The 113,625-nt window shown below is 55.8% G+C and carries 113 protein-coding genes and 1 pseudogene (1 of these 114 only partly in view); 51 read left to right on the top strand and 63 right to left on the bottom strand.

Translation table 11 applies throughout. The features are described 5' to 3' along the window. Positions 1-20: 20 nt before the first annotated feature. The 3 genes from L1047_RS07870 (at position 21) to L1047_RS07860 (ending at position 4,658) form a co-directional block, all read left to right on the top strand. Positions 21-287, top strand: a complete 267-nt coding sequence (locus L1047_RS07870; protein ID WP_235278330.1) for a MoaD/ThiS family protein — start codon at positions 21-23, stop codon at positions 285-287. Positions 288-337: 50 nt separating this feature from the next. Next, positions 338-2,476 (top strand): polyribonucleotide nucleotidyltransferase, encoded by a 2,139-nt coding sequence (locus L1047_RS07865; RefSeq protein ID WP_235278329.1) that lies wholly within the window; start codon positions 338-340, stop codon positions 2,474-2,476. A gap of 82 nt (positions 2,477-2,558) precedes the next feature. Continuing rightward, the gene (locus tag L1047_RS07860; RefSeq protein ID WP_235278328.1) at positions 2,559-4,658 is read left to right on the top strand and encodes a CHASE2 domain-containing protein; all 2,100 of its coding nucleotides are present in this window, start codon (positions 2,559-2,561) and stop codon (positions 4,656-4,658) included. A gap of 170 nt (positions 4,659-4,828) precedes the next feature. On the opposite strand, the gene L1047_RS07855 is transcribed toward L1047_RS07860, so the two are convergent. Next, entirely contained in the window at positions 4,829-5,050 is a 222-nt protein-coding gene (locus L1047_RS07855) for a chlorophyll a/b-binding protein (RefSeq protein ID WP_235278327.1), read from the bottom strand. A gap of 116 nt (positions 5,051-5,166) precedes the next feature. After that, the gene (ilvA, locus tag L1047_RS07850; RefSeq protein ID WP_235278326.1) at positions 5,167-6,678 is read right to left on the bottom strand and encodes a threonine ammonia-lyase, biosynthetic; all 1,512 of its coding nucleotides are present in this window, start codon (positions 6,676-6,678) and stop codon (positions 5,167-5,169) included. Between the two features lie 164 nt (positions 6,679-6,842). Here ilvA and L1047_RS07845 point away from each other — a divergent pair, with 164 nt between their 5' ends. Further along, the gene (locus L1047_RS07845; protein ID WP_235278325.1) at positions 6,843-7,325 is read left to right on the top strand and encodes a pyridoxamine 5'-phosphate oxidase family protein; all 483 of its coding nucleotides are present in this window, start codon (positions 6,843-6,845) and stop codon (positions 7,323-7,325) included. Between the two features lie 35 nt (positions 7,326-7,360). Here L1047_RS07845 and L1047_RS07840 read toward each other — a convergent pair whose 3' ends face one another. Beyond that, positions 7,361-8,284 (bottom strand): alpha/beta fold hydrolase, encoded by a 924-nt coding sequence (locus tag L1047_RS07840; RefSeq protein WP_235278324.1) that lies wholly within the window; start codon positions 8,282-8,284, stop codon positions 7,361-7,363. Between the two features lie 92 nt (positions 8,285-8,376). Continuing rightward, a complete protein-coding gene (locus L1047_RS07835) occupies positions 8,377-9,243 on the bottom strand; it encodes a M23 family metallopeptidase (protein ID WP_235278323.1) in 867 nt (288 codons plus the stop codon). A 232-nt stretch (positions 9,244-9,475) separates the two neighbouring features. Here L1047_RS07835 and L1047_RS07830 point away from each other — a divergent pair, with 232 nt between their 5' ends. Together L1047_RS07830 and L1047_RS07825 are read left to right on the top strand one after the other, a co-directional pair. Beyond that, complete coding sequence (locus tag L1047_RS07830) at positions 9,476-10,504, top strand: carotenoid biosynthesis protein (RefSeq protein ID WP_235278322.1); 1,029 nt, start codon at positions 9,476-9,478, stop codon at positions 10,502-10,504. Positions 10,505-10,523: 19 nt separating this feature from the next. Continuing rightward, the gene (locus L1047_RS07825) at positions 10,524-11,585 is read left to right on the top strand and encodes a threonine aldolase family protein (protein ID WP_235278321.1); all 1,062 of its coding nucleotides are present in this window, start codon (positions 10,524-10,526) and stop codon (positions 11,583-11,585) included. Between the two features lie 73 nt (positions 11,586-11,658). Here L1047_RS07825 and lspA read toward each other — a convergent pair whose 3' ends face one another. From lspA to bchD, 7 genes are all read right to left on the bottom strand, one after another. Then, a complete protein-coding gene (gene lspA, locus L1047_RS07820) occupies positions 11,659-12,183 on the bottom strand; it encodes a signal peptidase II (protein WP_235278320.1) in 525 nt (174 codons plus the stop codon). A gap of 124 nt (positions 12,184-12,307) precedes the next feature. Then, complete coding sequence (locus L1047_RS07815; RefSeq protein WP_235278319.1) at positions 12,308-14,977, bottom strand: glycosyl hydrolase-related protein; 2,670 nt, start codon at positions 14,975-14,977, stop codon at positions 12,308-12,310. Positions 14,978-15,043: 66 nt separating this feature from the next. Then, positions 15,044-17,914, bottom strand: a complete 2,871-nt coding sequence (gene secA / locus L1047_RS07810; RefSeq protein ID WP_235278318.1) for a preprotein translocase subunit SecA — start codon at positions 17,912-17,914, stop codon at positions 15,044-15,046. Between the two features lie 229 nt (positions 17,915-18,143). Continuing rightward, positions 18,144-18,590: a Fur family transcriptional regulator gene (locus tag L1047_RS07805; protein WP_235278317.1), complete on the bottom strand. Its 447-nt coding sequence runs from the start codon at positions 18,588-18,590 to the stop codon at positions 18,144-18,146. A gap of 100 nt (positions 18,591-18,690) precedes the next feature. Continuing rightward, the gene (locus L1047_RS07800) at positions 18,691-19,752 is read right to left on the bottom strand and encodes a sensor histidine kinase (RefSeq protein ID WP_235278316.1); all 1,062 of its coding nucleotides are present in this window, start codon (positions 19,750-19,752) and stop codon (positions 18,691-18,693) included. A 162-nt stretch (positions 19,753-19,914) separates the two neighbouring features. Beyond that, the gene (locus L1047_RS07795) at positions 19,915-20,685 is read right to left on the bottom strand and encodes an LmeA family phospholipid-binding protein (RefSeq protein WP_235278315.1); all 771 of its coding nucleotides are present in this window, start codon (positions 20,683-20,685) and stop codon (positions 19,915-19,917) included. Between the two features lie 84 nt (positions 20,686-20,769). Further along, the gene (gene bchD / locus L1047_RS07790) at positions 20,770-22,782 is read right to left on the bottom strand and encodes a magnesium chelatase ATPase subunit D (protein WP_235278314.1); all 2,013 of its coding nucleotides are present in this window, start codon (positions 22,780-22,782) and stop codon (positions 20,770-20,772) included. 378 nt (positions 22,783-23,160) lie between these two features. Between bchD and L1047_RS07785 the strand changes: the two genes are divergently transcribed. Next, the gene (locus L1047_RS07785; RefSeq protein ID WP_235278313.1) at positions 23,161-23,496 is read left to right on the top strand and encodes a hypothetical protein; all 336 of its coding nucleotides are present in this window, start codon (positions 23,161-23,163) and stop codon (positions 23,494-23,496) included. Between the two features lie 280 nt (positions 23,497-23,776). Next, positions 23,777-25,252: a glycogen synthase GlgA gene (gene glgA, locus L1047_RS07780; protein ID WP_235278312.1), complete on the top strand. Its 1,476-nt coding sequence runs from the start codon at positions 23,777-23,779 to the stop codon at positions 25,250-25,252. Here the strand turns inward: glgA and L1047_RS07775 are convergent. After that, positions 25,243-26,226: an NAD(P)-dependent alcohol dehydrogenase gene (locus L1047_RS07775; protein ID WP_235278311.1), complete on the bottom strand. Its 984-nt coding sequence runs from the start codon at positions 26,224-26,226 to the stop codon at positions 25,243-25,245. The genes glgA and L1047_RS07775 overlap by 10 nt on opposite strands. A gap of 94 nt (positions 26,227-26,320) precedes the next feature. On the opposite strand from L1047_RS07775, the gene L1047_RS07770 reads away from it, so the two are divergent. After that, positions 26,321-26,977: a TetR/AcrR family transcriptional regulator gene (locus L1047_RS07770; protein WP_235278310.1), complete on the top strand. Its 657-nt coding sequence runs from the start codon at positions 26,321-26,323 to the stop codon at positions 26,975-26,977. 152 nt (positions 26,978-27,129) lie between these two features. Continuing rightward, entirely contained in the window at positions 27,130-28,164 is a 1,035-nt protein-coding gene (locus L1047_RS07765; RefSeq protein ID WP_235278309.1) for an alpha/beta fold hydrolase, read from the top strand. 42 nt (positions 28,165-28,206) lie between these two features. Here the strand turns inward: L1047_RS07765 and L1047_RS07760 are convergent, their stop codons facing one another. From L1047_RS07760 to rimP, 3 genes are all read right to left on the bottom strand, one after another. Continuing rightward, a complete protein-coding gene (locus tag L1047_RS07760) occupies positions 28,207-28,854 on the bottom strand; it encodes a flavin prenyltransferase UbiX (RefSeq protein WP_268836194.1) in 648 nt (215 codons plus the stop codon). Between the two features lie 115 nt (positions 28,855-28,969). Further along, positions 28,970-30,340: a transcription termination factor NusA gene (nusA, locus tag L1047_RS07755; RefSeq protein ID WP_235278307.1), complete on the bottom strand. Its 1,371-nt coding sequence runs from the start codon at positions 30,338-30,340 to the stop codon at positions 28,970-28,972. Between the two features lie 80 nt (positions 30,341-30,420). Continuing rightward, positions 30,421-30,894, bottom strand: coding sequence for a ribosome maturation factor RimP (gene rimP / locus L1047_RS07750; protein ID WP_235278306.1), 474 nt, complete (start codon positions 30,892-30,894; stop codon positions 30,421-30,423). 298 nt (positions 30,895-31,192) lie between these two features. Between rimP and L1047_RS07745 the strand changes: the two genes are divergently transcribed. Next, on the top strand, positions 31,193-31,714 hold the full coding sequence (locus tag L1047_RS07745; RefSeq protein ID WP_235278305.1) for a TIGR02652 family protein: 522 nt from the start codon (positions 31,193-31,195) through the stop codon (positions 31,712-31,714). Between the two features lie 133 nt (positions 31,715-31,847). Beyond that, the gene (locus tag L1047_RS07740) at positions 31,848-32,333 is read left to right on the top strand and encodes a 2Fe-2S iron-sulfur cluster-binding protein (protein ID WP_235278304.1); all 486 of its coding nucleotides are present in this window, start codon (positions 31,848-31,850) and stop codon (positions 32,331-32,333) included. Positions 32,334-32,349: 16 nt separating this feature from the next. Here the strand turns inward: L1047_RS07740 and L1047_RS07735 are convergent, their stop codons facing one another. Next, positions 32,350-32,991 (bottom strand): PAP/fibrillin family protein, encoded by a 642-nt coding sequence (locus tag L1047_RS07735; RefSeq protein ID WP_235278303.1) that lies wholly within the window; start codon positions 32,989-32,991, stop codon positions 32,350-32,352. Between the two features lie 251 nt (positions 32,992-33,242). Between L1047_RS07735 and L1047_RS16765 the strand changes: the two genes are divergently transcribed. After that, positions 33,243-33,671 (top strand): zinc ribbon domain-containing protein, encoded by a 429-nt coding sequence (locus tag L1047_RS16765; RefSeq protein WP_443081709.1) that lies wholly within the window; start codon positions 33,243-33,245, stop codon positions 33,669-33,671. 14 nt (positions 33,672-33,685) lie between these two features. Here L1047_RS16765 and L1047_RS07730 read toward each other — a convergent pair whose 3' ends face one another. From L1047_RS07730 to obgE, 3 genes are all read right to left on the bottom strand, one after another. Then, positions 33,686-34,381, bottom strand: coding sequence for an L-threonylcarbamoyladenylate synthase (locus L1047_RS07730; protein ID WP_235278900.1), 696 nt, complete (start codon positions 34,379-34,381; stop codon positions 33,686-33,688). Positions 34,382-34,578: 197 nt separating this feature from the next. Further along, positions 34,579-34,929: a hypothetical protein gene (locus tag L1047_RS07725; protein WP_235278302.1), complete on the bottom strand. Its 351-nt coding sequence runs from the start codon at positions 34,927-34,929 to the stop codon at positions 34,579-34,581. Between the two features lie 62 nt (positions 34,930-34,991). Further along, a complete protein-coding gene (obgE, locus tag L1047_RS07720; protein WP_235278899.1) occupies positions 34,992-36,038 on the bottom strand; it encodes a GTPase ObgE in 1,047 nt (348 codons plus the stop codon). 210 nt (positions 36,039-36,248) lie between these two features. On the opposite strand from obgE, the gene L1047_RS07715 reads away from it, so the two are divergent. Then, a complete protein-coding gene (locus tag L1047_RS07715) occupies positions 36,249-37,220 on the top strand; it encodes a 30S ribosomal protein S1 (RefSeq protein ID WP_235278301.1) in 972 nt (323 codons plus the stop codon). An 81-nt stretch (positions 37,221-37,301) separates the two neighbouring features. Here L1047_RS07715 and L1047_RS07710 read toward each other — a convergent pair whose 3' ends face one another. From L1047_RS07710 to L1047_RS07700, 3 genes are all read right to left on the bottom strand, one after another. Beyond that, entirely contained in the window at positions 37,302-38,342 is a 1,041-nt protein-coding gene (locus tag L1047_RS07710; RefSeq protein WP_235278300.1) for a hypothetical protein, read from the bottom strand. Between the two features lie 62 nt (positions 38,343-38,404). Continuing rightward, positions 38,405-39,418 carry a CobW family GTP-binding protein gene (locus tag L1047_RS07705; protein WP_235278299.1) on the bottom strand — a complete coding sequence of 338 codons (1,014 nt, stop codon included), beginning with the start codon at positions 39,416-39,418 and terminating at the stop codon, positions 38,405-38,407. Positions 39,419-39,592: 174 nt separating this feature from the next. Then, the gene (locus tag L1047_RS07700) at positions 39,593-40,018 is read right to left on the bottom strand and encodes a VOC family protein (RefSeq protein ID WP_235278898.1); all 426 of its coding nucleotides are present in this window, start codon (positions 40,016-40,018) and stop codon (positions 39,593-39,595) included. Positions 40,019-40,412: 394 nt separating this feature from the next. Here L1047_RS07700 and topA point away from each other — a divergent pair, with 394 nt between their 5' ends. From topA to L1047_RS07685, 3 genes are read left to right on the top strand one after another with little or no spacing between them, the layout of a single operon-like run. Continuing rightward, complete coding sequence (topA, locus tag L1047_RS07695; protein WP_235278897.1) at positions 40,413-43,211, top strand: type I DNA topoisomerase; 2,799 nt, start codon at positions 40,413-40,415, stop codon at positions 43,209-43,211. 54 nt (positions 43,212-43,265) lie between these two features. Then, positions 43,266-44,051, top strand: a complete 786-nt coding sequence (locus tag L1047_RS07690; protein ID WP_235278298.1) for an HAD family hydrolase — start codon at positions 43,266-43,268, stop codon at positions 44,049-44,051. A 3-nt stretch (positions 44,052-44,054) separates the two neighbouring features. Continuing rightward, on the top strand, positions 44,055-44,903 hold the full coding sequence (locus L1047_RS07685; protein ID WP_235278297.1) for a M28 family peptidase: 849 nt from the start codon (positions 44,055-44,057) through the stop codon (positions 44,901-44,903). A gap of 68 nt (positions 44,904-44,971) precedes the next feature. On the opposite strand, the gene rpsT is transcribed toward L1047_RS07685, so the two are convergent. After that, positions 44,972-45,274, bottom strand: coding sequence for a 30S ribosomal protein S20 (gene rpsT, locus L1047_RS07680; RefSeq protein WP_235278296.1), 303 nt, complete (start codon positions 45,272-45,274; stop codon positions 44,972-44,974). A gap of 526 nt (positions 45,275-45,800) precedes the next feature. On the opposite strand from rpsT, the gene L1047_RS07675 reads away from it, so the two are divergent. Continuing rightward, positions 45,801-47,015, top strand: a complete 1,215-nt coding sequence (locus L1047_RS07675) for a glycosyltransferase (RefSeq protein WP_235278295.1) — start codon at positions 45,801-45,803, stop codon at positions 47,013-47,015. A 196-nt stretch (positions 47,016-47,211) separates the two neighbouring features. Here the strand turns inward: L1047_RS07675 and dusB are convergent, their stop codons facing one another. From dusB to rnz, 5 genes are all read right to left on the bottom strand, one after another. Then, the gene (gene dusB, locus L1047_RS07670; protein ID WP_235278294.1) at positions 47,212-48,276 is read right to left on the bottom strand and encodes a tRNA dihydrouridine synthase DusB; all 1,065 of its coding nucleotides are present in this window, start codon (positions 48,274-48,276) and stop codon (positions 47,212-47,214) included. Positions 48,277-48,311: 35 nt separating this feature from the next. Then, on the bottom strand, positions 48,312-48,527 hold the full coding sequence (gene rpsR / locus L1047_RS07665) for a 30S ribosomal protein S18 (protein WP_235278293.1): 216 nt from the start codon (positions 48,525-48,527) through the stop codon (positions 48,312-48,314). A 22-nt stretch (positions 48,528-48,549) separates the two neighbouring features. After that, entirely contained in the window at positions 48,550-48,744 is a 195-nt protein-coding gene (gene rpmG / locus L1047_RS07660) for a 50S ribosomal protein L33 (RefSeq protein ID WP_235278292.1), read from the bottom strand. Positions 48,745-48,847: 103 nt separating this feature from the next. Further along, on the bottom strand, positions 48,848-49,726 hold the full coding sequence (locus L1047_RS07655) for an RDD family protein (protein WP_235278291.1): 879 nt from the start codon (positions 49,724-49,726) through the stop codon (positions 48,848-48,850). A gap of 29 nt (positions 49,727-49,755) precedes the next feature. Then, positions 49,756-50,718, bottom strand: a complete 963-nt coding sequence (rnz, locus tag L1047_RS07650) for a ribonuclease Z (protein WP_235278896.1) — start codon at positions 50,716-50,718, stop codon at positions 49,756-49,758. Between the two features lie 123 nt (positions 50,719-50,841). Between rnz and L1047_RS07645 the strand changes: the two genes are divergently transcribed. Continuing rightward, complete coding sequence (locus L1047_RS07645; protein WP_328286039.1) at positions 50,842-51,213, top strand: HesB/IscA family protein; 372 nt, start codon at positions 50,842-50,844, stop codon at positions 51,211-51,213. A gap of 87 nt (positions 51,214-51,300) precedes the next feature. On the opposite strand, the gene L1047_RS07640 is transcribed toward L1047_RS07645, so the two are convergent. From L1047_RS07640 to L1047_RS07600, 9 genes are all read right to left on the bottom strand, one after another. Further along, positions 51,301-52,008: a sensor histidine kinase gene (locus tag L1047_RS07640; RefSeq protein WP_235278290.1), complete on the bottom strand. Its 708-nt coding sequence runs from the start codon at positions 52,006-52,008 to the stop codon at positions 51,301-51,303. After that, complete coding sequence (locus tag L1047_RS07635) at positions 52,009-52,509, bottom strand: response regulator (RefSeq protein WP_235278289.1); 501 nt, start codon at positions 52,507-52,509, stop codon at positions 52,009-52,011. A 256-nt stretch (positions 52,510-52,765) separates the two neighbouring features. Further along, positions 52,766-53,014 (bottom strand): Hpt domain-containing protein, encoded by a 249-nt coding sequence (locus L1047_RS07630; RefSeq protein WP_235278288.1) that lies wholly within the window; start codon positions 53,012-53,014, stop codon positions 52,766-52,768. A gap of 15 nt (positions 53,015-53,029) precedes the next feature. After that, on the bottom strand, positions 53,030-55,846 hold the full coding sequence (locus L1047_RS07625) for a cation-translocating P-type ATPase (RefSeq protein ID WP_443081686.1): 2,817 nt from the start codon (positions 55,844-55,846) through the stop codon (positions 53,030-53,032). A 144-nt stretch (positions 55,847-55,990) separates the two neighbouring features. Then, positions 55,991-57,301: a glutamate-1-semialdehyde 2,1-aminomutase gene (hemL, locus tag L1047_RS07620; protein WP_235278287.1), complete on the bottom strand. Its 1,311-nt coding sequence runs from the start codon at positions 57,299-57,301 to the stop codon at positions 55,991-55,993. 104 nt (positions 57,302-57,405) lie between these two features. Further along, positions 57,406-57,777: a response regulator gene (locus tag L1047_RS07615; RefSeq protein WP_328286060.1), complete on the bottom strand. Its 372-nt coding sequence runs from the start codon at positions 57,775-57,777 to the stop codon at positions 57,406-57,408. A gap of 7 nt (positions 57,778-57,784) precedes the next feature. Then, entirely contained in the window at positions 57,785-58,171 is a 387-nt protein-coding gene (locus tag L1047_RS07610; protein ID WP_235278286.1) for a response regulator transcription factor, read from the bottom strand. A 73-nt stretch (positions 58,172-58,244) separates the two neighbouring features. Then, positions 58,245-59,216 (bottom strand): response regulator, encoded by a 972-nt coding sequence (locus L1047_RS07605; protein WP_235278285.1) that lies wholly within the window; start codon positions 59,214-59,216, stop codon positions 58,245-58,247. Next, complete coding sequence (locus tag L1047_RS07600; protein ID WP_235278284.1) at positions 59,192-59,443, bottom strand: DUF4388 domain-containing protein; 252 nt, start codon at positions 59,441-59,443, stop codon at positions 59,192-59,194. Before L1047_RS07600 ends, L1047_RS07605 begins: the two co-directional genes overlap by 25 nt. 343 nt (positions 59,444-59,786) lie before the next feature. Between L1047_RS07600 and L1047_RS07595 the strand changes: the two genes are divergently transcribed. Beyond that, positions 59,787-60,599: a PhzF family phenazine biosynthesis protein gene (locus L1047_RS07595; protein WP_268836191.1), complete on the top strand. Its 813-nt coding sequence runs from the start codon at positions 59,787-59,789 to the stop codon at positions 60,597-60,599. Positions 60,600-60,697: 98 nt separating this feature from the next. Here the strand turns inward: L1047_RS07595 and L1047_RS07590 are convergent, their stop codons facing one another. After that, positions 60,698-61,681, bottom strand: coding sequence for an apocytochrome f (locus tag L1047_RS07590; protein WP_235278283.1), 984 nt, complete (start codon positions 61,679-61,681; stop codon positions 60,698-60,700). A 104-nt stretch (positions 61,682-61,785) separates the two neighbouring features. Beyond that, positions 61,786-62,304 carry a cytochrome b6-f complex iron-sulfur subunit gene (locus L1047_RS07585; protein WP_235278282.1) on the bottom strand — a complete coding sequence of 173 codons (519 nt, stop codon included), beginning with the start codon at positions 62,302-62,304 and terminating at the stop codon, positions 61,786-61,788. Positions 62,305-62,440: 136 nt separating this feature from the next. Here L1047_RS07585 and L1047_RS07580 point away from each other — a divergent pair, with 136 nt between their 5' ends. Beyond that, the gene (locus L1047_RS07580) at positions 62,441-62,758 is read left to right on the top strand and encodes a DUF3067 family protein (RefSeq protein ID WP_235278281.1); all 318 of its coding nucleotides are present in this window, start codon (positions 62,441-62,443) and stop codon (positions 62,756-62,758) included. Positions 62,759-62,784: 26 nt separating this feature from the next. On the opposite strand, the gene L1047_RS07575 is transcribed toward L1047_RS07580, so the two are convergent. Genes L1047_RS07575 through L1047_RS07565 form a run of 3 tightly spaced genes read right to left on the bottom strand, consistent with a single transcriptional unit; the run spans position 62,785 to position 66,311 of the window. After that, positions 62,785-64,059: an ATP-binding protein gene (locus L1047_RS07575; protein WP_235278280.1), complete on the bottom strand. Its 1,275-nt coding sequence runs from the start codon at positions 64,057-64,059 to the stop codon at positions 62,785-62,787. Beyond that, on the bottom strand, positions 64,056-64,403 hold the full coding sequence (locus L1047_RS07570; protein ID WP_235278279.1) for a hypothetical protein: 348 nt from the start codon (positions 64,401-64,403) through the stop codon (positions 64,056-64,058). The genes L1047_RS07575 and L1047_RS07570 overlap by 4 nt, the downstream gene beginning before the upstream one ends. Positions 64,404-64,439: 36 nt before the next feature. Continuing rightward, positions 64,440-66,311 carry an FAD-dependent oxidoreductase gene (locus tag L1047_RS07565; protein WP_235278278.1) on the bottom strand — a complete coding sequence of 624 codons (1,872 nt, stop codon included), beginning with the start codon at positions 66,309-66,311 and terminating at the stop codon, positions 64,440-64,442. A 368-nt stretch (positions 66,312-66,679) separates the two neighbouring features. On the opposite strand from L1047_RS07565, the gene gndA reads away from it, so the two are divergent. Together gndA and ligA are read left to right on the top strand one after the other, a co-directional pair. Further along, complete coding sequence (gene gndA / locus L1047_RS07560) at positions 66,680-68,089, top strand: NADP-dependent phosphogluconate dehydrogenase (RefSeq protein ID WP_235278277.1); 1,410 nt, start codon at positions 66,680-66,682, stop codon at positions 68,087-68,089. Between the two features lie 10 nt (positions 68,090-68,099). Next, positions 68,100-70,160 (top strand): NAD-dependent DNA ligase LigA, encoded by a 2,061-nt coding sequence (gene ligA, locus L1047_RS07555; RefSeq protein WP_235278891.1) that lies wholly within the window; start codon positions 68,100-68,102, stop codon positions 70,158-70,160. Positions 70,161-70,493: 333 nt separating this feature from the next. Here ligA and L1047_RS07550 read toward each other — a convergent pair whose 3' ends face one another. Together L1047_RS07550 and L1047_RS07545 are read right to left on the bottom strand one after the other, a co-directional pair. Then, positions 70,494-71,519, bottom strand: a complete 1,026-nt coding sequence (locus tag L1047_RS07550; RefSeq protein ID WP_235278276.1) for a Rieske 2Fe-2S domain-containing protein — start codon at positions 71,517-71,519, stop codon at positions 70,494-70,496. 71 nt (positions 71,520-71,590) lie between these two features. Next, the gene (locus L1047_RS07545; RefSeq protein ID WP_235278275.1) at positions 71,591-71,731 is read right to left on the bottom strand and encodes a hypothetical protein; all 141 of its coding nucleotides are present in this window, start codon (positions 71,729-71,731) and stop codon (positions 71,591-71,593) included. Between L1047_RS07545 and clpX the strand changes: the two genes are divergently transcribed. The 6 genes and pseudogenes from clpX (at position 71,730) to ispD (ending at position 77,133) form a co-directional block, all read left to right on the top strand. Next, positions 71,730-73,079: an ATP-dependent protease ATP-binding subunit ClpX gene (gene clpX / locus L1047_RS07540; RefSeq protein ID WP_235278274.1), complete on the top strand. Its 1,350-nt coding sequence runs from the start codon at positions 71,730-71,732 to the stop codon at positions 73,077-73,079. The genes L1047_RS07545 and clpX overlap by 2 nt on opposite strands. A gap of 37 nt (positions 73,080-73,116) precedes the next feature. Further along, entirely contained in the window at positions 73,117-73,782 is a 666-nt protein-coding gene (locus L1047_RS07535; protein WP_235278273.1) for a potassium channel family protein, read from the top strand. A gap of 9 nt (positions 73,783-73,791) precedes the next feature. Next, positions 73,792-75,222, top strand: a complete 1,431-nt coding sequence (locus tag L1047_RS07530; RefSeq protein ID WP_235278272.1) for a TrkH family potassium uptake protein — start codon at positions 73,792-73,794, stop codon at positions 75,220-75,222. Between the two features lie 311 nt (positions 75,223-75,533). After that, positions 75,534-75,929, top strand: a pseudogene (locus tag L1047_RS07525) (MFS transporter); the annotation flags it as partial. 49 nt (positions 75,930-75,978) lie between these two features. Further along, complete coding sequence (locus L1047_RS07520; RefSeq protein ID WP_328286038.1) at positions 75,979-76,392, top strand: MFS transporter; 414 nt, start codon at positions 75,979-75,981, stop codon at positions 76,390-76,392. 48 nt (positions 76,393-76,440) lie between these two features. Further along, positions 76,441-77,133, top strand: coding sequence for a 2-C-methyl-D-erythritol 4-phosphate cytidylyltransferase (gene ispD / locus L1047_RS07515; RefSeq protein WP_235278270.1), 693 nt, complete (start codon positions 76,441-76,443; stop codon positions 77,131-77,133). 30 nt (positions 77,134-77,163) lie between these two features. Here the strand turns inward: ispD and L1047_RS07510 are convergent, their stop codons facing one another. The 3 genes from L1047_RS07510 to L1047_RS07500 form a co-directional block, all read right to left on the bottom strand. Further along, positions 77,164-78,096 (bottom strand): bifunctional riboflavin kinase/FAD synthetase, encoded by a 933-nt coding sequence (locus L1047_RS07510; protein ID WP_235278269.1) that lies wholly within the window; start codon positions 78,094-78,096, stop codon positions 77,164-77,166. A 40-nt stretch (positions 78,097-78,136) separates the two neighbouring features. Beyond that, the gene (locus L1047_RS07505) at positions 78,137-78,622 is read right to left on the bottom strand and encodes a CGLD27 family protein (protein WP_235278268.1); all 486 of its coding nucleotides are present in this window, start codon (positions 78,620-78,622) and stop codon (positions 78,137-78,139) included. A 391-nt stretch (positions 78,623-79,013) separates the two neighbouring features. Next, positions 79,014-79,472 (bottom strand): (2Fe-2S) ferredoxin domain-containing protein, encoded by a 459-nt coding sequence (locus L1047_RS07500; protein WP_443081685.1) that lies wholly within the window; start codon positions 79,470-79,472, stop codon positions 79,014-79,016. Positions 79,473-79,534: 62 nt separating this feature from the next. On the opposite strand from L1047_RS07500, the gene L1047_RS07495 reads away from it, so the two are divergent. The 3 genes from L1047_RS07495 to atpC all read left to right on the top strand — a co-directional run bounded on the left by L1047_RS07495 (position 79,535) and on the right by atpC (position 81,410). Further along, complete coding sequence (locus L1047_RS07495) at positions 79,535-80,131, top strand: 2'-5' RNA ligase family protein (RefSeq protein WP_235278267.1); 597 nt, start codon at positions 79,535-79,537, stop codon at positions 80,129-80,131. A gap of 42 nt (positions 80,132-80,173) precedes the next feature. After that, positions 80,174-80,806, top strand: a complete 633-nt coding sequence (locus tag L1047_RS07490) for a dihydrofolate reductase family protein (protein ID WP_235278266.1) — start codon at positions 80,174-80,176, stop codon at positions 80,804-80,806. A gap of 196 nt (positions 80,807-81,002) precedes the next feature. Then, positions 81,003-81,410 carry an ATP synthase F1 subunit epsilon gene (gene atpC / locus L1047_RS07485; protein ID WP_235278265.1) on the top strand — a complete coding sequence of 136 codons (408 nt, stop codon included), beginning with the start codon at positions 81,003-81,005 and terminating at the stop codon, positions 81,408-81,410. A 658-nt stretch (positions 81,411-82,068) separates the two neighbouring features. Here the strand turns inward: atpC and L1047_RS07480 are convergent. From L1047_RS07480 to pstS, 6 genes are all read right to left on the bottom strand, one after another. Next, the gene (locus L1047_RS07480) at positions 82,069-82,494 is read right to left on the bottom strand and encodes a tetratricopeptide repeat protein (RefSeq protein WP_235278264.1); all 426 of its coding nucleotides are present in this window, start codon (positions 82,492-82,494) and stop codon (positions 82,069-82,071) included. A gap of 43 nt (positions 82,495-82,537) precedes the next feature. Further along, the gene (locus tag L1047_RS07475; protein ID WP_235278263.1) at positions 82,538-83,365 is read right to left on the bottom strand and encodes a TlyA family RNA methyltransferase; all 828 of its coding nucleotides are present in this window, start codon (positions 83,363-83,365) and stop codon (positions 82,538-82,540) included. Positions 83,366-83,440: 75 nt separating this feature from the next. After that, positions 83,441-84,205 (bottom strand): phosphate ABC transporter ATP-binding protein PstB, encoded by a 765-nt coding sequence (gene pstB / locus L1047_RS07470; protein ID WP_235278889.1) that lies wholly within the window; start codon positions 84,203-84,205, stop codon positions 83,441-83,443. Positions 84,206-84,330: 125 nt separating this feature from the next. Next, a complete protein-coding gene (gene pstA, locus L1047_RS07465; RefSeq protein ID WP_235278262.1) occupies positions 84,331-85,221 on the bottom strand; it encodes a phosphate ABC transporter permease PstA in 891 nt (296 codons plus the stop codon). Positions 85,222-85,229: 8 nt separating this feature from the next. Next, a complete protein-coding gene (gene pstC / locus L1047_RS07460) occupies positions 85,230-86,198 on the bottom strand; it encodes a phosphate ABC transporter permease subunit PstC (RefSeq protein WP_235278261.1) in 969 nt (322 codons plus the stop codon). 77 nt (positions 86,199-86,275) lie between these two features. Then, entirely contained in the window at positions 86,276-87,349 is a 1,074-nt protein-coding gene (pstS, locus tag L1047_RS07455; protein WP_235278260.1) for a phosphate ABC transporter substrate-binding protein PstS, read from the bottom strand. A gap of 629 nt (positions 87,350-87,978) precedes the next feature. Between pstS and rplI the strand changes: the two genes are divergently transcribed. The 5 genes from rplI (at position 87,979) to malQ (ending at position 93,941) form a co-directional block, all read left to right on the top strand. Beyond that, complete coding sequence (rplI, locus tag L1047_RS07450) at positions 87,979-88,443, top strand: 50S ribosomal protein L9 (protein WP_235278259.1); 465 nt, start codon at positions 87,979-87,981, stop codon at positions 88,441-88,443. A 193-nt stretch (positions 88,444-88,636) separates the two neighbouring features. After that, entirely contained in the window at positions 88,637-90,445 is a 1,809-nt protein-coding gene (gene dnaB, locus L1047_RS07445) for a replicative DNA helicase (protein WP_443081684.1), read from the top strand. A gap of 90 nt (positions 90,446-90,535) precedes the next feature. Next, a complete protein-coding gene (locus L1047_RS07440) occupies positions 90,536-91,432 on the top strand; it encodes a universal stress protein (protein WP_235278258.1) in 897 nt (298 codons plus the stop codon). A gap of 11 nt (positions 91,433-91,443) precedes the next feature. After that, the gene (larB, locus tag L1047_RS07435; RefSeq protein ID WP_235278257.1) at positions 91,444-92,262 is read left to right on the top strand and encodes a nickel pincer cofactor biosynthesis protein LarB; all 819 of its coding nucleotides are present in this window, start codon (positions 91,444-91,446) and stop codon (positions 92,260-92,262) included. An 83-nt stretch (positions 92,263-92,345) separates the two neighbouring features. Beyond that, on the top strand, positions 92,346-93,941 hold the full coding sequence (malQ, locus tag L1047_RS07430; protein WP_235278256.1) for a 4-alpha-glucanotransferase: 1,596 nt from the start codon (positions 92,346-92,348) through the stop codon (positions 93,939-93,941). A gap of 66 nt (positions 93,942-94,007) precedes the next feature. Here malQ and L1047_RS07425 read toward each other — a convergent pair whose 3' ends face one another. The 3 genes from L1047_RS07425 to thrS all read right to left on the bottom strand — a co-directional run bounded on the left by L1047_RS07425 (position 94,008) and on the right by thrS (position 97,837). Continuing rightward, positions 94,008-94,349 carry a Nif11-like leader peptide family natural product precursor gene (locus tag L1047_RS07425; protein WP_235278255.1) on the bottom strand — a complete coding sequence of 114 codons (342 nt, stop codon included), beginning with the start codon at positions 94,347-94,349 and terminating at the stop codon, positions 94,008-94,010. A 66-nt stretch (positions 94,350-94,415) separates the two neighbouring features. After that, positions 94,416-95,993, bottom strand: coding sequence for an ABC transporter ATP-binding protein (locus L1047_RS07420; protein WP_235278254.1), 1,578 nt, complete (start codon positions 95,991-95,993; stop codon positions 94,416-94,418). A gap of 23 nt (positions 95,994-96,016) precedes the next feature. After that, a complete protein-coding gene (gene thrS / locus L1047_RS07415) occupies positions 96,017-97,837 on the bottom strand; it encodes a threonine--tRNA ligase (protein WP_235278253.1) in 1,821 nt (606 codons plus the stop codon). 398 nt (positions 97,838-98,235) lie between these two features. Here thrS and L1047_RS07410 point away from each other — a divergent pair, with 398 nt between their 5' ends. Then, on the top strand, positions 98,236-99,969 hold the full coding sequence (locus tag L1047_RS07410; protein ID WP_235278252.1) for a Ppx/GppA phosphatase family protein: 1,734 nt from the start codon (positions 98,236-98,238) through the stop codon (positions 99,967-99,969). Positions 99,970-100,164: 195 nt separating this feature from the next. On the opposite strand, the gene L1047_RS07405 is transcribed toward L1047_RS07410, so the two are convergent. Further along, positions 100,165-101,859, bottom strand: coding sequence for an S-layer protein (locus tag L1047_RS07405; protein ID WP_235278251.1), 1,695 nt, complete (start codon positions 101,857-101,859; stop codon positions 100,165-100,167). Positions 101,860-102,191: 332 nt separating this feature from the next. Here L1047_RS07405 and psbE point away from each other — a divergent pair, with 332 nt between their 5' ends. The 6 genes from psbE (at position 102,192) to L1047_RS07375 (ending at position 103,990) form a co-directional block, all read left to right on the top strand. Further along, the gene (gene psbE, locus L1047_RS07400) at positions 102,192-102,437 is read left to right on the top strand and encodes a cytochrome b559 subunit alpha (RefSeq protein ID WP_235278250.1); all 246 of its coding nucleotides are present in this window, start codon (positions 102,192-102,194) and stop codon (positions 102,435-102,437) included. Between the two features lie 93 nt (positions 102,438-102,530). Continuing rightward, positions 102,531-102,662 carry a cytochrome b559 subunit beta gene (gene psbF, locus L1047_RS07395; protein WP_235278249.1) on the top strand — a complete coding sequence of 44 codons (132 nt, stop codon included), beginning with the start codon at positions 102,531-102,533 and terminating at the stop codon, positions 102,660-102,662. Between the two features lie 5 nt (positions 102,663-102,667). Then, positions 102,668-102,793: a photosystem II reaction center protein L gene (locus L1047_RS07390; RefSeq protein ID WP_011433111.1), complete on the top strand. Its 126-nt coding sequence runs from the start codon at positions 102,668-102,670 to the stop codon at positions 102,791-102,793. A 125-nt stretch (positions 102,794-102,918) separates the two neighbouring features. Beyond that, positions 102,919-103,038, top strand: coding sequence for a photosystem II reaction center protein J (locus tag L1047_RS07385; protein WP_235278248.1), 120 nt, complete (start codon positions 102,919-102,921; stop codon positions 103,036-103,038). Between the two features lie 275 nt (positions 103,039-103,313). Next, a complete protein-coding gene (locus L1047_RS07380; protein WP_235278247.1) occupies positions 103,314-103,787 on the top strand; it encodes a photosystem I reaction center protein subunit XI in 474 nt (157 codons plus the stop codon). A gap of 89 nt (positions 103,788-103,876) precedes the next feature. Beyond that, positions 103,877-103,990: a photosystem I reaction center subunit VIII gene (locus L1047_RS07375; RefSeq protein WP_235278246.1), complete on the top strand. Its 114-nt coding sequence runs from the start codon at positions 103,877-103,879 to the stop codon at positions 103,988-103,990. A 143-nt stretch (positions 103,991-104,133) separates the two neighbouring features. On the opposite strand, the gene L1047_RS07370 is transcribed toward L1047_RS07375, so the two are convergent. After that, positions 104,134-105,240, bottom strand: coding sequence for a dockerin type I domain-containing protein (locus L1047_RS07370; protein ID WP_235278245.1), 1,107 nt, complete (start codon positions 105,238-105,240; stop codon positions 104,134-104,136). A 225-nt stretch (positions 105,241-105,465) separates the two neighbouring features. On the opposite strand from L1047_RS07370, the gene L1047_RS07365 reads away from it, so the two are divergent. Further along, positions 105,466-105,810, top strand: a complete 345-nt coding sequence (locus L1047_RS07365) for a hypothetical protein (protein ID WP_235278244.1) — start codon at positions 105,466-105,468, stop codon at positions 105,808-105,810. Positions 105,811-105,834: 24 nt separating this feature from the next. After that, positions 105,835-106,071, top strand: a complete 237-nt coding sequence (gene rpmB, locus L1047_RS07360; protein WP_235278243.1) for a 50S ribosomal protein L28 — start codon at positions 105,835-105,837, stop codon at positions 106,069-106,071. 55 nt (positions 106,072-106,126) lie between these two features. On the opposite strand, the gene L1047_RS07355 is transcribed toward rpmB, so the two are convergent. Continuing rightward, positions 106,127-106,855: a pentapeptide repeat-containing protein gene (locus L1047_RS07355; protein ID WP_235278242.1), complete on the bottom strand. Its 729-nt coding sequence runs from the start codon at positions 106,853-106,855 to the stop codon at positions 106,127-106,129. Positions 106,856-107,098: 243 nt separating this feature from the next. Between L1047_RS07355 and gshB the strand changes: the two genes are divergently transcribed. Next, positions 107,099-108,049 (top strand): glutathione synthase, encoded by a 951-nt coding sequence (gene gshB, locus L1047_RS07350; RefSeq protein WP_235278241.1) that lies wholly within the window; start codon positions 107,099-107,101, stop codon positions 108,047-108,049. Between the two features lie 323 nt (positions 108,050-108,372). On the opposite strand, the gene L1047_RS07345 is transcribed toward gshB, so the two are convergent. Beyond that, positions 108,373-108,999 (bottom strand): biotin transporter BioY, encoded by a 627-nt coding sequence (locus tag L1047_RS07345; RefSeq protein ID WP_235278240.1) that lies wholly within the window; start codon positions 108,997-108,999, stop codon positions 108,373-108,375. 46 nt (positions 109,000-109,045) lie between these two features. Beyond that, complete coding sequence (bchI, locus tag L1047_RS07340) at positions 109,046-110,104, bottom strand: magnesium chelatase ATPase subunit I (RefSeq protein WP_235278239.1); 1,059 nt, start codon at positions 110,102-110,104, stop codon at positions 109,046-109,048. Between the two features lie 317 nt (positions 110,105-110,421). Between bchI and L1047_RS07335 the strand changes: the two genes are divergently transcribed. Next, the gene (locus L1047_RS07335; protein WP_235278238.1) at positions 110,422-110,808 is read left to right on the top strand and encodes a DUF4168 domain-containing protein; all 387 of its coding nucleotides are present in this window, start codon (positions 110,422-110,424) and stop codon (positions 110,806-110,808) included. Between the two features lie 78 nt (positions 110,809-110,886). Beyond that, positions 110,887-111,426 carry a DUF3611 family protein gene (locus L1047_RS07330; protein ID WP_235278237.1) on the top strand — a complete coding sequence of 180 codons (540 nt, stop codon included), beginning with the start codon at positions 110,887-110,889 and terminating at the stop codon, positions 111,424-111,426. Positions 111,427-111,608: 182 nt separating this feature from the next. Here the strand turns inward: L1047_RS07330 and L1047_RS07325 are convergent, their stop codons facing one another. Beyond that, on the bottom strand, positions 111,609-111,746 hold the full coding sequence (locus L1047_RS07325; protein WP_235278236.1) for a photosystem II reaction center protein K: 138 nt from the start codon (positions 111,744-111,746) through the stop codon (positions 111,609-111,611). Positions 111,747-111,867: 121 nt separating this feature from the next. Continuing rightward, on the bottom strand, positions 111,868-112,113 hold the full coding sequence (gene psaK, locus L1047_RS07320; RefSeq protein ID WP_235278235.1) for a photosystem I reaction center subunit PsaK: 246 nt from the start codon (positions 112,111-112,113) through the stop codon (positions 111,868-111,870). A 183-nt stretch (positions 112,114-112,296) separates the two neighbouring features. On the opposite strand from psaK, the gene L1047_RS07315 reads away from it, so the two are divergent. Together L1047_RS07315 and L1047_RS07310 are read left to right on the top strand one after the other, a co-directional pair. Continuing rightward, positions 112,297-112,872, top strand: coding sequence for a pyridoxamine 5'-phosphate oxidase family protein (locus tag L1047_RS07315; RefSeq protein WP_235278234.1), 576 nt, complete (start codon positions 112,297-112,299; stop codon positions 112,870-112,872). A gap of 303 nt (positions 112,873-113,175) precedes the next feature. Further along, a protein-coding gene (locus L1047_RS07310; RefSeq protein ID WP_235278233.1) for a fatty acid desaturase crosses the window boundary here: on the top strand, positions 113,176-113,625 show its beginning. It continues 537 nt past the right edge of the window; 450 of the gene's 987 nt are visible here — the first part of the coding sequence; it begins with the start codon at positions 113,176-113,178; its stop codon lies beyond the right edge, outside the window.

Raw genomic sequence — 113,625 nt, 5'->3', positions numbered from 1 at the left:
AAGGCAATCCAACAATTGAAATGATTAATGAGAAGAGGGAATTCCCCATCACCCTGAAACTCTTCGCCATCTATCAAGAGGTGATCGGTCAGGCGGAACTGAGGATACAGGTTATCCCCGGTACCACTGTTGGGCAAGTATGTGATCAGCTGAGCCAGCGCTACCCGGCCTTGGCTCCCTGGCGCTCCCAAACCCGGTTTGGCCTCAACTTGAACTTTGTCCCTGCGGACACCCCCCTATCTGCCGAAGACGAAGTGGTGTTCATCCCGCCAGTTAGTGGGGGTTGAGGAGGAGAGTGCTACGATAGCGGCAAGAAAAAAAGAAGGCGAAACGTTACATGGCAGAATACACCCAGTCGATTTCCTTTTATGGGCGGGAAATTGACATCAATATCGGTTTGTTGGCTCCGCAAGCAGGTTGTGGGGTCTGGTTGACTTCAGGCGAAACCTCCATCTTAGTCACGGCTACCCGGCAACCGGGACGTCCTGGCATCGACTTTATGCCCCTGCTCGTGGACTACGAAGAGCGCCTCTACGCAGCCGGGCGGATCCCGGGCGGGTATCTGCGGCGGGAAGGTCGCCCCCCGGAACGGGCTACCCTCATCTCTCGGTTAATAGACCGCCCCATTCGCCCTTTGTTCCCGGAATGGCTGCGGGATGATGTGCAGGTGGTGGCCACAACCCTGTCAGTAGATGACAATGTACCGCCGGATGTGTTGTGTATTTTGGGGGCTTCCTTGGCGATTCGTGGGGCCGGGATCCCCTTCAATGGCCCTGTGGCCGCCGTGCGGGTGGGTCTGGTCAAAGATGAATTTATTATTAACCCCACCTATGCTGAGATCGAAGCTGGGGATCTGGACTTGGTGGTGGCGGGCTGTGCTGATGGCGTGATCATGGTAGAGGCTGGGGCCAACCAACTGCCGGAAAAAGACGTGATCGAGGCGATCGAATTTGGGTTTGAAGCCATTCAAGAGCTGCTCAGAGTGCAGAACCAAGTCTTTCAGGATCTGAAAATGGAGCCGGTGGAGTTGCCGCCCCCTCCGGCAAGTGAAGCCCTAATCGCTTTTGTTAAAGAGCAGGCTCAAGACGCAATTCAGTCGATTCTGAAGCAATTTCTGGACAAAACCAGCCGCGATCAGCAGCTCGACGACATCAAAGCCAAGTTAGAAGCCCAAATCCAAGAGCGACCGGAAACGGATCCCTTGCGACTCTACCTCCTAGAAAACCCGAAGGATCTGGATACGCAATTCAAATCTCTGACCAAAAAATTGATGCGGCAACAGATCATCCAGGAGGGGGTGCGGGTGGATGGCCGTAAACTGGACGAGATCCGACCGATTTCCTGCCGAGTGGGGTTGATTCCAAGAGTCCATGGCAGCGCCCTGTTTAACCGGGGTCTCACGCAAGTGCTCTCTATCACCACCCTCGGCACTCCTGGCGATGCCCAAGAGCTGGACGATCTGCACCCTAGCGATGAAAAACGCTACATGCACCACTACAACTTCCCGGCCTTCTCGGTGGGGGAAACACGCCCCTCACGCTCTCCGGGTCGGCGCGAAATTGGCCATGGGGCCTTGGCAGAGCGGGCCTTGGTGCCGGTAGTGCCCGACAAAGATAAGTTTGCCTACGTGGTACGGGTAGTATCGGAGGTGCTCTCCTCCAACGGCTCTACCTCGATGGGATCCGTCTGTGGCTCTACCCTTTCTCTGATGGATGCCGGGGTGCCGATCAAAGCGCCGGTCAGTGGCGTGGCCATGGGCCTGATCAAAGAGGGAGAAGAAGTGCGCATCCTCACCGACATTCAGGGTATTGAGGACTTCCTCGGCGACATGGACTTCAAGGTGGCGGGCACCCAGGCAGGGATCACCGCCCTGCAGATGGATATGAAAATAACCGGCATCACCGTCAATGTTGTAGAACAAGCGGTTCACCAGGCCAAAGCCGGGCGCGAGTTTATCCTCAGCAAAATGATGGAGGCAATTTCTGCCCCCCGACCCCAGTTGGCAACCACCGCCCCCCGACTGCTCACCTTCAAGGTGGATCCGGAAGATATCGGCAAGATCATCGGCCCCGGCGGCAAGATGGTTCGCAGCATCACCGAAGCGACAGGAGCGAAAGTAGATATCAGCGATGATGGCACTGTCACAGTGTCTTCGGCGGTAGGAGGCCAAGCGGAAGCGGCCCAGGAAATGATCGAGAACTTGGTGCGGCGAGTCCAGGAGGGGCAGGTGTACTTGGGCAAGGTGACCCGCATTATCCCCATCGGTGCGTTTGTGGAGTTTTTGCCCGGCAAAGAAGGCATGATCCATATCTCGCAACTGGCGGACTACCGGGTGGGCAAAGTGGAAGATGAGATCGCTGTGGAAGACGAGGTGGTGGTGAAGGTGCGCAGCATCGATCACAAGGGCCGCATTAACCTCACCCGTCTAGGTATTAGCCCTGACGAAGCGGCTCAGGTGCGCAACAATCACCATTGAGGCTGCGCTTCCGCCCCGCCAGGTTGGAGGTCAGGGATCCCCTCAACTGCTAGCCTTGAGGGCCAAGATGGCAGAAGAGACCATGTCCGACTCGATGCCAGATAACGTCTATCACTCCCCCCCTACTCAAGACTGGAAACGACAGGTTCTCCCCTCCCGGCGGCGACTGGGTTGGGCTTTGGGTTGGGGATTGGGTTGGGCGACGTTGCTCAATCTCTCGGCACAGCATCCATTGTTGGTGCGGATGGAGAGTGATGCCCAACAGTGGCTTTACGCCTGGCGAGATCCACAGACTCCCTCTGCAGATGTGGTGATCGTGGGTATTGATGGCCGCATTCAGGTTCGGGGTGAAGGCACGGATACTAGCCAAAACATCGACTTTCTCTTGGAACGAGCCAACTACGCCGGCTTGACCTTGCGCCTATTGGAAGAAGCTGAGGCCAAAGTGGTGGTTCTGAATCTGCCCAGCAGCTTCGTGGTGCCGCAAAACTTGGGTAACGAAAACTTGGATGCGCCTCTGCGGCAAGTGGTGCAGCGCTACCCGGATCGGTTGGTATTGGCCACCCGCAGCAGCGAAAGTTTCCGGCGGGCGGAGATCAGCATCTACAACCATTTCCTGCCCTTTTCCTCGTTGCGGCTGGAGTACCTGGTGCCACCCGAGCATGTGCAGGGGGTGGTGCAATATCGGGTAGATGGGGCCGGGATCCTACGCAAAGCTCAGCTGCGGGGGCTGTATCTGCGCCGCGATAGCCAAGAGGAGCAGATGTTTGCTTCTGTGGAAGCTCTTACCTTTGCCAAGTTCAACCCAGAGCAGGCCAGCCGGTGGTTCCGAGAACAAGGGTTGGAGCCTGTGCAGTTCAACCCTCTGGGAGCAAACCACAGCATCCCCATCATTCCCATCGAACAGGTTTGTCCGCCGGTGATCCTCCAAGCGGGATCCGGAGCCGCCTCACAGATAGTGAATCCCAGCCAGGCCTGCCTCAGCTCAGAAGGGATCCCTCCCCTCGATCCAGAGATTGCAGCCCAGTTGCGGGATAAGGTGGTGTTAGTGGGCTTTGTGGGAGGCTACCCAGAAACTTTCCCAGTGCAAACTGCGGATGGATCCCAGATTGCCGCGGTGGAATTGCAGGCGCAAATCCTGTCCAGCCTCCTCACAGGGGAAGTGTATCGCTCGGTGCCCTCTGGGTTGGCGGCCTTTGTGGTGGTGTTGATGGGGGGAGGTACGGGCTTGCTCCTGATGCTTTACCGCCCTCATTTGAGGCTGACTCATCAAGACTGGAAACAGCAGCGATTTCTCCTTTGGCCTGTATTGGGGCTATTGGTTTATGAAAGTTGGGCTGTGGCTCAGTTTCTGCTCTGGCGCTGGGTTTGGCCGTTGGCTCTACCGGCTCTGGCCAGTGGTCTGACAGGGGTGAGCTTACTGTTGACTTTGATCATTTTGCAGAACCAAGAGCGGCTACTGGCTCAACAGCAAGAATTGGATCGGTTGCGTCGTGCCGAACAAGAAGCCGCCATTGATCAAGCCCGCAAGTTGCTTTACCGAGTGGCCACTGATATTCATGATCGGGAGCTACAAGATTTAAAAGTGGTGATGGACAATTTGGAGAGTTTGCAATGGCAACAGCAACAGGGAAAAGAACTTAACCCCGCCACCTATGATCAGCTGTTGGAACAACTAGAAGGGATCGGACGTGGCATTCGGGATCAGCTCAATGATGTTCGTACCTTAGCCACTAAGTTGCGCATTTCCCCCAGTTTGCGGGAAGGACTGCATCGGGGCATCGATACCTATTTGGATGAACTGGTGCAGAGCGGCGGCCTAACTCTATCGGTAGAACGGCAACTGCAACCTTTGAATGAGCCCAATACCAGCGAGTGGTTTGACCAGCGAGAAGACATTTTGCGTTTTTTGCGAGAGGCCATTGGCAATGTGATCGCCCATGTGCAGCCGCCCAAAGGGGATGCCTCGTTTGTAAATGTTTCGCTGATGCAAACGGATCATCACTGCTGCCTAAGAGTCGTAAACGATGGCGTGGAACATGCCCCCAGCCCCAGTGGCGGTTATGGCAGCAAAGCCATGAATACCATTGCCCGTTACCTGCCCAAGGGATCCTGGCACCGCACCCACACCCCGGAAGGGTATACCCACGTCGAGCTGCACTGGGAAATGCCCAGTCTCTGAGCTATCTCTATACGCTGTGCCAAATACCCTGCCAATAGCTGATCGAAAAAGCCCCAGCTTGTAACTGGGGCTGCCTTACAGAGAAATTATAGAGAAAGATGTTGCTCCGAATTTCGTTCGGATTTCAGAGCAGCCAGAACTTCAACTGCGCTGGATCCCTCTCTAGCAGCCTACTGACCCAGAGACTGCAACCAGCCGATCAGGGAAGTGCCCAACAACGCTTCGGTCGCAATCAAGGCAACAAAACCAATCATCGCCAAACGACCATTCAAGCGCTCTGCATAGTCGGTAAAGCCCACGCGAGGGGTGCTGTCCACATACATTTCCGGTTCGATGGCGTAGTTGTTCAAACGGCCACCTTCTTCGACTACGACGGAGCGATATCTAGTCATACGGTTCTCCTGGTTCTTCTAAACCTAGTGTAGATCACTTTGCATAGATTTGTAAAGTTTTATTTACAGAGCTAGACAAAAGGCTCTGGCTTGCCTAGGCACAGCCCCAAAGACGACTAGGCCAGGAACAACTTGTAGGCGGGGTTTTGGCTCTCATCCCAGTAGCGATAGCCCAAGGTATCGAGAAAACTCTGCCACTCGGGCATTTCGGTGGCAGGCACTTGGATCCCGATCACCACCCGGCCATAGTCGGCACCGTTGTTGCGGTAGTGAAACAGGCTGATGTTCCAGTTGGGGCTCATGGAGGCCAAGAATTTCATCAAAGCGCCGGGCCGTTCCGGGAACTCAAAGCGGTAGAGCAGCTCCTCTTCTGCCAGGGGAGACCGGCCTCCCACCATATGCCGCAGGTGCAATTTGGCCAGCTCATCATCCGTCAGATCCAACGTTTTGAAGCCCGCCTCCTCGAAGATCAAGGCCATTTGCCGGGCATCCGTGCGATCTTTGACCTGTAACCCGACAAAGATGTGAGCCTCACGGTCATCAGCAATGCGGTAGTTAAACTCGGTGAGGTTGCGCTGACCAATGCAGCTGCAGAACTTGAGAAAGCTGCCCCGCTGCTCGGGAATGGTGACTGCAAAAATGGCCTCCCGTTCTTCCCCAATCTCGGCTCGTTCTGCCACAAAGCGCAGGCGATCGAAGTTCATATTCGCCCCGCAAGCGACAGCGACCAGGGTTTGGCCTTGGATGCCAGTGCGGTTGACATAGGCTTTCATCCCGGCAATGGCCAGGGCCCCAGCAGGCTCTAGGATGGAGCGGGTATCTTCAAACACATCTTTGATGGCAGCACAGATATCGTCGGTACTGACCAAGAGGATCTCATCTACATATTGTTGACAGAGGCGAAAGGTTTCTTCCCCCACTTCCCGCACGGCTACACCATCGGCAAACAAGCCCACCTGAGATAGTCGAATCCGCCGTCCCGCTTGTAATGACTGATACATGGCGTCGGAATCCGTGGGTTCCACGCCGATAATCTTGATCTCGGGGCGCAAGTGTTTGACGTAGGCGGCAATACCTGAGATCAATCCGCCACCGCCAATGGCTACAAAAATGGCATGAATCGGCTGTTGATACTGGCGCAGGATCTCCATGCCGATGGTGCCTTGACCGGCGATCACCTCCGGATCATCGAAGGGATGGATGAAAGTCAAGCCCTTTTCAACTTCCAGTTGCCGTGCATAGGTATAGGCATCGTCGAAGGTATCTCCGTACAACACCACTTCTCCGCCCCGAGCCCGTACAGCATCCACTTTCACCTGCGGGGTGGTGACGGGCATGACGATGATGGCCTGCGTGCCCAACCGTTGTGCCCCCAGTGCTACCCCTTGGGCGTGGTTGCCTGCCGAAGCTGCGATCACCCCCTGGGCCAATTGGTCTGGCGGGAGCTGAGCCATTTTGTTGTAGGCGCCGCGCAGCTTAAAAGAAAAGACCGACTGCATATCCTCCCGTTTCAGCCAGATCTGGTTTTTCAGGCGGCGGGAGAGATTAAAGGCCGGTTCAAGGGGGGATTCTTGGGCAACATCGTAAACACGGGCGGTGAGGATTTGGATGAGATAATCGCAGTACATTGATGAGGATCCGTTGATGCAGACGGCCCCGGGCACTGGACGCAATTTGCTGTAAGCGCTGCGCTCTTGCCCAATATTGAAAGGGTAAGTTCTATTATCCCTGGGACATCCTCTCAGGAAACACCAGCCTGGGGATAATGACAAAGGCGGCCTGAGAATGACCTATGTCTGCGGTGGAAAATTTGAATGCCCTGCTGGATCAGCAACCGGTGGCCAGTTTGGCGGTACTGGAGGCGGGATCCCCGACTGTATCGTTGGTGCCTTTTGTGGTGCAACGGGATCCCTTGCGGTTTGCCCTTTTAATCAGCGAGTTGTCTTCCCATACCCAAGCTCTGCGGGCAGATAGGCGTGCCAGTTTGATGATTCATGAGCCGCCAACGGCAGGGGATCCCCGCAGCAATCATGCCCTAGCTCGGGTGATGGTGAGTGGGGTAGCAGAATTCCTCAGCCGGGAAGAGGCGGTGGCGAGCGGGTTTGAGCCGTTGTATCGGGCCAAGTATGAGATTGCCGAGATGTTGTTGGGCTTAGCGGATTTTCACTTTTGTCAGATCACCCCCAAAGCGGGCAGCTTCGTACAGGGGTTTGGTCAAGCCTTTCGCCTCAGTGGCCCCAACCTGGATCAACTGGAACACATCAGCCGTGGGTGAACGGGGCGGGTAAGCGGGGCATTCAAGCGGTTTTCTCATTTACATTTATTTGTCTTGTTGAAGGGATCCCGGAGCCAATCCAGCAGCAGTGGATTAACCTTCTCTGGTGCTTCATCCTGTGGGCAGTGGCCAACACCTGCCAATGGAATAAACCCGACCACGCAGGAAAACTCGGCCAAAGCCCGACCGAGGGCAATCGGTTCCCAGGGATCCGCTTCTCCCCAAAGGATCAAGACCGGACAGGTGAGTTGGGGCAAGAGATCTTCAGCCAAGGGCCCCTGGGAGTAACGCACAAAGGCCAGGAACACGGCGGCAGCCCCCGGATCCAGAGCGGGTTTGAGCAGTAGGTGTACCAGTTCATCAGTGACAGCCTCTTTGCGCCCATAGGCTTGGAGGAGAATATTGCGAATGGCCTTGGCTTGGGCCACTTGGGTGAAGAAGAAGTTGCCGAAAGGGGGCCACCCCAGTAGGGTTTGAATCAGGGGTGTGGACCAGCGGCGCAACCAGGAGAGCTCCCCCCGTTTCCGCTCGTGCAACAGTCGCAGCGAGGGATCCAACATTGCCACCCCCAAAACCCAGGTCGGCTCGAAAACTGCAGCTTGCAAGGCGACAATACAGCCAATTGAGTTGCCCACCAAATAGGCGGGATCCCCGATCACCTCCTTGAGAAACTCCACCACCAGGGATCCCCAGGTTGCAAAAGTGTAGGTGAGGTCGGATCCCGGCAGAGGCTTCGCCGAGCCGCCAAACCCCAGCAAATCGACCGCATAGACCCGACTGTGTTGCCCCAGTTCCGGCAGGTTTTTGCGCCAATGGTCGCTACTGGCCCCAAAGCCATGGATCAAGAGGACTGCTGGGCCTGTGGAGCCTGCCTGTTGGTAGCGAATGGCGTGTCCGCGCCACTGCCAGTGCTGCTCTGTAGCTGTTGGGGCCGAGGAAAGGGGCTCTTCCGTGCGCATGAGGGATCCTGAGTCAGTGGTGCTGATCCCACTTTTACATAACTTCACATCCATAACGTCACATCTGGGTTCTGCTCCGCGAGGGATCCCTCTCAATCCAGCTCAAGGAGAGGATCCCAACAGGATCCCAAGCTGGGGGCTTGCCCCACTCGCCACAGCGAGAGGCTGTCTGCTCCATGGGGGTGAATACTCCACGGATCCAGGCCGGATCCCAGCCAGCCGTAGGGATCCACCGCCGCCGGTTGGCCGGAATTGGTGTGATTGATCCGCCGCACCTCGAAGTGAAGATGAGGCCCACTGGAACAGCCGCTGTTGCCCGACAGGCCGATCACTTCTTCTGGGGAAACCGTTTGGCCCTCGCGCACTTGCATTTGGCTGAGGTGGGTGTAGAGGGTTTCAAACCATTGGGTCTCTGGGGATCCCAGCTCGTGGAGAATGCGGATTCTCAATCCCCTCACAGAACGCCCCAAGGCAGGACAGTAAAACTCTGGTTCCTCACGGGCTAAGCTTACCCGTCCTGCGGCGGCGGCCAGGATCGGGGTGCCGATTGGCATTTCCCAGTCATAACCGGCATGGCCATCACTTTTGCCACAGGGGTGCGACGGGTTCGGGATCCACACTTGCCCCTGCAAGGTTAAAAATCGGCCATTGCCATCTGCTTCGCCCAGGGGCAGGTCATGGTCGAAGAGGTTGCTCACGGGGAATTCCCCTACAAAAGGTTTGTGTAAGAAGGGCAAATGGGGAGGTTGAGGCGGCGGTGGCTCCCCAAAGGAAGGATAAGCCCGTTGCTCCAGATCCAGCCGATAATGTTCTAGATCCTGGCGTTGGGCCGGATCCCTCTCCTGACGGCGTAACTCGTCCACCAGGCGCAATGCTTGCCGCCAATCTTGACGATCCAAAGCCCGTACCAGCTGGGCATACAACCCCACAGGGGATCCCTGGCCGATGGATTCGGTCAAACTCTGGGCAAAAACAGGCGATATGTTTACGAATTGATACAATAGAGCGCAAAATATCAGCAGTGTGGCAACTGCCCATGGAGTCGCCTGAGGCAACCGTCTCACCTTTGCCACGGGCACATGCACGATGGCGTACAGCCACCTTCTCAGGGCATCCCGTTTCCCCTCCATTTGCCGTGTGGGTTTTGGGGAGGTACAGCGGCCCTGGTCAACCACCCTTCGGGAGTCCCTCATGCGTTGGTTCTCGTCCTCTAGTGTTCCTGTCAGCCTACCTGTCCCGTCGGGGCTTACCAACCCCAGCCCCAAGCCCTCCCTTTGGCAAGCCGTCCTGCCTTGGTCGGGATCCCCCCTGTGGCGACGGCTGGAAACCCTGGCCCTTGGTTTGCACATCCTGTCTCTGTTCTTTGGGTTAGCGGGATTGCTTTGGGTTGTACCGCATCCTGAGTGGATTGCCAGTTTGCCCCCGATTGGTATTCAGGCATTCTCTTTGAGTATGGGCAACGGCGGCGTGGCCTACATGGTGTTTGGCATGCTCGCGGCGGCCTTGATGGGATCCCGGCTGTTGGGGTGGCGGCGTATGTTGATGTTTTTGATCCCCGCCGTCGGTATTTCCCTGGGCAGTGAGTTGCTGGGCACCAGCACCGGGATCCCGTTTGGAAACTATGGCTACCTAAGCGGGTTGGGGTACAAAATTGCCGGATTGGTGCCTTTTACAATTCCTTTGTCTTGGTTTTATGTGGGGTTGTCCGCCTATCTGTTGGCCCGAGTGGCTCTGCAACATCAGCGCCATTGGCTACTCCATTTCGAGGCAATTATGTTGGGGGCGTTGCTCCTGACCGCTTGGGATTTTGTGTTGGATCCGGCGATGACCCGCGGTTTAATTCCCTTTTGGACGTGGTTTCAACCGGGGCCTTTCTTCGGTATGCCGTTGCAAAATTTCGGTGGCTGGATGCTGACCGGGGCCGCTTTTATGACGGTAGCTAAGCTGCTTTGGGGCAAGGATCAACCGATTTTGAACCGTAGCCAACTCTTGGGGCCGCTGGTGCTGTACGGGGCCAACTTTGGCTTTGCCCTGCTGATGAGTCTGGGATCCGGGATTGTTGCCCCGGCAGGGTTGGGGGTGTTGCTCGGTTTGGCCCCGGCGCTGGGAATGTGGTGGATGGCTCAGCCAGCTCCAGATTTGCCGGTGGATGCAGAAGCGAACCCGGCGGATTCTGCTTGGGACACGCTCGAGGATCCCAGTCTGGTTGGTGTAAAATAAGACGACGCTACGGGATCCCATGAATTTTTGTAGCGACAACGTGACGGGGGCCTGCCCTGAGGTCATGCAGGCTTTGATGGCCCTCAACCAAGGCTCCGCCATGCCCTACGGGGGGGATGACTGCACGGCCCAGTTACAGGGGATCTTTGCCGAAATCTTTGAACATGAAGTGGCGGTGTTTCCGGTGGCAACGGGATCCGCGGCCAATGCCCTGGCGCTTTCGGTGTTCACGCCTCCCTACGGGGCGATTTATTGCCATCCTGAGGCCCATATCAATGTGGACGAATGCGGGGCGCCAGAACTGTTCACGGGTGGAGCAAAGCTGCTGGGGATCCCTGGAGAGCATGGCCGCATTGACCTTGACCAGTTGAGAGCTGCCCTGACCCATTCTGGGTTGGGGGTGGTTCATCACGTGCAACCCACTAGCCTTAGTCTGACGCAAGCCACCGAAGCCGGTACGGTTTACTCCCTGGATCAAATTGGATCTCTGGCGGAGTTGGCTCATGCTTTTGGCCTGAACGTGCACATGGATGGGGCCCGCTTTGCCAACGCTTTGGTGAGTCTGGGATGTACACCTGCGGAGATGACCTGGAAAGCGGGGGTGGATGTGCTCTCTTTTGGGGCCACCAAGAATGGCGCTTGGGCTGCGGAAGCGGTGGTGTTTTTTCAGCCGGAACTGGCCGGGGATTTTGAGTTTCGTCGCAAACGATCCGGACATCTCGTTTCAAAAATGCGCTTTCTTTCGGCTCAGTGGCAGGCCTACCTAAAAGATGGGGTATGGTTGCGCAATGCTCGCCATGCCAATGCCATGGCCCAGAAGTTGTCCGAAGGACTGGGATCCCTGCCGGGAGCCGTGTGGGTGCATCCCCCTCAGGCCAATGAACTGTTTATTGAGCTGCCAGAGCCGGTTCTGCAAGCGCTTGAGCGGGCGGGGTTTCGGTTTTACCGCTGGCTGGGGGAAGACCACAACCAGATTCGCTTGGTCACCGCCTTTAGTACTACAGAGGCGGATGTGGATTATTTTTGCCAGGTAGCCCATGAAGCCAGTCGGGTGTTATCTCCTGCAACAGTGACTCACTAAGATTCCCACTAAGATTCCATGTAGACTGTTTTTTCCCTGTCGAGGGACTGGGTACCTTTTCGGTTGATCCAGCTCAATCCTTATGGGGAGGGATCCCTTCGTTTGATTTCCCCTCAGGATGCAGTAAGGCTGAAGCGGAACCTTTGGGCTTGGTGTCACCCCCTAGTAAACCGATCAGCAGACAGGCCACGCCGATATTGATTGCCACATCCGCTACATTGAACACCGGAAAACGAATCCAGACAAAGTTGAAAAAATCCACCACATAGCCCGTGGTGAAGCGGTCGATGCCATTGCCCGCAGCCCCTGCCAACACCAAGCCATAGCCTGCCTGTTCCCAGCGGCTCATGCTCCCCCCTCGAATCGCCAGCAGCATCAAGGCCAACGACACCCCCAACGAGATCCACTTAAGAAACTCCCCCGAGTCTTCAAACAAGCTCCAGGCGGCTCCAGTATTTTCCACATAGGTGAGGTGAAAAACCCCCGGCCATAGGCGAATTTCTGGCCCCGGCAGCAACCTTTCTACTGCCCAGCGTTTGGTCGCCTGATCCAAGATGACCCCCAGGATCCCAGCCAGCCAGAAGCCTCCATTTTTCATGCTCAACTCACCTCAGTCATGTACACCAGCAAGAGCGCCCAGATTAGCACTTTTCTTATCCTGACTCTTATCCTGACATCCTGCCGGTTCTTTGCGGTTGCTGAAGTATCTCATCAGTATCTCATCAGCGATTTTCCAGAAAGGCCAAACAGAGAATTTGAGCCGGATTGAAGTGCAGATCCACCGTGGTCAACGCTTTCCACGGGTCAAACTCCGCCCCACCTTTGACCTCAAAAGGCAACTCCCCCTCCGGCAGGGGATCCTCATTCAGATCACACCGATAGGCAGCGGTAATCGGGCGATGAATTTGCAGTTGCGCCTGTTGCAAAGTACTGCTGCGGTTAAACAACCTCACGATCAGCCGCCCAGCCTCATCTCGCTTCAGGGCAGAAAGGGCGATCTTAGGGTTATCCAGTTGAATGAATTGGACTGGGATCCCTGGGGAGTGGGGTTGTTCGTAGTCTCCTAGCCATACGTGTTCTGCCCACAGAGGGTTCACCCAAGCATCGGCCAGGGCAGCAGCATGTTCTGGCTCCAGGGATCCCTCTACCCAGCGCCAAGCGTACTCAAAGCGATGTTCTCCCTGGCATTGCCCTTCTGGAGTGGGTATACTTGGGCCCGCCTGAACTCGGCGAATGGCGCCACCCGCCCGCGACAACACCCCTACCGCACGGAGCAAAGTCAGGGCACAACGGGATGCTTGACCTCTATCCACCAGCTCGTATTCGTGCAGACCGCGATGGGCAATGAGCACGCCATGATTTTGACTGGGATCCCGAGCGTAGATCATGTCTTGGCTGAACTGGGTTGGGTAAAGTCCTTCCCCCGGATAACCCTGAAAACAGTTGGGATCCTGTGCCGACAGATTGACTCGGGGGCGGGCATGGACTTGAAAGTGCCCAGTGACATAGGCAGCTGGGATCCCGGCAGGGCAAGGCAACAACACCCGCAGCCGATGATTGTGCAACCTGTTGTGGAAGTGGGTGGTGAACTGGATCCATTCCTGTTGCAGGTGAATGTCGGTGACCAGATGCAAAGGATTTGAGGGATCCCAGGGAAGCTGGACTTGGGTTACCACCTGCAGGTGGTGGGCAGCAAGGCGGGTCACAGTCGATTGCGAAAACACAACCGGGGATCTGGTCAAGCTGCAGCTGTAGAGATCCCCTTCATCTTGTTGATCTTCAAAGCAGAGAAACTCTGGAATCACCTGCCCAGAGGGTTTATGCAGCAGCCTCAGTTGGCCGGTTTCATTGACAGTGATGCGGTAGGTGGCATTCTCAATCGCCTCCTGAGAGAGGCGTGTTTCGGGATCTTGCTCCTGAGATTGAGAACCCTCTTGAGAACCCGCTACCCCCAACCGCAAAAAACGCAGCCCCGTGGCTGGCACCGCCATCTCAAAGTGGATCTTGAGTCGGGATCCCTGCCGGAAATCCAAATGGCGGGCCTGAAAGTCGGCAGTCGCCTCGAGTTCTACTCCCACCGGAATCTGCCGACCCCTCTCATCCCAGAGAGCGTAGCCCTGCACAGAGGGATCCCCGTGCCAAAGCAGCGAGCACTCTACCTGCTGAGTGATTGGGTAAGGATGGGGGTTGAAGACGGCCACCAGCTCGGTGAAGGGCTCTGGGCCAAATCCTGCCTGCAACGCCAGTTGGGAAAGGGCTTCGGCCACAACACTGCGGGCGATGGTTTCTGCCTGACGGAAATGAAAGAGATTGTCTTGATGCACAGGGTCGATGCTGCAGCCGCAGATGTCGTCATGGGGGTGGCATAACAGCACCTGTCGCCAGGCTTCTTCCAGGTGGGCCACCCACGGGATCCCGTCTTTGCCCAGAGCGGCCACCAACGGCTCCACATAGCGTTCCAGAAGGGATTGCACCCGTTGATTGCACTGTTTCAAGACAACCCGAGCCGACCACACATTGCTGAGAATCGGGTGATGGGCGTTGCCCAGTAATTCGCCACTATAGGTAGCCAAGTCCGGTTGGCGGTCGAGCATCGCTTGGATCAGCTCCGGGTAGCTGCCGTGGCGTAGAGGGATATCCGGGCAAGCCTGCTGGGCTTTTTCCAGAAGTTCCGTCAGTTCGGGTTGGGGGGGCATGTGGTCGCCACCATTGCAGAGGGTGATCACCCCGGTACGGCTGTGGGGAAGCAGTTGCTCTAGGCACTCCTGCAAGTGTTGTATCGCCAGATGGGGATCCGGTACTCCACCCCGAAACTGCCCAAACCGATGGGGATACCCCCATGCCGAGAAGTTGTCGTAGCCCCCCCGTAAATTGACGGCCAACACCCGACTGCCATCCGGCGCTTGCCAGTAAAACTCCGTTCCTGTGCGCTCAAACAGCTCCGCCGACATCCCCCGCATAAACAAAAAAGATCGCAGGCCAAAGCCCTGCAAAATCTGCGGTATCTGGGCGATGTGGCCAAAAGAATCGGGCATGTACCCCTCACTCGGGATCCCACCCCAGGCTCGCACCAACCGGATCCCCCGTTGTAGGTTGCGGATCAACGCTTCGCCACTCACCAGAAATTCATCCGGCAACACAAAAAAAGGCCCCACCTGCAGCCGTCCCGACCGGATCCATTGCTCAAGTTCTGGCCAGCGTTGGGGGCGAATTTGCCGGTAATCCTCCAGCACCACCGTCTGCCCATCCAGAGTGAAGCAGCGGTAGTCCGGTTGGCTCTCCAGAATATCCAGCACATGGTCGATCAGGCGAACCAACTGCAGTCGGTAGACCTGAAACGGAAGGTACCAGGCCCGATCCCAATGGGTGTGAGAGATGATGATGGCTCGCATTTAGCCAATTTAGCCGCAGTGGTTAGCGATGGGTGATTGAGGGAGGGATCCCTATTTCTGGCAAAGCTATTCCTCGGTGAAGTCCGCTTCCACCACACCCGCAGCACCAGCCTCTGCACCTGCAGCCACCGTCTGGGCCGGAACCGCCTGTACCCCCTGAGGTGGCTGCACAATTTGCGGGGTAAAGATGAACAAGTTAAACACCGTGTTACGGCGGATGTTATCCATCATTTCCAGGAACAGCTCGTAACCCTCATTTTTGTACTCGATCAGGGGATCCTTCTGGCCATAGCCCCGCAGCCCCACCGATTCCCGCAAGGCTTCCATCTGTTGCAGGTGTTCCCGCCAGAGGGTATCCACCTGTTGCAATAGGAAAAACCGCTCCGCCCGCCGCATCAAACCAGGCTCAAAAGTATCTAAGAAAGACTCCTTGGCCTCATAGGCTAGTTCCGCCTGTTTGGTCAGATAGTCCAAAATTTGCTCGTAGGAAAGATCCCGTAGATCCTGAGCCTTGAGGTTGTCCCTGAGGAGAGGCACAAACTCCTGCATTTTGGCGGTGAGCTTATCAATCTCCCATTCTTCTGGGGGCAGCTCGGGGTTGACATGGGCGCGTACAATCTCGCCGACGGTTTTGCGCACGTACTCGAGGATTTTGGTTTTAATGTCTTCCCCTTCTAGAACCCGCCGCCGCTCGGAGTAAATGGCCCGCCGCTGGTTGTTCATCACCTCGTCATACTCAAACACCTGCTTGCGCATGTCGAAGTAGTAAACTTCCACTTTTTTCTGGGCATTTTCCAGGCTGCTGGTGAGCAACGGGTGCTCGATCGGCATATCTTCTTCCACCCGGAACATGTCCATCATGCGGGAGACGCGATCCCCACCGAAGATCTTGAGCAGATTGTCTTCCAGGCTGAGGAAAAAGCGGGAGGAGCCCGGATCCCCTTGTCGGCCAGCCCGGCCCCGCAGTTGGTTGTCGATGCGCCGAGATTCGTGCCGCTCCGTGCCGATGACGTGCAGCCCCCCCAGCTTCACCACCTCTTCGTGTTCAGCTTCGGTGACCTTTTCGTACTCGGCTTTGATGCTGTTGTACACATCCCGCAGTTGCAAAATCAGCGGATCCTGCACCGGTGCTTTTTCCGAGGCCACCGCGATCAAATCTTCCACCGCCAACTCCGGCAAACGGTTCAGGCCATATTTAGTCACGGCTGCCGCAACCGCTTCCTCGAGGGCCTGGCTGACCGGCTGAGAAAGCTCACAGGGATAGAGGCTGGCAGAAACCACCGCCCAGGATTTTTTGGGTTTCGGGGCTGCCCCACCAAACCCTTGGCCACCGCCCCGTCCGCTGATTTGTACGGATCCCATCGGGTTATCAGTATCCAGTTGGGCCAGCTTGGGCATCAGCCGTTCCCGAATCTTCAGGCGGGCCATGTACTCGGCATTCCCTCCCAAAATGATGTCGGTACCGCGACCCGCCATGTTGGTGGCGATAGTAACAGCACCTTTGCGTCCGGCTTGGGCGATGATTTCCGATTCCCGCTCCACGTTTTCCGGCTTGGCATTGAGGAGGTTGTGGGGGATCCCCATCTCCTTAAGGATGGCCGAGAGCCGCTCCGATTTTTCCACGCTGGTAGTCCCCACCAGTACCGGGCGACCCCGCTCGTGCATTTGAGCAATTTCCTCCGCCACTGCTTGCCACTTGCCGTTTTCCGTTTTGTACACCAAGTCCGGAGCATCTTTGCGGCGAATCGGGCGGTTGGTGGGGATCACCGTCACTTCCAGATTGTAGGTTTTGCCGAACTCGGCTTCTTCCGTGCGAGCCGTCCCCGTCATACCCGAGAGCTTCGGATAAAGCAAAAATAAGTTTTGGTAGGTGATGGTGGCCAGGGTTTGACTCTCATTTTGAATGGGCAGCCCTTCTTTGGCCTCCACCGCCTGGTGCAAGCCATCGGACCAGCGACGACCGGGCATCACCCGTCCGGTGAACTCATCCACGATCACCACCTCTTGGCTGCGGATGATGTAGTTGACATCCTTGATGAAAAGCTCTTTGGCTTTTACTGCATTAAAGACAAAGTGGGCCCAGGGATCCTTGGGATCGAACAGGTCGGAGACCCCCAGCAGTTGTTCAGCCGCTTCAAACCCTTCGTCTGTGAGAATGACGTTGCGGGCTTTTTCGTCCACCTCGTAGTGTTCTTCGTTGATCAGTTCCCGTGCCACCTGGGCAGCCCGCATGTATTTTTCGGAGGGACGCGCCACCTGACCGGAAATGATCAGCGGAGTACGGGCTTCATCGATGAGGATCGAGTCCACTTCATCGATGATGCAGTAGTTAAACGGCCGTTGCATCACTTCTTTGATGTCATTGGCCATGTTGTCCCGCAGGTAATCGAAGCCTAGCTCGCTGTTGGTGCAGTAGGTGACGTCACAGTTGTAGTTGCGGCGCTTTTCCTCCGGAGACATGCCCTGCTGGATCAAGCCGACGGTCAACCCCAAGAAGCGATGTACCTGTCCCATCCATTCCGAGTCCCGACGGGCTAGGTAATCGTTTACCGTGACGATATGAACACCCTTGCCGGTGAGGCCATTCAAGTAGGCGGGCAGCGTGGAGACGAGGGTTTTCCCTTCCCCCGTTTTCATTTCGGCGATTTGGCCCTCGTGCAGCACCATTCCGCCCAGTAACTGTACATCGTAGTGACGCAGGTTCAGGACTCGCTTCGCTGCCTCCCGCACCACTGCAAAGGCTTCCGGCAGCAGCTCATCCAGAGATTCCCCTTTGTCCAATCGCTCCCGAAATTCGCTGGTTTTGGCCTTGAGCTGCGCATCCGAAAGAGAGGCAATCTCGATCTCCAGCGAATTGATCAACTTGAGGGCAGGGCGGTACTGCCGCACCTTCCGATCGTTGGGATCGCCGAGGATCTTCTGTAGGGTCTGGAGCATGGGACAAGCCTGGGCCAATAGCCAGTAATATTGAGCTGTGGCAATTTTACCATTTTGGCTTAGTCAGCCAGGTAGCGGTTCTTCCGTAAGACTCCTGTCTACGACCCCAGCGGATATTAATTTTTCCTGAGACCTAGCGGCTGTTCTTCTGGTTTTGAGCAGGTTCAGCCTAGATTCCCCCCTCCTCATGTCGGCAGGTGGAGATTAAATAATCCTACAAACAAAAATCCTACAAAATAGAGCGTTGCCCCTCCGGGCTGATTCCGATGATGGTGAGTTGACAATCGAGCACCTTGAAGCCGTACTTTTCTGCCACTTTTTGGGTAATGCCGAGGATGGCGCTGTTTTTGAACTCGATCACCTGGTTGGTTTTCACACAGACCAAATGGTGATGGTGGTGGGGCGCTGGTTGGTTGATCTCGTAGTGCTTATGGCCCTCCGTCAGTTCCAGCTCCCGCAAAATGCCCATGCGAGCCATCAGCTTGACGGTGCGATAAATGGTGGAAAGGCTGATGTTGTGGCCAGCTTCGCGCAGGCTCTCGTGCAGCTCCTCGGCGCTCAGGTGAGTGCCCTCGGGCAAGTTTTGAAAGGTCTGGAGGATGATCTCCCGCTGCCGAGTCGATCGCCAACCTTTGGCATTGAGCTCTGCTTTGAAGGCTTCTTCGGTGTAGACCATGGTGTTGCCCCTCCGCTGTTGGGCAAGGTCGCCGCGACAGTCAATAAGCTTGTTAATTGATAATAACCCCACTGGCCTCGGTTGCCCAAGGGATCCTGGGTTACTGCGACATAGACTGCAACACTAGGGCCAGGGTGGTTCCCTGGGATCCAGTCTCGAGCAAGCACAGATCTCCCTGGTGAGCTTGCAGGATGCGCCTGGCAATATACAGCCCCAGACCTCCGGATCCAGTCGGGTAATGGTGGCCGGCAATGTGAATCGGCTGGGTTACATAGGGTTGGGCCAACTCCTCTAGCGGAGCCGGTAGCCCAGGGCCGTCATCCCGAACCTGTATTTGCTCAGGCATAACCGTTAGCACAACTTCACGGCGGGCATAGCGCAAAGCATTATCAATCAAATTCACCAAGGCCCGTTCCAACTCGGCCTCATCCGCCTTGCTCCATCCTTGTCCTTCCACTCGTAAGTCGATCTCCCGCTCTTGGGCCAGGGATCCCATCCGTTCTGCCACCCGTCTGGCCAGGGATCCCAGATCGCACGGTTGCGGATTCAGCTCGATTTCCCCCCGCTCTAGGCGATGGGCTTCCACCATTTTTTGCACTAGTGAGAGGTTATGTTGATTCTCTTGCAAGATGCGATCTAGCAGGGCACGACGTTGTTCCGGTTCAAGGTCTTCTTGTTTCAGGGCGCTGAGTAGGTGTCCGAAGGCAATCAGAGGGGTTTTCAGATCGTGAACCAGGGTGGCCGTAAAGGCTTCCCGCCGCATTTGATCGGTTTGAATCTGACGCAGCAAATGGGCAAAAGCTCTCCGCAAGATCAGCGATTCTTGGGGATCCTCAGGCCGCAGCAACAGGTTCCACCGCGCCGGTTGATTGAGCAGCGTTTCCAAATGCATCAACTCACGCGCCAGCAGGGTGAGGGGGCGCAAAATCAGAGAAGACAACCCATACCCTACGGCTGCCGAAAGACCCGCCAACAACGGGATCCACAGCAACAACAGTACAATTCCCTCGCCGCTGATCCGGGTGCCGGGCAGAATCCAACGTACCGACAGGATCAAAACCAAGTTAGGAACAAAAGAGAGACTGGCAATCACCAGTGCCACTTGGGTGCGCAGGCTGTGGGGGAACCGGTTGTACCAGAACTCAAGCAGGCGTACTCGCAAACTTGGGGCACTCGCTTAGAAGTAAAGATCAGATTGCTTCAGCTGGGAATATCTTGGGCAAGAAATGAAAAAACCTCTGGGAGTCTGTCCGTGTTTCGACCCCAGAGGCTTCTTCTCTTCACTCCTCACCATAATTGAATATATCCGCTCCTGTGAAGGGTGTCAAGCACTGGCCCATTGCGGTTGCCGAGTTGGGAAACGCTCGATGGTGGCACTGCCGTAAAAGATCATCTGCTGCTGTTGTAGACGCAGCCGATCCACCCGCAACTCGGTGCCTTGCAGAGCAAACCGATCCAGATCCAGGAGGGCATTTAAGTGATCAACTAAGGCCCGGCTCAGGCCTAACCCATCCGGATCCCCTTCAAACACAGGATCCTCAAAACGGATGCGGCGACGGTCAAGCACCTCGATCCGACTGGAGAATCCAATTTTCAGAGCATTCTCGATCCCTTGCTGCACATCTGCTCGTAGCTGCAACCGCTGATCCGGGATGATGCGAACTTGCACCTGCTGAAAGGATAGGGGCTGCCCCCCCGGTTTCACCTGAGCCAGCCTGTCCAACACGAAAGGAGTGTTGAAAGATTCCGCCAGATCAGATTCTGTAAGTACCACCCGCATGGTGGCCTGTACGGGCTGCTGCAACCTGACTCGGCCTTGCCAAATTTGGCTGAAATCGATGGCAACCGAGTTGGCAAATAACTCTAACACCGAAAGCCTGAGGCCGTTGTACATCTGAAGGCGCTGGCCTAGCAGCTCAAAGCTGTCCATGCATCCCTGCAGCAGCTTAGCGACAGGTTCTACCCGCACGCGGGCCTCTAGTCGCTCTGAGTGCTTGAACAGGGCACGGATGGCAGCACCCACGCCCCGGCTGACCCAATCAACAACAGCCGTTTGACTCTGTAGGGCCAGTTCTGGCAGGAGACTTGTGGTCATAGGACAAGGGAGTATCTTCTATTTCCAAGCATAGCGAATCATTAAGAAAGGTTACAACCGCCTTCAGGATACACCCCGCAGCCTTCAACGGGATCCCCGACCTTCCTGAATAGCCGAGCGAGCCACCGCCGCGATCCCTTGGTCGGTGGCCCGGGGCAGGTGAAAATATCGCCCTCCCGCTAGCTCCGCTAGCTCCTGGCTAAAGCCGGTGGTGACAAAGCGGCTTTGGGAATCGATCAACAACAGTTTCAACCCGAGAGCCCGAATGCGTAGGGCAATGTCGCGCAGTTCTTGTTTCAGGTCGGTGGCTTCAGACTCGTTTGAAGCTTTGCTTTGTCCCAAAGAGCGACTGAGGGGAATGTTACCGCGGCCATCCGTGAGGGCCACCAGCATTACCTGCCCCACATCTCCGGCAGTACGGGCATTCACCCCCATCCGTACCGCTTGTGTCAGGGCATGAGCTAGAGGGGATCCCCCGCCACAGGGCAAAGATTCTAGGCGACGGCGGGCCAGCTCAATTGAGCGGGTGGGGGGTAGCAGCACCTCGGCGGTCTCGCCGCGAAAGGCGATTAAGGCGACTTTGTCGCGGTTTTGATAGGCTTCCGTGAGCAGTCGTAGAGCCGCTCCTTTGGCGGATTGCATGCGATTCAGGGCCATAGAACCGGATGCATCCACTACGAAGATCACCAAGGCTCCTGCTTTGCGAGCCAGCTTCTTGGCGCGAATATCGCTCTGCTCCACGATCACCGTTCGGCCCGGTTGCCGTTGGCGGCGGCTCTGTTGGTAAGGGGCGGCGGTGCGTAGGGTGGCATCGACGGCAACCCGCGGGTTGGATCCCTGGGGCAAGATAGGCTTGATATACCTGCCCCGGTCGGCACTGAACACCAAACTGCGGGATCCCGTTTTGCCCTGTTGGTTCAAAGATTGGGCAAAGGCCAGCAGGCTTGGATCGAGGGCAACGCTTTCTGGGTCGAATAAAAATTCCTCCGGTAGGCTGGTGTTTTCCGGTTGGGGTTCTGTGTTGTTATCCTCCGGTTCATCTTCGGGATCCGACTGCTCCGACTCCGGTTCAGAGGGTGGGGGTGGGGGCGGTTGGGTGGGATCGTAATGGGCACGGGGCAATAGCACCAATTGCACCGCCTGTTGCAAATCCTCTGCCAAAAGGCGATCCCGTCCTTCTAGGGCCGCTAGGGCACAGGCTGCTCGTAGGGCGAAGTGTTCTCCCCGATGGCCTTGGACGTTACCCCGGATGGCTTCCTGCACCAAATAATTGATCTGTTCCCGTTGGGGTTTCACCTGGGGCAGCCATTCCCGCGCCAAAAGGATGCGGGTGCGTAAGTCCTCTAGTTCAGCCTCTTGCTCAGCCAAGAAGGTCTCCGGAGTGTCGCTGAAGAGGTTGGCCCGTTGCGCGATTTCCCGCCGCTCCTCTAGGGTGAGCTCCAAATCGGCAGGCAGCACCATGGCCATGCGATCTAGCAAGTGTTGCCGTAGAGGACCTTCTTCGGGATTGTAGGTGGCCACCAGTAGGGGCCGACAGGGGTGTTGCAGGCTGATCCCTTCCCGCTCCAGCCGATTGACACCATCTCCCACCACTGTCAGGAGCAAATTGGCAATCTGGTCATCCAAGAGGTTGATGTCATCCACGTACAACACACCCCGATGGGCTGCTGCTAGCAATCCCGGTTGAAAAATGGTTTCCCCCCGCTCCACAGAGGCCCCCACATCTACGGATCCCAGTAGGCGATCTTCCGTCACTCCCAAGGGGATTTGCACAAAGGGAGCCGGGATCACTTGTCTTGGGAGCGGTGAAGTAGAAACACAATGGGCTTTGGCCCAGTCTGACCAGGTGCCTGGCTGAGCCGGATCATCGTTGCAAAAGGATCCGATGAGCACTTCAATCGGGGGCAGCAGGGCATGGATCCCCCTGGCCAGAACCGATTTGGCTGTACCGCGTGGCCCGACGATCACCACTCCTCCTAAGCCGGGATCCACGGCGGCCAAAAGCAGGGCTAGTTTAATCGGCTGCTGTCCAACCACTGCGGTGAGCGGAAAGGTGGGCTGAGCCTTGAGGGTTGGATGAAGGGCGGCGGATCCCATGAATTCACCTGAATGAACCTATAGCTGCTCGGATCTGCCCTGAAGCCGGGGACTCAATGTGCGACATGGGGCAACAGTTTTTCTTGTCCCATTCTCCCACAGGCGCTCTCTCCCCCCACAACAAAGTCTAAGTAGTCCACAAAGGGATCTATCCCAAATAGGATTCCGAATAGGCTGATGAGATCTGCGACTACGGCATTAGAAGACGATGTGATCCTGATCAATGCAGGATCAATGCAGGGGATCCCTGTCCAAAAAGACTGCCCAAAAAGACTGTTATCCATCGAAAGTATTCATGGATCCCATGCAGAAAATGTTTTGATCCTGACTGACGCAATCGATAGGTTGGGAATGTGAACAGGCTCAACGGTCATCGGTATGAAAAACACACAACTCAAGGTTTCTCAAGGTTGGATCCCGCTTCATGAAATGGAAGGGGTTGAATCTGAATCTCAAACGTCTTCTGCTCGGTTTCGCGCCATTTTGCAAGCTCTTGGGTCAGGACTAAAGCACATCTGGCAGGCAGTAGCAACCTTCTGGGTGGGCTCCGATGAGGTTCAAGTTTGGCAAAGCCGCGATCGAGCCGGTCATGTCCTCTGGCATGCTTACGATCCAAAAACGGGGACGTCTGCTGCTATCTCCACTGAAGATGAGTTGCGCACCTGGATCGAAGAGCTTTATTACCACCCTGGCATTAGCCGTTTGATTCCTTAACTGGATTCTTTAAGCAGACAGCATCTCTAGCTTGTGTTGGCAACGCTGAGGTTGCCCCTGTGTAGGGATCCGACCCCAGAACAGGGTCTCCTCTCTTCACCAGCGCTGCCTCTGCCTAGCGGATAAAACGGTTTGAGCCTGAACCCCACCAGCCAACTTAGCCATTCCACGAGGGATCCCTGACTAGGGATCCTTTGTCATTGCCGGAGATGTCCTATCGCGGCCAAAAGAGATTATCTTTTGTGAAGAAAGGTAAGGCACTACTGCGGGAGATCTCGAAATGTACATCGTGCAGATTGCGTCTGAGTGTGCCCCGGTGATTAAGGTGGGAGGTCTGGGGGATGTGGTGTACGGCCTCAGCCGGGAGCTAGAAGGGCGCGGCCACTGTGTCGAGTTGATTTTGCCCAAGTACGACAACATGGGCTACGACCAGATCTGGGGGATGCACGATGCCTATCGCGATCTCTGGGTGCCTTGGTATGGCGGGGCGATTCACTGCTCGGTCTATTGTGGCTGGGTGCATGGGCGTCTTTGCTTTTTTATCGAACCCCATTCGGGAGACAACTTCTTCAACCGCGGTTGTTACTACGGCTGCCACGACGACAATATGCGTTTCGCCTTTTTTAGTAAGGCGGCGCTGGAATTTCTCTTGCGCAGCAACAAACGCCCAGACGTGATCCATTGCCACGATTGGCAGACCGGATTGGTGCCGGTTTTGCTATTCGAGATTTATAAGTACAACGGCATGTGGAATCAGCGGGTGTGTTACACCATCCACAACTTTAAGCACCAAGGCTTCGGCGGCTCGGAAATTCTCTGGGCAACCGGGCTCAATCGCGAATCCTATTACTTCCATTACGATCGTTTGCGGGATAACTTCAACCCCTTCTCTCTCAACTTTATGAAGGGGGGCATCGTATTTTCCAACTTTGTCACCACAGTTTCCCCTAATCATGGTCTGGAGGTACAATTTGGCGATTATAGCTATGGGCTGGGCCATACCCTTTACCTACACCAAAATAAGTTTCGCGGTGTTTTGAATGGCATTGACTATGACATTTGGAACCCAGAGATCGACCGTTTTATCCCGGCCACCTATACCGCCAAAACCCTAGCCGACAAAGCCAAAAACAAAAAAGCCCTACGGGATCGTCTTCTATTGCAGGATGTCGATAAGCCGATTGTCGCCTACATCGGACGCTTGGATGAACAAAAGGGAGTGCATCTGGTGCATCACGCCATCTATCGCGCCCTGTTCAAAAAGGCCCAGTTCGTGTTGTTGGGGGCAGCCACCGAGCGGGCGATTGGCTCTTGGTTTGCTCACGAAAAGCGCCACCTCAACGACAACCCCGATATCCATATCGAGCTGGGATTCAACGAAGAACTCTCCCACCTAATCTATGCTGGGGCAGATTTGATCGTGGTGCCCAGCCATTACGAGCCCTGCGGCCTCACCCAGATGATCGGGTTGAAATATGGCGCGGTTCCGGTGGTGAGAGGGGTGGGCGGCTTGGTAGATACCGTCTTCGACCGGGACTATGACACGCAAAAATTACCCGAGCAGCGCAATGGCTACGTGTTTTACCAGACGGATCCGGCGGCTCTAGAGTCTGCCTTGGATCGGGCCATCGACCTTTGGTACGAGTCTCCTGCCCAGTTTCGCCAGTTGCAAGCTCAGGGCATGGGCTACGACTACTCCTGGAACTACCCCGGCAAGGAATATCTGGAGATCTACGACTTGATCTGCTACCGCTGACCTACAGATCCGATGCTGATGGCCACTTTCCCACATACCTGCCGCTGTTCAAGGGCACAAATGGCATCTGGCACCTGCTCAAGGGGGTAGGTCCGATCCACATAGGGGTAAATCGTGCCCCTTTCAATCCAGTCTTTCAGAATGGTCAAATCCTTTGAATTGGGCTGACAGACCAAATTCTTGACCCTGCGGCCACTCAGAGTAGACATCAGGGATCCCAGCAGCAGTACCTGGAAAAAATAGGGCATGGATCCCCCTACCATCACATAGCGCCCCCCCGGCTTCAAGGCAGCCAAGGAGGCAAACACGGAGCGATAGGCAGCCGTATCCAGAATCAGGTCAAAGCAGGGATCCTTGCGCACGGCTTGGTCATAATCCATTACCTCATCGGCCCCCAGCTTGCGCACCCCCTCTTTCTTGTGAGGGCTGCACACCCCCGTTACCTCAGCCCCCAAAGCTTTGGCGATCTGCACCGCAAAGGATCCCACCCCTCCGGCGGCACCCCTAACCAGCACCCGTTCACCCGCCCGAAGCTGCCCCACATCCCGCAATCCCTGCAACGCCGACAATCCAGACACCGGGACTGTGGCGGCTTCTTCAAAGGTGAGGTTCTCAGGCTTGAGCACCAAGGCGGACTCCGGCACACTCACATACTCCGCAAAGGCCCCGAAGCCACATTCCGTCAGATCCCCAAACACGGGATCCCCTGGCTTAAACTGACTCACTGCCTGACCAACAGCTTCCACCTCTCCTGCCACATCAGAACCGAGAATGGTGATCTTGGGCCTGCGGATCCCACCGTAGATGAAGCGCAGCAAGAAGGGATCCCCGCGCATTAGATGCCAATCTCCGGCATGAACCGAGGCCGCTCGCACCCGCACCAACACGCTACTGGCCGATACAGGCGGACGATCCACCTCCTGTAGATGCAGCACCTCGGCAGATCCATACTCGCTCTGGACAATGGCTTTCATGGTGGGATCCCTGACAATCTGAACGTACAGCGTAAGTTTAGCGTACAGTGCAAGCTGATGAGTAGATACCCTGTAAAACGTTGAACTTAGCCCAATGTCTGCGTTGCCCCTAACCCGAGAGCGGATCCTCCAGGCTGCCCTGGAGTGGGTGGATGCCGAGGGACTAGAAGCCCTGTCGATGCGCAAGCTGGCCCAGGCGCTGGGGGTGAAGGCGATGTCGCTGTATAATTATGTGGCCAGCAAAGATGACATTCTCGATGCTCTGGTGGATCGGGTGATCGGCGAGATTGAGCTGCCGGATCCTGCGTTGGATTGGAAAGAAGCCATGCGACAACGGGCTATCTCGGCACACGAGGTGCTGCTGCGTCATCCCTGGGCGACGATGCCGATTGTGTCGCGGATGAATGTCGGGCCAGCCATGTTGCGCTATGTGGATGCCACGCTGGGCTGTTTGCTGGGGGCGGGCTTTTCTGCGGAAATGGCGGATCATGTCTGGAATGCCATAGACAGCCATATCTATGGCTTTACGCTGCTGGAGCTAAACTTCCCGATTGCCGCAACGGAGTATGTTTCCATGGCCAAGCACTTTATCGACTGGATCCCGCCGGAGCAGTATCCCCACCTGAATCACCTGACTCATCTGATCCTTCAGGGAGACTATGACGGCCTACATCATTTCGAGTTTGGCCTTGAGTTAATCCTCAATAGTCTAGAAAAATTGCGAGGTACGGCTCTTTCCAGTGCAGATTGAAACTGAGATCGCATATCATCCCTGGTATTCACTGGCATTCGTTAAGTACGAGCTAGCCTTGCCGCTATTCTCCTCTGGTGGGGGTTCCAACCAGAGGCCTACTGTGAGGAAACCGCTAAAATCAGTCTATTCTGCTGGAGATGGGCCTGTTGTTGTCACACACTCCTTCATTACACGGACTGAACTCTCAGGATTCTGAGTCGGTTCTCCCCCGCTACGGGCACCCGCAAACCTGGCACTGGCGCGGTTGGCCTATTCACTTTACCTACACTCCTAGCCGTGCTCAAACAACAAGCGGGCAAGTCAACCTAAGCGCGGCCCCGGCCCTTTTGATCCATGGGTTTGGTGCCTCTGTGGGCCACTGGCGACACAACATTCTCCCCTTGGGATCCCAGCGTTCGGTGTATGCCCTGGATTTGTTGGGGTACGGGGGCAGCGCCAAGCCGGAGATTGCCTATAGCGTTGATCTGTGGGTAGAGCAGGTATACGAGTTTTGGCAAACCTACATTCAGCAGCCGATACTCCTGGTAGGCCACTCGATCGGGGGGTTGGTGGGGGTGATCGTGGCGGCTCGCTATCCGCAGATGGTAAAGGGATTGTGTTTGATTAGCTGTGCCGATGGCCCTCATCCAGAGGAGTTGTCCCCCCCTTGGGATGGCTTGGTGCAGGCTTTGTGTGATGGGATCATGGCGGTGCTGGGGTGCCCGCTCACCTATCCGTATCTATTCAACTGGCTGCGGCGAACGGAGGTGCTGCGGGGTTGGATCAAGAATGTCTACAAACGAGATGAGCAGGTAGACGACGAACTGGTGCAGATCTTCCAGAAACCGGCTTTTGATCCAGGGGCTGCCCATGTGTTTTTGGATAGCCTCAGGGCGATCCTCAGCCGCCGCTTCGACAGCCCCAAACGCCTGTTGCCAACACTGAAGATGCCGATTTTGTTGCTCTGGGGCCAAGAGGATCCCGCGGTGCCGAGTTTTTTGGCGGATCAGTTCAAGCGCTGGCAGCCCGCCCTCACGCTGGTCAAGCTGCCGGGGGTGGGCCACTGTGCCCACGATGAGCTACCCGATTGGGTGAATGTGTTGATCGGGGAATGGGCCGCCAGTTTGGAGGTAGGTTCAAGTTACAGCTCAGGGCAAAGCCGAGTTGGGTCGCCCCGCTCCGCGGCAGAACCCCAGGTCAACTGATAGGTGATGGGCAAGCTGGGATCCCGTTCCAAGCCTAAGCATCTAAGCATCTGGAGGTAGGGTCAGGGCACTGTGCTGCCGCATCCCTTGCCAACGCTGGATCAAATCGCTGTCGATGCCGAACTGATCCAACGCCTTCACCACGACAAAATCCACCAGATCCAAGATGGTGCGTGGCTGATGATACCAGGCGGGAATGGCAGGAACAATTCGCACCCCTGCCTCCGCCAAGGTGGTCAGGTTGCGCAGATGAATCAGGCTGAAGGGGGTTTCTCGAGGCACCACCACCAATCGCCGCCCCTCCTTCAGTTGCACATCGGCGGCCCGTTCCAGTAAATCCGAACTGAGCCCGGCTGCCAGTTTGGCCACAGTACCCATGCTGCACGGGATCACCAACATCCCCTCCGTGCGGTAGGAGCCACTGGCAATGGTCGCCCCCACATCCTGCCAACGGTGACAAACCAGGGATCCCGCCTCACTGTCTGCCTGTTTTCGCCAAAAGAGGGCTTGTTGCTCGGGATCCACCGGCAGTTGCATCCGCTGCTCCCCTTGCCACACCTGGTAGGCTGCCTTGGAGGCCACCAATTCAACGCGGTAGTCCAGGCTGAGCAAGACGTGCAAAGCGCGCACAGCATAGAGCATTCCCGATGCGCCGGATATGCCAAGGATGATGGGTTTGGGCGAAATCAAAATCGAGCAGGCAAAGGCTTACTTTAGTCTACCGTTTCCACTTCTTAGGGATATCGAGCAGGCAAAGGCTTACTTTAGTCTACCGTTTCCACTTCTTAGGGATCCGGAAGCAGCTCTACTTTTGAGGCTCGGCAATATCGAACTCGGCATCGTAGTCGAAGTCTTCTTCTTCCTCAGCCCAATCTTCCTCCATCAAGTCGTCCTCCTCTAGATCTTCTGTCTCCAGGTAAGACTGTTCTTCATACTCCTCCTCTAAGCCCAAAGCCGCTCGTTCTGCCCGCCGTTGGAAGCGCTCCAAAGCCATCGGACTGATGAAGGGATAGGGCAATCCTTGAGCTTTTGCCTCCTCCATCGCCGTTCGATAACTCTCCACTTCTTTGATGTCGATTTTCCAGCCCGTAAGGCGGGCGGCTAGACGCACATTCTGCCCCTCTTTGCCGATGGCCAAACTGAGCTGATCGCTATTCACCAGCACATGCGCCTGCTGGATCTCGGGATCCACCAACAATACTTCCACCACTTTGGCGGGGCTGAGGGCATTGGCGATGTAGGTCGCCGGATCCGGCGACCAACGAATCACATCGATTTTCTCGTTGCGCAACTCGGCTACCACCGCCTGAATCCGGGATCCGCGAGCGCCGATACAGGCCCCCACCGGATCTACATCCCGCTCAACCGTATCCACAGCAATCTTGGTGCGCGGCCCCACGGTACGCGAGGGCGGGTTAGCTTCCCGTGCCACCGCCACGATCCGTACCACATCGTCTTCGATCTCCGGCACCTCATTGGCAAACAGGTTGACCACCAAACCGGCATCAGCCCGCGACACCTGCAACTGGGGCCCTCGCCGGGATCCCTCATGCACCCGCTTGAGGTACACCTTCATCACCGCGTTGGGGGTATAGCGATCGCTGGCCAGTTGATCCCGCTTCAGCAGTTCTGCTTCGACTTCCGGCTGCCCAAACCCGCTGGATACGGACATAATCACCGTCTGCCGTTCCAGGCGGAGTACCCGCGCCTGTAAGACTGTATTTTCCAGATCGCGGAATTCTTCTTGGATCAGACGGCGCTGCTGATCCCGTAGCTTTTGGGCCAGCACCTGCTTGGTCTGAATGGCCGCCATCCGCCCAAATTCTGCCTGCTGCGGGGTGACATCATTGGTGACTTCCCATCCCACCTCAGCTTCTGGGTAATCCTGCTGCACATCGTAAAGGGAGATCTCGTGATCCGGAGTTTCCACCTGTTCGACGATAGTTTTGGTGGCCAACACGCGAAAACCACCCGCCTCCACATCCAGCTCCACATCGAAGTTGTGAAAGTGTTCTTCGTCAAAAGCAACATCCCGCTGCAGGGTTTTACGGTAACGCTCGTAGCCCTTGAGCAGCGCCTCCCGCAGAGCATCGGTGACCACATGACGAGGCAAATTACGCTCCCGTGAGATCATCTCCACCATTTCTGCTAAACCGGGCAGGGGCACCATCGACATAAGAACCGTTCTCCTGAAAGAATGCTAAAAACCTTGTTCGCGTAACCTAAGCCCAACCCCACCTCAGGGATCCCTGGGCCCTAATCCGTTTCGGCCTCGGAAAGAGACACCCGCTGTACGGAAGCACGGGGCAACCGGACGCGCCGCCCCTTGAGGGATAGGGCAACCGTCTCCTCATCCCGACCCAACAGATGCCCTGACCAGAGGGCTTTGCCTTTGTAGGGGGGATCCAGGGCGACCTCCACTGCAAAGCCTTTGAACACCGTGAAGTCCCGGTCGCTGTTCAAAAGGTTATCGAGGCCGGGGCTAGAGATCTCCAGCACGTACTGGCCAGGAATCAGATCCACTCGATCCAGCTCCGCTTCCAAGGCTTGACTCATGGTTTCGCAGTCGGCATGGCTGGTGTCTTGCTCCGGATCCAGCGGGCGAATATCCACCCGGAGGATGGGCGGATGTTGGTTGGTGTGAAAAACCATCTGCACCAGCTCGTACCCCAGTTGAGTGGCCAAGGGGCGGGCTAGGATTTCCAGCTGTGGGATCAGAGGGTGGGCCATAACACACTCGATATCAACACCAGGAAGTGGCAAAGCCCATCTGGGCAACGGCAACCCCTAAAAACACAAAAAAAGTGGGCACTACCCCACTCCCCGTTTTTGTTTCGGAGGTTGTCAGAGATTCGACCCGAGTTGGCGAGGCCAGGGTTAAGGGGAATCCCTATTTCTCACCTTAGGAGATCCTGCCAGATTTTGCCAGGGGATCCCTTCCCGGTCAGATCCCCACAAAGGCAAGCTCCTATAATGTGGACAACTGTGGGTTTGCCCGCACACACAGCCCATTTTTGTGGGGTTCTCTATGACGGTCGCCTTTTCCTATCCCATTTTCGGCCCCAGCATCCAGTGTCCCCACTGTCGGCAAACGATTGCTGCCCTGACCCTGACGGATACCTATCTTTGTCATCGGCATGGCGCGTTTGAGGCAGACCCTGAACAAGAAGAATTGGTACATCTGCAATCGGGGCGGCGTTGGCGCTTCTGGGAAGGCCGTTGGTTTCGCCAACATACCCATGCAGATGGGATCCGCTTTGAGATTCATGAAGAATTGGATCGGTTGCGGATGCAGGGGCTGCGGGCTACCCAGGTGGTGGTTGCCGAACGTTACTGCCAATTGCTCACCCCCTATTTGGAGCAGGGATCCCATCGTCGCCCTGGCCCACCCCGCCTCTACGGCCTGCCCGTCAGTTTTAGTTCCAATGCCCCAGACAGTCCCAATTCAAACGGATCCCCCAACCGCTGGCGAGTGATCAACTTTGAGCTAACCCACGAGATCGATCCGGCCATGCGGCAGCCGCAATCCCGTCTGCAATTGTGTGATTAGCCTGACCCCTGTCGAAGTCCCCAAAAACGGGATCAACCGGCCAAACTGGAGTGGTCAATGATCTGAAGCGAATGCTACCGGGATCCCCTTCCATGGGCAAGCTATTGTTAAGAGATGTAACAAGAGGAAGCGCATGGTCAAGCGCGTGCGGTTGGATCCGATAGCTCAGGTGTCGGAAATTGCCACCAATAGCAATTTGCTCTCGGTACTCCTGCAAGAGGATCTGAATGTATTGAAGGAGTGTGGCGGGCGCGGCCTCTGTGCCACCTGTCATGTTTACGTCAAAGAAGGGATGGGATCCCTGTCTGGCTTGACCAAGCGGGAACAGCGCACCCTGGAAGTGATTACCACCTGCAAGCCCAATTCTCGCCTCGCCTGCCAAGCACGTGTGCTGGGGGAAGGGGTGGTGGTGGAACTGCCCGCAGGGATGTACATCAACGCCTTCAAGGATATTGAGGCTTTGATTGGGCGGCGGGCGGAACAACCGCTGTTGCACCCTGTAACAGGGATAACCCTGGTGCAGGAAGGAAAGTTGATCACCCGTTCGGTGTTGGAATCGGTGAAAGGGTTAGACCTCGACATCCAGCAAACTTTGGCCCAGAGTAGCCAGGAGTTTTGAGGGAGTGCGCTCTTGCTCACCCTTTTTTGTGGGCTTCAGAGGATACCTTCTGCAAAACGAAGAGGCTCCCTTCGCTGCCCCGACCAATGCGCAGATCTTCATCCAGATAGGTAATATCTAACCAGCCGCTTTGTTCCCGGCGGCGAATGTCGATCTTGAGGGCCGGGATCCGTGCCGGATCATGTTCTAGCAAATCCAGAAAGCTCTCGATCTCGTAGTTCATCAGCATCTGGGATCCCAGTACAAAGCGCTCGAACACCACCTGCACCCGCCGTTCCGATTCCGGTGCGAACCGAGCCGACACGGCAAAAATCCCCCGAGGCACCCAAGCCCCCAGCCAGCCGGATCCCTGTACCTCCGCCACGTTAAATACCTGCTTTGTTTGGGTGCGAATGCACTGGTAAATTTCCCCAGTGGTTAGGATGGGCAAACTGTTGGCCAGGCGTAACAGATCTGCACTCGTGGTGAAGAGGGTCAACCAATTGCCCTCTAGCAATTCAGGAGTGGATATTGGGATAGGGGTGGGGTTGAGGGCTTCTAGAGCAGCGATTTGCGCCAAAAGCTTGGGTTTTTGGTCGGGCAAAACATTGCGGCCCCGATTGGTCGTCTCGAGGGTACGCAACAGCTCCAATTTTTGCTGAGCCAGAGCTTCGGGCATGGGCAAACCGCGCAGACACCGCCTCTATTCTAGGGTTCGCCGGACAGAGCACCGGATCCCGATCTTTTAGCTAATCGGCGGCTAGACCGCAGGTCGTTCCTAGCCCCGCGCTCTCCCGTTGGCGTAGCCGTGCCTCTGGCACTAGGGGAGCGTCGGGAGGAAAGCCAAGGGCGCTGAGGGGGTTGCAGCAAGCTGCCGCTGATGCGAACGATGCCCCCGAAGTGCCCGAGTCAGGGGAATCTTGCTGTTCAATGGTGGACAAGGCAGACGTAACCCTTGTAGAGGATCTGAAAGTCGCCAACATGACCCGCCGATGCAAGCCAAAGACGGGTGAAGGCGGCGAGTTTTTGCCTAACGGTCAATCGGCCAAGTCTGGGCTGAACAAAAGTTTTGCTGATGCTGGCATAGCCGGGTTCCTGAACGAAATCCTTCCGTACAAAGCTGCAAAAGCTGGGCGGTTGGTCGCGAAGGTTAACCCCGCTGGCACATCCCAGCATTGTGCAATTTGCCTGAACAGAGTGCCGAAGGAGTTGTCCGACCGCTGGCATAACTGCCCCCACTGTGGAGTGCCTAAAAAAAGTGGGCCTGGGACATCGGCTCACTCTAAAACGCGAAGGTCGAAAGACTGGAGAAGCCCGCCCTCTACGCGTTGGCGCAAGCCTGCCGTAGGCACAACGTGAGGGTCGGGAGTATGTCACACCCTCAATTCTGTCACCTGCAAATCCGCCACTTGGTCGTACCCCAAACCAGCACGCACCACCAACGGCTCCGGCCCTGTCAGATCAATCACCGTCGAAACTTTGGCTCGGTAGGGAGCCTCATCATCCAGCACCAGATCCACCTGTTTTTCCAGATGCTTCATTTCCTCTGCAGCAAGACTTTCCAGCCCATCTTCAGCTTGCCCTTCGCGACCAAAACTGACATCCAGGGAGCCGACGGTATCCCCACTCAACTTAGCGGAGGTCGAAACAATTGGATTACCCAGCTCCCCTAACAAAGCCTGACAAATGCTGGAATCGGGCACACGAATACCTGTGGTTTTCCGTTTCGGATCCATCACCAGCTTGGGAACCAGTTTGGTAGCGGGCAGCAGAAAAGTAAAGGGGCCAGGGATCAACCGACGCATCAACCGATAGGCGGGATCCGTTACCTGAGCATAGTGGGCGATCCGCGATAGAGAGGGGCACAAAAAAGTGAGAGGTTTGTCGTTGGAAAGCTGCTTAATGCGGCGCACCCGCTCAACCGCCTGCTTGTGGGTGACATCACAACCAATGGCATAGACCGTATCCGTTGGATAAAGCATCACAGCGCCATCTCGCAAAGCCGCCGTGATCTGCTGAATGGAACGTGCCTGGGGATATTGAGGATGGAGCTTGAAATACTCGGCCATGGGGGAGAGGAGCAAAAAGCGGGATCCCAAACCAAACCATTCGATCCAAGTTGATCTCAGTCGATCCAACCCAATCGTGCTATGCCTACGGCACCCTGCCGGGAACCACACGACTCGGAGGGGCGTCGAGATCCCCCGTCACCTTAACAAAAAATGAACAAACAAATGAACAAACAATGGGATCCCTCCGACGCATTTCACGGGTCGGAACCTTCTCCCCCCAAGGGCTCAAAAAAGCGGGGTGTGGGCGGCACCAGCATGGGCGGGGATCCCTCCAACTGCTGCATCAAGGCTTGAATATGCAGCCGGGGCAAATAGGGCCAATCTCCCGCCTCTTCTAGATCTTGCAGCACACGGTAGAGGGCTTGACGAGTATTGGGTAACGACTCCCGAAAGGTGCCATCCAAGATCAACCGATGCATTTCCTCCAACAGCCGCAGGAGCATCAACAGATCCACACAGGCTCCTGCCCTGACTTGAGCCGCCTGCTTTATGGCCAACATGATTTGACGCAAATCCGGTGGCAGATTCTCCTCCGAAATGTACATAGGGTCTCTAGGTCTTGGGAAGGCACAGGCTTATTTTAAGTTTGCTGCGCACCAGAACTCGCCTAGTGTACAGAGTTTCCAGAGATTAAGCCAAACTCCACTGTGCCAGAGGGCTGTCTTTCTAAGCTCAGTTGTTCCCACACCCGCTGCAGCAAGGGATCCAACCCCTGCTTAGCAATGGCGGAAATGGCCAAAACCGAAGTGGCAGCGGCGGTGGATAACCCTTGGGAGCGTTCGGCAATCTCTTGGGGCGCGAGGGCATCGATCTTATTCAAAACCAGAATCTGCGGTTTCTCCGTAAGGCCATGGCCGTAGGCTCGCAGCTCCTGTTGGATCGTCTGGTAATCCTTGACGGGATCCGCCGCCGTACCATCCACCAAATGAATCAAGACCCGCGTCCGCTCCACATGCCGCAAAAACTCGTGTCCTAACCCCACCCCCAAATGGGCACCCTCGATCAGCCCGGGAATATCGGCAAACACCACCCCATCTCCCAGCGGATGGGGTACCACCCCCAAATTGGGCTGCAACGTTGTGAAGGGGTAGTCGGCAACCTTGGGTCGGGCGGAAGATACCACCGAAATCAGGGTAGATTTGCCCGCATTCGGCAAACCGACAATGCCCACTTCGGCGATGAGTTTCAGCTCCAGCCGCAGGCGCACATGCTCTCCCGGTTTGCCCTCAGTAAACTTGTGGGGGGCACGATTGCGATTGCTCAAAAAGTGGGCATTGCCCATGCCCCCCTTGCCCCCTCGAGCCACCAGCAGTTGATCCTCTCGATGGGTCAAATCCCCAAGTATTTCCCCAGTTTGGGCATTGCTCACCACCGTGCCACAGGGCACCCGCACCAGCCGATCCGCGCCACTGGCTCCGGTGCGATTGTTTGGCCCCCCTTTGGCCCCATGCTCGGCTTTGATCACATGCTGAAAGCGGAAATCCAGTAGGGTTTGTAGATTGGGATCTGCTACCAAAATCACCGAGCCCCCGCGTCCACCATTGCCCCCAGAAGGCCCTCCAGCAGGCACATATTTCTCTCGGCGGAAGGCGACAATGCCATCTCCGCCATCCCCGGCTTGTACCTCTATTTCCGCTTGGTCAATAAATTGCAACCGCTGCTCTCCCAAATCCCTATCTAGCTTGGCAGGATCCGGAGGAAATCTGCCACAAACGGCACACCCCTAAGCTAGGATGGTATTTCCCGAACCTATTGCCCTGTCGCGTGTGGGGTGATAGGAGAGTGAGCTCTCCGGGGACTTGGTCATCTGGTTCACTTGTTCTTTGCCCTTTATCCGCGCCGACCGGCCTGCTGCTTCACCACTATGAGTCGATTCACCGCCACTGCTGATGTAGGTTTTACCACCGAGGACTTTGCCGCCCTACTCGATAAGTACGATTATCATTTCAGCCCTGGGGAAATTGTGGCGGGTACAGTGTTTTCGTTGGAGCCGCGTGGTGCGTTGATCGATATTGGGGCCAAAACTGCTGCTTTTCTGCCGTTGCAGGAAATGTCCATTAGCCGGTTGGATGACCCAGAAGAGATGTTGCAGCCGGGGGAGACCCGCGAGTTTTTTATCCTCACCGAAGAGAACGAAGAAGGGCAACTGACTCTCTCCATCCGTCGCATTGAGTACATGCGGGCTTGGGAACGGGTACGGCAGCTGCAAAAAGAAGATGCCACCGTGCGCTCCGCCATTTTTGCCACCAACCGGGGTGGGGCTTTGGTGCGCATCGAGGGGCTGCGGGGCTTTATTCCGGGATCCCACATCAGCACCCGCAAGCCGAAGGAAGATTTGGTGGGTGAAGAATTGCCCCTCAAGTTCTTGGAAGTGGATGAAGATCGCAATCGCCTGGTGTTGAGCCATCGCCGTGCCCTGGTGGAGCGGAAGATGAACAAACTGGAAGTGGGGGAAGTGGTGGTCGGTGCGGTACGCGGCATCAAACCCTACGGCGCCTTCATCGATATTGGCGGCGTTTCCGGCCTATTGCACATTTCCGAGATCTCCCACGATCACATCGATACTCCCCACAGCGTCTTCAACGTCAACGATGAAGTGAAGGTGATGATCATCGACCTGGATGCCGAACGGGGTCGGATTTCGCTATCTACCAAGCAGCTAGAGGCCAATCCTGGCGATATGACCCGCGATCCACAGCTGGTTTACGATGGCGCGGAAGAAATGGCGGCCAAGTATCGCGAGCAAATGCTGGCCGCTAAGCAAGGGCAGCCGGAAGAAGCCCCGGTGGAGGTGGCGGTGGAAGAGTTGGAGTACGCTGGCGCAGCAGTGGATTGATACTGGTTGTGTGACATACGCCCGAGAATATTCCCGAGGAATCCCTGCTCAAACCGCTGGGGATCCCTTTTTTGGCCCCTTTCACAGGGTATAAATTTGCCCATCTATCAACAGATGGGTGATCCCTTTATTTTGCAACTGGCTACGCACAGCCTCCAGAATGTGTCCGGAAAACTGAATCACTCGGTAGGGCGGGTAGGTGTTGCTGCCGCGGCGGCTCATCTCGGAAAAGCGGCGGGCCACCCTGTGGTTGTCGAAGATGGGCAGCGTGTTGGCGCTGTCGATCCCTTCGGCATGAGGGGGCAGGGATCCCAGGTTAAAAAACTCCTTCAGGGGTCGAGTGGCCAGTTCCTGATAGCGGTCAATCACGGCATAACAGGTTTCAGGCGGGATTAGATCTTCTAGGGGCAACACCTGAAATTGGTAGCCTGGCTCGGCCAAGCTAACAGCTTCAGGGGCATCCTCTAGGAAGTAATCTGAGTCTTCATCCTCGTCGTCTTCCAAATCCTCTAGTTCGCTATCTTCGTCAGTTTCGTCTTCTTCTTCCTCTTCATCTTCCAGTTCTTCCTCAAGCTCAGCCGTCAACTCCAATTCCTCCGACTCCAATTCCTCAGAGGGCAGCTTTGGATCCGCGATATCGTCCTCTTCTGCTTCTAAGATTGGAGCTAGATTTATATCAGCTGTTGCATGAGCTGTTGGGGCCACCCTTTCTTCCCTTACGGGGACTGAAGCGGCTTCGGCTTCGGGTTCTGAGGTGAGGGGTAGTACCTGTTGATGTGCTTCAGGATCCCTAGAGCTGGAGGAACGGCTGCGGGTTCGGTTCGAAGCAGGTGTGGCGATAGGCTCAGGCTCTGGAACAGACAAAGGGGGATCGCTAGACACCGGCTCAGGGGGCAGAGACTCTGTGACCTCTTCTCCGGTCTCTTTACGGCGGGCCGCAGAGCGTTTGCTGCTGACCAACTGTTGATATTCATCTGCTTCAATGTTTTCTTTCAGTACACGAGAAATGGTACTGATACTCACCTGAAACTGCTCCGCCAATTCCGCAGCAGTGGCTGGCGACCCCCGGTAGGTGCTGACGATCTGTTGCTGTTCTTGTTCTGAAAGTTTGCTGCGCGCCATAGGGTTCTGCGGGTAAGTCAGATGAAAAAGAGGTAGAAAGCATCCAAAAAGATTGACACCTTTTAGAGGGTAGCCGCTGCTCTACAAACTTGCTTTAGCCCAGCCGCCAGAGGTTCTCGTTGTAAGCCTTTGCCAATCAAGACAATTTTCGACAAACGCGGCTCATTGGGATCCCAGTCTCTCTCCAGAAACAGGGTTTGGCGATGGCCCACCTGATGGAAAATCACCCGCTGGGGCTCATCCAGAATCCACAACACCCCTTTGGCTCGAAAAATATTATCCGGCAGATCTTGTAGCCATTCTTGAAATTCTGCCAGATCCAACGGTTGCTGCAGTTGAAAACTCACCGATTGGATCCCGTCTTCCTGCAGGTGATGGCTGTGGTGGTGCTCATCTGTTGGCGTCAGCAGCGGGGAGCCCTTGGGATGGAGAGGATGAGGGTCTTCTGTCTCTGTATGGGGATCCCATAGCTCCGGCTGAAAGGCATGGACATCTAAAATGCGAGCCAAGGGCACCTGGGCGTGGGTGGTGAGCAGGCATGGAGCATCCGGGTTGTAGCGACGCACATCCGACACAATCCGATCCCGTTCTGCTTCTGTAATCAAATCCACTTTGTTAAGCAACAAAATATCGGCGCTGCTAATTTGATGGGCTGCGGTTTGGGAGTGCTGAAAATTATGCCAATATTCGGGGCCATCCACCAACGTCACCACCCCATCCAAGCGCAGATCTTCGTGAAAAGCCCTCTGCACAAACAGCTCGGTCACCTGCCTGGGATCCGCTACACCACTGGTTTCCACTACTAAATAGTCCAACTCTTCGGTGCGCTTGAGCAGTTCTCGCGCCGCCCGTTCAAAGTCGTCTCGTACCGTGCAGCACAGACAACCATTGCTCAGTTGCATTAGCCCTTCTGGGGGCATATTCACCAGCTCGCCATCAATAGAAATTTCGCCAAATTCATTCAGGATCACACCAATGCGCAACCCATGCTCCTCCTGCAAAATGCGTTTGAGCAGTGTGGTTTTGCCACTCCCCAAAAAGCCCGTCAAGATGGTGACCGGAAGTTGAGCCTTCATGAATCCACTTGCCAGCAGGTTTCGAAAAGGTTTGCTAGTAAGGCTTTACCAGCTTAGCCCCAAGGGTGCCCCTTCTTCCCAAATCCCTAGATCCTGGATATCTCTTTTGAGTCTTGTTTGACTCTTCGCGACCCCACGTAGATCAGCGGATGATCCCCTGGGTTAGGCAACCCATTAGCCCTGCTCCATTTCAGGGGATCCCTGGGGGTAGAGCAACTCTATCGGCAGGCCATCCGGATCGGCGATGAAGGCCACTTGATAGGTTTGTGGGCCAATCTGTTGCGGATGGGGGGAGAGAAGGATCTGTAACGGTACCCGCGCTTGTAGACGTTCCAAATAGGCAGACAGGGATCCCCACTCAGAGCCGATTTCGATGGAGGGATGGTAATAGCCCACATAGTGGGGATCCCCAAAGGGATCCGGGGCAGGGTGAGGCTCGGGCACCTGCAGCAACTCCAACCGTCCCCACGGCCCCACCATCCAGCAGGCAAGGGTCATGCCCGTGGTAAAGCGTTCCTCGATGGCAAATCCTAGCCCCTCATAAAAGGCAATGGATCGGAAAATGTCAGCAGCACGAATCGAAAAATGGTGCAGTTTCATAGTCATGTGGAGGGGCTAGAGGAGGGCAAACTTTTTAGAGTGATCACCCCTACAGCTTTTCCCACTTCACAGAGGTTCTGAGGCAGCCCAAAATCTCCTAGGGGGTTATCCTGTACGAACTCTAACAGGTAAGGAGTTCCCTCCCGCTGTGCAGTCGCAACAGCATGCCCCTACCCAGATTCGTTGCAGTAGCCCGTACCGCTCATGTGACGACGCGACGGCCACAAGGCCGGAAAAAGCTGCAACCGCTAGTCAAGTGCAAATAGACTTGCTACGCTCCAGAAAAGCAACCAATGATCCCTGAGCACCTTTAGGGTGTAGGGTGCGCTGTACCGAACTGGATCCCCACCGCAGGGGAGCAGAACAGGCTGAGTCGATTACTCCCAACATCATCATGTCCAAGCTTGTCATCGTCGAATCTCCCACCAAAGCCCGTACCATCCGGGGGTTCTTGCCCGCTGGCTATGAGGTGCAGGCCTCAATGGGGCATGTGCGGGATCTGCCCGATTCGGCAGCCGAGATTCCAGAGGAGGTGAAGGGGGAAGACTGGAGCCGTCTGGGGGTGAATGTGCGGGCGGATTTTGAGCCCCTCTACGTGATCCCCAAAGATAAGAGGAAGGTCGTCAAAGAACTGAAGGATGCCCTGAAAAAAGCTGATGAACTGATTCTGGCCACAGACGAAGACCGAGAAGGGGAGAGCATTAGCTGGCACCTGCAACAAATCTTAAAACCCAAAGTACCCACCCGCCGCATGGTCTTCCACGAGATCACCCGCGAGGCGATTCAACAGGCGCTGCAAAACTGCCGTGAGGTGGATGAGCAACTGGTACGAGCCCAAGAAACCCGCCGCATTCTAGATCGCCTGGTGGGTTACACCCTATCGCCGCTGCTCTGGAAAAAAATTGCCCCCAAACTTTCGGCAGGGCGGGTACAGTCGGTGGCGGTCAAGCTCTTGGTGGATCGGGAGCGGCAACGGCGGGCCTTCAAAAAGGGATCCTATTGGGATCTAAGGGCGGAGCTGCGGCAAAACCAAACCCCTTTTCCAGCGGAGCTGGTGAACCTCGCCGGCAAACGTCTGGCCACCGGACAGGACTTCGATGAAAATACGGGCCAAATAGCCGCTGGGCGGGATGTAGTGCTGCTGGATCAGGCTCAAGCAGAAGCCCTACACGCTCGACTCTTGAGCAAAACCTGGATCGTTAGCTCGGTGGAAGAGCGCCCCTCCACCCGCAAGCCTGCCCCTCCCTTTACCACCTCCACGCTGCAGCAGGAGGCCAACCGCAAGTTGCACCTGTCAGCCCAACAGACGATGCGCATCGCCCAAAAGCTCTACGAAGAGGGCTATATCACCTACATGCGTACTGACTCGGTGCATCTGTCGGATCAGGCCATCAGTGCCGCCCGTGCCTGTGTGTCATCCATGTACGGCAAGGAATACCTCAGCCCCAAACCCCGTCAGTACACCACCAAAGCCAAAGGGGCCCAGGAAGCCCACGAAGCCATTCGTCCCGCCGGATCCGAATTTCGCCTGCCCAACCAAACCCCCCTTTCGGGTCAGGAGCTGGCCCTCTATGACCTAATCTGGAAGCGCACCGTCGCCAGCCAAATGGCAGAGGCACGGCAAACCCACACTACCGTCTTGATTGGGGTGGAAGATGCGGTCTTTCGGGCCAGCGGCAAGCGCATTGATTTTCCTGGCTTTTTCCGCGCCTACGTGGAGGGATCCGACGACCCCGATGCCGCCCTCGAAGATCGGGAAGTGCATTTGCCCCTCTTGCGCCAAGGGGATCATCCCGAATGTCAGAAGCTAGAACCCGTTGGCCACGAAACCCAGCCCCCGGCCCGTTTTACGGAAGCCTCGTTGGTTAAGGTGTTAGAAAGTGAAGGGATTGGCCGCCCTAGCACCTACGCCACCATCCTCAACACCATCGTCAGTCGGGGCTACGTCAAACCGATGGGCAACGCTCTGGTGCCTACCTATACCGCCTTCGCCGTCACCGACCTGTTGGAAAAACACTTCCCCGATCTGGTGAACACCCGTTTCACCGCCAAGATGGAGCAAACCCTAGACGACATTGCCTCCGGGCAGGCGGAGTGGTTGCCCTATTTGCGCCATTTCTTTTTGGGGGAGCAAGGTCTAGAGGGGCAGGTGAAGGCCCGCGAGTCGGAAATTGATTCTGGGTTGGCCCGCTCCATTCAGCTGGAGAACTTGCCCGTCAAAATCGGCATCGGTCCCTATGGCCCCTATGTGGCCGTGGAAAATGGCACCGGAGAGGTGCGCGCCAATCTGCCGGAGGATATTCCACCCGCCGATTTGAGCGAAGAGCAGGTGGTGGAGCTGATCAAACTCAAGCAGGAAGGCCCCAAACCCATCACCTTTCACCCGGAAACCCAAGAGCCGGTTTATGTGGTGCCGCAGGGCCCCTATGGCCCCTATGTACAGTTGGGAGATGTCTCGGAAGACAATAAAAAACCCAAGCGCACTTCCCTCCCCAAGGGGCTGAAGCCAGATCAGGTTACCCCAGAGATCGCGTTGGGGTTGCTCAGCTTGCCCCGCACCCTTGGCGAACACCCAGAGTCGGGGAAAAAAGTGCAGGCGGGCATTGGTCGCTTCGGCCCCTATGTGGTTTGTGATGGGGATTTCCGCTCTCTACCTGCTGGTGACGATGTACTGACTGTGGACTTTGAGCGGGCCTTAGAGCTGCTTGCCCAACCCAAAAAGGGTCGCGGACGTGGATCTGCCAAACCCCTGCGGGAGCTGGGATCCCATCCCGACGACGGGGAGCCGGTCAATTTGCACAACGGCCCCTATGGGTTGTACGTCAAGCATGGCAAGGTGAATGCCTCTCTACCAAAAGAGATGCCCGCCGAAGAAGCCACTCTAGAGATTGCTCTACAGGTGCTGGCGGAAAAAGAAGGGAGCTCCAAAGGGAAAGGGCGCTCAGCAGCCAAAGCCAGTGCCAGCCAATCTGCAAGCAAAACCCAGGGGAAAAGCACCACCAAGGCCAAAGCTACCCCCAGCAGTGCCCGCAAAAGCACCGCCGGCCAAGCCCAGAAAGCTAAGGACTCTGTCCCGCGGACGCGAACGACCACCAACACTCCTAACACTACCAAGGATCCCCAGGGCAATGGCGCCGCCCAAGCCGGATCCCGTTCCGCCATTTTGAAGATCACGCCTAAAGCCCGGGTTTGAATGGGGATCTCCCAGCTGCGGTAACATGGGGTCGCCCTTTTGGATCGTTGGCCGATGCAACTGCAAGCTTTGATCTTCGATGTGGACGGTACTCTGGCGGATACGGAGCGAGATGGCCATCGTGTCGCCTTTAATGCGGCTTTCACGGAGGCAGGCCTAGATTGGCAGTGGTCGGTGGAACTGTACGGCCAGTTGCTGGCTGTGACCGGGGGCAAAGAGCGGATCCGCCACTTCATCGACACGGAACACCCTCCGCTCCCGCAAGGGTCAGACTTGACAGACCTAATTGCCCGGCTGCATAAGGCTAAAACCCGCCACTACACCGCTCTATTGGCCCAGGGTGGGATCCCCTTGCGAACTGGGGTCAAGCGCTTTTTACAGGAGGCGAAAACCGCCGGGATCCGGTTGGCCATTGCCACCACCACCACCCCTGAAAATGTCACGGCCTTGCTAGAGCACACCCTACCGGAGAGCTTGCAGTGGTTTGAGGTGATTGCCGCCGGAGATATCGTTCCCGCCAAGAAGCCTGCCCCGGATATTTATCACTACACCCTGGAAACTATGGGCCTGCGCCCACAGGATTGTCTAGCTTTTGAAGACTCCCACAATGGGCTACTTTCTGCTCAACAGGCTGGGATCCCAACCGTGGTGACGGTAAATGGCTATACCCAAGCGCAGGTGTTTTCCGGGGCGGCTCTGGTGCTGGATCATCTTGGTGAACCGGGGGAGCCCTTTCAGGTGTTAAGGGGAACGGCGGGATCCCATCGCTATTTCACCCTAGAGCTGGCCCAACAAGTGCATGCCCAGTTTTTCAACCCCAATTCCAAACCTGTGAGCTAGGGGATGACAGAGGTTGAGGCGCTCAAACATCGCCTAGAAGGCCATTTGGAGCAAGTGGCTCGTCCGCGGGATCCCGATTGGTCGCCTTTGGGCCATCGTCAGGTGGAGCAGTATGTCGAGGAACAGTTGTCTCAGTGGGGATCCCTAGAAGAATTTCGGTTTGAGTACTTTCGTCGCACTCATGGCAATTGGATCTTGAAATTGCCGGGATCCAACCCAAGACGGGATCCGATTCTGATCGGGGCACATTTTGATGCGGTGCCAGAATCTCCCGGAGCGGATGACAATGCCAGTGGTGTAGCAGTTTTGCTGGAGCTGGCCCGAGATTTTGCCCAGGATCCCCCCTGTTCCCCCCTTTGGCTGGTGGCCTTTGATCTGGAGGAACGCGGTCTGGTGGGCAGTACCGCCTACGCACAATTTCTCAAACGGCAAGGGCAGCCCCTGCGGCTGATGCTGTCGTTGGAGATGGTGGGCTACCGGGATCCAACGGCAGGTTCACAACGCTACCCTGCCGGACTGGAGCGGTTCTACCCAGATCGGGGGGATTACATCGGTCTGATCGGCAACTGGTTGACACTGCCGGATTTGCTGCGCCTTCAAAGGAGCATGAACAAAGTCGGGATCCCTTGCCAGTGGCTGCCTGTCGGGCAGCGAGGGTGGATGGTTCCCAGTACTCGGCGCAGCGATCACGCTCCCTTCTGGGATGAGGGCTATCGAGCCGTTTTGGTCACCGATACCGCCGATCTGCGCAACCCCCACTACCACAAGCTCAGCGACAGCCTAAAAACCCTGGATCGAGACTTTCTTGTCGGGGTGTGTCAGGGCCTTATGGCCGGGCTTCGCCACCTGTAATGTCGGCTAATATCGGCCTTCTCAGCAATTCCCAAAACCTTACAGGGTCGTTGAGCAAAGGCTTAGGTCTAAGAAGCTCCTGCGGAGGCCGTGGCCAATTTCACCACCCGGGCCAGGCGAGCCTTACGACGGGCCGCCGTGTTCTTGTGCAACACGCCGGTTTTAGCCGCTTTGTCGATGCGGCTGAAGGCCGCGCTCATGGCTGATTGAATTTCTTGCAGAGTTTCTTGCTGTTGGTTGGCGGCGTAGGCATCCGACAGAGAGAGCACTTTCTTCATCAGACCGCGCACCGTTGCCTTGGTGGCCTTGTTGCGCAACCGATTACGCTCTGCGATCTGAACGCGCTTAATGGCAGATTTGATGCGTGGCATGGCTGGAAAGAGAAACTGTAGCGGAGATCTAGCATACCATTAGAGCTGTGAGTCTCACCAGTCCCTGGTTGGCCTTGACCGCCTTACGCGATGGGATCCCGATTTTCAGACCAGACCCCCTGTTGGCGAGTATAAATGCGGGAATATCACGGTGGGAAAAGCAGCAAGTCTTTTTGAGTCGGCGCAGCCTGATCACCTAGGAGCAGGTTTTGCAGCCTGGTGATCCCCTCTAGGCATGGGGACAGGGTCGGCAGGCAAAACAGGGTACAGTGCTACAGCCGGAGTTGCTTTCCGATCGGCTCGGATCCCACTACCTGGGCCAAGGTTGGCTGTTTGTTGTACCGGGGGGTGGCCTGTTTTGGGGGATGCTCTCCTGTTTATTGGGGATATGAGTTGTCCGTGTTAGCCTGAGGAGCTCTTGGTTCTGGAGGAGGACACGGTTGTAGAAAACCCGTGTAAGGGCTGCAGGAGTAAATCGATGTCAACAACCGCACCCACAAGGGGATGCGGTTTCTCGGAGAAGATTATGAACGGGATCCCTGGTTGGACATTCGATGCGCTGGCCCTGACTGTGCTGGTGTTGCAGGTGCCGATGGTGTTGGTTTTGTTGGCCCGCCTATTACCCTCGTTGCGTCGGCCTGCCCCTTTGCCAGCGGATCCACCCGATTTTCCCGCTCTGCCCGGCTCGGTAAGCGTGATCGTGCCCACCTTGAATGAAGCGGAGCGGATCGATCCCTGTTTACAGGGTCTGCATGCTCAGGGATCCGCTCTGCGGGAGGTGCTGGTGGTGGATAGCCGCTCTCAAGATGGAACCCCGGAGAAGGTTTGGGCGATGGCCACACGGGATCCCCGCTTTCGGCTGGTCACGGATGATCCTTTGCCAACGGGATGGGTGGGTCGCCCCTGGGCCTTGCACTACGGGTTTCTCAAGTCGGATCCCACTTCTGAGTGGATCTTGGGCATCGATGCCGATACCCGCCCGCAGCCAGGGTTGGTGGAGCGCTTGCTGGAAACCGCTCAAAACCAAGGGTTTGACCTAATCACCTTGGCACCGCAGTTTATCTTGCAGCACTGGGGAGAAGGCTGGCTGCAACCGGCTCTTTTGGTCACCCTGATTTATCGCTACGGGGCAGCAGGGGATCCCGCCACTCTCCCGGAACGGACGATGGCTAATGGGCAATGTATGCTGGTGCGGCGGTCGGTACTGGAATCTATGGACGGCTACACAGTGGCACGGGCCTCGTTTTGTGATGATGTGACCTTGGTCCGGCAGATCGCGGTAGCGGGCTTCAAAGTGGGCTTTTGGGATGGTCGGCATTTGCTCAAGGTGCGCATGTATACTTCTTTCAGGGAAACCTGGAGGGAATGGGGTCGTTCGCTGGATTTGAAAGATGCGACCCCAGCCCCACAGTTGTGGGGAGATGTGGTTCTGCTGGTTCTTACGCAAGGGATCCCTTGGGTAACAGTTTTGGGGTTATTGGGCGCAGCCGGGATAGGGCTTCCCTTCTCCCTAACGGAGTCGTTGTTGCTGGGGTTGAACCTGGGGCTGATCGCCTTCCGGTTTAGGTTGCTTGCGGGCATTCGGGGTTCTTATCAGGATCCCCCCTGGACGTTCTGGCTTTCCCCTCTGGCGGATCCCTTGGCAGTGTTAAGGATTGTTCTGTCTGCTCTCAGTCGGCCCCGGTCTTGGCGAGGACGCACTTACAGTGTTTCTCGGTCTTCCAGTCCTCATGAGTCTTGAGTCTCAATGAGGTGCAGTCAAATCTTGAGATCCACAACTACGGGATCCTTCAGGCAACTTTGGCAGAGATTCAGAAGAGAGCAGATCCAGAACAGGATCAGTATTACAGCCTTTTCCGACTTTACACAGGCTCTTGAGCTAGGCAAAAAACCTTATGGAGCAAGGGATTGAGCTGAATCTGCTATATTCTCCTATATCAGGTAACGCTGGAAAAGGCTGTATCCTGGTTATCCTTGTTACCCTGGGATCCCTCTTGGCAGCGTTCCATGGCTTGCAGCAGTAGAGCTTCCCCTTCTTGCAAGGTTTCAATGCGGCACAACAGGGCGCGAAATTGGGAGGCCCCGGCAAAGTCCTTGATATACCAGGTCATGTGCTTACGGGCCTGGCGGATCCCGCGTTCTCCCTTATATTCCCAGAGGCCGCGCAGGTGTTCTAAAGCCATTTGAATGCGATCCAGGGGAGTTGGGGCTGGCTTTTCTTGCCCAGTTTTGAGGAAGTGATCCACTTCCCCCACCAAAAAGGGGTAACCCATGGTGCCGCGTGAGCACATCACCCCATCCGCTCCGGTTTCCTCGAGGCATTTCACCGCTGCTGCCGCCGAGAAAATATCTCCATTGGCGATCACCGGAACGTGCAGGTGTTGCTTCACTCGGCGGATCCAGTCCCAACGGGCAGTTCCGTTAAAACCTTGGGCGCGGGTACGACCATGCAAGGTCAGCAGCTGGGCTCCTGCCTCCTGCAAACGATGGGCAAAATCCAAAATCGTAATCTCTTGATCCGACCAGCCCAAGCGAGTTTTGACCGTGACGGGCACATTTACCGCCGCCACCACCGCCTCCACAATGCGGGCAGCCATGTCCGGATCCTTTAACAACGAAGAGCCACCGCCATTTTTGGTGATCTTGTTCACCGGGCAGCCCATGTTGATATCGACGATGGTTGCCCCTTCGTCTACCGCCATGCGGGCCGCTTCCGCCAAAAAGTGAGGTCGACAGTCAAACAGTTGAATGCCGATCGGAGCCTCCCCCTCCCCCACTTCCATGATGCGGGGCAAATCGCGGGCGTAGTGCAACCCTGTCGCATTCACCATTTCGGTGTAAACCACGCTCTCGGGGGCCAAACGACGCACCAAGCCTCGAAAAACCTTATCCGTCACCCCCGACAACGGTGCCTGAAACACGCGGCTATCCACCTTTACCCCACCAATATCTAGCGGTTGGGCCAGTCGGGCTTGCAGTTCTGGCGAGAGAGTCAGGCTCATGGGAAGGGATCCCAGAACAGAAGAAGCGCGGAGGGTTATCCCTCTTTGTTGACGAAGTAAAGCAGACCCATAATCCGTGCCCGTTTGATCGCCACGGTTAGATCCCGTTGCTGCTTGGCGGTAAGGCCGGTAATGCGGCGGGGCAGGATTTTACCACGTTCGGTCACAAATTTTTTGAGGAGTTCAATATCCGTGAACTTGATCGGATCTCCAGGCTTGATGGGAGACATGCGGCGGCGGGAATAAACCATAGGGCAGCAGGGATAAAAGGAACTACTTGATCTCTTTGTGGATGGTGTGACGGTTGCAGTGGGGGCAGAATTTCTTCAGCTCCAAGCGGGCCGTGGTGTTGCGGCGATTTTTGGTGGCGGTGTAGCGGTTTACACCCGGAGAACGTTTGTCAGCGTTGGTACGGCACTCCGTACACTCTAGGTTAATGATGATGCGGACACCTTTTGCTTTGGCCATGACGGATCCCAGACTGAGGTGAGAGGCTAGCAAGACTCAGAAGCTACCCGAACTTCGGGCCGCAACCGAGCGTTCATAATTACAAACGCAATTGCAAGCGCAATCACCAATTATCTAACTTTTCTTTGACAGAATCAACCCAGTTTTTCACCTGTTTGCCAGTTTGTTGCCGTAGACTGCGGGTATTTTGATCCATATCTTTGCCCAGACGCTGCACCTGTTTGGAGAGATCGCGCACGGTATCGTTGCGTTGGGCTTGGCTCAATAGGTCACGGGCAGCAGATTTCACATCTTCGGCAGCATCTCCCTCTAGGATCCCCTGCAAAAACTGCATCGCCTTTTCATCCAGGTGGTAGCCCTGCTCCGCTTCCACCACCAAGGTGCGCCCAGCGCGATCGTGAATGGTTTGGCGTTTTTCTTTATCGAAAGCAGCAAACAGACCATCGGCAGCCAGCGGTACCAACAGGGCTTCGGTGAGCAGAAACAGCGATAGGACACTCTCGCGGGCCAGCGAGCGGATCAGGTGCGGCGAGGTCTCGGTTTCCGGATCCAGGGTTTTGATGTTCAGCAACCACTTGCCGAGGCTTTGTCCTTCAGGCCGGGATTGAAAATAACCTCGGTTCACCAGCCAAACGGCAAAGAAGGCCACGTAGCCGGTCATATCCACCGCCCCAGCATTGGCTCCAAACAGTGATGCCAGGCCCTGAGCCAGGTAGGAAGCTCCCAAACCCACCCCAAAATCCAGGGCAAAAGCACCAATCCGTTTGCGCCAGGAGGCCAATTTCGGGATCGTCTCTACCGGAGCAGTCTGCGGAGCTGTGGCAGTTTGCGGGGCTGGTCGTTCGGTCTCCACGGGGCGCAGAGGGGCAGGGGTCGGGAGGGCGCTCAAGGTTTGCCACTCGCTGGAGCGCTGATCCAGCTGATCGGTTTTGGGCCGTTCTGGAAATTTGGGTCGTTCGGGATAAGGTCTGGGATCCGTCATCGCTGGTGTAGACAGTCAGTCCTACTATTCTAGCGAGGCAGGCCTACAGAGAGAGGAGCTGGGATCCGACGGGGGATTTCGTAGGTGAGGCGGTCGTAGGCCAACAGCGTATTCGGGAAAATCGCCTGGGCCTCCGCCAGCAGATCTGCCAATGTAATCGAGGCCTCTGGATGATAGCGGGGGCTGAAGTGGGTGAGCATCAGGGCTTGAGCTTTGGCCTCGGCTGCCACCTGGGCTGCCATAGCAGCTGTAGAGTGTTTGGCGCGACGGGCCAGTTCCCGATCGGCTTCGGCGTAGGTGGCCTCATGAATTACCAAATCGGCAGCCCGAGACAGATCCACGGCATTGCGACAAAAGCTCGTGTCGGTACAGTAGGAGAACTTGCGACCCGGAATCGGCTCCCCGACATAATCACGGCCATGGAAGGATTGGCCTTGCCAGGTGATGGATTGGCCGGCCTTCAGTTGCCCGTACAGGGGGCCGAAAGGGATCCCGTCCGCTTGTGCTTTAGCAACATCGAAACTGCCGGGCCGATCCTGTTCCACTACCCGATAGCCAAAGGCCGGCACCCGGTGATCCAACGGTGCACAGAAGACTGAGTATTCTGGTTCTTGTAGGATCAGCCCAGTTTCTACAGTGTGAATGTGGAACGGATAGGGGATCCGCGTTTCGCTGTAGCGCAGCACTGCCTTGAGATAATCTTCCAAGCCGGGTGGGCCATAGGCATCGATGCGTTCGGGGGTACTGCCCAGGCCACAGGAGGCCAACAACCCCGGCAGACCGTAAATGTGATCGCCGTGCATGTGGGTGATGAAAATGCGGCGCAGTTGGCTGGGGCGCAACTCGTCTAGGCGCAACAACTGGTGCTGAGTGCCCTCTCCACAATCGAACAGCCACCATTCCGACCGCTGTGGAAACTGCACCGCAATCCCGGAGACATTGCGTTGACGGGTGGGCAAGCCGGAGCTGGTGCCCAAAAAGGTAACCCGAATGGCGTTGGGATCCGTCACGGGGGCAAACATTAAGAATGGGGATTCCTAGCTTATCAACAGCCAGGATCAGGCAAGCGGAATCTGAGGGCTGCCCAAAACCCCTGATAGGATGAAAGGTAAGATGTGAGCTTTCCCGCCATGATCACCGTTACCGATAGCGCCGTACAAGAATTGAAGCGCCTGCGCAGCAAGTACGAAAAAGAGGGATCCGAGCCGATTTTGCGCTTGGGGGTGAAACCCAGTGGCTGTTCTGGCCTTTCTTATGTGATGAACTTTGAGCCTCATTCCAATCCCGACGATCAAACCTTTGATTTTGATGGCATCCGGGTGGCAGTGGATCCCTTGAGCATGACCCTGATCAGCGGTATCACCATCGATTTTTCTGAGGATTTGCTGGGGGGCGGCTTCCGCTTCAAGAATCCCAATGCCGTCGCCAGTTGTGGTTGTGGTACCTCTTTTGCGACTTCCGAAACCGCTGCTGTTGCCAGCCACTGAAGCTAACCCTAGTCGAAATCCCCCTTCATCCCTGCCTCTGAAAGAACTGGAAAGGGGGTTGAGGTGAGTTGAGGAGTTGGGAGCGGGTCACTTTAGGTCTGGCAGCCTGAGGATAAACCACGTCCATTCCGCTTGGCTGGTGACCCGGATCTGCCCCTGTAGATACTCCACCCACTGCTTCACCAAAGCCAACCCCAAGCCACTCCCCTGTTGGGCCCAGGGATCCGCAGAGGAGATTCGATAAAAGCGATCAAACAGGCGAGGCAACTGGTCAGCCTCGATTTGGGCGGTGTTCCCGACCTTGAACTCAAACCCTGCTGGAACCGGCTGAATCTCTAGGCAAATCGTTCCCCCCGGCTGGGTAAATTTGCAGGCATTCTCTAGGAGTTCCTGCAAAATCTGGCTGAGGTGCTGCAAATGAGTACGAATCACCGCTGCAGGCGGCGGATTGGTGATCTTTAGGGTTAGGTGTTGCGCCTGTGTCCGCTCCTGTACTGAGGCAAGCAGGCTCACCCAAAAATCGTTCAGATCAATGGCGGAGACAGAAGCCGCCAGATCCTTGGTTTCTAGACGTTGCAAATCCAGCAATTTATTGATCAAGCTGATCTCAACATGGCATTCCTCTAGAGCAATGCGGTGGTATTGCTGTTGTTTCTCGTTTAGGGGTGTGCGGCCCAAAAGTTGTAGCGCCAGTTCCACCTTGGTCAGGGGGGTGCGCAGCTCGTGGGAGACGGTAGCCAGAAAGTCATCCTTGAGGCGATGCAGTTGTTGCAGACCCTCCACTTGGCAGGCCAACTAGGCAGTGCGCTCCTTGACTTTTTCTTCCAGGGCTTGGTTGAGTTTCCGTAAGTGATGATGGGCACGGCTAACTTCAAGCAAATAACGAATGCGTTGCTTCAACACCGGCCAGTAAATGGGTTTGGGGATATAGTCGGTGGCGCCTGCAGCAAAGGCCTCGGCTACAGAGGTTTCATCATCGAGAGCAGTCACCATCAGAACCGGCAAATCTGGGTTTTGAGCACGGAGACGACGGCAACACTCAAACCCATCCAACTGCGGCATAACCGCATCTAGCAACACTATATCCGGCAGCCGGGCAGTAAAAGTCTCCAAACAGCTCTCCCCATTGCTGGCCTCGATCATCCTATAGCCCTCTTTGCTCATGACATGGCGGATCAACAGCCGTTGGCTAGGGTCATCGTCGGCAATCAACAGCAATGGCTGGGTCTGGACAGAGAAGGTCTCACCCAAGCCCGAGGATGGGCCAGGATCTACAGTCAAATTGATGGTGTGCATTAGGGGATCCCTAGCAGCAGGGGCTGAATCTGTGCAGGGCTCCATCTGGGGTACCTCTGGGTTAACAGCTGAAATGACAGGACAAAGATTCAGCGGATCAGGGGTCGGCATAGGGAGGGAATGAAATGATTGGTTCAGTATGGACAAGCCAGGCTAAGAGTAACGCGCTGGTCTTCAGCTTGTAGTGGGTTTTGTAGTGGGTTTAACAGTGATGGTAGGTGATCCCAGTCTATCGATTCTGTGCGGGTCAGTGCCTCTATCTCTTGGCAGAGCTGGGCCAATCCTTTCGCTCCCCCACTCCCAGGATGCTGCTGCTGCCTTTGAACCGATGCGCCAGACGGAACAGAGCCTCAGGAGCTCGCTGGGTCAGGGCCGCTTGCAGGGATCCCATCCGGGTCTGTCCCTTCCTTTTGATCAGGCTTTGTAGAACTGCTTGATCCTTCAGGCCCATCACCGTTTTCAGGGCCTTGAGAGTGGCGGTATCAATCGGGCTTATTTCCGACAAGCTGTCTGTAGATCATTAGGTTGTGGCCGCAGGCTCTGAGGGCGGGGGCTGGGATCCCTTGCGCCAGCGAGAGTAGAGCTTTTCTAATTCCACCCAAACCATGACTAAGGTACTGAAGCCTATGCAGATCCAAAGTTCGCTGCGGGTCAATTCTTCAGTACCAAAGAAGCTGCGCAGGAAGGGCACATAAAGCAAGGCAAATTGCAGTAGAAGCGTGGCCAGAACAGCCCAGAAGAGGTAGGGGTTGGAAAGGGGGTTGGTTTCGATAATCAATTTTTTGTTAGAACGCACGGACACCGCATGGCCCATTTGGGCCACACACAACGTGGTAAACACCATCGTGCGCCAATGGGGGATGGAGTTCTCCACAATTAGCATCATGGTGATCGTGGTGATGGCAAAGACAACACCAATACGCACCATGTAGGCTCCTAGCCCCCGCGCAAAAATGCTCTCCTTTGGGTTGAAGGGAGCTCGTTGCATCACCCCCGGCTCGGCAGGTTCTAGGGCCAAAGCCAGAGCGGGCAGGCCATCGGTGACCAGGTTCATCCACAGAATTTGCAGCGGCGAAAGGGGGACATCCTCCAAACCCAAAATCGGGGCAGCGGCTACCGTGAGTACCTCACCAATGTTGCTGCCCAAAATATATTTCACGAAGCGGCGGATATTGCTGTAAACAACTCGCCCTTCTTCGATAGCAGCAACAATGGTGGCAAAATTGTCATCCAGCAAAACCATATCGCTGGCTTCTTTGCTCACGTCGGTGCCCGTAATGCCCATGGCAATGCCAATATCTGCCTGGCGCAGAGCTGGGGCATCATTTACCCCATCGCCAGTCATGGCCACAAATTGGTGTTGCTTTTGCAGGGCTTGGACAATGCGCAGTTTATGTTCGGGAGCTACACGGGCATAGACATTGACTGTTTGCACCGTTTGTAGCAGCTCATCGGCACTCAGACGGGAGAGAGTTCGCCCATCCACTGCCCGGTCTTCTGGCCCGATGATGCCCAGATCGCGGGCAATCGCTACGGCAGTCAGTTGGTGATCACCAGTGATCATCAGGGTGCGGATCCCGGCCTCATGACAGCGAGCCACCGCCTCGCGCGCTTCTGGTCGAGGGGCATCGTGCATGCCCACCAATCCCAGCCAGATTAGATTTTGCTCCACTTCCTCCAGATTGCTCGGGATCCCTTCCAGATCCAAGGTGGCTACCCCCAAAACCCGTGTGCCCTGGGCCGCCATTTGATTGTTGGTATCGAGAATATCCTGGCGAGCCTTTTCTGAAAGCCAATGCCAACCTTCAGCATTTTGAATGCGATCACACCGCTCCAGCACCAGTTCCGGGGATCCCTTAACGTAAACGCGGTAGCTATTACTCTCCTGAATCACCACACTCATGCGCTTGCGCTCCGAGCTGAAGGGCAGCTCTTGTACCCGTGGGCATTGCTCTTGTAAAGAGGCTTTGTGCAGATTGGCTTTAGCTGCGGCCACCAGCAGCGCTGCTTCCGTCGGATCCCCCAAGATCGACCAGCTAGGGGGTGAGGAGGACACTCCAGAGCGGGGGTTGCGCACCCTAGCCGGCTGGATGTTGGCCTGCAACAGGGCATCGTTACAGAACACGGTTGCCCGCAACACCGCCAGCAAATCCGGAGCTCTTTGAAGGTCAACCGGTTCGCCCGTGCAGTAAAAGGATCCCTGGGGGATGTAGCCTGTCCCGGTGACGTAGTAATGACGGCTGGCCGTAACAATATCGGTGACCACCATTTTGTTTTCGGTAAGGGTACCGGTTTTGTCGGAGCAGATGGTGGTTACGGATCCCAGGGTTTCCACTGCAGGCAAGCGTCGAATCAAGGCATGTCGCCGCACCATGCGTTGAGTACCAATGGCCAGGGTTACGGTGATCACAGCGGGCAACCCCTCCGGCACCACTGCCACCGCCATACTCAAGGAGGTTTCCAGCAGCGAGGTAAAGGGGGCCATAGTCCCGGCCTGCAGTAAGCCCACCACCACCACCACTACCACCAAGGCCAAGGAGCCAAACACCAACACATTGCCCAGTTGGCTCATACGCCGTTGTAGCGGCGTCGGCTCGCTCTCCACCGATTGCAGCAGGGTTGCTACTTTGCCCAACTCCGTGCGCATGCCGGTACTGGTAACCAAGAGGATCCCGCGCCCCTGAACCACCTCCGTGCCCATAAAGGCCATGTTGCGCCGTTCCCCCAATTCAGTGTCGGCTGGGAGCACACAGTCCGCCTGTTTCACCACTGACACCGCTTCTCCGGTCAAGGCAGCTTCGCGCACCTGCAAATTCACGGCTTCCGCCAACCGTCCATCCGCTGGGATTTGTACCCCAGCCTCTAGCAGCACCCGATCCCCGGGTACCAACTTGCCGGCGGGAATCTCCTGCCAAAGGCCATCTCGTTCCACCCGCACTGTGGGGGAGGCCAATTTTTTTAGGGCCGCCAGTGCCTTTTCCGCCCGACTTTCTTGCAGGTAGCCCAGCCCGCCATTCAACCCGACAATCAGCAGGATGGCCAAGGCATCTTTCGGAAATTCCCCTTCCTCTAAAGCCAAAGCCGCTGAAACTGCTGCCACCGCGATCAGCATCAGCAGCATGATGTTGGTGAACTGGTCAAGCAACACCTGCCAGCGACTGCGCCCGGAAGTGGCGATCAGCTCGTTGGGGCCATATTCCTGCTGTCGTTGGGCCACCTGCTGGGCGGTAAGGCCGCGATCGGGATCAGTCTGTAGCTTCTGGGCGGTAGTAGCCAGGGTGAGGGTGTGCCAGACGGGAGCAGAAGAGTCAGGGGATCCAGCAGCAGGGATCATCATGGCCACTCAAGGATTCTTGCCAAATTGTACGCCAGCCTACGGATCCCCCTCCAGTTTTGGGCAACAGAGACTATGCTCGCAACTGCTACATGAGGAACTAGGGGTGCTCTATTCTCAGGGATCCCTTTCTATCCTGGGTTCCAGCTACAACGTGCTCAACACTTGCCGCGCTGCCGCCAAGGTCTGCTCCACATCCGCCTCTGTATGGGCTAGGGAGGTAAAGCCCGCCTCAAATTGAGAAGGAGCCAGATAGATCCCCTGCTCTAACATGCCGCGATGGAAGCGGGCAAACTTTTGCAGATCCGAGGCTTTGGCCTCTTCATAGTTGCGAACTGGCCCAGCGGTGAAAAACAGACCAAACATGCCCGGCAAATAGCCACCACAGGCCGCATGCCCGGTTTCTTGGGCTACCTGTAATAGTCCATTGGCCAGCTTCTCGGTCATCTGCTCCAGGTACTCGTAGGTGCCGGGACGACGCAGAATTTGCAGTGTATGGATCCCTGCCGTCATGGCTAAGGGATTGCCAGAGAGTGTTCCGGCCTGATACATCGGCCCCGCCGGAGCTACCATTTCCATGATCTCGCGCCGACCGCCGTAGGCTCCCACCGGCAAGCCGCCCCCGATGACTTTCCCCAAGGTGGTTAAATCTGGGGTCACCCCCATCTTGGCCTGCACGCCGCCATAGCTGATGCGAAACCCCGTCATCACCTCATCAAACACCAGCAGCGCCCCGTATCGTTGGGTCAGATCTCGCAACCCTTGCAAAAAGCCCGGCTGCGGGGGGATAAAGCCGGCATTGCCCACCACCGGCTCCAGGATTACTCCCGCAATCGAGTCGGGATTTTGCTCAAACAGAACTTTGACTGCTTCAAGATCGTTGTAGGGTGCGGTGAGGGTGGCAGTGGTGACTGCTTTGGGTACCCCAGGGGAGTCCGGCAGGCCGAGGGTGGCGACTCCGGATCCCGCTTTTACCAGAAACATATCCGCATGGCCGTGGTAGCAGCCTTCAAACTTGATCACCTTTTCCCGCCCGGTGTAGGCTCGCATCAGGCGCAGCACCGCCATACAGGCCTCGGTACCCGAATTGACAAAGCGCACCATCTCCACGCTGGGTACCGCCTCGATCACCAGTTCCGCCAGTTGGTTTTCCAGCGGACAGGGGGCACCAAAACTGGTGCCTTTGCCGAGGGCTTTTTGTAGCGCTTCGATCACCTCCGGGTGGGCATGGCCGACGATGGCCGGTCCCCAGCTACCGATGTAGTCGATGTATCGGTTGCCGTCTACATCCCAGGCATAGGCCCCTGAGACGCGGTCGAAGACAACCGGATCCCCGCCCACCGACTTAAAGGCCCGCACGGGTGAACTGACCCCTCCCGGCATCAAGGTTTTGGCCTGGGCAAAAATTTGCTTGGATTGGGTGGTGTTAAAGGAGGTGGAGTGAAGGGTGCTAGTCATAACGGGCTCAATGCGTCGCATTACTCAGGCTAGCAGGCAACAGAACGCGCTAGGAGTTTGCTCCCCTTGCGAGCGAAACTTTAATAATCTGCAACTTTTTGCCTCTAGCGGCTGGCCAGCAGGGCTTCCACCTGGGTGAGCAGTTCGTATTCCAGGCAGGGCTTGGTCAGATACGCATTGGCCCCCAGTTGCATGGCCAGACGACGATGCTTTTGGCCGCTGCGAGAGGTGAGCATGACCACTGGGATCCCAGCCAAATGGGAGACTTTGCGCCGTTGATTCAGAAACTCGAATCCATTCATGCGGGGCATTTCCACATCGCAGAGGATCAAATCGGCGGGTTGCTGATGTTCCAGTTGAGCGATGGCCTCCTGTCCATCTCGGGCTTGGGCTACCCTACCACCCGCAGGCTCAGCAGTTCCCTCCTCTCGGGCGGGCCTAGAGGCGCTTCTGTCAGCGGCCTGAGTGGGGAGGATGGCGGCATCATTTCCCTCGGCTAACCGGTAGCTTTCTGAGCAAATCCTCGACCGTTTGGGTCAACTCTGCTTGGTTAACGGGCTTGGCCAAATAGGCATCTGCCCCTTGAGCCCGACCCCAAAACTTATCGGTATCGCTGCCTTTGGTGGAGCAAATCACAATAGGAATATCTTGAGTCGCTTTTTCCGCCTTCAGTTCGCGGCAGAGTTCAAACCCACTCAAGCCAGGTAATACCACATCGATCACCATCAAATCGGGCAGTTTTTGACGAATCATTTGCAGGGCTTCTTCTGCACTTTTGGTTTTTAGTACGAAGTGGCCTGCTCGTTGCAAGCATTCGCTGATAATGGCGGATTCTACGGGAGAGTCTTCGACGATGAGAATGGTATACATGATTGACCTGCGCTTGAATGAAAGAAAAGGGTTGAGGTAGACAACTAAACTGGCTAAGAGCTGAGCTAGGAGCTCACAAGGCATTTTTGACCGACAAGTAAGTTCGAACTATGTCTAGAAGCTCCTCCTTTTGCACGGGCTTGTTCATAAAATGGCTAGATCCAACCAACTTGGCTCTCACTCGGTCGATGATGCCATCATTACCCGTCAGAATAATGATGGGTGTGTCTCGGAAACGCGGCACTTTGCGCAACTGAGCACAGATTTCATAGCCATTGCTCGAGGGCATCACCAAATCCAGAAGGATCAGATCTGGCGGCTGACTCAACACCTGAGCAATAGCACGCAAGGGATCCTGAATGCCCAAAAATCGGTACCCCTCCGGGATCAAGATACGCTTGATGGTCTCACAGATAATTTCGCTGTCGTCAATGCAAACGATCAATGGTTTGGTGGCGGGATCTTCCCTCTCAGGCTCCTCTAAGAAGGAGGATTTCATGTCTGACGTTGGTTGCATGGAGACAATACCCTGGCGCAGCAACGGCATTAGCAACCGTCCAATTTCAGCAGGACTCTTGCCGAGGGTACCAGCCAGTTCTCGCAAGGTTTGTTGGGATTGAAAAATTTTCTGCCACTGGGAAAAGATGGGTTTGGATACCTGCCTCTCCAAAACCTCCGGGAGATCCAGCCGCGGCATTTGATCTAAATAAACCGGCTTCAAGTTCAGGGTTTGCCAAAGGGATAATTCCCGATGAATGCTATCCAACAATTCAGAAATACTGAGGATGGTCAGGTGGGGAGAAAGGGATCCCGTTGTATCCAGTCGAAAGCTGAGGTGATCGGAGCAGCAAAGATCAAAAAGAACTTCGGCACACAGATTTCGGATGATTGTCTGGGTTTGTTCCCGGTTCAGGATCCCTTGTTTGGCCAAAAGACAGAGGAAGTGATAGTGGGGGCAACCAGCACTTTCGGGGAAAGCCTCTTTTAAGATCTCTTTGGAAACACTTTCGAGCTCTTGCTCTAGGGAAGGACAGAAACGCCGCAAATTTTGTTGTGCCAACGACGAACGGAGTGGTTCCCCCCATCGGCATAGAGCACACGGCCAAGGTAAAGGTAGAGATGCCAAATCTGGTCAGAAGATTCAACGGTGAGGATGCCGGAGAGTTGTTCTTGCTTGATTCTGAGCAGTTCTCTGACCATGTTGCCGCCACTTAACCCTGCTCTCGCGGATGCTGCCGATGGAGAGAGGATGGGTTGATGCTCATGTGACATAGCTAGGGTTTTCATAATAACGGAGTGAGGGTGATAGGCGAACTTGCTTCGAAAATACTGAACTGAATGAAAATTTGAGCTGAGTAAAAACACCGAAATCAACCGTTCCAGTATCTATATCGATTACAGTAGAAACCCGTCGGTCTTCGCGTTTGACAGCAGACAAGCTTGTTGTAATTGATACTATCACCTCGCCAATACTGATTGTGGAGAAAAACTGGGGAAATCACAGGGGCACTGTAAGAAAACGTTGACAATCCTTTCGGTTTGGTTATGGTTTTTGGTAAAGATCTGTATTTCCACGTAGCTTGGCAAGCCTTTTTACTTAGAGAAGAGAATTTTCATGAATAGTGTGCGGATCCCGTTCTTTCAAGTTGATGCTTTTACCCAAAAGCCCTTTGCGGGCAACCCAGCAGCCGTTTGTTTGCTCACAAAAGATGGGTTGGCGGAGCCGCTCATGCAGCAGATTGCTGCAGAGAATAATCTTTCGGAAACAGCCTTTTTGCTGCCCCAGGGATCCCAGGGAACCATCCTACACTACGGACTGCGGTGGTTTACCCCGACCACAGAAGTAGATCTGTGTGGTCATGCCACCTTGGCCAGTGCCCATGTGCTGTTAACCCAAGTGGATCCGCAAGCAGAGGCAGTAGAATTTTCTACCCGCAGTGGCCTGTTGCGGGTGCGGCGGTTGGGGGAGCGACTGGTTATGGATTTTCCCGCCCAACCCGTGGAGCCATGGCCGGAAGCCCTGGAGAGTGTGGCGGCGGCATTGGGGGTTGTTCCTCGGGAACTGTATCGTGGGGGAATGGGGTTGGCGGTCCTAGACTCCCCCCAGCAGGTGGGGCAGCTACAGCCCGATATGGCCAAGATTCAGGCCCTTGCCAGCACCGGCTTGGTCGTGACCGCCCCTGGAGAGGAGCAGGATTTTGTCTCTCGCTTTTTTGCCCCACAACTGGGGATCCCGGAGGATCCGGTGACAGGAGCCGCCCATTGCCTGCTGATCCCCTACTGGGCCAAACGGTTAGGCCGATCTGAGCTGACAGCCCGCCAAGTTTCCGCCCGTGGGGGTGAGTTGTTGGGTCGAGATCTCGGATCCCGTGTGGAAATAGCTGGATATGCAGTGCTGGTGATTATGGGAGAGATGCGGCTCGATTAGGGTCAAGCCAAAGCACTCCAGAAACATCTGGAGTGCCGAGCGAAAATTATTAACAACTATTATATTAAATGTATCCATCAAGAAGAGAATGGGATCCCTTAGCCGAGCAGCTCAGCCGCCTGGATCAGCTCCACCTGCTTCTTCTTCAGCACCAACACCACCTGGGCGATAAACACCGCCGCTAGGAAAGCCAGCAACCACTTCACTCGGTCGGGGCTTTGCAGCACCAGATCCCGCTCTACTTGTCCGAAGCCACCCACATTGGGATTATTGGTGAGGGGATCCCCTTCCTTGACGCTATCGCCGAGGTTGACCCGCAACTCTGGCCCAGGGGGCAGTACCAGGTTTTGGATCCCGTTTTCGGTTTCAAAGCTGAGCACCCGGGTTCCGGGCAGTTCATATTCCGGCGGCACCAAACTGGCCAAATCAGCGGGCAGATCGCTGATATCCGACTCGATCAGGGCAACGCTGGCCAAACGCCCGGTTGCCGGAGCCCGGAAGACATTGTTGTTGCTGAGGCTGCCATCGGGATTAAGCTGGCCGCGCCCCCGGTTCGCTCCCACAAACACCTTGTATTTCATGAAGGCCACCGAGGGATCCTCCGTCGGATCGGGGGCAACCACCGGGAAAACAATTTCTTGGTGTTCCTCTCCCGCCAATGGCCCCACCAAAAGGATGTGAGGCTTGTCGTCGCTGTAGGGGGTGATGTAAGTCTCGGCGGTCTCCAGCCGTTGTTCTTCAGTCATTTCCTCTTCGGTGGCGAGGCGGAAGCCTTCCGGCAATACCACCACAGCCCCGACATTCAACCCACCCTTGCTGCCATCCCCCAGCACCTGCTGCTGACTGAGGTCATAGGGGATCCCGACTTTGATGTCGAACACCTGACCGGGGGTAACCGCCTGGGGTACCTCGGCCCGGGTGGGCATGGCATTCAGGTGGCAGTTGGCACAGACAATTTTTCCGGTCGCTTCCCGCGGGTTGTCGTAGGCCATTTGGGCATAGTAAGGGAAGGCTGCCGCCGGACGACTGTTGATCCCCAACAGCAGCAGCAACGCACACAGGGCCAAGCAAATTCGCTTCATATCTCGGCTCAAACTTTCAAAAGGGTTCGCATTAGGGGAAAATCACATTCTCGTAAAGTTGGGTTACAGCTTCAGCCCCAGTTCTCAGCTCAGGCCAACTGGATTTAGGCCTCGCGGAAGTCAGCTTCTCGCCAGGGGCTAAAGCGAACATTGTCGCCATCCACAGTGGCACTGACCAGCTCCAGAGAGCGCGGGGCCGGCCCCCGTACCACCTTGCCGTTGGCTGCATACTGGGATCCATGGCAGGGACACTTAAACAGGTTTTCCCCCACATTCCAGGGCACCACACAGCCCAGGTGGGTACAGACAGCGTTGAGGCCGTAGTTGGCGATGGATCCGTCGTTAATGACAATGTAGGTGGGATCCCCTTTCAAGCCCTGGGCCAACACCCGGTCGGTACTGGCGTGGGTGGCCAGTAACTCGCTGACACTGATAGCCTTACCCAGGGCATCCTGAGCCAACAGCCCCTCACCGGCTCCACCCGAAGAGGGAGGAATAAAATACTTCACCACTGGGTAGAGGGCACCCAGTACCACAACCCCCACAGAGCCGCTCAGTAGGGCATTCATGAAGACACGTCGGCCCATGGAGGGCGCTTCAAAGTTGCTAACCGCTTCCGTCATAATGGCGAGTGCAGACCTGAGATCGTCTTAATGTTCGTTGATAAACGAGTTCATCCTAACTGACCCCTCCGACCAATATCGTTAAGAAATGCAACAGCTCTCCTGCGTGGAGTGTGCAGATAACGGGGAAAACTTGATGACAGGATCCGACTTTCAATCTTTGCTACAGGAGAAGTGGGGCCATTCCTACGATGTGCAACTGCGGCGTATCAACCAAAGGGTGGTGCTGCTGGTGATGTGGCGTTATCTGGAGCAGCCCTCCTTTCCCATGAGTGAGGCGGAGTATCTCGCTCACTTGGAGGAGGTGTTGGCCCATCTGCAGGCTTGGGGGGTGTGGGAGGCGGTGCGAAGTGAAATCGAAGCCACCCGTCAAAAACCCCGCATGGGTAAAGCGGTGACGATCCCGCTCGACTTAGCTGGGATAGGGGAACGGGCTTCTGAGTGGCTGCTGTAATTCTCTCTATCCGGCCTCTCTACCCTTCAATCTTGATCAAACTCAATCTTGACCAAACCGGCCCTGACGGCATCCAAAAATTGGCGGGCGGTGCGACCAGAAAAGCCATTTTGCTGTTGGGCCCAGATCAGAGCGTGGCGACGCAGTGCCTCTGGGTCATGAGCAAGGCCCAGCTTGTCCGCCAAGTGGGCAACCGTGGCAAAGTAATCGGCTTGAGTGAAGGGGGTGAAGGTGAGGGTGAGGCCGAAGCGATCCCGCAGCGATAGCTTTTCTTGCACCGTATCCCAGGCGTGTACCTCTTGATCCTCGGGGTTGGGCCGATCCGGGAAAAACTCCCGAATCAAATGGCGGCGGTTGGTGGTGGCATAGAGGCGCACATTCGGCGGTTGGGCGGCAATATCCCCTTCTAGGAGCACCTTCAGCTGCTTAAAGTCGGTTTCATCGGCCTCAAAGGAAAGATCGTCCACAAACAGAATGAATGGCAGCACCCGCTCCCGCAGATCCAGCAGAATCTCTGGCAAATGGATTAGATCAGAGCGGTTTAGCTCCAACAGCCGTAATCCTTGCGCACCATAGCGACCCAGCAACGCCTTCACCAGCGAGGATTTGCCCGTGCCGCGTGCCCCGTAGAGCAACACATGCAAGGCCGACCGACCCTGGATCAAGGCTTCGGTATTGGCGGCCAGCCGCTGTTTTTGCCGCTCGTTGCCGTAGATCCAATCCCAATCGGGCAAATCGGGTGCCGGGATCCCCTGTAGACCTGCCGGATCCCAGCGAAAGGCCCGGTACTGCCCACACAACCCTACCCCCGCCTGACGGTAATGGGCGATCAACTCCTCCAGGCTCAGCCCCCAATCGGAAAAGCGCCGTGGATCCCAGCCAGTGCTTGCTTCTCCATCCAGCCAGTGGATCCCTAGACCCAATGCCTGTACCTGCTCCCAAATCGCCTCTTGGCTATCGGCAAGGGTTTGTAGACATCTCAAGTCGTGAGCGGCGGCTTGCCGCAACGGAGTCGGGCTCCCGTCCGGTCGCAGTGCCGCCCGTGAAAAGGGGTTATCCGCCAGTCGCACCGTTTGAATCAGCCATTCCCGCCAGCTGAGGTTCTGCTGAGCCAGCAACTCAAACCAGCGGCCATAGGCGGCCAAACACGGCAAGGGATCCCCTTCCGCCAACTGTTGCATCAGCTCCTGCCAAGCCAGGGCAACAGGATGGGCGAGAATGCCCCGAAACACCAGCAACTCAGCGGCAGCTTCTGCAGCCTCCTGCAGTCGCGTTAGCGTCGGGGAGCCACAAGGAGTCATGATCCCTCATCTTCGGAGGAGCCGCGCCGACTGTCCCGACGGCCCAGTTCGTAGAGGCCCCCACCAACACAGGCGATCAACCCGCAAGATACCCCCCAGCTTTTGCCCAAAGACAGCTCCGTCAGGGCCACCACCAAGAGGGATCCGAGCAGAAAGGGGGCGAGACTGAGCAGCGAGGCCAAGGCCCCGGTTGGGTCAAACGGGAGCTGTCGTTCCCAACCCTCCTGCAACTGTCGATGCAACGGCGAAAAGCCCCACATCAGCCCCAAACACCACAGCGCCATGCCTGCCCATAAAGAAGGGCGGATCAGCTCCCAGGGTAGGGCCATTGCAACGGGATCCATGCTCAAACTCAATGCCAGAACGTTCCCCATCCTAGGCTATCGGGGGTCGGCCCATTCGGTAGCGGTGATCGTGGTGCCAGGAAATTGGATCGGGTTGCCCAAGCTTTGGATCTGAGCTTGCAAGGCGGGCAAAAGCTGCAAATCCAAAAGGGGTTCCTGGATGATCTCCGCCGGGATCAGATCACGCTCGAGGGCAAAGTGGGCAGTATGGCCGGCAGCTGTACCAATGGCCCACTCCACCGGATGCACCCGGTAGGATCCGCTGGCGATACGACTGGTGGCGATGTTTTTATTGCCGGCCAAGAGGTTATCCACCCGCTGCGGGATCAGGGCGCGCAAAGGGATCTGATAGGGATAGCTGGGGGCTTGCGAGTCTTTGTTGTTGCTGGGGGGCAGGGAAAAATCCGGCAACAGGCAGTCGTGAAAATCGATGGGGTACTGGCCCACCCCGACCGAGTCATAAAAGATAAATGGGCGACCCCGGTTCAGATCCGACTCGCGGGTAGTGATATCCGATTCATAAATCGTGAACCCCTCTGGGTAGGCTTCGCTGGGGCGGCCAATAATACGTCGCGATTCGCGGATGTAGGGATATTTGGAGAGGCCGCTGGCGGATCCCATGGGGCTATCGGCTCCTTGCATATAGCCATAGCGCAGGTAATAATCCTTCTGAAAATCGGGATCCTCCTGCTGCAAGAGAAAATCTGTCGTCCCCGCCACCAGCCAGTAGAAAAAACCTTGGGCGTGTTGTTCTCCCCGCAGCAGGGATTCCGGTCGCAAGCCCCCCAGCCAACCGCCCGGCTCCAGTTGCCCAGAGGCCTGCAGCTGCTCGTGGGTGAGAATGAAATTTTTTTCTGGCCCCGTGATCCGCCAGTCATTGCCCCAAGTCCAGTTCTGCATCGACTGATCCCCCACCCGGATCGCTTCTTCCCCAAACCCGGGCACCTGTCCCCAAATGCGCCGATAGGTGAAAATGAGCGGAAAATTAAAGCGGGCCTGTTCGTAGCTGTAGTAGGATCCATGCAGCGGGTCATCATAAAACTCCGGCCTCACAGGCAACTGGGGTAGGGGCAACCGTTCCATGACAAAGGTATAGGTAAAACCCTGGGTACAGTAGGGATCCTCATAGGGCTTGGAACTGGGTTCCCAGCGGTTTTCCCCGTCGGTTCCCAGGCGGTAGGGCACCCGTGCCAAAGGCAGCAGTTCACCCGTTTCTGTAGCATCGATTACCATCCAAGGTAGGGTTTGGCTCCGTCGTCCCATCGGAGGGACAAAACGCAGGATCTCCTTATCCCAATCTTCAGTTGGTTCTAGGCTATAAAAATCCAACAGATAGCTGGAGAGATCCCCCCGTTGCTCCGGCTCAACGCCCGCATGTTTGGGGATATTCCGAATGGCTTGCACGCTGCGAATCTGGTTGCCTTGCAATTCCAGATCCTTGACCACCGTTTCGGTGAACAGTTGCAACTGCCCCGTCTGCAGATAGGGATCCAACATTTCCCGGATCACCTGGTGGCCCACCTGCGGCGAAAAACACAGTACACTCACCCAGCACTTACCCGGATTCGGATCCCCGCCATACTCCGCCCGTACCCGCTGGCGAAACTCGCTGTAGCCCCTCGGGAAGATGTCGTTTTCCCGTTGCAAAGGCCGCTCGTCTAGAGCCGATACCCCCTGGGCGCTCACTTGGCCGCCGATCCAATCGGTGATCTCCGTCATGCACACCTGCCGGCCCAGTTGCAGAGCATCATAGGCTGCCGCCACGCCCCCCAGTCCGCCGCCAGCGATGAAGATCTCACAGGTAATGGGTACCTCCGGCAACGCTGCACTAGAAGGTTGAGCCACCCCCGCCCCAGATCCGAGGATCCCTAGCCCCAGCACCACACTGCCCCAGGCTTGACGTTTCATCCTGGCCTTTCCTCCGCACACACAACTTTTTTAGGCTAGACGGATTTGGGCCGCTTGAGGATCCTGAAGATGCATTGCCAATGGCGATGTGCAGCAGAGTTACAGCCTTTTCCAGCGTTGTGCTGATACAGCAAATTCAGGTCACTCCCTTGCCCCATAAGTTGTTTTTTTGCCTAGTTCAAGGGCCTGCGTAAAGTTGGAAAAGGCTGTACTGCTCAAAAAAGCACATTTGCCTGAGATTTTCATGGGATCCAACCGACGATTCCAAAGGTGAAGAAAACAGGATCCCTCAGGGGTTGCAGCCGGATCGACCCTTAGATTGGGTGAGTCATTGGTGATTTGCTGCTCTCCCGAAAGGATCCGCAACTATGAGCAAGCCCAGCTTTGCTGTCATCGGTCTGGCCGTGATGGGGGAAAACCTCGCCCTCAACGTTGAACGCAATGGCTTCCCGATCGCCGTCTACAACCGCACCGGATCCAAAACCGACCAGTTCATTCAGGAACGTGCTCAAGGTAAACAGGTCACCCCCGCCTACAGCCTGCCGGAGTTGGTGCAGGTGATGGAGCGGCCCCGCAAATTCTTGATCATGGTGAAAGCGGGCGGGCCGGTAGATGCGGTGATTGATGAACTCAAGCCGCTACTGGATCCAGGAGATATCATCATCGATGGTGGCAACTCCCTCTACACCGATACGGATCGCCGCGCCGAAGCTCTTGCCTCAACAGGACTGCACTTTGTCGGCATGGGGGTAAGTGGCGGCGAAGAAGGCGCCTTGAATGGCCCCAGTCTGATGCCCGGTTGTAGCCCGGAATCCTACCAAGAACTTGAGCCGATCCTCACCAAGATCGCGGCGCAAGTGCCGGATGGCCCCTGTGTCACCTACCTCGGGCCGAAAGGGGGTGGGCACTACGTGAAGATGGTGCACAACGGCATCGAATACGGCGATATGCAACTGATTGCAGAGGTCTACGACCTGATGCGCCGGGGATTGAATCTCTCAGCAGCACAAATGCAAGAGATTTTCCAGGCTTGGAACGAGACGGAACTAGAGTCGTTCCTGATTGAAATTACCGCCAAGATCTTCCAAACTCTGGATCCAGAGTTTGGCAAACCCCTAGTGGATTTGATCCTGGACAAAGCCGGACAAAAGGGTACCGGTTTGTGGACGGTGAAAGATGCCCTCGATCTGGGGGTGGCTGTACCCACCATCGAAGCAGCAGTTCAGGGACGGATTCTCTCTTCGATTAAGGAAGAACGGGTCTCCGCCTCCACCCAACTCAAAGGCCCCGGTACCCATTTTGAAGGGGATCCAGAAAATTTTATTCAAGATCTACGGGCTGCCCTCTACTGCTCTAAAATCTGCTCCTATGCCCAGGGGATGGCCCTGATCAAAAAGGCTGCCGCTACCCACGGCTATATCTACAACTTCAGCGAGATCCCTCGCATTTGGAAGGGGGGGTGTATCATTCGGGCGCGGTTCCTGGGAGAAATTCAATCTGCCTATAAACGGGATCCCGAACTGGTGAACCTGCTGTTGGATGAAGAGTTTAAGCAGGCGATTCAGGAACGGCAGGGATCCTGGCGACGGGTGGTGGCCACAGCTGCTTCCTTAGGGATCCCGATTCCGGCCATCAGCGCCTCTTTGGCCTACTACGACAGCTACCGCACCGCCAACCTGCCGCAAAATCTCACTCAAGCGCAACGGGATTTCTTCGGGGCACATACCTTTGAGCGTATCGACAAACCCGGTGTGTTCCATCACGAGTGGAGCGCCTGAGTGGGTGGGCATGTCCGGGGAACAGTGGGCAAAACAGCGGGTGCAAGAGCTGCAGGCCTTGCTACAAAAAGCCAGCATTGCCTACCACGTCTACGATGCCCCGATGATGGAAGACAGCGTCTACGACCGTCTTTATCGGGAGTTGCAGGAGCTGGAGAGTGCCTATCCCCAACTGATTACCCCCGATAGCCCGACGCAGCGGGTGGGAGAAAAACCAGCCACTCAGTTCCAAACTGTTCCCCATCGGATCCCGCTCTACAGCCTAGAAAATGCCTTCAACCTAGAGGAGTTGCGGGACTGGCAGGAGCGTTTGCTGCGGGTTTTGGGGCGTAGTCCCGAACAAGGGGAGCTGGACTACGTTTGTGAGCTAAAAATCGATGGCTCTGCTTTGGCCCTCACCTATGTTAATGGGTTGTTGGAACGGGGAGCCACCCGTGGCGATGGGCAAGCGGGAGAAGAAATTACCCAAAATGTGCGCACAATTCGCTCGATTCCCTTGCGGTTGGCAGTCACGGATCCGCCGCCAGTTTTGGAAGTGCGTGGCGAAGCGTATCTGTCGATTGCTGAGTTTGAGCGGATCAACCAAGAGCGCCGTTCCGCTGGGGATCCTCCTTTTGCCAATCCGCGTAACTGTGCCGCCGGCACCCTGCGCCAGTTGGATAGCCGTATCGTGGCGGCTCGTAAGCTCAGCTTTTTTGCCTATACCCTGCATTGGCCGGAGGGGTGGGGAGCAGGGGATCCCCCCCAAACCCAGTGGGAATGTCTGCAACAGCTGAAAATCTTTGGCTTTAGCACGAACCCTTTGTCGCAGGTCTGTCGGGGCCTGGGGGAAGTGAGCCAGTTTTATGAACAGTGGCGGGCGGCCAAGTTCCCCTATGCCAGCGATGGTGTGGTGGTAAAGCTGAATCGACTGCGGTTACAAGAAGAGGCCGGCTTCACCCAGAAATTTCCCCGTTGGGCCATTGCCCTGAAATACCCGGCAGAAGAAGTGCCCACCCGGATTCGCGCTATCCTGGCCAGTGTTGGCCGTACCGGAGCGGTAACTCCTGTGGCGGAGTTGGATCCCGTTCCGTTGGCTGGAACCACCGTCAGCCGTGCCAGTCTGCACAATGCCGATCGCCTGCGGGAGCTGGATGTGCACATTGGGGATACCGCTATCGTCCGCAAAGCCGGCGAGATCATCCCAGAGGTGGTATCGATCCTGAAGGAGTTGCGCCCCGCCGATGCCGTTCCCTACGCTTTGCCCCGCCATTGCCCGGAATGCAGCACGCCCTTGACTCGCCTGGAGGGGGAGGCGGTAACCCGTTGCCCCAACCCCCAGTGTCCGGCCAAGCTGCGCGGCCAACTGCAACACTGGGCCAGCCGCGATGCTCTAGATATTGAAGGTTTGGGGGAAAAACTGGTGGCGCAATTGGTGGAGAAGCTCCGGATCCACACCGTTGCGGATCTTTACTACCTCACTCCTGAGCAGTTGCAGGGCTTAGAGCGAATGGGATCCCGTTCCAGCCAAAAGTTGGTGCAAGCCATTCAGAACTCCCGCCAACAACCCTGGGAGCGGGTCCTGTATGGATTAGGGATCCCGCATGTGGGGGTGGTCACCGCCAAAACCCTGGCCAGTCATTTCCCTAGCCCTGATCGCCTTGCCCAAGCTAGCTCAGAAGAGATTGCCCAGATCTACGGCCTGGGAGCTGAAATTGGGGAAGCAGTAGCAGCCTGGTTTGCCGATGCGGAACATCGTCAGTTGCTACAGGCGTTACAAGCCTTGGGGATCCCGGCGGCCCCCGCCCAGGAGGTTCCTGCTGTGGCCAGGGTGCTGGCGGGCCAAAAATTCGTCATCACCGGTACGCTGCCTACCCTCTCCCGCGCAGAAGCCAAAACCTGGATCGAAAGCCGAGGGGGCAAAGTTACGGCCAGCGTCAGTCGCCAAACTGACTATGTGGTGGTAGGGGCAGAAGCAGGTTCAAAGCTGGAGCAGGCGCAACAGTTGGGGATCCCTTTGCTGACAGAAGCAGAATTATTGGCGTTGGATCCCACTGCGGAATTCGGTGATCCGCATCACCGACAAGGGTAGAGTCCAGAAAAACCTAGAGTAAGGTGGTTGTTCTGCCCGCAGGGATGATTTATGATACCCTTCAGGTGAGGAGTGGACGCCAATAGGGGGAAGTGGACGAAACACGGACAGTCCCTTCCCTCTTTTGGTTTGAAAAGGTGCCAGAACCTCTTCTCAAAAAAGTATCCAATTTAACTGAAAGGCGCGGCTGTCTCTTCCCACATTCTTTGCCAGGGCCAATCGAATTCCACTATGATGGGAGCAGCGGAGACGCATGTTTCCGTTCACTCCTCACACCATCTTCCGCTCGACGTAGAGTCGGGCGGTTTTTTTGTGAACGTATCCTCCTGAGCTTTACTCTGGGATCCGCTCGGGCAAGGGGGAGCTGGCTAGGGTTTGTTGGCGAATCACCTGCCGAACCGCGTGAGAGACCGGATTGGTTTCGCGGCTCAGATCCTGTTGATGCAAATTGTAGGCCCGTTGTTCCTCTTCCACAGCGCGGCGATCCTGCCCAAACACCTGGCGGAAGGTGCCCTGATCCAACAGCGGATGCAGCAATCGTAAAATCCACGGGATCCCTAACACATGCCGAAAATAAAAAGTGGAATGCACCCAAATGCTCGTAGAACTGGTGGGTACATACACCACAAACAGGTAAAAAGCTCCGTATTCCGAGGCCAAATGAAAATAGGGATACTCATAGGTGACCCGGATCCGATTTTTGCCCCGCTGCCCGATCAAAGCCGCCAATAATCGTGGCGCTTCTACCTCGTAAAGAGCCCAAACACTGCGATCATCGCTTTCTAGGTGCAACAAAACCGGATTGGCCCAGGGTTGTTGGCTCTTGTGCAACTGGGCATGAAAGAGGTCGGTGGCATTTTCCGTCATGTAACTGAAGTGGCAATGAACCGGCCCTTCCATCGGGATCGGGTGATAGCAGGGATCCGTGGCGGGGGGAATTACTGGCAAGGCCCGCTCCTCCACCCGAGTGGGATCCCCAGGAAAAGCCCAAATCCAGCCACCATATTGCCGCAGCGGGTAACTTTTCAGGCAAAACTTGGCTTCAAGGCCGGCGAATCCGGGGGTGAGGCTGCAATTCCCCTGAGCCGTAAAGCGCCAACCGTGATAGCTGCACATCAGCTCGGATCCCACGACTTCCCCGAAGCGGCTCAGCCGCACCCGCTTGTGGGGGCAAGCATCCTCAAACACGCTGTAATGACCTGTGGGTGCGCGAAATACCAGCAACTCCAACGCCCCAATCCGCACCCCCAACAGCCCCGTCGCCGGAAAACTGCGCTCATGGGCAACCGGCCACCAGTAATCCAGGTTCACCCCACAACGGCGCACATCCTGCATAAAATCCCCCTGGCGATCCGGCATTGGGTTCAGAACACCCCAACAACCTCGCGACTAGGACGAATAAACGCTACAAACCTACCAAAAATGCTAGACTAGGGGGTCAGTAAGATTTGCACAAATTCCGGCATCCTTGCCCTGCGGCCGTTGATTTGCTGCACATTTTCTGAAATCCAGCCTTCTTCTGGCTTTTGCCGGATAGGATAGCCGAGAGCGAGCAGCACCGAGGATCCCATGGCCAAATACGACTCCCACTTGAAATGCTCTTTCTGCAATAAGTCGCAGGATCAAGTTCGTAAACTGATTGCGGGGCCGGGGGTCTACATCTGTGATGAGTGCGTCGACCTCTGCAACGAAATTTTGGATGAAGAACTCTACGACGGCAACACCCCTGCTGCTGCTACCCCTGCTGCTAGTCGCCGTGAGGCCCCGAAGAAATCTTCCCGCAATCTGCCTTCTCTGGCACAGTTGCCCAAGCCGCGCGAGATCATGCGCTACCTCGACCAATATGTGATTGGGCAAGAAAATGCCAAAAAGATCCTGTCGGTGGCGGTGTACAACCACTATAAGCGGCTTTCTTCCAAGGCGAACCCGAGCAACGGTGCAGCAGCTTCAGAATTTGACGATGTGGAACTGCAGAAGTCCAATATTCTGATCATCGGCCCCACCGGTTCTGGCAAAACTCTGTTGGCGGAAACCCTGGCGCGGATGTTGGATGTGCCCTTCGCGGTTGCAGATGCCACCACCCTCACGGAAGCGGGTTATGTGGGCGAGGATGTGGAAAACATTCTCTTGCGCCTGTTGCAAGTGGCGGATCTGGATGTGGAAGAGGCCCAGCGCGGCATTATCTACATCGACGAAATCGACAAAATCGCCCGCAAGAGCGAAAATCCCTCCATTACCCGCGATGTCTCCGGTGAAGGGGTGCAGCAGGCTTTGTTGAAGATGCTGGAGGGGACAGTCGCCAATGTGCCGCCCCAGGGAGGTCGCAAGCACCCCTACCAAGACTGCATTCAAATTGATACCTCCAACATCCTCTTTATTTGCGGGGGTGCCTTTGTCGGCTTAGAAAAGGTCATCGAACAGCGCATCGGCAAAAAATCGATGGGCTTCATCAAGCAAGGGGAGCAACTGTCGGTCACCCGAGACCAGCGCATGGCGGATGCTCTCAAGGCTCTGGAACCGGATGATCTGGTCAAGTACGGCATGATCCCCGAGTTCACGGGACGGATCCCGGTGGTGGCCACCTTGGATGCGCTCGATGAAAAGGCCCTGGAAGCGATCCTGACCCAGCCCAAAAATGCCATTCTCAAACAATCCCAAAAGCTGCTGCGCATGGATGGGGTGGAGCTGGAATTCGAGCCCGCTGCCATTTCCGCCATTGCCAAAGAAGCCTACCGCCGCAAAACCGGAGCACGGGCTCTGCGGGCCATCGTCGAAGAGCTGATGTTGGAGGTGATGTACGAGATCCCCTCTCGCCGCGACATCAAGCAAATGCGCATCACTGCCGATATGGTGGAGCGCCGTTCCACCAGCGAGCTGATTCCTCACCCTTCCACCTTGCCCAAGCCTGAGTCTGCCTGAGTGTAAGATCCTTTCGAGGTGAGGGGCGAGAAGGCGAATGGCTCGGCAGCGGGTGGATCACGAGTATGCGGTGATCGGGCTGGGACGGTTCGGTTCTAGCTTGGCTCTAACGTTGGTAGAGCGGGGACACAATGTCTTAGGGATCGATCGCAGTCGGGAGATTGTGCAGCGATTGGCGGATCAGCTGACTCAGGTGGTTGCCCTCGACTCTAGCGATGAAGATGCGCTACGGGCAGTGGATATCCTCTCCTTCGACACGGTGGTGGTGGCCATTGGTAGCGACTTTGAGAGCAATCTACTGACGACGGTGGCCCTGAAAAGTCTGGGGGCTCGCAATGTGGTCTGTAAGGCTTCAACAGAGCGTCAGCGCTCGATTTTGCTGCGGGTGGGGGCAGATCGGGTGGTGCTGCCGGAACAAGAAGCGGGGCGTCGCTTGGCGCAGGTATTGACGGCTCCAGGAGTTTTGGATCAACTGGAACTGGAGCCGGGCTACAGCATTACGGAGCTGCGGGTGCCGCAGTCGTTGATGGGTCATACCCTCTCGGAGTCAGATTTGCGCCGCCGCTTTGGCATTACTGTATTGGTGGTGAAGCGCAAGCAATCCCTGATCGTCTCGCCACCGGCAGATTATTTGTTGGAGGAGGGGGATCTTTTGGTGGTGTTGGGTGCCAACACAAATATCAGTCGGCTTAATGAGTTGTGAGGGCTCCCGATGGAATCGGATCTAGCTCTAGCTAAGGACTTCGCCCCGTTGACACGAACTGACTCGGGATCGGCTCAACCCGCCAAGGTCTTTAAAAATCGTTTTAATCGGTTCTTTTTGGGAGATAAACGCCGCCCGTTGCCACCGCCATTGCGCCTGGTGACAGGGCTGGGGTTGCTGGCGGTGGTGGGCACCTTAATTTTGATGTTACCGGGGATTGGCCGCGGGGATCCCTTGAGCTGGAATGAGGCCCTGTTCACGGCGATGTCGGCTTTGAGTGTGACGGGGCTCTCGATTATCCAGGTGGCCGATGACCTCACCCTATTTGGCCAGATCGTGCTGCTCATCCTCATTCAAATTGGTGGGGTGGGCTTCATGGTGCTGGCGGTGGTGGTGTTTCAGCTAATGGGGCGGCGCATTTCTCTGTTGAATCGGCTAGCTCTCTGTAATTCTTTGGGACTGATCGATCCGGGGGCGATTCTAGCCTTGACCCGCAAAGTTTTGCTCTCGGTCACCTTGATCGAGTTGGGGGGAGCGTTGCTGCTGTGGGTACATTGGCGGGACTTGTATGGGCCGGATCGCGCGATTTTTCTGGCGATTTTTCATGCGGTTTCTGCTTTTTGCAATGCTGGGTTTGATCTGTTTGGGACAACCGGGATCCCTACCGATAATCTTTCTCTGACGATTTTGGCCGCTTTAATTTTTATCGGCGGATTGGGCATTCCGGTCTTGTCAGATTTGCTCACCTGGCCCCGTAGCCATCGCTTGTCTTTGCATACGCGCATCACGTTGGGGGTGGTGATGGTGTTGCTGTGTACGGGTGGCATTGGCATGTTCTTGGGAGAGAGCTTGTCGGGGGGATCCCTGCTGGAGGTGAGCTGGCCTCGCCGCTTGGGTTTGACGTTTTTTCAGTCGGTTTCCGCTCGCACGGCTGGGTTTGCCGGGATCCCGATTCAGGATTTGGCCCCGCCCAGCCAGTTGTTGTTGATTGCCTTAATGTTCATCGGGGCAGCTCCAGCCTCTATGGGGGGGGGAATTACCACCGGCACCTTTGCGGTGTTGGTGTTGGCTCTATGGGGCTATGCCCGCGGGCTGCCCAGTGCCCAGATTGCCGGGCGCAGTTTGGATCCTTCCATGGTGCGCAAGGCGGCGGCAGTGTTGACGGTTTCTCTGTTTGTGGTGCTCTTGGCGGCTTGGTTGATTTTGATGAGCCACAGCGGCAGCAGGTTGGATCCGGTGCTATTTGAGGTGATCTCCGCCTTCGCCACCTGCGGCCTCTCGACCGGGTTTACCGCAGATTTGAATCTGTTCGGCCAACTGATCATCGTTTTGGTGATGTTCTGGGGACGACTGGGGGCGCTGACGATTGTTCTGGCGCTGGCCCAACAACAACCACGACAGCTGGTGATCTACCCCGAAGAGCCGATTTTGATCGGTTAATCTTGCCTACAGCCCCTTACACCAAGGGTACGCTAGCGTGAACGCTAGTTACTTTGCGCGGGATCCGTCTTGCTAAGCGAGGTGCGTGGCACCATCTCTAGAATTTCACAGCAGCATAGAGGGTTGTTGGTTAGACCCTGAAATGTCAGCATAGGTCAGAGTTAGCCTGACTCCTGTTCTGGAAGGGATCCCTTGTGGCTTCGAGTTTGCCCCTTGCCTTGACTGCGATTTTTCCGTCTCGGCGTCGCCTAGAGGAGCTGGATCCCCCCCCTTGGGTGCAACGGTTATGGATTTTCTGCCTCTGTGGGGGCATGTTTGCTTTTTTTGCCCAAGCCACCGCCTTTTTCCCGATTCTGCCGGTTTATCTAACCGCACGCTGGGGAGCCACGGCTCCAGTGGGGTTGGTGGTAGGAGCGATGGCGGCAGGGGTGTTGATGTTGCGGCCTTTGATTGGCATAGCCCTAGACAGGTGGGGGCGAAAACCCTTGTTGGTTCTGGGATTAGTGACGGCATTGTGGATTCAGCCGTTGTACCTGCTGGCCCCTAGTCCGGAGTGGTTGCTGCCGGTGCGGATCTTACATGGTCTGAGTCAGGCGGGGGTGGCCACGGGATCCCAAACCTTTTTGGCAGACCTGGTTCCGCCCGAGCGACGGGCCGCGATGATGGGCTACCTGGCCATGGCCAATACCTTGGGGTTTGCCTTCGGGCCGTGGTTGGGCAACGGGAGATTTTTACAGCTTATTTGCCCTGGGGGCGGTGGTTGTGCGCTGGATCTTGGGGCAATGGGGGGATCGGTTTTCCTATCGGATTTTGTCGACAGGGGCCTTTTGTTGTTCCAGTTTGGCGTTGATGGGCATTGTCTGGCAGCCGGGCTGGCTCAGCAGTTGGGCAATTCTCTACAGCTTGGGGTTTGGCACGGTGTTTCCGGTTTTATCGACGATTGTCTCCTTGGCGGTACCCCCGGAGCAGCGGGGGCGGGTGTACAGCCTTTTTTTGATGGGGTTTGATTCGGGTATGACCTTGGGCAGCGCCGGCATGGGATCCCTCTTGGGGGTTGCCCCCCTGAGTGGCTTGTTCCTCGGCTGGGGAGGCTTGGGTTTGGGGGCTAGCTGGGTAGCGTTTCGGCAGTTTGCCCGCCCGTTCCCGGGGGTAGAAGCCAAAAGCTCGTAGGAGATCCCGACACAGTACACTGGGATCCGATTTCATCTTTTCAGCCTCATGCACCTTTTGATCCCAGCGGCGGGTAGCGGCAAACGGATGGGGGCAACAGTAAACAAGCTGTTGCTACCGCTGTTGGGGCAGCCGATTTTGGCCTGGACGTTGCGGGCTGCGGATCGGGCTAGCTCCATCGAGTGGATCGGCATTCTGGCACAACCCACTGATTGGCCGGCTATTGAAGCAATGTTGGCCGCGGATCCCCTCGCTACGCCCGTGGAGCTTGTGCAGGGTGGTTCAACCCGGCAAGAGTCCGTTTTCAACGGTATCCACTACCTCTGGCAACAGGGGCATGTGGAACGGGTGCTGATTCACGATGGGGCGCGCTGTTTGGCCACTCCCGAGTTGTTCGATCGCTGTAGTGCCGCTTTACAGCAGGTGGATGGGTTGATCGCGGCGATCCCCGTCAAGGACACGATTAAAGTCACGGAAACTAGCCCAAACGGGATCCAAGTGCAATCGACACCGGATCGCAGCAGATTGTGGGCGGCCCAAACTCCGCAAGGATTTCGGTTGCCGTTGCTGTGGCAGGCTCATCAGGAGGCGCAAGCTCAAGGTTGGCAAGTGACCGATGATGCAGCCCTATTCGAGAAGTTGGGTTGGCCTGTTTACCTTGTGGAAGGGGAGGAGTCGAACCTCAAGTTAACCACCCCTTTGGATTTGCTGTTGGCTGCTCAAATTTTGGAACAACGTTAGAGCTTTCTCAAGCGCATTTTCAGATCGCCACTAGAGCATCCGCACCTGCTCAGCCAAGCCTAGTTGTATCCGTGCCGTTTGGCAATCTTGCTGAATTTGTTCGATCAACTCCGCCACACCAGGGAAGCGCCGCTCCGTGCGAATAAAGCCTTCTAACACCACCTGTAACTCTTGCCCGTACAAATCCCCAGCCCAATCCAGTAGATGCACCTCGATGGTATGTTGCAAGCCCGCAAAAGTAGGGCGATAGCCGACGTTCATCACACCCGGCAAAGCCTGATCGGCTCCCGGCAAATACACCCAAACACTATACACCCCATCCCGAGGCAAAAATTTCTCTGGGGGCAAGCGCAAGTTGGCGGTGGGAAAGCCCAGTTGGCGGCCCCGTTGATCCCCCTGCACCACCTCCCCGATCAGGCGGTAGGGACGCCCCAGTAAATCTGCTGCCGTTGACACTTCTCCGGTAGCCAAAGCGGCGCGGATGCGCGAGCTGCTCACCCGTTCCCCATGAAATTGGGCTTCCGGGATCACCTCCACCGGAATGCAATGTTCGGATCCCCAGGCTTGTAGGGTTTGGGCACTACCGGAGCGGCGATGGGCAAAGCAGAAATCCCATCCCACACTGAGGTGACGTGCCCGTAAGCCTTGCTCCAGAATGTCCTGAATGAATTCTTGAGGATGTTGGCGGGCAAAAGCAGCCGTAAAGGGAAATAGGATCACTTGTTCAAAGCCCATTTGAGCCAACAAGGCTAGCTTTTCTGTGGGGGGTGTCAGCAACAGTTGGGAGCGCCCCGTCAAGACCTCCTGCGGATGGGGATGGAATGTGAGTACCGTGCGCACTCCCTGCCCAGACTCCTGGATGGGGCGCAGCACTTTCTGATGGCCAAGGTGCAATCCATCAAAATTCCCAATGGCGACTGCGGTGGGTCGCAAGGTTTGAGCCAGATCAGAGGTGATATGCACAGTTTGGGATCCCAATCAAAAACACCAAAACAACCGTTTCTTACCAAAGTGGCCAACACAAGGCCACCAACCCACTCAGCCCTAGCACCCCCCAGAAGCTTCGCCGTACTCGCCGCAAAATAGGATCTATCTGGTAACTGACAATCAACCGATGCTGAGCCACTTCTTCTTCTGATTTGGCGTAGATCGCCCCGTCGTACCAGCCGCTTTCTTCGTAAGGGATCCGCACCTGAACCAAGCGGCGCCGAATATAGGCCCACCCCAGATACAGATGCATCAACACCAAGCTCAGCAGGGCATTGGCTCCCAACAGGGATCCCGAGGCAAAATGGCCCCAATCTCCAGCAAAGCTGCCCCAAACCAGCGGGGAAATCAAGAGTGCCAGCACTCCCCAAACCCCCAAGATCCGTTTGAGATAGGGGATCCATTCCAACGCTGGCCAGCGAAAGGGGAAAGCTTCCCGCAACTCTTCATACTGTTGTAGCGGCTGTTGCTCTGCAGGAATGGGATGGGAAGACTCCGCCATACGCCTTAATGTATCTACACAAAATCATACTGGTCGAGCCAACCCCCCGCCAACCCTGCACTGAGTATCTCTCGAGGGATCTGACCCCGTGGGCCCCCTCAGCAAATCTTTTCAAGAGCGCTAAGCCAGTCCTGCCTACCGCAAGCAGCAGAAGCAAGCTAGCAGGCACGGGGATATAAGCTGGGCGACCGACCGCAGGGGAGAAGCAATTATTCCGGCAATCTTATCCGTGTGGATGGTTGTTGGATAGAGACCCAATCGGGGATTAGCGTAGGGCATACGGGAAGCTAGGGTCTTAAACAGGATTGAAAGAGGTTAGAAGAGCACTCTGGCGAGGGTGCTTCGCACCTCGGGAGCAAGATATGCCCTGGGCAAGTGACTCGCATTCGCCCTAGTGTGCCCTCGGCAGCAGGGGCTGTAGGGTGTCTTGGGCCACCAAATAGTCCTTAACTGGGATCCCACCTAGCACGTGCTCCTGCAAAATCCGCTCGATCACCTCAGGGGTGGCAGAGTGATACCAAAATCCACCGGGATAAATCAGTAATACGGGGCCAGGAACGCCATAGTCACATCCACGCAGACAATTGGCCTTGGTACGGTATATCCGTGGGGATCCCGCCACCTCAGACTCTAGGTTCAAAGTTTTGATCCGCTGCTTTAGATAATCCCAGGCTGCCAGACCGAGAGCTTTTTCACAACATTTGGGTTTGGTTTGGTCAGCACAGAGAAATATATGCCATTGATAAGGAGGGATAGGGGTTTGACGGAGGGATCCCATTTCAGAAGGGGTTTCCTGGCTGGGGACAGAATCCAATGCTCGCGCCAGCGGCGACTTCTCGCAACGTGTCATAGAGGATCCCTACGTTCAAGCTACGGTTGCATTATCCTCTGCTTCTGATGGGTTTTCTTCTGATGGGTTCTGATGTCGGCTGCCAAACAGCGTTCGCGCCAGCGGCGACTTGTCGCCTGTTTCTGGCGTTGCTCCCTCCCCCGGCCCTGCAGGAGCAGGTGAGAGCTCTTCAACAGGAGTTTGTGGTTCGCTTTGCCAGTCGCGCTGCCCTTCGTTCTCCGCCTCACATCACCCTGGTGCCGCCTTTCGAGTGGCCCGGATCCGAATGGTCTGCTTTGATCGGATCCCTGCAGATCTTTGCCGCAGGCCAAGACTCCATTGCGATAGAGCTGTCCGGTTTTGGCGCTTTTGCCCCCCGTGTCATCTACATCCATGTTGATCCTTCTGAAAAATTGCAGCAGCTCCAATCGGGAGTCCAGGCTCACCTGCTGCCCCTGTTGAATCCAAAAAATCCTTCGACTCGCCCACGTCCTTTTGTCCCGCACATGACCGTGGCTTTTCGAGATTTGACCCCACACCAGTTTCGCGCTGCTTGGCCGGAGTTCCAATCTCGGCAGTTTCAGGCTTCTTTTTGGGCTGCAGACCTGACGCTCCTGCAACACGATGGTCGGCAGTGGCAAGTCACGGAACAATTTTCCTTGGTGTCCGGTTCTGGATAACCTCTGGTTAGGCACCATCAATCAAAACACGCAAAGGAAATCATGAGCAAAATATTCGTCAACATTGCCCTCAGCCTCGATGGTCACATGGCCCCGGAAGGCATGACCCTTGAGAACTGGGATCGGCCAGAGCGGTGGGCCGACAAATGGGGCGCGCTGATGTCCTGGGCGCTTGATCAGCAATACCTGCGTGAGAAGCTGAAATTCGGCACCGGTGGCGAGACGGGTCCCGTCAACGATATGATTCGCCACACCTTCGAGCGCACCGGTGCCCACATTATGGGCAAACGTATGTTTCAGGGAGGTGAGCGGGGCTGGCCTGAGGAGGCACCGTTCCACACGCCTGTGTTCGTGCTAACGCACGAGAAGCGCGAGCCATGGCCACGACACGGCGGGACGACCTTCTATTTCATCAATGACGGAGCCGAGCGAGCGCTGGCACCGGCCGCTTCGCGCGCCGGTGCCAAGGACATCCGTATCTCGGGGGGTGCGGATGTGATCCAGCAGTACCTGAATTTGGGCGTCGTGGACGAGCTCGAGATTGCTCTGGCACCTGTGCTCTTTGGGGGTGGTCGGCGGTTGTTCGAGAATCTGGGTGAGCCCTTGCAGCATTTTCGCATCAACCGAGTTCTCGATACCCCTGCGGCTACGCACTTGCGATACGTGCGTCAGTAGATGGTGGCCTAACATAGACCCTGAGGGAGACGGAGTCATTGCAGCTAACCGTCCGCTGCAACTGGGTCGATAACAGTCGATAACATCTGAATAGTAGGTGTAGAGAACACTTGCCTGGGAATTGGGGATCCCATCAAACTAGGGATCCCCGTAATCCGGTAGGATCAAAGACGTTAAGCTTCCAGGAGAACCTGCCGTGACGCTGACGGTTCGTGTGATCACCCCTGACCGCACCGTTTGGGATGCCCCTAGCGAGGAGGTGATCCTCCCTGCCACCTCGGGTCAATTAGGCATACTGACCGGGCACGCCCCCCTTTTAACCGCCATCGGCAATGGAGTGATGCGGGTTAGGGCCGGGGGCAAATGGTCTGCTATCGCGGTGATGGGTGGCTTTGCAGAAGTGGAGAATAACGAAGTCACCATCCTGGTGAACCGAGCTGAAATGGGTGACAAAGTGGATAAAGCCGCTGCCCAGGCAATCTTGAGCGAGGCCAGCAAAGTCTTGAATACCAGCAGCGACAAGCAGGAACGCTTGCAAGCCAAGTTGGATCAGCAACGGGCCACCGCCTTGATCCAAGCCGCTGAAATGGGCAACAAGAGCTGAAGCTCAACCTAAGCGCCTTGGCGGAGGGATCCCTAAACTGACTCAAAAGAAAAGAAGAGGAGCTAAACACTAGCTCCTCTGTTGGCCACTTATTAAAGGTATTTATCGAGGTCTTAAAAACAGATTTGACCGCAGAATACTACAGAATACTGATGAAGTCTGGCACAGAGCTGAACTGTGGGATAACAAGTCTCATCCTGCTTCGAATCGGAGTGCTTCAGGATCCACATAATAGCAGCGGGCATTGTCAACACAAATCAACGCCCAGCCATTCTGGTCAGCATCGACCAAAGTGTACTCAGACTGAGGGACGAAATGACCCTGGTGATTCCGGGTTTCGCCCTTGAGCCAAACGGTTTGACGGTTCATCTTAAAGTTCCTCCAATCTGGGGTCAAAAAAGGTGAGACTCAAAATAGGAACGGCAATGCAACACAAAAAATGCGACGGCCATTAAACATCTCGCATCCTCTCAGAACCCAACAAATCGAGGTCGAGAAGCGATGAAATCTAATCCCTAACTGTGATTTGATCCCATCTTGCGATTAGGTAAGTGAAGTCTAGCACCGACCTCATGAGTATCTTGTTAAGAGTTATAGGTTGTCGTTACGACCCCTAGCTTTTCCCAAAGTCTTGTTACAAGACGGTAGTCAGGACTGCTTAATCTTCTTCAAAAAGCCAGGTGGAGATCTTGCTCAAGTGGGGCCAAGTGGGGCGGCGATTCTCCCCTTCTGCCAAATTGGACTTAATGCCATCGATCTGCTCGGGATCCCGTACCAAGATTTGTTTAATAGTGTCTACCTGTTGGCGCACCCCTGTTTTTTTCAGCTCTAGCATGGCTAGGGTCAAATTCACGCGGGGCTGGGCATCCACCGGATCTAGCTTGACGGCGGTTTGCGAGGCTTTCAAGGCTTTTTCTGCCTGTCCTTCTAGAAGGTACAACCACGACAAACACGTCCAGGCGGCAGCAGCTTTCGGGGATCCCTTGCAGATTGACTCGAAGGAGGGAATCAACGACCTAGCCGCCTCCCCAGACTCGTAGCGTCGAATACATTGCTGAAATAATTCTTCAATTTCTTGACTCATATCCCCAGATTACGCACAATAACGTATTGACAAGATTAATGAGTTATGCAGTCAATTGTGTTTTTGCCTGCTCGCTCATCTGTTGTAGCGCACTTCGGCCGGGCAAGGGGATCCCGTCTCGTTCTGCTAACCAAAGCCAATATTCGATGTTCCCGGCGGGCCCAGTAATCGGGGACCAAGTATATCCCTGCAGATGCCAACCTTGAGCCAATGCCGCCTCGATTACCGCCTCGATCACCTGGGCATGAATGGCGGGATCCCGTACCACCCCTTTTTTGCCTACTTGTTCCCGACCCGCCTCAAATTGGGGCTTCACCAACAACAGCGCCTCACGGGGAGAGCGCAACAGATTCCACACGGGATCCAGCACCTTGACCAAGGAGATAAAGGATAGATCCACCACCGCTAGATCCGGCCAATTTTCGCTGGGCAACTCCCTCCCGTACAGATCTGCTGGCTGCAGATGGCGAAGATTGACCCGCTCTTTTAGGATCACCCGTGCATCGGTACGCAAAGACCAGGCCAACTGTCCATAGCCCACATCCACCCCGTACACTTGTTTGGCCCCCCGTTGCAGCAGGCAATCCGTAAAGCCGCCGGTGGAAATGCCCGCATCCAGGCAAATGCGACCCTGCACTTGCACCGGAAAGGTTTCCAGCGCCCCCCGTAGTTTCTCTCCTCCCCGCGAGACAAAAGCAGGCTTGGCCTGGATCTGCACCGTCGGCTCTCCGTTCACCCAAGCGCCGGTTTTCTCGGCCCGCAGCCCATTCAAAAACACTTCCCCAGCCAAAATGGAACGCTGCGCCTGCTGCCGGGACGCAAAGTATCCCCGCTCGACTAGCCAGCTATCCAAGCGCACCCGATCCGCCATCTTGCCTCAGCCGCACCACCCACGGGAGCCTTGGGAAACCCCACGCGCTTCATGGTAACCAACCCAGCCAATAGGCTAGCCGAACCGTCCGCTCACATATTCTTCCGTTTCTCGATGGGCCGGGGCATTGAAAATCTTCTCGGTGCGGTTAAACTCCACCAGCCGCCCATAGCGGATCCCGTCATCATCGATCTCGGTGTTGTAGAAAGCCGTGAAGTCAGATACCCGCGCCGCCTGCTGCATGTTGTGGGTAACGATGATGATCGTGTAGCGACGGCCCAACTCCTTGAGCAGCTCCTCGATGCGCAGAGTGGAGATTGGATCCAAGGAAGCGCATGGCTCGTCCATCAGGATCACCTCCGGTTGAATGGCCAGGGTACGGGCAATACAAAGACGCTGTTGTTGACCGCCAGACAGAGATAGCCCACTGAGTTTGAGCTTGTCCTTCACCTCATCCCAAAGGGCAGCTTGACGGAGGGTACGCTCCACCAGCTCATCCAGATCCCCCTGATAGCCATTAATGCGAGGCCCGAAGGCGATGTTGTCGTAGATGGACTTAGGGAAGGGGTTGGGTTTCTGAAACACCAAACCAATCCGCCGCCGCACTTCAGAAGGATCCACCTCCGGGTCATAGATGTTTTGTTGGTGGAAAATCACGGATCCCTCCACTTTCGCCGAAGGGATCAAATCATTCATGCGGTTAAAACAACGTAGAAGCGTACTTTTGCCACAGCCGGAAGGGCCAATAAATGCCGTGATCTGGTTTTTGGGGATCTTGAGGGAGACTTGGCGCACCGCCAAATGGGATCCGTAATAGACACTCACCTCCTTCGTCTCCATTTCAACCGCCAAACGGGCCGGCTTTTTCTGAGAATCTGAGGTATCGGAAGAAGGAGAACGCATAATCAGTACCGAGAAGGAAAGCTACAAAACACAAACGCAACAACCTCTGAACAGGATCCCACCTAGATAGAGATGTTCTCTTCCCTCCGACTGATCAGCAGGCGGAAGGTAACCGTGGTGATCAACACCAAAACCACCAAAGCCAAGGCCCCTCCCCAGGCAATCTTTTGTTGGTTCTCGAAGGGCACAATGGCAAAGTTGTAGATCAGCACCGCCAAAGAGGCCACCGGCTTCAGCAAGCCACTGGGCCACAAAAAGCTAAACAGGGCCGTAAAAATGAGTGGTGCCGTTTCTCCAGCGGCTCGGGAAATGGCCAGAGTCACCCCCGTCAAAATCACCGGCAGCGCCGCCGGCAGGATCACGCGAAACACCGTCTGCACCTTCGAAGCCCCCAGGGCATAGGCAGCATCCCGCACCTCCTGAGGCACCAAGCGCAGGGCTTCTTCGCAGGAGAGAATAATAATCGGCAGCGTCAACACCGACAGAGCTACCCCCCCCGATAGGGCGGAGAAGGTTTTGGTAGTTAGCACCAGCACACCATAGGCAAACACCCCGGCGATGATGGAAGGTACCCCCGTCAACACCTTGATGATGAAGCGCAAAGCAGAGGCAGTGGGGCTGTTTCGGCCAAATTCTGAGAGGTAAATGGCGGCGAGCAACCCAATTGGAAAGGTGATCAAAATCGCAATAGAAACGACAATGATTGTTCCCAGCACAGCATTGGCGAATCCCCCCACTTGATCTCCCGGCGGCGGCGGCAACTGAGTCAAGCCCTGCCAGTTAAAGCGCTCAATCCCGTTGATGAACACGTAGTAGAGGATTAACCCCAAGACAAAGATGGCAAAAACGCTGGAAATGCCGGTAAGGGCAGTCATGCCCCAGTCAAACACCACCCGCCGAGAACGAGTCTTACGCTTAAACAGATCGGGTTTACCCACCACTTGAGTTGCCATATATTCCCTCATTCCTGAGAAGCCGTCAGAGCAAGCTTGACGCGGCGCACCAACCATTCGGAAATGATATTCACCACCAGCGTCACCAGCAACAAAACCAACGCAGCATACATCAAAGCAGCAATTTGTTGATCGCCAGCCTCACCAAACTCATTCGCTAGTAGAGCCGGGATATTACTGGCCGGAGCGAGAATAGAAATGTTGATGCTACGGGAGTTACCGATCAGCATCGCCACCGCCATTGTTTCCCCCATGGCTCGGCCCAAACCCAGTACCACTGCCCCCAACATGCCCCCAATCGCCGCTGGCAAAATCACCATGAAAATCGCCTCCCAACGGGTTGCTCCCATGGAATAGGCCGCTGCCCGCAACTCCGGAGGAACTGACATCAGCACTTCCCGCGCAATCGCAGTGATGATTGGGATAATCATAATCCCCAACACAACACCTGCCGTGAGCATGCCAGGGCCAACCGGGGGCGTACTGAAAATTGGGATCCAGTTGAACCGCTCAAACAACACCATTTGAATGGGGCGGAAGAAGGGGATGAACACAAATAGGCCCCAGATTCCGAAGACCACACTGGGAATGGCTGCCAACAACTCCACCACAATAATCAAGGCAAGACGTAGGGGCTTGGGTAGGAAATCCTCACTTAGAAAAATGGAAATACCAAAACTAAAGGGGATCCCGACAATCAGGGCAATCAGCGAGCTTACCAAAGTGCCATAGATCTGCGGCCAAGCACCATAGTTGTCCTCTACCGGATCCCAGGTGACATTCCAAAGAAACCCAAGGCCAAACTTCCCAATTGCGGGTAGGGCTTGGCGGGTGATCTCCACAGCAATCCACAACAGCAACAACGCGGAGAAGAAAACCGCAATGCGAGTTGCCCAAACAAAGATCCGATCCCGTCGGCGCTGGAAAACTGCTCTAGGTCGGAAAACCGGACTGACATCAGAAGAAGTGATAGTCATAACCTAAGGGATCCCTGAAAAAGCCCATAGAACATGCACCCGCCTGAAGATGTAAACACCCCTATTCTGAAGCAGGCTTAGGGCGTTATTGTCTCAACAGCCGCCAACGACTTCTTCAGCACCTCTGCCGGCAAAGGCACATAGCCTAGTGGCTCGGCAAAAGCCTGACCTTCAGAAAGGGCATAGCGCAAAAATGCTTTCATAGCTTGGGAGGTTTGTGCATTGGCATAGACTTTGTAAGCCAAAATCCAGGTGTAGCCCACAATCGGATAAGACTCCTCTCCAATTGGATCCGGATCAACCCCTAGCAAACGCTCATTCAATTGAATCTGAGAGAGTCCCGCTTGTTCCGATGTAACTGTCGGGGTGACAAACTTCCCAGAGCGGTTTTCCAATCGGGCCAAATTCAAGTTATTCAGCTTAGCGAAGCCAAATTCCACATAGCCAATTGCACCCGGAATCTGCTTGATTTGCTCAGAAACTCCCTCATTGCCCCGTGCTCCTACGCCGGTGGGCCAATTTACAGAAGAGCCACGTCCCACCCGCTCCCGCCATTCGGTGCTGATGGCGTTGAGGTGACTGGTAAAAATATCGGTGGTGCCACTGCCGTCAGAACGGTGCACGACGGTGATCGGCAAGTTAGGGAAATTCACACGCGGGTTCAAAGCCGCAATCAAAGGATCATTCCAGCGACTTAGCTTACCCAAAAAGATATCCGCCAATACCTTCCGCGAAAGGCGAATTTCTGAACCGACACCGGGAATGTTGTAGGCTGCCACCAATGCTCCTGCCACCATGGGAATAGAAACCATACCCTTAGGGGGTTGTGCCTCACCCTCAACTTGAGCAATTTCCTCGGGGCGGGGTACGCTATCGCTAGCACCAAAGTCTACCGTGCGGGCGACAAACTGCCGCCGACCTGCACCACTTCCCACCGACTGATAATTCACTTGAATGTTGGGATTTTGCTTGCCAAACTCCTGTGCCCAAGTTTGGTAAATCGGAGCCGGGAAAGTTGCTCCAGCACCGTTTAAGTTGGTAACCTGTTGGGCAAATGCCTGACGCCAATTAGACTGACCAGCAACAAAGCCAGCAGCAGTTGCAGATAGAGACTTTAAAAAGAAACGGCGACTCAGGGAGCGTGTCAGCATTATGGAAACCTCCGACAAGTAAAGCTCAAACCTCTGTCTAGCCCACAAATGATAAGCAACACGGACTAATGACCAGACCAGGAGTGGTAGCAAGACTCAGATGAAGTCTCCTACAACAATCCTGATAACTTGAGTTTGTATAACCCAAAAACCCAGCGCCAATCGAGAAAGTCTCAAGGCCCAGAGCCATCATTAGCCAGCTTGAAAACTCCTAAAGACTCAAGCTTTATTGGCTTAATTTTTAAGCATGCCATTAATGTAACGTAAAGTGGACAATCTTTGGTTAAGAAGAGGTTAATTTCAGGTTATAATTGAGAGTATACGCCAGATGTTGCAGGTGTTTTAGGGATCCCTTTCGGCACAGTCCCGTCTACTTTTTGCTAGAGATAATTTTAGCAACATATAACTTCCGTGTTTTTAACTAGGGAAAAGACTTTGTTTGGGTCTGTCCTAAGTTGGAGAGTCTTGAGATGCACTGAGCTCTACATCTATTAGTGGAGATTGAATCCGAATAGGGATCCTTTACGCCATGAGGTGGGGCGGGCAACTCGTTCGGGCAGCTTAGGCTGACGAGACCCCCGCTGGGCATTTAGAATAGAAGGCTGTTGAGAAAATAAGTGTCTCCCCCCATGTCGAAACGTGATATGCAGGTTATCCTGCGCCAGCCCATCCCCGGGTTGGGCAAGCCTGGAGAGCTGGTGAACGTCAAACCCGGCTATGCTCGCAACTATCTTTTCCCCCGGCAGATGGCAGTACGGGTGACCCCTGGTCTGTTGAAAGAGCACCAAATGCGCTTGGAGCAAGAGGCGGCCCGTAAACTGGCGGAAAAGCAACAGGCGGAAAGTTACAAAACCGCTCTGGAGACCATTGGTCGCTTCGTGATTCGCCAAAAAGTGGGGGAAAACGATCTGCTGTTTGGGCAGGTGACCAGCAGCGATATTGCCGAAGTGGTGTTGGCCACCAGCGGCCTGGATATTGATCGCCGCAACATCTCTTTGCCAGAAGAGATTAAGAAAACCGGGGTTTATCCCGTACAGGTGAAGCTCCACCCAGAAGTGACCGCTACCCTGCGCATTCAAGTCACCCCCGATTGAGCGGATTTGACCCAAGCGATGCCTGAACTCGAATAGATTCTCGAGTAGATCGAAGAAGCTAGGTTACAGGGGATCCCTGGGCTGCAGGTGGGTACGGTTTCCGTCTGAGTGAACAAGTGGGTATGCTCAGCCTAGAACCCTGACATGAGGTTGAAAGGCTTGGCTGACGTGCTAGTGTACCGGCCATTGAGCCGTGGCTGGGTTCTTTTGTCTATCCTGGCTTGCGGTGATCAGCGATTACGACCTGACCGGAGGGGATCGGCTTCCTCCCCAGAATGTCGAGGCCGAGGAGGAGATCCTGGGTGGCATCCTCCTGGATCCGGATGCGCTGGTACGGGTCTCGGAGCTGCTGCGCCCGGAAATGTTCTATACTTCCGCCCACCAGGAAATTTATCGAGCTGCCCTACAGCTGCACAGTCAGGGGCAACCTACGGATTTGATGACCGTCTCCGCTTGGTTGGCGGATCACCATTTATTGGAGCGAGTGGGCGGTACTGGGGCAATCCGTCGTCTACTGGAGCAAACCGTCAGCAGCATCAACATCGACCAGTACGCCCGCTTGGTGCTGGACAAATACATGCGCCGCCAGTTGATCCAGGTGAGCAATACCCTGGCCCGTTTGGCCTACGACACCAGCCAGCCCCTGCCCCAGGTGATGGATCAAGCTGAGCAGCAGGTGTTTGGCCTTACCCAAGAGCGAGTGCAGCGCAGCCTTATCCCCGCTTCCGAGGTTTTGGTCAATATCTTCTCGGATCTAGAAGAGAAGTTTCAGAGTGGGGCTCAGATCCCAGGGATCCCGACCAAATTCATCGACTTGGACAACCTGACCCAGGGTTTACAACGGTCTGATCTGTTGATTTTAGCAGGGCGTCCTTCCATGGGAAAGACCAGCTTGGCCCTCAACGTTGCCCAAAATGTGGCTGCTTATTCCAAGCAGCCGGTTGCCGTCTTCAGTTTAGAGATGTCTCGGGAGCAACTGGTGCAGCGTCTTTTGGCCAGCGAAGCCCGCATCGATAGCAGCCGCCTGCGGTCTGGGCGCATTAGCGAAAACGAGTGGCAACGATTGGGACAGGCGATCGGCTTTTTGTCGCAATTGCCCCTTTTCATCGACGACACCCCCGATTGTACTGTCACGGAAATTCGATCCAAGGCGCGGCGTTTGCAAGCGGAGCAGGGAGGAACCTTGGGGATGGTGTTGATCGACTATTTGCAACTGATGCAGGGATCCGCCTCCGACAACCGAGTGCAGGAGCTATCGCGCATTACCCGTGGGCTAAAGGCCCTGGCCAAAGAGCTGATGGTGCCGGTGGTGGTGCTTTCGCAACTGAGTCGGGCGGTGGAATCTCGCTCCGACAAACGTCCGCAACTGGCGGATCTGCGGGAATCCGGCTGCTTGGCTGGGGAGACTGAAGTGCTGGATGTGGATCGGGGCAAAGTGTGGCGACTGGAGCAACTGGCCTCTGTCGCCCAGCCAGAGGCGCTACCTCGTCTGCTCAGCTTGAATAGCCGTGGTCGCCTTGTGCCCCAAAAGCCCGTCAAAGTGTTTTGCAGCGGCGAGCAACGCACCTGTGCCCTGAAAACCCGTCTCAATCTTTCCATTCAGGCGACTGGGAACCACCCATTTTTCACGCAGCAGGGCTGGAAGGTGCTGGATGATCTGCAATTGGAGGAAGAAGTGGCGGTGGTGCTGCAGGAGGAGCTGGTGTGGGATCCGGTGGTCTCGATTAGCGAACTAGGGGATCCACAGCCGGTTTACGACATTGAAATGCCCCGCCATCACAACTTTGTCGCCAATGGTCTGCTGGTTCACAACAGTATTGAACAAGATGCGGATCTGGTGATGATGCTCTACCGACCGGAATACTACGACCCCAACACCAGCGATCGCGGCATTGCGGAAGTGATCATCGCCAAACACCGCAATGGCCCTACCGGCACCGTGCGGCTGCTGTTTGAAAATCAGTACACCCAATTTCGCAACCTAGCAGATCCCAATCGTTGAATCCGCAGATCCTCACCGCCAGAGCCTCTCCCTAAGGTGTTAGCCTAGCCATATGCAGCAGCGGCGACTTGTCGCCAGCCAACCCTTCGTATGTTCAAGAACCTGTTAATTGCCACCGATCGCCAAGATGGTTTGCAGCGCTTTGGCAAGTGCCTGAAAGACTTGCACAGCGGTGGCATTGAGCGCATTGCCTTTGTTCACAGCATCATCTGGCAAGATGACAGCATTGGCATCCCTGAAGATATCACCCCTGAAATACAGGCTCAGCAGGCGGAGTTGCGGGAGCTGTTGAGCGATATTCCGGCGGGGTTGGAAGTTAAGACATGGGTGCAGGTGAGCAAGCCCGTAGATCTGATCCTGAAAGGGATCCAGCAATATGGCTCTGATCTGCTGATTACCGGCATGGATACCCACAACTTACTGGCCGAAAAATTGTTCGGCAGCACCACCATCGGCCTGTTGCCGAAGCTGAAGATCCCGGTGATGGTAATGCGCCCACAGCTGATCGCCACCTTTACCCTAGAGGAATTGCGCCTGCGTAGCCGCCACCTGTTTCGCTGTATCTTGGTGCCCTTCGACTTTGAAGAACCACGCCAACAATTGTTGACTCATCTCAGTCGCCTGTTGTCCGGTACCCCGCAGTGCCAGACTGTGACCTTGCTCTATGTCATCGATCCCAGCGCCCGCCGTAACCAGGGATCCGACCTAGAGGTGCTCAAACGCAAAGCCGAGGCGGATCTGAACCAGGTGATCGAACCGCTGATCAAGCAGGTTGATCCGGTGCAGCTACGCATTTTGGTGCGGGTTGGATCCCCCCTGAAAGAGATCCTGGCCACTGCTGCCGACGAGGATATGACCGCCATTGCCACTGCCTCTCCCAATGTGGGGGGCTTTTGGGAATGGTCGGTGCGCAGCTTGACTGGCGAAATTCTGCGGCGTAGCTGGCATCCGGTGTTGTTTTTCCCTCGCGGGGCTTTGGCAAAATAGGTGGTGCAGCATTGAACGAACCCTCCATTTCCCCCACTTCTGAACATGCGCTACAGGAGCTGCTGCAGGCGGTAGCCCAAGGCAGACTTTCTCCAGAACAAGCCCTACAAGCCTATCGCTTCCTACCCTTCGAGCCGGTGGGAGACTTCGCCCGTGTGGATCATCACCGTTCCCTGCGCACCGGTTTTCCCGAAGCAGTGTGGGGGCCAGGCAAGACCCCGGAACAGATCGCCCAGATTATGGAGCAGTTACACCAGCAGGGATCCCTAGCCTTGGCCACTCGCATTGAAGCCTCGGTGCATGCCCAGATCGCCCAACGGTTGCCGCAGGTGCATTACTCCCCCATGGCCCGTCTCTGTTGGCTCCCGCGTACCCAGGAGCTGGCTTATCCCGGCCAGTTAAGTGTGATCTCCGCCGGTACCGCCGATCTGCCAGTGGCCGAAGAAGCCGCCCTCACCGCCGAATTGTCTGGATTTCAGGTGAAACGCCTCTGGGATGTGGGGGTAGCCGGGATCCATCGGTTGCTGCAGAATCGACAAGCGCTCCAGGCGGATGTGCTGATCGTGGTAGCTGGCATGGAAGGAGCCCTGGCCAGTGTGGTGGCGGGTTTAGCCAATTGTCCGGTGATCGCTGTACCTACTAGTATCGGCTACGGAGCGAGTTTTCAAGGGTTAGCCGCCTTGCTCACCATGCTCAATTCCTGTGCGGCAGGGGTCGGGGTAGTGAATATCGACAACGGCTTTGGGGCTGCGATCTTGGCGGGGCAGATCCTGCGCTGTGGGCAGCAGATGGCCACCCGGCTCCGCCCTGCCACTGCCGACAAAGACTGAGTTAAAGACAGTTGTGGCTCCAAAGGTGACAGGATAGGCAGTGGAAGCACGTTAGCACCCTTAGGGCAAAGAAAGGCTTAGCCATGGACATGGGCAGACTTAGTGGGATCCTCCTGCACCCCACCTCGCTACCGGGGCCGTTTGGAATTGGAGACTTGGGGCCCGCCGCCTACCGCTTTGTGGATTTTTTGGTGGAAAGTGGCCAGCGCCTCTGGCAGGTGCTCCCCTTAGGGCCAACCGGATGGGGCAACTCCCCTTACATGAGCTTTTCTGCCATTGCAGGCAACCCCCTACTGCTCAGCCCCGAGCTTTTGGTGCAAGCAGGCTGGCTAGAGCCAGATAGTTGGCAGGATTTGCCCCAGTGGCCCACGATCCAATCAGGATTTGTCGGTCGGGTGGACTACGAAACCGTGATCCCCTTTAAGCTGGCTCTACTGCATCGAGCCTGGAGACGCTTCAACGAAAAAGCCACCTCCGCAGACTGGGAAGCCTTCCAAGCCTTTTGTGCTGCTGAAGCAGACTGGCTACCGGACTATGCCCTGTTTATGGCTCTCAAGGATGTGTACGAAGGGCAAGAGTGGACAAAATGGGATCCAGCTCTTGTCAAACGGGATCCCTTAGCTTTGCAAGATGCCCGTGATCGTTACGCCGATGCCATTACCGAGCAGATGTTTTGGCAGTACCTGTTTGCCCAACAGTGGGGATCCCTGAAAGCCTATGCCCATCAGCATCAGGTGCAGTTGATGGGGGATCTGCCCATTTACGTCGCCCCCAACAGTGCTGATGTCTGGGCCAACCGGGAGCTGTTTCACCTGGATGAGCAGGGGCAACCGTTGCTGGTGGCAGGGGTGCCTCCCGATTATTTCAGCGCTACCGGGCAGCGCTGGGGCAACCCCCTCTACAACTGGGAGGCGCTCAAGGCGCAGGGCTACGACTGGTGGATCAGGCGGATGCGGGCCATCCTCAACCAGGTAGACTGCGTGCGTATCGACCACTTCCGGGGCTTCGAGAGTTACTGGGCCATTCCGGGGGATGCAGAAACAGCTGTGGAAGGGGAGTGGCAAAAAGGGCCGGGAGCGGATTTCTTTCGGGTGCTAGCAGAAAGGCTAGGGGATATTCCGGTGATCGCAGAAGATCTGGGGGAGATCACGCCGGAGGTGCTGCAACTGCGGGATCAATTTGGCCTGCCCGGGATGAAGATTCTCTTGTTTGCCTTTGGTTCCGGCCCAGACAACCCCTATTTACCCCATGGTTATGAGCGCAACTTTGTCGTCTACACTGGCACCCACGACAACAACACGGCTGTGGGCTGGTTTTACGATCCGGAGCGCTCCGATTGGGAGAAACAAAATGTTCTGCGCTACCTGGGCTGCCAGGGATCCGACGGCATCCATTGGGATCTGATTCGGCTGGCTCTCTCTTCGGTTGCGGATCTGGCGATTATTCCTCTGCAGGATGTGATGGGTTTGGGGGCGGATTCGCGCATGAATTTCCCCGGTACTGCCGAGAACAATTGGGCCTGGCGCTACAGCGAAGAGATGCTACAGGAGGATCTGATTCATCGGCTGGCAGCAATGAGCGTCACCTATGGGCGCATCTCTCCTCAGGAGCTGGATCACCGGCGAGAAACCCTGGCCCAAGAACGAGCAGCACTGGGTTCAGTGTCGGATCCCGCCTAGGTTCACCACTGCGGCTGTTGAGATGGAGACACCCCTGAGGACGATCCCGGCAGCGGGACAAAGTCGTTAGCAGCCATAATCGTCGCCCCACCAAGCCTTACTCCCGATAACAACAGCGGCATCACCGCCGCCGCTCCGCCCGCCCACCCCCTCCAATTCCTCATCGCTGAGAGCCGCCACAGCGGCATCGGCCTGTCGCACATACTCCGCCTGCAGGTTCTGTACTTCTGTCCACAGCTCTTCTGGGGAAAAGTGAAACCCCCGTTTGCTGGCCAAATGGGCTACAGCCGCCCGATCATCCTCCGCTTCGAGGGCCAAGGTCAGATCCTTAAGCAACTGCTCATCCTCGACCACCCTATTCAAGAAGTCTCGAACCGCTTGTAGACTCATGTCTGGCTTGCCCTGCATACTACGGGCTCTTTTTATCACATTACGTACCTTCAAACATCCGGCATGCCAGAGAAGCCAAAAAAGTTAGGTGCTGCTGGGTGACTGGGGTGCGGGGGAGGCCTGGATCCCGCCCATGAGCAGGCCCAGCTGTTCCTCGGTAGCCTCCGCAGGGGAAAGCTCTCCGGCAATGCGACCCTCGTGAATCACCAAGATGCGATCCGCCAAGCCGATGACCTCATTCAAATCCGCCGATACCAGCAACACCGCCATGCCCTGATCCCGTGCCTGTACAATGCGCCGATGAATGGCCTCGATCGCCCCCACATCCACCCCCCGCGTTGGCTGGGCCGCTACTAGCACCCTTGGCCCGCAGGAGAGCTCTCGCCCGACGATGATTTTTTGGGCATTGCCGCCAGAGTAGCGCCGTGCCGTCAGGGAAATGCTACGCGGGCGTACATCGAAGGTATTCACCACCTGTTCGGCATGTTGATTAATGGAATCCTCGTTAAAAAATCCCAGCCAGCCGGTGTAGGGCTTTTGGTGATGATCCCCCAGAATCAGGTTGTCTCGTGTCGGAAAATCCAAGACCAACCCCCGCACATTGCGATCCTCGGGGATATGACTTAGGCCCCAGTAGCGTACTTGCCGCGCAGAAGGGGAAAGAGCACTTGATCCATAGCGAATTTGGCCCCGATAGCTTCTCAGGCCGGTGATTGCCTCCACCAACTCTGTTTGCCCGTTTCCCTCTACCCCGGCAATGCCGACGATCTCACCGGAACGCACCTGAAAACTCACCCCCGCCACCGCCGGTTTCCGCCCCGGTATCTCCACCCACACATCCTGCACATCCAACAACACTGTCGCTGGCTCACAAGCATCTTTCTCCACCGTCAGGCTCACCTCCCGCCCCACCATCAATCGCGCCAGCTCCTGGGTGTGGGTTTCGGCCGTGGGCACCGTCGCGACCACCTTGCCGTCCCGAATCACGGTAATGCGATCCGAGATTTGCATCACCTCGTTCAGCTTGTGGCTGATGAAAATCACGGCCCCACCTTGCTGAGTAAAACGGCGCAAAAAGGCGAACAGTTCACTGGCTTCTTGGGGGGTTAAAACGGCAGTGGGCTCGTCCAAGATTAAAATGCGGGCCTTACGGTAGATGGTTTTGAGGATCTCCACCCGCTGTTGCAACCCCACCGGCAGATCTTCCACCCGTGCATCTGGATCCAGATCAAAGCCCATCTCGGCGATCATCTGTGCCACTTGTGCCCGTGCCTGACGAAAGTCCACCCGGAGCCGGTTGCCTGGTTCGGCCCCAAGGATAACGTTTTCCACCACCGTCAAGGGATCCACCAACATAAAATGCTGATGCACCATGCCGATCCCCAACCGAATCGCGTCTGTGGGGCTGTGGATGCGCACCGGTTGCCCATCCACATAAATGGCTCCCTCATCCGGACTGACCAAGCCATAGACGATCTTCATTAGGGTGGATTTGCCCGCCCCGTTCTCCCCCATCAAAGCCAGGATTTCTCCCCAGCGCACGTCCAAATCGATGTGATCGTTGGCTAGCACCAGCGGATACCGTTTGGTGATCCCTTGCAGTTGAAGGGCGATTGCGCTGGAGTGGGATCCCTCGGCAGAGGAGCTATCGGAGATATTCATGGGAAAAAGGGCTAATTACTTTTCTAGGCCGTCATCCCGGAGTTGAGCTGCTGCAATTGAGCCGCTAGCTCTGCCAGGGTTGGGGATCCACCCTCATCCCCGTGCCGTTGCCGTACACTCACGGTTCCCGCCGCCTGTTCCTGTTCTCCCACGATTAACATGAAGGGGATCTTGGCCTTTTCCGCATTGCGGATCTTCTTGGGCAGGCGGTCGCTATCGGCGTCGATGTGGACGCGGATCCCGTGTTCCCGCAGGTAATCCCGCACCTGGGTGGCGTAGCCCAGATACTGATCGGAAACCGGCAAAATCCGCACCTGTTCTGGGGCCAGCCAAAAGGGGAAATCCCCAGCATATTCCTCGATCAGGATCCCGACCAAACGCTCCAACGAGCCGAACGGGGCACGGTGGATCATCACCGGCCGTTGCCGGGATCCATCCTCGGCTACGTATTGCAGATCAAATCGTTGGGGGTTTTGGTAATCCACCTGAACCGTGCCCAGCTGCCACTCCCGATCCAAAGCATCGCGGAAGATAAAGTCCAGCTTCGGCCCATAAAAAGCCGCCTCCCCGATCCCCTCAAAGTGGGGCATGGAAAGTTGCTCGACGGCGCGACGAATGGCGTTTTCTGCCTTATCCCAATCTTCGGCAGAGCCGAGATATTTGTCGGAGTTGGGATCCCGGAAGCTCAAACGAGCACGAAAATCCTTCAGTTGCAGCTTCTCAAAGACCACCAAGATCAGATCCACCACCTTGAGGAATTCCTCATCCAATTGGTCGGGACGGACGAACAAATGGGAGTCATCCACCGTAAAGCCCCGTACCCGCGTCAGGCCCCCTAATTCCCCGGATTGCTCATAGCGATAAACCGTGCCAAATTCCGCGTAGCGCAGGGGCAGATCCCGATAGGATCTCAGCTCCGATTTGTAGATTTGGATATGAAAGGGACAATTCATGGGCTTCATGACAAAGCCCTGCTCCGCCGCCCGTGCCTTGTCATCCTCCGCCATCATCGGGAACATATCTTCTCGATATTTTTGCCAGTGGCCGGAGATTTTGAACAAATCTACCCGCGCAATATGGGGGGTGACGACAGGTAAATAGCCCCGCTTGATTTGCTCTTGCTTGAGAAAATCCTCCAGAGTAGAGCGCAGGAGGGTTCCTTTCGGTGTCCACAGAGGTAGCCCCGGCCCTACTTCATCAGCAAACAAAAACAAGCCCAATTCTTTGCCCAGTTTGCGGTGATCCCGCAGTTTGGCTTCCTCTAGGCGGCGTTTGTATTCCTTGAGTTCTTCCGGGGTTTCCCAGGCGGTGCCGTAGATCCGTTGCAACTGGGCCTTGGTTTCATCCCCCCGCCAATAGGCCCCCGCCACACTAAGCAGATCAAAGGCCTTGGGATTGAGATCTTTAGTGCTCTCTACATGGGGGCCAGCGCAGAGATCCCACCATTCTTCCCCCAGGTGATAAAGGCTGATGGGTTCCCCCTCGGGAATGCTGTCTAGGATCTCCAGCTTGTAGGGTTCTCCCAAGGCTTGGATGCGCCGTTTGGCCTCCTCGCGGCTAACCTCTTCCCGGATCACGGGCAAGCCCTTTTTGATGATCGCCTGCATCTCTTTTTTAATGCGGTTGAGATCCTCGGGGGTAAAGGGAGCCGGATTGTCGAAATCGTAGTAAAAGCCGTAGTCGGTGGCAGGGCCGATGGTCACCTGAGCCTTGGGAAACAGCTTTTGTACCGCCATCGCCATGACATGGGAAGTGGTATGACGGATGCGCTCCAGCTTGGGAGATTCGTGAGTACGCAGCAGCTTGAGGGTACCGTTTTGGGCGACTTCGGGTGACTGAGACATCGGGATCCGCTTCAGAACAAGAAACCAGTGTCCTTATCTTAGGCTGACCCTGCAGGCGAGAGCAGTAGGGATCCCAGGCTGAGGGTAATCCGCAAAGGGCCATCTCAAGAAAGCCTGAGGTTTCTTTGGGTTACCCAATCTCTTTCAATCCATGAGCACCTCAGCCTGAGACAGAACGAAACAAATGGTGACCTCAAGACATGGAATTGTAGATAAATTTGGCAAGTTGTCTGATCTGCGCAAGAGCGAACCGCAAGGAGGAATGGGAACCCGGTCAGTTCAGCTTTTGACCGTTTGTTGCCCTGCACGCTCAAAATGGATCCCAGAACTCGGCCCAGAAAAATGGGGGAAAGCGCACAGTATCCTAAAGGTGTTAGAACTCTCTACGTGCTTGGGCCATGATCTCGTCGCGTGCCAATCCCACCCACCGCTCCGCCACCCCTACCCCTTTGGATCCCGAGCCGACTGAACCCTTACTTCCTGAGTCTCAGCTCCTAGTTGCCCCCGTTCTGGCCGCCATTGATGTGGGGACCAACTCTCTCCATATGGTGGTGGTGCGCATTAACCCCCGCATTCCCAGTTTCAGTATTATTTCCCGCGAGAAGGCAACCGTACGCCTGGGGGAATACTGCGACAAAACAGGTGCCCTCGCCCCGGCAGCCATGGAGCGGGCACTCGAAGCTCTGGATCGGTTCTGTCGCATTGCGCAAGGGTTTCAGGTGCAATCGATCGTGGCAGTGGCCACCAGCGCAGTGCGGGAAGCCCCCAACGGCGCGGATTTTCTGAAGCGGATCGAACGGGCTCTAGGCCTGCGGGTGGAACTGATCTCGGGGCAAGAGGAGGCGCGGCGCATCTACCTCGGGGTGCTCTCGGCGATGGAGTTCCACAACCGCCTGCACGTGGTGGTGGATATTGGCGGCGGCTCCACCGAGCTGATTCTGGGAGATGGCCAGGAGCCGGAGTTTTTGCGCAGTGTCAAAGTAGGGGCGGTGCGATTAACCCAGGCTTTTCTACACACGGATCCCCCCACGCCCGCCGAACTGCAAGCCCTGAGGCAACACATTCGCGGCATGTTAGAGGCGCCCATCGAGCAAATCAAACGGATTTTTGAGCTGCGGAAACAACAGGGATCCCTCACCTTGGTGGGCACCTCAGGCACCATCGAAACCCTCGCCCAACTGGACGCCCGTCGTCGCCTAGGCAACCCCCCCAGTCGCATGCAGGGGTACGAGTTCAGCCTAGAAGCCTTGCGCACCTACAGCAAAGAATTTCGCGCCCTCACCATCGCCGAACGCCAAAAGTTACCCGGCCTTGGGGAAAAACGCGGCGAGATCATCCTGGCAGGAACGATGATCCTAGAAGAAGTGATGAGCCTGCTAGAGATAGAGCAAATCCAATTCTGTGAGCGGGCTTTGCGAGAAGGTCTGATCGTGGATTGGATGATCAGCCAAGGTCTGATTGAGGATCGGCTGCGCTACCACAGCTCGGTACGGCGACGCAGCATTCTCAAGTTGGCGGAAAAATATCAGGTGGAGATCCCCTATGCCGAGCGGGTGGCAGAATTTTCCCTCAGCCTATTTGATCAAACCCGCGGTCTGCTGCATCGCTGGGGATCCCGAGAGCGGACGCTCCTTTGGGCTGCGGCCATGCTGCACAACTGTGGTCACTTCATTAGCCATGCCGCCCACCATAAGCATTCTTACTACTTAATCCGCCATGGGGAACTGTTGGGTTTCAACGAAGAAGAAGTGGAGCTAATCGCCAATCTGGCCCGCTATCACCGCAAGTCACCACCCAAAAAGAAACACGACAATTTTCAGCACCTCACCGATGAACGGGATCGCCAAATCGTTATGGAATTAAGCCCGTTGTTGCGCATGGCCTGTGCCCTGGATCGCCGTCGGTTACAAGCGATTCAATCCTTGCACTGTCGCTTTCAATTGTTGGAGGAAGCCCCCCGGCAAATGGAGCTGATTTTGGATCCCAAGCATCCTAACGATGATTGTGCTCTAGAACTCTGGAGCTTGAAGGCCAAAAAAGAGGTGTTTGAGCAACAGTTTAAGTTGGAGGTCATTCCAAAGTTATCGCCACAGGCAGAACGGACTTTGGATCCCTTTGGGGCCGCTATCTAGATGCAGCCTTTTCTGACTTCGCGTAGGATATGAGGTAAAGGGAAAGCCTCTGTTGGATAAGGGTTTGACCTGCATCGACTGTAGGTATTGCTGGAAAAGGCTGTACTCTCAAATTGCCGGAGATGAGCTCAATCTAAGCTCAATCTAAAGGATAAGCTTTGGCACCCAGTTATGCACCTCAGGTTGCTGCTGACCTCAAGAGGAAATGGTGATGGGTGAAGGGCTAGTTTGAGTGGTCTGCTGCCCGCCCCGTTGCAGAATTACCTCAATCGTGCCATTGGTTACCTGTTGCATATTAAAGGGAAGTTGTTGCTGGGTTTCGTAAAGACCCGGAGAAATTTCCCGCATCTCAATTTCCGGTGTTACCCCGATAATTCGGAAGGCAGCTCGGCCTCCTGGATCCCCTCGCATCGTCACCTTAAGAATTTCTCCCATGCGTAAGTTGCTGCTGTTGGTGGTGACACTGAAAATCTGGGGTAACCCTGTGGCGATGGGTGTGGATACCGGTTGAATGGTGGAGCGGGTACCCTCGGATCCATCTATCGAAAAGGGCAAAATCTCCCGGTGCTCTTGGCTGAGGCCATTCTTGGTGAGCACGATCCGCAGTGCGGGGTTGTTGGCTTGGTGGGTGGGGGCGACCACATAGGTACCTTCGTAGTGGTTGGGCCGGACTTCCCGCATTGGCTGGTTCAAGGCCAGATTCCCCAGATCAAACTGCGCGATCCCCCCAGAATCTGCCCAGATGGCAATGGTGAGGATATCCCCCTCGATTAAGTTGCGCTGGGGATCCAAACGAATGGCCTCGATGCGCGGATAAACGCTGCTGGCGGTGGCAGGAATAGCGGGACTGACTGGAAAAGTAGGCTCTTGCGAGTTTGGCGGAGAAAAAACTGATTCAACCGGGGGTGGAGCCACATTCCCCAAGGCCAGTTGAGGTTGTCGCTGTTGAATACGGGTGCTGACGCCGTTGACAGTCAGTTGAATGCTGATATCGGGGCTGAGGGCGCTGTCTTGTGGGCCTAGGCTGTAAACGGCACGATAGTAACCGGGCTGAACCTCCTGCATGGGCAAAGCTTGCACCAAACCGCCAACATCCACAGTGGCGCTGCCGTTGGGGGTTCCTTGAGCCTCAATAGTCAATGTCCCCCCGGCGGGAACTACACCCGATTCCGGGGTGATGCGAGTTTGCAGAATCTCAGGGCGGGCCGCCACCGGAGCCTCCGCCGGGCGCAGTTGGGCTACCGGTTCGGGCAGAGCCAGAATTTGCCCACGATACACCAGAGCCTGATGGAGCAGCACTGCTCCTTCTCCGCGTCTTAGTACCCGATTGGGATTCAGACGGGCCGGATCCGGCACATTCACCAGTAATCCCGCTTGGCCAGCCATCGTGATGAAGGCTCGACCCACCTCTGGCACGTCTGCTGCATCGGTGTAAAGAGCCATCCAGGTATCCATGTCTGCTTGACTGGGGGCAGGCAGTTGCAGGGCACGCACCAAAATGGCCAAAGCTTCTAGTCGGGTGAGATCCCCTTCGGGGCGAAACTGACCTCCCTCGTACAGGCGCATGGCTCCCGCCTGTAGAACGGCTTGAGCGGTCCAGTAGTCGGGGGTATTCGGCTCCAGATCGCTGATCACCTGCACTTGGTTCGGATTGGGCACATAGCCAAAGAACTCCGTCAGCCACTGGGCCAATTCCAGACGGGTCAGGGTTGCCGATAAGGGATCCCCTGTAATCACTACATCGGTTTGTCGCTCTAGTGCAGCCGCATAGGCATCCACCCAAGCTAGCGATGACTCCTGCCCCACCTCCTGTGCCCAAACCGGCAGGCTGACACTTGACCAGCCCAGCGTCCAACACAAGCCTAGTGCCAAGGGCCATGAGCACCGCATAGCTGCAACTCCTGTTCCAATAACATCCGCTCAGGGCCAGCTTATCTCAAACGCCCGATGCATCCCCAAGGACTGGATAGCCGTTAGAATTGCGCACTTTGGCACTGTGTTTCTGACAAGACTCAGATGGATGAGCTCGCCGCGGGGATCTCTCTCAGTTAGGCCCAGTAATGATTAGGAAATTTTACTTATCTGAGGCAGGATCCGGTTTGGCGACAAAATCTCCTGAGAAATCTTCTTGTAACTTGTAGTTGTGCATCGGGATCCTTATCATTGTGTATATTCAGAAAGCACTTTTGTCATCACCGCAGCACCTAACGGAGGAGAAGTTCATGTCTGGCAGCACCGGAGAGCGGCCTTTTGCCGACATTATCACCAGTGTCCGCTACTGGGTTATCCACACTCTCACTATTCCTGCTTTGTTTTTGGCGGGCTGGCTTTTTGTGAGTACCGGCTTGGCCTATGATGTTTTCGGCACTCCCCGCCCCAATGAGTATTTCACGGCAGAGCGGCAAGAGTTGCCGATTGTGAGCGACCGTTTTCAGGCTCTAGATCAGCTGGAGAAGCTAGGTCAGTAGGAATGGGCTCTAGCAAACCTGCTTGACTTGGAGTTTTGCTGCGATTTGTAAATCTGTTTTGTTTCGTTTTGTTGCTTTGGGCAGGATCCGACTATGGCAGTTAACTCTGACGAACCCGTCTTTTACCCTGTGTTCACCGTCCGCTGGCTGGCGGTGCATACCCTGGCCATCCCAACGGTTTTCTTCTTGGGAGCCATTGCTGCGATGCAGTTTATTCAACGGTGAACCCTATGGCCGACCAACCTGAAAGAAATCCCAATTCCCAACCTGTTGAACTGAACCGTACTTCCCTGTATTTGGGGTTGTTGTTGGTGTTTGTGGTTGGGCTGTTGTTCTCTAGTTACTTCCTCAATTGAGACTGGGTTTACATTCCAGCCTTTGGGGAAAAGAGTGACGTGCAATCAGTGTCAGCCTTAAGCTCCTTCTGTACGTTTAATCTGTGTTGATTTGTGTTGATTCTGTTTTTTGGAGGCCAGTCAGTATGACCAGTCAGGCAAGGATACCTTTGTGGATAGTGGCGGTAATCGCCGGTTTGGGTGTGCTCACGGTGCTTGGGCTTTTCTTCTACGGCTCGTATGTGGGTGTGGGCTCAAGCCTGTAAATTTGAGGGTTTTCATCTTACTGCAACTCTCAATCTATTTGGCCTAGCTGAGTTCAGTTGGGTCTTTTTTTGTTAGCCAAAAATGGGTTTTCTCACTTTTGCCTCGACTTTTCTCAGGCATGGGTTCCTCTCAATCATGAGAGCGCGCGCCTAAGTTGATTCTGGATCTGTGTTAAGGGAGCATGAACTTTTTTAACGATCCGGGTGATAGCTGTCGAGAGGGTAACTTAAGCCCCGTAGAATGAATCCCAAAATTCCAGGCAGGACCTTCGGACATGGATTACATTCGCACCTTTAACGACGATCCCTGCGAGGGGCATCTTTCTACGCCCATTAGTGATTCTCCCGTAACCCGTCTGTTCATCAATAACCTCCCCATCAACCGGCCTGGACTGTCGCCGCTGTTGCGGGGGTTGGAGATTGGCTTGGCTCACGGTTACTTCTTAGTTGGCCCGGAAATTGTGGTTGGCCCGTTGCGTGACTACCCGGAGGCTGCCAATTTGGGTGGGTTGGTTACAGCAATGGTGATCGTGCTGCTGGGGACCGCCTGTATGTCGGCCTACGGCAGCGTTAGCTTTGGCAACAAGCCGGAAACTCCAGGGGCTGAGCCTCTGGCCACGGCGCGGGGCTGGGGAGATTTGACGGCAGGATTCTTCTTAGGGGGTATGGGCGGAGTTTTTGCAGCCTACTTCCTGCTGGAGAACTTTGCAGGTATCAATGCCATCTTCCGTGGCTTGGTCAATGGGTAGAGATGGGACTGCGGATCTCCTCATGATTTAACGATGATTTAACAGTTTGTTGTTCGAATACCCTAGAACACTCTACAGGAGCACTTTTCATGACTGGTTCTTACGCTGCCGCCTATCTCCCCTGGATTTTCATTCCGATTGTCTGCTGGTTGTTGCCTGCTGTCAGCATGGCGGTTCTCTTTCTCTACATTGAGCGGGATTAGCCTGGAGTATTTCGATACTCACTTGCGCCAGCTAACTGTAAAATAAGCTTTTTCCTGAAAGTTGAGCCAGGGATCCCTACACATCTATCGGGGATCCCTATCTTTTGGGGTGGGTCACGGAAACTGAGAGCACCTCTGGCCCCTCAATTGGGAATCTCAATCGTTACATTGGCCAACTGCACATCGTCATAGTCCACCCAAGCTCCCCCTAACCTCCCGCCTGCGCTACCCCCCACGGGTACAGAGATTTGCAGGGATCCCCCCAGCAAGGGAATGCTGATCGGTACCTGCGGGCCGCGGGTGGCTATATTGGGGTGAATCACCGTTTTGCCGGTGCGAAGGGTAACCGTGTTCAGGCCAAGGCGTAGGTGGTTGAGAGGCAGGGAAATGCGTAGGTTATCCCCGCCTAAGCGAATCTGATCCACCTCTACTCCGTTCAGGATCACCTGCATCGGCGACATATCGGCGCTAGGGATCCGCGATTGACCAGCTCGATAGGCTTCGGCAGTATCCAGCCCGATCAACGAGCCAATCCGTAGGATGGGCGGGCGTGGGGGCATTTGCTGCAGCGTAAAGGAACGGGTGAGATCCACCCCTTGGGCTGGGGCCAAAAATTGTCCGGCGGCGGCAGATTCCGGCGAATATTGGTTGTCCCCAAGACGAATGACGTTGGACTCCAAGACAAAAGTGGTGTTCGGATCCCAGCGCTCCAACTGCACCTGCAAAGGTTGATCTCCACTGGCTTGGCCGCCGCCGGTACTTTGGGAGTAGGGCAAGTAATTTTCCAGGCGGGCCACCAAAATTTCTTCAGCAGGCACTGCCCCAGGCAAGCGGAAACGCCCCTGAGCATCCGTTCGCACCGAAATGCCAGCTCCGGGAATGGCGACTTCTACCCCTGCCAAGGGTTGACCCGTTAGCCGATCCACCACCTGACCGGAATAGGCAGAGTCCAATTGCACGTGGCCCGTGCGAGCATCCGTCGCCACCTGAATCCGCTGCTGCAACACCTGCCAATCGGCTTCTGTGATGCGGCCATCTTGATTGACATCAGCAGCTCGGATCTGGTCGTCTGTTAAGCCCCGTTCTCCGCGCAAATAGGCCCCCAACAGGTTCAGATCCTGCACGGTCAAGCGGCCATCCCCATCCAGATCCCCGGCCTGAAAGGGTTGCGCCTGAACAGCCACCATCCAGGTCAGGGATCCCAGTAGGAGTAGAGGAAGTGAACGGCCCAAAGACGAAACCATAACCATAACCCGTCTCCTAAGGGAGGAGCATGTGGAAACCTGGAGAAGGCGTTGCCTATGTTGTAGCGTAGTTGGCCGATGCCCGACAGGTCTGGCAGGGTCGATGTGAGTTACCCTTGAGCGCAATTTTGTCCTGCGATCTTTGACCAACAGCAGACCAAGCCAGAATCCGAAAAGTTGGTGGTAGGATGGCCTTGGTGACTTGCTTCTCTTATGGCTCGATATTCTTGCGTGACCCAACTTGTGGGCTCAGCCGAACAGTTGAGCGAGTCGATCCGGGCCATTCTGGAGCGCTGCCAGCTCAATGTCCTCCACAACAGCCCTGACTACTGGGTGGCCGGTGAGCCGCCCGGGAAAAATCCCTACACCAAGTTGGTGACCGTGGAGGTGCTGATGGATCGAACCCGCCAGAGCGCTGATGGTTCTGTCCAGGTGACCTGTATTGCTAAGAATGAGGAATTACCTCTGAAAAGCGTCAATCATTGCCAGCAAACCTTTGATCAACTCAAAGCCGAGCTGGCCCAGCTGCAAAGTCAACTTCAGCTTGCTGCCAGGCAAAAAGATGCCTTAAGATAGCGAAGCTGAGTTCACCCCGAGCCAATGGCGCGTCGCTGCCAACTGACTGATAAGAAGCGCAACAACGCTTTCTCCATCTCCCACTCCCACCGACGCACCAAGCGCCTGCAAGAGGTTAATTTGCAGTGGAAACGTATCTGGTGGGAAGAGGGTAACCGCTTTGTGCGCCTGCGCCTTTCCACCAAGGCTCTCAAAACCCTGAAAGCCAAAGGGATCGGGGCTATGGCCCGTGAAGCTGGGATCAATTTAAATCAGTTTTAGGCTCGCTTGGATTGGCCTGAAGGATACCGGAATCTGGCTGCGAGGTCTAGGCTCCTCAAAGCAACCCAAAAAGCTTGTGGGATTTGGGCTGCAACCCTGACAACAGCGTATTAAGGGTATCCCGTTGGGTTAGCTCATTGGTGCCCGTCGCCCCCTCGATCAACGCCTTGCGCATCTGATCCGAGAGTTTGGCATCGGTAAAATCTGCACCTGCAAAGCGCATTTGCTCAATTTGAGCATCTTGGAGGTTGGCACCCACCAGGATAGCCTGTTCCAGATTGGCAGATTGTAACTGGCAACTGACCAGGGCTGCCCCCGAAAGGTTGCTGCGAAATAGGTTGGCCTGCCGGAAATCGCTGCTGAAAAAGTTCCCCTCCATCAAATTGGCCGCAACCAAGCTGGCACCTCGAAAGATGGAATGGCTGAAGCGCCCTGTCTGAAAGCTGCTTTTGTCGAGCTTGGCGGCGGTGAAGTTGCTGTAGTCTCCTAGGGCTTGGCTGAAGCTGGATCCGCGTAGATCTGATGCGGCAAAATTAGCCCGTTCCACATCGGCACGGCGAAAGTTGCACAACCGTAGATCTGCCTGTTGCATGCTGATGGAGCGTAAATTGGCCCGTAATAGGTTGGCTTTGGGCATCTGGATGCGGTCGAATAGACCCCGCGAGAGATAGGCATTTTCTAGATTGGCACCCAGCAAGGAACGTCCCTCACGTAGGGCTGCAAGCAGATCCCGTGTGCTTTCGATGCGGGCTGTTAAGGAGGGTTCGGGAGAGGAGGCAGTCACGGGCAACGGATCCCTACAGTCAGGTCAGAAGGCGAGCCAACAGAGGCTTCACAGTTGCAGAAGGGGGTCATGTTAGTAACTAAGCTAACGTTTGCTCTGGCTGGAGAGGTTAAGAGGATATTAAAAACTTGATTCCGTATCCGGTAATCTTTGCGTCTGAGTCCCCTTGAAGAAACCCGTGTTGGAAAGGGCGGATCAGCTCCGATTTGTTGCATACTCAGGGCAGCCTTTCGTCAGTGATCCATGCAGGTAGCCTTCATTGTTGATCCATTGCCCCAGTTACAGGTGGGCCATGACACCAGCGTTGCCCTCATGGAGGCGCTTCAGAACCGGGGACACCGCATTTTCTGCCTGGGCATTGGGGATCTATACCTGGATCAGGGGGAAACCTGGGGATCCGTTCAGGAAATTCGGTTGGATTTGGCGGCGGATGCCTGGTACGAGGTGAAGCAAGAGCAGCTCATGCCCTTGAACCAAATGCAAGCGGTATGGATGCGCAAGGATCCGCCGGTGGATACTGCCTATCTCTACGCGACTTACCTTTTGGATCGTCTTTCTCCCAACCAAACCCTGGTGCTTAATCATCCCGCCGGGATCCGCTCCGCCAACGAAAAGCTCTATGCCCTGCAATTTAAGGATTGGATCCCACGGACACGGGTGAGTGGCAACAAACAGCTCTTGCGCCAGTTCATCGAGCACGAAGGACAGGCGGTGCTTAAACCGCTGGGAGGCAAAGGGGGAGAAGGGATCCTACGGGTCAATGCTGGGGATCCCAATGTGAACTCGTTACTCGAGATCAGCACCCAATTCGGCCAGTTGCCGGTGATGGTGCAGGAGTATTTGCCGGAAGCAGTGACCGGAGATAAACGTATTTTGTTGCTGGAAGGAGAACCTCTTGGAGCTGTGAACCGAGTGCCTGGACAGGGGGATTTCCGAGGCAATATTGCTGCCGGAGGTAGAGTTGAGAAAACTGAGATTACGGAAAAAGAACGTGCTTTGTGTGGAGCTTTGGCACCTGTCTTACGGCAGGAAAAGCTCTATTTTGTTGGGATTGATGTCATCGGGGAACGGCTGACAGAAGTGAATGTTACCAGCCCAACCATGCTCCGAGAAATCTGCCAGTTAGAAGGGGTAGATCTGGCGGATCACGTGGCCGCCTGGCTGGAGAAGAAGGTTCCTGCCAGAGACCGATAGACCACTTCAACGCTCATTTGGGATCCCTGGATGCTGATGCCTCCGAAAGATTGGAATCCCTTCTGGTACTTCTAAACTCAATCCATAAAGAAAGCCCCAAGAAGGGGCTTAAATACGACCAATCAGCGATTTATAAAAAATCTAGAGCAAATAAAAAGTGGGCTCCATCAATGAGTTGCTTTGAACACAATTATTAGAATCTCAGAAAAAAGGCCGGATCCCTGTAGCTATTATCTTTTTTTTAGATTTCTCCGATGTTAACCTTGGCTCTGCAATAACCGTGTTGTGTCTGTTCGGGACGGGATCCGGATCCCGTCTGGGGGTTAGTCCTGCTCTGGGGTTGACTTCTCTCGTCCTAGCCAGCGCCAGGTTACAGGTAAGAGGAGCGCTGTCAGGCCCATCTTGATCAGATCTCCAACCCAGAAGGGGAAAACTCCCTTCTGAAGCACCTCCATAAGGGAAGTTGGGCCGACATTCTGATTCAGCCAGACCCCCAGCCAAGTGGCCCCGATCAAGTAAATCAGGACTGTGCAAGCCAGCATTGCCACCGCCATCTTTCCAGCATGGCGATCTACCCCAAGCTGTTGTACGAGCCAGCCCATCAACCCTGCCGCCAGCGGAAAGGCCAGCAAATAACCCCCCGTTGGCCCTGCTAGGTGGCTGAGCCCAGAGCCGCTACCCGTGAAGACCGGCAACCCTAGGATCCCTTCTAGTAGATACAGCAACAGTGTCAGGAAGCCCAGCCGCGCCCCAAAGCCTGCCCCTACCAACAGCACAGCAAAGGTTTGACCGGTAATCGGCACCGGCGTAAAGGGCAAAGGGATCCGCACCTGAGCCAGCACAGCCACGAATAAACTGCCCCCCAAGATCAACAACGCATCCCGAACACGGGAAGGACGGGGTATCAGAGTTTGCACCAGTGGGGTATAGACGGAAGCAGCAGTGGTCATGAAAGTAGGGATTCTCCATAAAGGGGGATGATCAATCAAGCTACCATCAGGCCGCACTATCTAGGCTGACCTGAAAGACTTCGCTAAAGGCTTTTTCGACTTTGTAACCGGAGTCGATGGTTTCTAGAGGATCCTTACGCAGGCGGTGCCGTAAACAGAGACTGATCACCCGACGAATATCCGCAAGGGTAACCTCATCGTGGCCTTCCAGAGCAGCCAAAGCCTTAGCAGCCCGATTGGTCACAATATCTCCCCGCAGACCATCCACTTCCAACGCAGCACACACCCCGGAGATCTTAAGGCGCAAGTCCGGATCCACTGTCACCTTGGGCAAAAGGTGCTGCGCTTTTTCAATCCGTTCCAAAAGCTGCTGCTGTGAGTCTGCATGTTTGGCCAAAAAGGCTTTTGGATCGGCATCAAACTGGCTGCGTTCCTCCACGATCCGTACCCGCAGGGCGGCATCCCGCACCGTTTCGATCTGCACGAACATGCCGAAGCGATCCAGCAGTTGCGGGCGTAACTCTCCTTCTTCTGGGTTGCCGGAGCCGACCAAGACAAACCGAGCCGGATGGCGGATGGAAATCCCTTCCCGCTCAACAGTGTTCCACCCGGAGGCTGCCGAATCCAGCAACACATCCACCAAGTGATCGTCCAAGAGGTTCACTTCATCCACGTACAGGATGCCCCGGTTCGCTTTGGCCAACAGTCCCGGTTCAAAGGCTTTAACCCCCTGGGATAAGGCCCGTTCGATGTCGAGGGTGCCACACACCCGATCTTCGGTTGCCCCCAGAGGCAGATCCACCATCGGCACCTGCATCCAGGTACTTTCCACCGATTCTCCTGCTTGGAGGCGTTCCCACAGTTGGTCGCTCATCAAATCCCGTTGCTGGGGGTGGCTGTTAAAGGGATCCCCTTTCACCACTTCAATTTGGGGCAACAGATCCGCCAAGGCCCGAATGGTGGTGGATTTGCCCGTCCCGCGATCCCCCATGATCAGCACCCCACCAATGCGCGGATCGATCACGTTCAGGAGCAGGGCTAATTTCATTTCCTCCTGGCCCACGATGGCCGTAAAGGGAAAAACGGGGCGACGTTCCAAACTCATAAGGGCAATTCACTGGTGCTCTGCACCTCATTATCCCAGAAGCCTTTCCCCCTGACCTGCTTGCGGCCCGGAGAAACACCCCTGAAACCGGCGACAGGAACCAAAAAGCTGGTTTTGGGTCAGAGAATGAAGCTGGGTGGCCAGTGTGGATGCCCTAGCCTTTTGTGGGGAAGAACGGGTAGCATCGAAGCCTACACGGTTCGTCAGCAACCAGCAGCTGGGTCAGGGCAAACACACAACCGGAGCAGCCATTATCGGGTGGGGAGACGTTAGCGGTGTCAGGGAAAGCGGGTAGAAGACGGTGGGCACTATTCCCGATGCAAAGTGTGGCCCAAAAAGGGTTGGTGGGCTTGATCTGGGCTTGCACTTGGATCCCATTGTTGGCAGTTCCTCTGGCGGTTGCCCAAACCCCGACACCGGTGGTTCTGGCGGATGAACAGGTGACGATGTATGCTCGCATTGTTCTGGAAATGGAGCCTTACCGTCAGGAATCTCAACAACGCTCTCAGGCTACTGATGACCCAGCCAGCAAGGATCAGATTCGGCGAGACTTTATTCGTACCGCCAGCGAAATCATTACCCGCCACGGCATGAGTGTGCCCGACTACAACCGCATTACCCTACTGATTCGTTCGCCAGAAGGACAGGCCTTGCAACGACGCATCGAAGCGGAAATTCTGCGTCTACAAAGTGAGGATCCCTAGCTGAGGTGACTGAGGTTGGAGGATGACGATAGGCTGGAAGCAAAGGTCAGTGTCCATCCAGCAAGGCGGGAGAGAGCGATGAACGAGCCCATGTCGCCGTCAGTACGGGCGGCTGTTGAGCGAATGAAATCTCGGTTGCGCCTGACTCGTCGCTTTGGGTTTTGGTTTCAGGCGGTTTTGGGGGCAGCGGCTCTGCTGCTCTGGGTTGGCTTTTTAATTGGCCAGAATACCGTCTATCGGGATGATTCTGCCGGGGCCATACTCGCCTTTTGGTTCACGCTCTTTACGTTGCTGACTTTAGCGGCGGGTCTGTTTTTTAATTGGCGCTATCTTCTCCATGCGGATCGTCGCCAGGCTTCCGCCGATTCTCTCAGTCAGTTGGATTTGCCCAAGCAACTGCAGCTGGTCACTTATGTCAGCTTGATCGGGGCTTTTTTGGCCTTGATTGGCATGGAGGCTCAGGTTGGCGAATTGCTAGCGCGGATGTTTTCCCGCACACAGGCAAATCAGGTGACGGGGGTTCTGTTGTTGGCGGCCAATATTAACGTCACCTTCGCCCATTTTGTCTGTCTGGCGGGAGTGCTGTGGATTACGGGTGCACTTGACCGCGAGCCCTAATCTGGAGAAGGGGATCCCAATCGCTACAAAATCGCCACAAAAAAGACCCCCAAAGCTGGGGATCCCAGAGAAACGATAAAGAGCCAATCTCAATAGCAGCCCATAGCACCCCGCTCAAGGGATGAACTTTTAGAAGCAAAGCCAATAGCCTTGGCATATACGGCGCTCTATCTAGCAGCGCTCTATTTGAAGCCCACCGCTGCTTGCCAGACGAAAGCCAGCAGGAAGAACAAAACGGGGATAATCGGCAACAGATCCACCAAGGGATCAAACAATTCGTAGCCTTCCGGCAAACTGGCTAGGAGCATCATTGCTGGCATGACAACAAACCTCAGAGGGAAGTGCGGCAGGAGAAACTGCTTCTTTCAGAATTGCAATAGAGTTTAACATCGCCAGGGACGGATCCCGACAGACATCAAGAAATGTAAACGAGGTTATGCCTCAAAATACGCCCATGCTGGAGAGGCCCAGGATCACCCCTACCCCCAACAGGTGGCCGAAACTGGCGACGCCAATCACCTCAGGCCAATCCATGCCCAACACAGGGCCGGCTTCGGCGGTGGATCCCGAAGTGGACTTGAAGATCAGATAAGCAAGACCTGTGCACAGAAGAATCGCCACGGCATTCAAGGGCGACCAGGGGGTGGTTTGGGCGGTCAAAGCCAACGGCGCAACAACGGGCATCATGGGTTTGAATCCTCAGCTTGGGTTGAATCGACCCCTAGATTACCCCTGTTCTCGAAACCCCAACGGGATCCCCTCCAGATTTACACATGAATTGCAACAGAAGTCGAAACAAAACCTCACATTTTCGGGCTAGGCGAGCCCAGGGGAGTCAAACTCGAAGAGCCGTTCCGACCCATTTTCTCCATGGCCAAAGTCCACGACTCGATCACTCCTGCTTTGCAACGGTTTATCGCTGCCCAACAAATTTTCTTTGTGGCAACTGCTCCCCTTGCAGCCCATGGTCATGTCAACCTCTCCCCCAAAGGATTGCAGAGCTTTCGCCTCCTTTCACCACACCAAGTGGCCTATCTGGATGTAACCGGCAGTGGCAATGAAACCTCCGCCCATTTGGTTGAAAACCAGCGCATTACCTTGATGTTTTGCGCCTTTGAGGATCCCCCTTGTATTCTGCGCCTCTACGGTCGGGGGCGAGTGATCTTGCCTGCTAGCTCCGACTGGCAGATGTTGATCTCTCAATTTGAGGAACTTCCCGGTGCCCGGCAGATCATTCTTGTGGATGTGGGGCGGGTACAAACCTCCTGTGGCATGGGGGTACCGCTTTACGCCTATCAGGGGCAACGGCAATCTTTGGTAGAGTGGGCTGCCCAAAAAGGGGAAGTGGGCTTACAGGCTTATCGACAGCAGAAAAACCAGCTCAGCATCGATGGCTTGCCAACCCCTTGGGGCCTTTATTGTCGGTCGTCTTTCCCTGAGGCATAAAGGGATCCCTGTGATGGATCCCAACTCACCCCAAAAGTAGGGAAGCGGAAATTGGCCTTGCAGCCTTTTCCGACTTCACACAGGCCCTCAAGCTAGGCAAAAACCCTGATGGAGCAAGGGACTGACCTGAATCTGCTGTATCAGATAACGCTGGAAAAGGCTGGAAAGCTGCCAGGTTAAGCAAGTCTCTGCCGTATACTAACGAAAGTTAATAAATCTACCCATTTTCGGTGTGATGACCTGGACGTGCTGCTCCGATCCATCCTCCCCGTTTGCACTGTACGTGCCTGAGGATGGCTACCGATGACCGTTGCCGCTCAACCCGCCCGTAAGCCTGCCACCCTTCCCCGTGAGCTATTGGGGCCACCGTCGGAGTTTTGGAACCCCACCCTGCTGATGTTTTTGGCTTCCGTGGTGCTCTCCGCCTGTTGTTTTGGTGGCTATGCCTTTTGGCACTGGCCTAGGTGGATGGTGTTCTGGCTAAATTTTGTGGCTTTATACGTTTTGGGTACGGTGATTCACGATGCCTCCCATGGCTCAGCCCATCGCAACCGCTTTTTGAATGAGGCTTTGGGGCATGGCTCTGCTCTGTTGCAAGGCTTCGTCTACCCGGTGTTTAAGCGAGTCCATATGCAGCACCATGCCCATGTCAACCATCCCGAAGACGACCCAGATCACTATGTCTCTACGGGGGGGCCGCTGTGGTTGATCGCGCCACGCTTTTTCTATCACGAGGTGTTTTTCTTCAAGCGG

The organism is Synechococcus sp. Nb3U1 (assembly GCF_021533835.1).
Lineage (GTDB): Bacteria > Cyanobacteriota > Cyanobacteriia > Thermostichales > Thermostichaceae > Thermostichus.
Note: the sequence above shows the minus strand (reverse complement) of the source record. Positions and strands in the feature narration are given on the sequence as shown.

Coding starts and splice junctions, on each gene's coding strand:
- L1047_RS07785 (WP_235278313.1), top strand. CDS start 23,161: ATGAAAAACACACAACTCAAGGTTTCTCAAGGTTGGATCCCGCTTCAT.
- pstB (WP_235278889.1), bottom strand. CDS start 84,205: ATGGAGACGAAGGAGGTGAGTGTCTATTACGGATCCCATTTGGCGGTG.
- L1047_RS07440 (WP_235278258.1), top strand. CDS start 90,536: ATGTTCAAGAACCTGTTAATTGCCACCGATCGCCAAGATGGTTTGCAG.
- gndA (WP_235278277.1), top strand. CDS start 66,680: ATGAGCAAGCCCAGCTTTGCTGTCATCGGTCTGGCCGTGATGGGGGAA.
- rpsR (WP_235278293.1), bottom strand. CDS start 48,527: ATGGTTTATTCCCGCCGCCGCATGTCTCCCATCAAGCCTGGAGATCCG.
- rplI (WP_235278259.1), top strand. CDS start 87,979: ATGTCGAAACGTGATATGCAGGTTATCCTGCGCCAGCCCATCCCCGGG.
- thrS (WP_235278253.1), bottom strand. CDS start 97,837: ATGTCTCAGTCACCCGAAGTCGCCCAAAACGGTACCCTCAAGCTGCTG.
- L1047_RS07840 (WP_235278324.1), bottom strand. CDS start 8,284: ATGCGCACGGAAGAGCCCCTTTCCTCGGCCCCAACAGCTACAGAGCAG.
- bchD (WP_235278314.1), bottom strand. CDS start 22,782: ATGGGATCCGCCGCCCTTCATCCAACCCTCAAGGCTCAGCCCACCTTT.
- L1047_RS07625 (WP_443081686.1), bottom strand. CDS start 55,846: ATGATGATCCCTGCTGCTGGATCCCCTGACTCTTCTGCTCCCGTCTGG.
- L1047_RS07830 (WP_235278322.1), top strand. CDS start 9,476: ATGCGTTGGTTCTCGTCCTCTAGTGTTCCTGTCAGCCTACCTGTCCCG.
- L1047_RS07845 (WP_235278325.1), top strand. CDS start 6,843: ATGTCTGCGGTGGAAAATTTGAATGCCCTGCTGGATCAGCAACCGGTG.
- L1047_RS07725 (WP_235278302.1), bottom strand. CDS start 34,929: ATGTACATTTCGGAGGAGAATCTGCCACCGGATTTGCGTCAAATCATG.
- malQ (WP_235278256.1), top strand. CDS start 92,346: ATGGACATGGGCAGACTTAGTGGGATCCTCCTGCACCCCACCTCGCTA.
- hemL (WP_235278287.1), bottom strand. CDS start 57,301: ATGACTAGCACCCTTCACTCCACCTCCTTTAACACCACCCAATCCAAG.
- L1047_RS07495 (WP_235278267.1), top strand. CDS start 79,535: ATGGGTTCTGATGTCGGCTGCCAAACAGCGTTCGCGCCAGCGGCGACT.
- L1047_RS07500 (WP_443081685.1), bottom strand. CDS start 79,472: ATGACACGTTGCGAGAAGTCGCCGCTGGCGCGAGCATTGGATTCTGTC.
- L1047_RS07545 (WP_235278275.1), bottom strand. CDS start 71,731: ATGGGATCCTCGGTGCTGCTCGCTCTCGGCTATCCTATCCGGCAAAAG.
- nusA (WP_235278307.1), bottom strand. CDS start 30,340: ATGTCGATGGTGCCCCTGCCCGGTTTAGCAGAAATGGTGGAGATGATC.
- L1047_RS16765 (WP_443081709.1), top strand. CDS start 33,243: ATGGTGGACAAGGCAGACGTAACCCTTGTAGAGGATCTGAAAGTCGCC.
- L1047_RS07480 (WP_235278264.1), bottom strand. CDS start 82,494: ATGAGTCAAGAAATTGAAGAATTATTTCAGCAATGTATTCGACGCTAC.
- L1047_RS07315 (WP_235278234.1), top strand. CDS start 112,297: ATGGCCAAAGTCCACGACTCGATCACTCCTGCTTTGCAACGGTTTATC.
- L1047_RS07405 (WP_235278251.1), bottom strand. CDS start 101,859: ATGCGGTGCTCATGGCCCTTGGCACTAGGCTTGTGTTGGACGCTGGGC.
- L1047_RS07600 (WP_235278284.1), bottom strand. CDS start 59,443: ATGTCACATGAGCATCAACCCATCCTCTCTCCATCGGCAGCATCCGCG.
- L1047_RS07345 (WP_235278240.1), bottom strand. CDS start 108,999: ATGACCACTGCTGCTTCCGTCTATACCCCACTGGTGCAAACTCTGATA.
- L1047_RS07870 (WP_235278330.1), top strand. CDS start 21: ATGATTAATGAGAAGAGGGAATTCCCCATCACCCTGAAACTCTTCGCC.
- L1047_RS07325 (WP_235278236.1), bottom strand. CDS start 111,746: ATGCCAGCAATGATGCTCCTAGCCAGTTTGCCGGAAGGCTACGAATTG.
- L1047_RS07535 (WP_235278273.1), top strand. CDS start 73,117: ATGGCTCGGCAGCGGGTGGATCACGAGTATGCGGTGATCGGGCTGGGA.
- L1047_RS07735 (WP_235278303.1), bottom strand. CDS start 32,991: ATGCCCGAAGCTCTGGCTCAGCAAAAATTGGAGCTGTTGCGTACCCTC.
- L1047_RS07710 (WP_235278300.1), bottom strand. CDS start 38,342: ATGGCGCGCAGCAAACTTTCAGAACAAGAACAGCAACAGATCGTCAGC.
- L1047_RS07635 (WP_235278289.1), bottom strand. CDS start 52,509: ATGCACACCATCAATTTGACTGTAGATCCTGGCCCATCCTCGGGCTTG.
- L1047_RS07815 (WP_235278319.1), bottom strand. CDS start 14,977: ATGCGAGCCATCATCATCTCTCACACCCATTGGGATCGGGCCTGGTAC.
- L1047_RS07370 (WP_235278245.1), bottom strand. CDS start 105,240: ATGGTTATGGTTTCGTCTTTGGGCCGTTCACTTCCTCTACTCCTACTG.
- L1047_RS07390 (WP_011433111.1), top strand. CDS start 102,668: ATGGCCGACCAACCTGAAAGAAATCCCAATTCCCAACCTGTTGAACTG.
- L1047_RS07685 (WP_235278297.1), top strand. CDS start 44,055: ATGACAGAGGTTGAGGCGCTCAAACATCGCCTAGAAGGCCATTTGGAG.
- ligA (WP_235278891.1), top strand. CDS start 68,100: ATGTCCGGGGAACAGTGGGCAAAACAGCGGGTGCAAGAGCTGCAGGCC.
- L1047_RS07865 (WP_235278329.1), top strand. CDS start 338: ATGGCAGAATACACCCAGTCGATTTCCTTTTATGGGCGGGAAATTGAC.
- L1047_RS07715 (WP_235278301.1), top strand. CDS start 36,249: ATGAGTCGATTCACCGCCACTGCTGATGTAGGTTTTACCACCGAGGAC.
- L1047_RS07860 (WP_235278328.1), top strand. CDS start 2,559: ATGTCCGACTCGATGCCAGATAACGTCTATCACTCCCCCCCTACTCAA.
- glgA (WP_235278312.1), top strand. CDS start 23,777: ATGTACATCGTGCAGATTGCGTCTGAGTGTGCCCCGGTGATTAAGGTG.
- L1047_RS07475 (WP_235278263.1), bottom strand. CDS start 83,365: ATGGCGGATCGGGTGCGCTTGGATAGCTGGCTAGTCGAGCGGGGATAC.
- ispD (WP_235278270.1), top strand. CDS start 76,441: ATGCACCTTTTGATCCCAGCGGCGGGTAGCGGCAAACGGATGGGGGCA.
- L1047_RS07700 (WP_235278898.1), bottom strand. CDS start 40,018: ATGAAACTGCACCATTTTTCGATTCGTGCTGCTGACATTTTCCGATCC.
- L1047_RS07380 (WP_235278247.1), top strand. CDS start 103,314: ATGGATTACATTCGCACCTTTAACGACGATCCCTGCGAGGGGCATCTT.
- L1047_RS07855 (WP_235278327.1), bottom strand. CDS start 5,050: ATGACTAGATATCGCTCCGTCGTAGTCGAAGAAGGTGGCCGTTTGAAC.
- L1047_RS07595 (WP_268836191.1), top strand. CDS start 59,787: ATGAATAGTGTGCGGATCCCGTTCTTTCAAGTTGATGCTTTTACCCAA.
- L1047_RS07410 (WP_235278252.1), top strand. CDS start 98,236: ATGATCTCGTCGCGTGCCAATCCCACCCACCGCTCCGCCACCCCTACC.
- clpX (WP_235278274.1), top strand. CDS start 71,730: ATGGCCAAATACGACTCCCACTTGAAATGCTCTTTCTGCAATAAGTCG.
- topA (WP_235278897.1), top strand. CDS start 40,413: ATGTCCAAGCTTGTCATCGTCGAATCTCCCACCAAAGCCCGTACCATC.
- L1047_RS07575 (WP_235278280.1), bottom strand. CDS start 64,059: ATGACTCCTTGTGGCTCCCCGACGCTAACGCGACTGCAGGAGGCTGCA.
- L1047_RS07795 (WP_235278315.1), bottom strand. CDS start 20,685: ATGACCACAAGTCTCCTGCCAGAACTGGCCCTACAGAGTCAAACGGCT.
- L1047_RS07425 (WP_235278255.1), bottom strand. CDS start 94,349: ATGCAGGGCAAGCCAGACATGAGTCTACAAGCGGTTCGAGACTTCTTG.
- rpmB (WP_235278243.1), top strand. CDS start 105,835: ATGGCGCGTCGCTGCCAACTGACTGATAAGAAGCGCAACAACGCTTTC.
- L1047_RS07335 (WP_235278238.1), top strand. CDS start 110,422: ATGCAAAGTGTGGCCCAAAAAGGGTTGGTGGGCTTGATCTGGGCTTGC.
- L1047_RS07745 (WP_235278305.1), top strand. CDS start 31,193: ATGACGGTCGCCTTTTCCTATCCCATTTTCGGCCCCAGCATCCAGTGT.
- L1047_RS07675 (WP_235278295.1), top strand. CDS start 45,801: ATGAACGGGATCCCTGGTTGGACATTCGATGCGCTGGCCCTGACTGTG.
- L1047_RS07770 (WP_235278310.1), top strand. CDS start 26,321: ATGTCTGCGTTGCCCCTAACCCGAGAGCGGATCCTCCAGGCTGCCCTG.
- L1047_RS07420 (WP_235278254.1), bottom strand. CDS start 95,993: ATGAATATCTCCGATAGCTCCTCTGCCGAGGGATCCCACTCCAGCGCA.
- L1047_RS07590 (WP_235278283.1), bottom strand. CDS start 61,681: ATGAAGCGAATTTGCTTGGCCCTGTGTGCGTTGCTGCTGCTGTTGGGG.
- L1047_RS07330 (WP_235278237.1), top strand. CDS start 110,887: ATGAACGAGCCCATGTCGCCGTCAGTACGGGCGGCTGTTGAGCGAATG.
- psbE (WP_235278250.1), top strand. CDS start 102,192: ATGTCTGGCAGCACCGGAGAGCGGCCTTTTGCCGACATTATCACCAGT.
- L1047_RS07740 (WP_235278304.1), top strand. CDS start 31,848: ATGGTCAAGCGCGTGCGGTTGGATCCGATAGCTCAGGTGTCGGAAATT.
- ilvA (WP_235278326.1), bottom strand. CDS start 6,678: ATGTACTGCGATTATCTCATCCAAATCCTCACCGCCCGTGTTTACGAT.
- L1047_RS07585 (WP_235278282.1), bottom strand. CDS start 62,304: ATGACGGAAGCGGTTAGCAACTTTGAAGCGCCCTCCATGGGCCGACGT.
- pstC (WP_235278261.1), bottom strand. CDS start 86,198: ATGACTATCACTTCTTCTGATGTCAGTCCGGTTTTCCGACCTAGAGCA.
- L1047_RS07825 (WP_235278321.1), top strand. CDS start 10,524: ATGAATTTTTGTAGCGACAACGTGACGGGGGCCTGCCCTGAGGTCATG.
- pstS (WP_235278260.1), bottom strand. CDS start 87,349: ATGCTGACACGCTCCCTGAGTCGCCGTTTCTTTTTAAAGTCTCTATCT.
- L1047_RS07655 (WP_235278291.1), bottom strand. CDS start 49,726: ATGACGGATCCCAGACCTTATCCCGAACGACCCAAATTTCCAGAACGG.
- L1047_RS07530 (WP_235278272.1), top strand. CDS start 73,792: ATGGAATCGGATCTAGCTCTAGCTAAGGACTTCGCCCCGTTGACACGA.
- L1047_RS07705 (WP_235278299.1), bottom strand. CDS start 39,418: ATGAAGGCTCAACTTCCGGTCACCATCTTGACGGGCTTTTTGGGGAGT.
- L1047_RS07490 (WP_235278266.1), top strand. CDS start 80,174: ATGAGCAAAATATTCGTCAACATTGCCCTCAGCCTCGATGGTCACATG.
- L1047_RS07550 (WP_235278276.1), bottom strand. CDS start 71,519: ATGCCGGATCGCCAGGGGGATTTTATGCAGGATGTGCGCCGTTGTGGG.
- L1047_RS07775 (WP_235278311.1), bottom strand. CDS start 26,226: ATGAAAGCCATTGTCCAGAGCGAGTATGGATCTGCCGAGGTGCTGCAT.
- psbF (WP_235278249.1), top strand. CDS start 102,531: ATGGCAGTTAACTCTGACGAACCCGTCTTTTACCCTGTGTTCACCGTC.
- rpsT (WP_235278296.1), bottom strand. CDS start 45,274: ATGCCACGCATCAAATCTGCCATTAAGCGCGTTCAGATCGCAGAGCGT.
- pstA (WP_235278262.1), bottom strand. CDS start 85,221: ATGGCAACTCAAGTGGTGGGTAAACCCGATCTGTTTAAGCGTAAGACT.
- bchI (WP_235278239.1), bottom strand. CDS start 110,104: ATGAGTTTGGAACGTCGCCCCGTTTTTCCCTTTACGGCCATCGTGGGC.
- L1047_RS07730 (WP_235278900.1), bottom strand. CDS start 34,381: ATGGCCGAGTATTTCAAGCTCCATCCTCAATATCCCCAGGCACGTTCC.
- lspA (WP_235278320.1), bottom strand. CDS start 12,183: ATGAAAAATGGAGGCTTCTGGCTGGCTGGGATCCTGGGGGTCATCTTG.
- L1047_RS07375 (WP_235278246.1), top strand. CDS start 103,877: ATGACTGGTTCTTACGCTGCCGCCTATCTCCCCTGGATTTTCATTCCG.
- L1047_RS07805 (WP_235278317.1), bottom strand. CDS start 18,590: ATGGTCTACACCGAAGAAGCCTTCAAAGCAGAGCTCAATGCCAAAGGT.
- psaK (WP_235278235.1), bottom strand. CDS start 112,113: ATGATGCCCGTTGTTGCGCCGTTGGCTTTGACCGCCCAAACCACCCCC.
- L1047_RS07565 (WP_235278278.1), bottom strand. CDS start 66,311: ATGAAACGTCAAGCCTGGGGCAGTGTGGTGCTGGGGCTAGGGATCCTC.
- L1047_RS07690 (WP_235278298.1), top strand. CDS start 43,266: ATGCAACTGCAAGCTTTGATCTTCGATGTGGACGGTACTCTGGCGGAT.
- L1047_RS07610 (WP_235278286.1), bottom strand. CDS start 58,171: ATGTATACCATTCTCATCGTCGAAGACTCTCCCGTAGAATCCGCCATT.
- rimP (WP_235278306.1), bottom strand. CDS start 30,894: ATGGCCCACCCTCTGATCCCACAGCTGGAAATCCTAGCCCGCCCCTTG.
- L1047_RS07505 (WP_235278268.1), bottom strand. CDS start 78,622: ATGGCGGAGTCTTCCCATCCCATTCCTGCAGAGCAACAGCCGCTACAA.
- L1047_RS07385 (WP_235278248.1), top strand. CDS start 102,919: ATGACCAGTCAGGCAAGGATACCTTTGTGGATAGTGGCGGTAATCGCC.
- L1047_RS07580 (WP_235278281.1), top strand. CDS start 62,441: ATGACAGGATCCGACTTTCAATCTTTGCTACAGGAGAAGTGGGGCCAT.
- rpmG (WP_235278292.1), bottom strand. CDS start 48,744: ATGGCCAAAGCAAAAGGTGTCCGCATCATCATTAACCTAGAGTGTACG.
- gshB (WP_235278241.1), top strand. CDS start 107,099: ATGCAGGTAGCCTTCATTGTTGATCCATTGCCCCAGTTACAGGTGGGC.
- secA (WP_235278318.1), bottom strand. CDS start 17,914: ATGCTCCAGACCCTACAGAAGATCCTCGGCGATCCCAACGATCGGAAG.
- dusB (WP_235278294.1), bottom strand. CDS start 48,276: ATGAGCCTGACTCTCTCGCCAGAACTGCAAGCCCGACTGGCCCAACCG.
- L1047_RS07570 (WP_235278279.1), bottom strand. CDS start 64,403: ATGGATCCCGTTGCAATGGCCCTACCCTGGGAGCTGATCCGCCCTTCT.